Annotated in this window: 98 protein-coding genes, 1 pseudogene and 1 other annotated feature (2 of these 100 only partly in view); of the genes and pseudogenes, 17 read left to right on the top strand and 82 right to left on the bottom strand. The window is 43.3% G+C overall.

Features of this window, described 5'->3' with window-relative positions; all coding sequences use genetic code 11:
- The 21 genes from NSQ55_RS15150 to NSQ55_RS15050 form a co-directional block, all read right to left on the bottom strand.
- Positions 1–311 carry the start of a carbohydrate ABC transporter permease gene (locus NSQ55_RS15150; protein WP_051490964.1) on the bottom strand. 574 nt of this gene lie to the left of the window's left edge, so the window shows 311 of its 885 coding nt (coding positions 1–311); it begins with the start codon at positions 309–311; the stop codon falls past the left edge of the window.
- Between the two features lie 5 nt (positions 312–316).
- Positions 317–1249 (bottom strand): sugar ABC transporter permease, encoded by a 933-nt coding sequence (locus tag NSQ55_RS15145; protein ID WP_339167771.1) that lies wholly within the window; start codon positions 1247–1249, stop codon positions 317–319.
- A 210-nt stretch (positions 1250–1459) separates the two neighbouring features.
- Complete coding sequence (locus NSQ55_RS15140; RefSeq protein ID WP_339167769.1) at positions 1460–3565, bottom strand: hypothetical protein; 2106 nt, start codon at positions 3563–3565, stop codon at positions 1460–1462.
- Entirely contained in the window at positions 3558–6206 is a 2649-nt protein-coding gene (locus NSQ55_RS15135; protein ID WP_339167767.1) for a glycoside hydrolase family 2 TIM barrel-domain containing protein, read from the bottom strand. The genes NSQ55_RS15140 and NSQ55_RS15135 overlap by 8 nt, the downstream gene beginning before the upstream one ends.
- Positions 6207–7046: 840 nt before the next feature.
- Complete coding sequence (locus NSQ55_RS15130) at positions 7047–9851, bottom strand: glycoside hydrolase family 2 TIM barrel-domain containing protein (protein WP_339167765.1); 2805 nt, start codon at positions 9849–9851, stop codon at positions 7047–7049.
- Between the two features lie 10 nt (positions 9852–9861).
- On the bottom strand, positions 9862–11466 hold the full coding sequence (locus NSQ55_RS15125; RefSeq protein WP_076218968.1) for a helix-turn-helix domain-containing protein: 1605 nt from the start codon (positions 11464–11466) through the stop codon (positions 9862–9864).
- Positions 11466–13256 carry a sensor histidine kinase gene (locus tag NSQ55_RS15120; protein ID WP_339167759.1) on the bottom strand — a complete coding sequence of 597 codons (1791 nt, stop codon included), beginning with the start codon at positions 13254–13256 and terminating at the stop codon, positions 11466–11468. The genes NSQ55_RS15125 and NSQ55_RS15120 overlap by 1 nt, the downstream gene beginning before the upstream one ends.
- Before the next feature lie 102 nt (positions 13257–13358).
- Complete coding sequence (locus NSQ55_RS15115) at positions 13359–15044, bottom strand: hypothetical protein (protein ID WP_339174348.1); 1686 nt, start codon at positions 15042–15044, stop codon at positions 13359–13361.
- 30 nt (positions 15045–15074) lie between these two features.
- Positions 15075–15971 (bottom strand): carbohydrate ABC transporter permease, encoded by an 897-nt coding sequence (locus tag NSQ55_RS15110; protein WP_339174345.1) that lies wholly within the window; start codon positions 15969–15971, stop codon positions 15075–15077.
- Positions 15972–15977: 6 nt separating this feature from the next.
- Positions 15978–16871 carry an ABC transporter permease subunit gene (locus NSQ55_RS15105; protein ID WP_081383282.1) on the bottom strand — a complete coding sequence of 298 codons (894 nt, stop codon included), beginning with the start codon at positions 16869–16871 and terminating at the stop codon, positions 15978–15980.
- Positions 16872–17078: 207 nt separating this feature from the next.
- On the bottom strand, positions 17079–18425 hold the full coding sequence (locus tag NSQ55_RS15100) for an LLM class flavin-dependent oxidoreductase (protein WP_076125544.1): 1347 nt from the start codon (positions 18423–18425) through the stop codon (positions 17079–17081).
- Between the two features lie 75 nt (positions 18426–18500).
- Positions 18501–18980 carry a DinB family protein gene (locus NSQ55_RS15095; protein WP_339174342.1) on the bottom strand — a complete coding sequence of 160 codons (480 nt, stop codon included), beginning with the start codon at positions 18978–18980 and terminating at the stop codon, positions 18501–18503.
- Complete coding sequence (solA, locus tag NSQ55_RS15090) at positions 18980–20152, bottom strand: N-methyl-L-tryptophan oxidase (RefSeq protein ID WP_339174524.1); 1173 nt, start codon at positions 20150–20152, stop codon at positions 18980–18982. Before solA ends, NSQ55_RS15095 begins: the two co-directional genes overlap by 1 nt.
- Entirely contained in the window at positions 20149–21330 is a 1182-nt protein-coding gene (locus NSQ55_RS15085) for an amidohydrolase (RefSeq protein ID WP_339174340.1), read from the bottom strand. Before NSQ55_RS15085 ends, solA begins: the two co-directional genes overlap by 4 nt.
- Before the next feature lie 49 nt (positions 21331–21379).
- Positions 21380–22396 (bottom strand): LLM class flavin-dependent oxidoreductase, encoded by a 1017-nt coding sequence (locus NSQ55_RS15080; protein WP_339174338.1) that lies wholly within the window; start codon positions 22394–22396, stop codon positions 21380–21382.
- 11 nt (positions 22397–22407) lie between these two features.
- Positions 22408–23160 carry an amino acid ABC transporter ATP-binding protein gene (locus NSQ55_RS15075; RefSeq protein ID WP_076125552.1) on the bottom strand — a complete coding sequence of 251 codons (753 nt, stop codon included), beginning with the start codon at positions 23158–23160 and terminating at the stop codon, positions 22408–22410.
- On the bottom strand, positions 23157–23867 hold the full coding sequence (locus NSQ55_RS15070) for an amino acid ABC transporter permease (RefSeq protein ID WP_076125553.1): 711 nt from the start codon (positions 23865–23867) through the stop codon (positions 23157–23159). Before NSQ55_RS15070 ends, NSQ55_RS15075 begins: the two co-directional genes overlap by 4 nt.
- A complete protein-coding gene (locus NSQ55_RS15065) occupies positions 23864–24649 on the bottom strand; it encodes an amino acid ABC transporter permease (RefSeq protein WP_076125555.1) in 786 nt (261 codons plus the stop codon). Before NSQ55_RS15065 ends, NSQ55_RS15070 begins: the two co-directional genes overlap by 4 nt.
- Positions 24650–24682: 33 nt before the next feature.
- Positions 24683–25540, bottom strand: a complete 858-nt coding sequence (locus NSQ55_RS15060; RefSeq protein WP_339174335.1) for a transporter substrate-binding domain-containing protein — start codon at positions 25538–25540, stop codon at positions 24683–24685.
- Between the two features lie 13 nt (positions 25541–25553).
- Positions 25554–26060, bottom strand: a complete 507-nt coding sequence (locus tag NSQ55_RS15055) for a GNAT family N-acetyltransferase (RefSeq protein ID WP_339174332.1) — start codon at positions 26058–26060, stop codon at positions 25554–25556.
- Positions 26061–26179: 119 nt separating this feature from the next.
- A complete protein-coding gene (locus tag NSQ55_RS15050; RefSeq protein WP_076278492.1) occupies positions 26180–27073 on the bottom strand; it encodes a LysR family transcriptional regulator in 894 nt (297 codons plus the stop codon).
- 294 nt (positions 27074–27367) lie between these two features.
- Between NSQ55_RS15050 and NSQ55_RS15045 the strand changes: the two genes are divergently transcribed.
- Positions 27368–27907, top strand: a complete 540-nt coding sequence (locus NSQ55_RS15045; protein WP_076306470.1) for a GNAT family N-acetyltransferase — start codon at positions 27368–27370, stop codon at positions 27905–27907.
- A 104-nt stretch (positions 27908–28011) separates the two neighbouring features.
- Here NSQ55_RS15045 and NSQ55_RS15040 read toward each other — a convergent pair whose 3' ends face one another.
- The 8 genes from NSQ55_RS15040 to NSQ55_RS15005 form a co-directional block, all read right to left on the bottom strand.
- Entirely contained in the window at positions 28012–29949 is a 1938-nt protein-coding gene (locus NSQ55_RS15040) for a hypothetical protein (protein WP_339174327.1), read from the bottom strand.
- Positions 29950–30162: 213 nt separating this feature from the next.
- A complete protein-coding gene (locus tag NSQ55_RS15035; protein WP_076309427.1) occupies positions 30163–31179 on the bottom strand; it encodes a sugar kinase in 1017 nt (338 codons plus the stop codon).
- The gene (locus NSQ55_RS15030; protein WP_076184626.1) at positions 31172–31927 is read right to left on the bottom strand and encodes a KDGP aldolase family protein; all 756 of its coding nucleotides are present in this window, start codon (positions 31925–31927) and stop codon (positions 31172–31174) included. The genes NSQ55_RS15035 and NSQ55_RS15030 overlap by 8 nt, the downstream gene beginning before the upstream one ends.
- Positions 31920–33032 carry a DgaE family pyridoxal phosphate-dependent ammonia lyase gene (locus tag NSQ55_RS15025; protein ID WP_076125569.1) on the bottom strand — a complete coding sequence of 371 codons (1113 nt, stop codon included), beginning with the start codon at positions 33030–33032 and terminating at the stop codon, positions 31920–31922. The genes NSQ55_RS15030 and NSQ55_RS15025 overlap by 8 nt, the downstream gene beginning before the upstream one ends.
- Positions 32986–34119 carry an amidohydrolase/deacetylase family metallohydrolase gene (locus tag NSQ55_RS15020; protein ID WP_076317046.1) on the bottom strand — a complete coding sequence of 378 codons (1134 nt, stop codon included), beginning with the start codon at positions 34117–34119 and terminating at the stop codon, positions 32986–32988. The genes NSQ55_RS15025 and NSQ55_RS15020 overlap by 47 nt, the downstream gene beginning before the upstream one ends.
- Before the next feature lie 144 nt (positions 34120–34263).
- Positions 34264–35157, bottom strand: a complete 894-nt coding sequence (locus tag NSQ55_RS15015; protein ID WP_036677301.1) for a sugar phosphate isomerase/epimerase family protein — start codon at positions 35155–35157, stop codon at positions 34264–34266.
- A 24-nt stretch (positions 35158–35181) separates the two neighbouring features.
- Positions 35182–36039 (bottom strand): sugar phosphate isomerase/epimerase family protein, encoded by an 858-nt coding sequence (locus NSQ55_RS15010; protein WP_076125572.1) that lies wholly within the window; start codon positions 36037–36039, stop codon positions 35182–35184.
- Complete coding sequence (locus NSQ55_RS15005; protein WP_339174324.1) at positions 36036–37094, bottom strand: Gfo/Idh/MocA family oxidoreductase; 1059 nt, start codon at positions 37092–37094, stop codon at positions 36036–36038. Before NSQ55_RS15005 ends, NSQ55_RS15010 begins: the two co-directional genes overlap by 4 nt.
- A 123-nt stretch (positions 37095–37217) precedes the next feature.
- On the opposite strand from NSQ55_RS15005, the gene NSQ55_RS15000 reads away from it, so the two are divergent.
- Positions 37218–38087, top strand: a complete 870-nt coding sequence (locus tag NSQ55_RS15000) for an AraC family transcriptional regulator (protein WP_076125575.1) — start codon at positions 37218–37220, stop codon at positions 38085–38087.
- Positions 38088–38157: 70 nt separating this feature from the next.
- On the opposite strand, the gene NSQ55_RS14995 is transcribed toward NSQ55_RS15000, so the two are convergent.
- Positions 38158–38661 (bottom strand): DUF1572 family protein, encoded by a 504-nt coding sequence (locus NSQ55_RS14995; RefSeq protein ID WP_036677310.1) that lies wholly within the window; start codon positions 38659–38661, stop codon positions 38158–38160.
- A gap of 252 nt (positions 38662–38913) precedes the next feature.
- Between NSQ55_RS14995 and NSQ55_RS14990 the strand changes: the two genes are divergently transcribed.
- The 4 genes from NSQ55_RS14990 to NSQ55_RS14975 all read left to right on the top strand — a co-directional run bounded on the left by NSQ55_RS14990 (position 38914) and on the right by NSQ55_RS14975 (position 43812).
- Positions 38914–40998 carry a subtype B tannase gene (locus NSQ55_RS14990; protein WP_217696903.1) on the top strand — a complete coding sequence of 695 codons (2085 nt, stop codon included), beginning with the start codon at positions 38914–38916 and terminating at the stop codon, positions 40996–40998.
- 165 nt (positions 40999–41163) lie between these two features.
- A complete protein-coding gene (locus tag NSQ55_RS14985; RefSeq protein WP_076184620.1) occupies positions 41164–41856 on the top strand; it encodes a response regulator transcription factor in 693 nt (230 codons plus the stop codon).
- Positions 41853–43100, top strand: a complete 1248-nt coding sequence (locus NSQ55_RS14980) for an ATP-binding protein (RefSeq protein ID WP_339174319.1) — start codon at positions 41853–41855, stop codon at positions 43098–43100. The genes NSQ55_RS14985 and NSQ55_RS14980 overlap by 4 nt, the downstream gene beginning before the upstream one ends.
- A 142-nt stretch (positions 43101–43242) precedes the next feature.
- Positions 43243–43812, top strand: coding sequence for a hypothetical protein (locus tag NSQ55_RS14975; protein ID WP_076125581.1), 570 nt, complete (start codon positions 43243–43245; stop codon positions 43810–43812).
- 23 nt (positions 43813–43835) lie between these two features.
- Here NSQ55_RS14975 and NSQ55_RS14970 read toward each other — a convergent pair whose 3' ends face one another.
- Positions 43836–44825, bottom strand: coding sequence for a zinc-binding dehydrogenase (locus NSQ55_RS14970; protein WP_076302135.1), 990 nt, complete (start codon positions 44823–44825; stop codon positions 43836–43838).
- A gap of 131 nt (positions 44826–44956) precedes the next feature.
- On the opposite strand from NSQ55_RS14970, the gene NSQ55_RS14965 reads away from it, so the two are divergent.
- Positions 44957–45811: a LysR family transcriptional regulator gene (locus NSQ55_RS14965; protein WP_339174521.1), complete on the top strand. Its 855-nt coding sequence runs from the start codon at positions 44957–44959 to the stop codon at positions 45809–45811.
- Between the two features lie 104 nt (positions 45812–45915).
- Here the strand turns inward: NSQ55_RS14965 and NSQ55_RS14960 are convergent, their stop codons facing one another.
- The 3 genes from NSQ55_RS14960 to NSQ55_RS14950 form a co-directional block, all read right to left on the bottom strand.
- On the bottom strand, positions 45916–46743 hold the full coding sequence (locus NSQ55_RS14960) for an SUMF1/EgtB/PvdO family nonheme iron enzyme (protein ID WP_076280618.1): 828 nt from the start codon (positions 46741–46743) through the stop codon (positions 45916–45918).
- 163 nt (positions 46744–46906) lie between these two features.
- A complete protein-coding gene (locus NSQ55_RS14955) occupies positions 46907–47542 on the bottom strand; it encodes a glycoside hydrolase family 11 protein (protein WP_036677315.1) in 636 nt (211 codons plus the stop codon).
- A gap of 252 nt (positions 47543–47794) precedes the next feature.
- Entirely contained in the window at positions 47795–48676 is an 882-nt protein-coding gene (locus NSQ55_RS14950) for an alpha/beta hydrolase (protein ID WP_339174315.1), read from the bottom strand.
- A gap of 157 nt (positions 48677–48833) precedes the next feature.
- Between NSQ55_RS14950 and NSQ55_RS14945 the strand changes: the two genes are divergently transcribed.
- On the top strand, positions 48834–49547 hold the full coding sequence (locus tag NSQ55_RS14945) for a MerR family DNA-binding transcriptional regulator (RefSeq protein ID WP_076302082.1): 714 nt from the start codon (positions 48834–48836) through the stop codon (positions 49545–49547).
- A gap of 47 nt (positions 49548–49594) precedes the next feature.
- Here NSQ55_RS14945 and NSQ55_RS14940 read toward each other — a convergent pair whose 3' ends face one another.
- The 5 genes from NSQ55_RS14940 to NSQ55_RS14920 all read right to left on the bottom strand — a co-directional run bounded on the left by NSQ55_RS14940 (position 49595) and on the right by NSQ55_RS14920 (position 53734).
- Entirely contained in the window at positions 49595–50404 is an 810-nt protein-coding gene (locus NSQ55_RS14940; RefSeq protein WP_339174311.1) for a GNAT family N-acetyltransferase, read from the bottom strand.
- Between the two features lie 47 nt (positions 50405–50451).
- Positions 50452–50692 (bottom strand) — a binding site (T-box leader).
- Positions 50693–50795: 103 nt separating this feature from the next.
- Complete coding sequence (locus NSQ55_RS14935; RefSeq protein WP_076125859.1) at positions 50796–51245, bottom strand: DUF1569 domain-containing protein; 450 nt, start codon at positions 51243–51245, stop codon at positions 50796–50798.
- A 250-nt stretch (positions 51246–51495) separates the two neighbouring features.
- Positions 51496–52377: an aminoglycoside phosphotransferase family protein gene (locus NSQ55_RS14930; protein ID WP_076190355.1), complete on the bottom strand. Its 882-nt coding sequence runs from the start codon at positions 52375–52377 to the stop codon at positions 51496–51498.
- Positions 52378–52475: 98 nt separating this feature from the next.
- The gene (locus tag NSQ55_RS14925) at positions 52476–53039 is read right to left on the bottom strand and encodes a hypothetical protein (protein WP_076190356.1); all 564 of its coding nucleotides are present in this window, start codon (positions 53037–53039) and stop codon (positions 52476–52478) included.
- Between the two features lie 347 nt (positions 53040–53386).
- Positions 53387–53734: a VOC family protein gene (locus tag NSQ55_RS14920; protein ID WP_076125591.1), complete on the bottom strand. Its 348-nt coding sequence runs from the start codon at positions 53732–53734 to the stop codon at positions 53387–53389.
- Positions 53735–54514: 780 nt separating this feature from the next.
- On the opposite strand from NSQ55_RS14920, the gene NSQ55_RS14915 reads away from it, so the two are divergent.
- On the top strand, positions 54515–57577 hold the full coding sequence (locus NSQ55_RS14915; RefSeq protein ID WP_339174304.1) for an ATP-binding protein: 3063 nt from the start codon (positions 54515–54517) through the stop codon (positions 57575–57577).
- Between the two features lie 45 nt (positions 57578–57622).
- Here NSQ55_RS14915 and NSQ55_RS14910 read toward each other — a convergent pair whose 3' ends face one another.
- The 5 genes from NSQ55_RS14910 to NSQ55_RS14890 all read right to left on the bottom strand — a co-directional run bounded on the left by NSQ55_RS14910 (position 57623) and on the right by NSQ55_RS14890 (position 61405).
- Positions 57623–58417: an SDR family NAD(P)-dependent oxidoreductase gene (locus NSQ55_RS14910; RefSeq protein WP_076125594.1), complete on the bottom strand. Its 795-nt coding sequence runs from the start codon at positions 58415–58417 to the stop codon at positions 57623–57625.
- 166 nt (positions 58418–58583) lie between these two features.
- Positions 58584–59609, bottom strand: a complete 1026-nt coding sequence (locus NSQ55_RS14905) for an AraC family transcriptional regulator (protein WP_076190359.1) — start codon at positions 59607–59609, stop codon at positions 58584–58586.
- Between the two features lie 18 nt (positions 59610–59627).
- Positions 59628–60575 carry an LLM class flavin-dependent oxidoreductase gene (locus NSQ55_RS14900; protein WP_076190360.1) on the bottom strand — a complete coding sequence of 316 codons (948 nt, stop codon included), beginning with the start codon at positions 60573–60575 and terminating at the stop codon, positions 59628–59630.
- On the bottom strand, positions 60556–60918 hold the full coding sequence (locus NSQ55_RS14895; RefSeq protein ID WP_076184608.1) for a hypothetical protein: 363 nt from the start codon (positions 60916–60918) through the stop codon (positions 60556–60558). Before NSQ55_RS14895 ends, NSQ55_RS14900 begins: the two co-directional genes overlap by 20 nt.
- A 37-nt stretch (positions 60919–60955) precedes the next feature.
- Positions 60956–61405 (bottom strand): OsmC family protein, encoded by a 450-nt coding sequence (locus NSQ55_RS14890; protein ID WP_339174300.1) that lies wholly within the window; start codon positions 61403–61405, stop codon positions 60956–60958.
- A gap of 151 nt (positions 61406–61556) precedes the next feature.
- Between NSQ55_RS14890 and NSQ55_RS14885 the strand changes: the two genes are divergently transcribed.
- On the top strand, positions 61557–62042 hold the full coding sequence (locus NSQ55_RS14885) for a nucleoside deaminase (RefSeq protein ID WP_076190361.1): 486 nt from the start codon (positions 61557–61559) through the stop codon (positions 62040–62042).
- Positions 62043–62165: 123 nt separating this feature from the next.
- On the opposite strand, the gene NSQ55_RS14880 is transcribed toward NSQ55_RS14885, so the two are convergent.
- The gene (locus NSQ55_RS14880; protein ID WP_339174297.1) at positions 62166–63065 is read right to left on the bottom strand and encodes a glycerophosphodiester phosphodiesterase; all 900 of its coding nucleotides are present in this window, start codon (positions 63063–63065) and stop codon (positions 62166–62168) included.
- Between the two features lie 327 nt (positions 63066–63392).
- On the opposite strand from NSQ55_RS14880, the gene NSQ55_RS14875 reads away from it, so the two are divergent.
- Entirely contained in the window at positions 63393–64367 is a 975-nt protein-coding gene (locus NSQ55_RS14875; RefSeq protein WP_076190362.1) for a glycoside hydrolase family 43 protein, read from the top strand.
- 48 nt (positions 64368–64415) lie between these two features.
- A complete protein-coding gene (locus NSQ55_RS14870; protein ID WP_339174294.1) occupies positions 64416–65558 on the top strand; it encodes a glycosyl hydrolase family 8 in 1143 nt (380 codons plus the stop codon).
- A gap of 83 nt (positions 65559–65641) precedes the next feature.
- On the opposite strand, the gene araA is transcribed toward NSQ55_RS14870, so the two are convergent.
- From araA to NSQ55_RS14855, 3 genes are read right to left on the bottom strand one after another with little or no spacing between them, the layout of a single operon-like run.
- Entirely contained in the window at positions 65642–67066 is a 1425-nt protein-coding gene (gene araA / locus NSQ55_RS14865; protein ID WP_038571054.1) for an L-arabinose isomerase, read from the bottom strand.
- A gap of 32 nt (positions 67067–67098) precedes the next feature.
- Complete coding sequence (locus NSQ55_RS14860; protein WP_339174291.1) at positions 67099–67794, bottom strand: L-ribulose-5-phosphate 4-epimerase; 696 nt, start codon at positions 67792–67794, stop codon at positions 67099–67101.
- A 16-nt stretch (positions 67795–67810) separates the two neighbouring features.
- Entirely contained in the window at positions 67811–69418 is a 1608-nt protein-coding gene (locus tag NSQ55_RS14855) for an FGGY-family carbohydrate kinase (protein ID WP_076184603.1), read from the bottom strand.
- 307 nt (positions 69419–69725) lie between these two features.
- On the opposite strand from NSQ55_RS14855, the gene NSQ55_RS14850 reads away from it, so the two are divergent.
- On the top strand, positions 69726–70808 hold the full coding sequence (locus NSQ55_RS14850) for a GntR family transcriptional regulator (RefSeq protein ID WP_076125610.1): 1083 nt from the start codon (positions 69726–69728) through the stop codon (positions 70806–70808).
- 99 nt (positions 70809–70907) lie between these two features.
- On the opposite strand, the gene NSQ55_RS14845 is transcribed toward NSQ55_RS14850, so the two are convergent.
- From NSQ55_RS14845 to NSQ55_RS14815, 7 genes are all read right to left on the bottom strand, one after another.
- Positions 70908–71918, bottom strand: coding sequence for an AraC family transcriptional regulator (locus NSQ55_RS14845; RefSeq protein WP_339174288.1), 1011 nt, complete (start codon positions 71916–71918; stop codon positions 70908–70910).
- Positions 71919–72028: 110 nt separating this feature from the next.
- Positions 72029–72622, bottom strand: a complete 594-nt coding sequence (locus NSQ55_RS14840) for an AAA family ATPase (protein ID WP_339174286.1) — start codon at positions 72620–72622, stop codon at positions 72029–72031.
- A 68-nt stretch (positions 72623–72690) separates the two neighbouring features.
- Entirely contained in the window at positions 72691–73680 is a 990-nt protein-coding gene (locus NSQ55_RS14835) for an ABC transporter substrate-binding protein (protein WP_076307804.1), read from the bottom strand.
- A gap of 130 nt (positions 73681–73810) precedes the next feature.
- Positions 73811–74785, bottom strand: coding sequence for an AraC family transcriptional regulator (locus NSQ55_RS14830; RefSeq protein WP_076280634.1), 975 nt, complete (start codon positions 74783–74785; stop codon positions 73811–73813).
- A 176-nt stretch (positions 74786–74961) separates the two neighbouring features.
- On the bottom strand, positions 74962–75867 hold the full coding sequence (locus tag NSQ55_RS14825) for a hypothetical protein (protein WP_249267687.1): 906 nt from the start codon (positions 75865–75867) through the stop codon (positions 74962–74964).
- Positions 75864–76421: a sigma-70 family RNA polymerase sigma factor gene (locus tag NSQ55_RS14820; protein WP_076125863.1), complete on the bottom strand. Its 558-nt coding sequence runs from the start codon at positions 76419–76421 to the stop codon at positions 75864–75866. The genes NSQ55_RS14825 and NSQ55_RS14820 overlap by 4 nt, the downstream gene beginning before the upstream one ends.
- Positions 76422–76594: 173 nt before the next feature.
- The gene (locus NSQ55_RS14815) at positions 76595–77296 is read right to left on the bottom strand and encodes a hypothetical protein (protein WP_339174278.1); all 702 of its coding nucleotides are present in this window, start codon (positions 77294–77296) and stop codon (positions 76595–76597) included.
- A gap of 149 nt (positions 77297–77445) precedes the next feature.
- Here NSQ55_RS14815 and NSQ55_RS14810 point away from each other — a divergent pair, with 149 nt between their 5' ends.
- Positions 77446–78225, top strand: coding sequence for a GNAT family N-acetyltransferase (locus tag NSQ55_RS14810; RefSeq protein WP_076302133.1), 780 nt, complete (start codon positions 77446–77448; stop codon positions 78223–78225).
- Between the two features lie 70 nt (positions 78226–78295).
- Here NSQ55_RS14810 and dhaK read toward each other — a convergent pair whose 3' ends face one another.
- Together dhaK and NSQ55_RS14800 are read right to left on the bottom strand one after the other, a co-directional pair.
- Positions 78296–80056, bottom strand: coding sequence for a dihydroxyacetone kinase subunit DhaK (gene dhaK / locus NSQ55_RS14805; RefSeq protein ID WP_076217598.1), 1761 nt, complete (start codon positions 80054–80056; stop codon positions 78296–78298).
- 1 nt (position 80057) lies between these two features.
- Positions 80058–81194, bottom strand: coding sequence for a glycerol dehydrogenase (locus NSQ55_RS14800; RefSeq protein WP_076099237.1), 1137 nt, complete (start codon positions 81192–81194; stop codon positions 80058–80060).
- 203 nt (positions 81195–81397) lie between these two features.
- On the opposite strand from NSQ55_RS14800, the gene NSQ55_RS14795 reads away from it, so the two are divergent.
- Positions 81398–82456 (top strand): PocR ligand-binding domain-containing protein, encoded by a 1059-nt coding sequence (locus tag NSQ55_RS14795; RefSeq protein WP_076217596.1) that lies wholly within the window; start codon positions 81398–81400, stop codon positions 82454–82456.
- Positions 82457–82480: 24 nt separating this feature from the next.
- Here NSQ55_RS14795 and NSQ55_RS14790 read toward each other — a convergent pair whose 3' ends face one another.
- The 3 genes from NSQ55_RS14790 to NSQ55_RS14780 all read right to left on the bottom strand — a co-directional run bounded on the left by NSQ55_RS14790 (position 82481) and on the right by NSQ55_RS14780 (position 86158).
- Positions 82481–83407, bottom strand: coding sequence for a VanZ family protein (locus NSQ55_RS14790; RefSeq protein WP_339174274.1), 927 nt, complete (start codon positions 83405–83407; stop codon positions 82481–82483).
- Between the two features lie 158 nt (positions 83408–83565).
- Complete coding sequence (locus NSQ55_RS14785) at positions 83566–85524, bottom strand: RICIN domain-containing protein (RefSeq protein WP_339174271.1); 1959 nt, start codon at positions 85522–85524, stop codon at positions 83566–83568.
- A gap of 208 nt (positions 85525–85732) precedes the next feature.
- A complete protein-coding gene (locus NSQ55_RS14780; RefSeq protein ID WP_339174268.1) occupies positions 85733–86158 on the bottom strand; it encodes a MerR family transcriptional regulator in 426 nt (141 codons plus the stop codon).
- 169 nt (positions 86159–86327) lie between these two features.
- Between NSQ55_RS14780 and NSQ55_RS14775 the strand changes: the two genes are divergently transcribed.
- Together NSQ55_RS14775 and NSQ55_RS14770 are read left to right on the top strand one after the other, a co-directional pair.
- Positions 86328–86648 (top strand): carboxymuconolactone decarboxylase family protein, encoded by a 321-nt coding sequence (locus NSQ55_RS14775; RefSeq protein ID WP_076125630.1) that lies wholly within the window; start codon positions 86328–86330, stop codon positions 86646–86648.
- A gap of 20 nt (positions 86649–86668) precedes the next feature.
- Positions 86669–87064, top strand: a complete 396-nt coding sequence (locus NSQ55_RS14770) for a cupin domain-containing protein (protein ID WP_076217591.1) — start codon at positions 86669–86671, stop codon at positions 87062–87064.
- Between the two features lie 68 nt (positions 87065–87132).
- Here the strand turns inward: NSQ55_RS14770 and NSQ55_RS14765 are convergent.
- The 22 genes and pseudogenes from NSQ55_RS14765 to NSQ55_RS14660 all read right to left on the bottom strand — a co-directional run.
- Positions 87133–90296 (bottom strand): annotated as a pseudogene (locus NSQ55_RS14765) (ATP-binding cassette domain-containing protein).
- A gap of 103 nt (positions 90297–90399) precedes the next feature.
- Positions 90400–90816 (bottom strand): SRPBCC domain-containing protein, encoded by a 417-nt coding sequence (locus NSQ55_RS14760; RefSeq protein WP_076184590.1) that lies wholly within the window; start codon positions 90814–90816, stop codon positions 90400–90402.
- A 2-nt stretch (positions 90817–90818) separates the two neighbouring features.
- On the bottom strand, positions 90819–91139 hold the full coding sequence (locus NSQ55_RS14755) for a metalloregulator ArsR/SmtB family transcription factor (RefSeq protein WP_038571021.1): 321 nt from the start codon (positions 91137–91139) through the stop codon (positions 90819–90821).
- Positions 91140–91355: 216 nt separating this feature from the next.
- The gene (gene ascB, locus NSQ55_RS14750) at positions 91356–92828 is read right to left on the bottom strand and encodes a 6-phospho-beta-glucosidase (protein WP_076278465.1); all 1473 of its coding nucleotides are present in this window, start codon (positions 92826–92828) and stop codon (positions 91356–91358) included.
- Positions 92829–92870: 42 nt separating this feature from the next.
- A complete protein-coding gene (gene celB / locus NSQ55_RS14745; protein WP_038571015.1) occupies positions 92871–94169 on the bottom strand; it encodes a PTS cellobiose transporter subunit IIC in 1299 nt (432 codons plus the stop codon).
- 59 nt (positions 94170–94228) lie between these two features.
- Positions 94229–94552 carry a PTS lactose/cellobiose transporter subunit IIA gene (locus NSQ55_RS14740; RefSeq protein WP_051490993.1) on the bottom strand — a complete coding sequence of 108 codons (324 nt, stop codon included), beginning with the start codon at positions 94550–94552 and terminating at the stop codon, positions 94229–94231.
- Between the two features lie 23 nt (positions 94553–94575).
- A complete protein-coding gene (locus tag NSQ55_RS14735; RefSeq protein WP_036677859.1) occupies positions 94576–94893 on the bottom strand; it encodes a PTS sugar transporter subunit IIB in 318 nt (105 codons plus the stop codon).
- Between the two features lie 143 nt (positions 94894–95036).
- Positions 95037–96959, bottom strand: coding sequence for a BglG family transcription antiterminator (locus NSQ55_RS14730; protein WP_339174261.1), 1923 nt, complete (start codon positions 96957–96959; stop codon positions 95037–95039).
- A gap of 221 nt (positions 96960–97180) precedes the next feature.
- Complete coding sequence (locus tag NSQ55_RS14725; RefSeq protein WP_339174258.1) at positions 97181–98071, bottom strand: hypothetical protein; 891 nt, start codon at positions 98069–98071, stop codon at positions 97181–97183.
- A 213-nt stretch (positions 98072–98284) separates the two neighbouring features.
- The gene (locus NSQ55_RS14720; RefSeq protein ID WP_076099247.1) at positions 98285–99205 is read right to left on the bottom strand and encodes a metal ABC transporter substrate-binding protein; all 921 of its coding nucleotides are present in this window, start codon (positions 99203–99205) and stop codon (positions 98285–98287) included.
- Complete coding sequence (locus tag NSQ55_RS14715) at positions 99202–100044, bottom strand: metal ABC transporter permease (protein WP_036677866.1); 843 nt, start codon at positions 100042–100044, stop codon at positions 99202–99204. The genes NSQ55_RS14720 and NSQ55_RS14715 overlap by 4 nt, the downstream gene beginning before the upstream one ends.
- On the bottom strand, positions 100037–100780 hold the full coding sequence (locus tag NSQ55_RS14710) for a metal ABC transporter ATP-binding protein (protein ID WP_280753002.1): 744 nt from the start codon (positions 100778–100780) through the stop codon (positions 100037–100039). The genes NSQ55_RS14715 and NSQ55_RS14710 overlap by 8 nt, the downstream gene beginning before the upstream one ends.
- Before the next feature lie 237 nt (positions 100781–101017).
- Entirely contained in the window at positions 101018–102820 is a 1803-nt protein-coding gene (locus tag NSQ55_RS14705) for an alpha-L-fucosidase (RefSeq protein WP_339174255.1), read from the bottom strand.
- Entirely contained in the window at positions 102814–103980 is a 1167-nt protein-coding gene (locus tag NSQ55_RS14700; protein ID WP_076125641.1) for a glycoside hydrolase family 88 protein, read from the bottom strand. The genes NSQ55_RS14705 and NSQ55_RS14700 overlap by 7 nt, the downstream gene beginning before the upstream one ends.
- Positions 103981–104027: 47 nt before the next feature.
- A complete protein-coding gene (locus tag NSQ55_RS14695) occupies positions 104028–105059 on the bottom strand; it encodes a glycoside hydrolase family protein (protein ID WP_339174252.1) in 1032 nt (343 codons plus the stop codon).
- Between the two features lie 16 nt (positions 105060–105075).
- Positions 105076–106275 carry a glucuronate isomerase gene (locus NSQ55_RS14690; protein ID WP_339174249.1) on the bottom strand — a complete coding sequence of 400 codons (1200 nt, stop codon included), beginning with the start codon at positions 106273–106275 and terminating at the stop codon, positions 105076–105078.
- 59 nt (positions 106276–106334) lie between these two features.
- Positions 106335–107897 (bottom strand): extracellular solute-binding protein, encoded by a 1563-nt coding sequence (locus NSQ55_RS14685; RefSeq protein WP_339174246.1) that lies wholly within the window; start codon positions 107895–107897, stop codon positions 106335–106337.
- A gap of 210 nt (positions 107898–108107) precedes the next feature.
- Complete coding sequence (locus NSQ55_RS14680; RefSeq protein ID WP_076125645.1) at positions 108108–109934, bottom strand: sensor histidine kinase; 1827 nt, start codon at positions 109932–109934, stop codon at positions 108108–108110.
- A complete protein-coding gene (locus NSQ55_RS14675; protein WP_339174243.1) occupies positions 109934–110959 on the bottom strand; it encodes a response regulator in 1026 nt (341 codons plus the stop codon). Before NSQ55_RS14675 ends, NSQ55_RS14680 begins: the two co-directional genes overlap by 1 nt.
- Before the next feature lie 170 nt (positions 110960–111129).
- Positions 111130–111993 (bottom strand): carbohydrate ABC transporter permease, encoded by an 864-nt coding sequence (locus NSQ55_RS14670; RefSeq protein ID WP_076125649.1) that lies wholly within the window; start codon positions 111991–111993, stop codon positions 111130–111132.
- An 18-nt stretch (positions 111994–112011) separates the two neighbouring features.
- Positions 112012–112905, bottom strand: a complete 894-nt coding sequence (locus NSQ55_RS14665; protein WP_076190487.1) for an ABC transporter permease subunit — start codon at positions 112903–112905, stop codon at positions 112012–112014.
- A 179-nt stretch (positions 112906–113084) separates the two neighbouring features.
- Positions 113085–115343, bottom strand: the 3' portion of a protein-coding gene (locus NSQ55_RS14660) for a glycoside hydrolase family 95 protein (protein WP_339174241.1). The gene runs 102 nt beyond the window's last position; 2259 of the gene's 2361 nt are visible here — the last part of the coding sequence; its start codon lies beyond the right edge, outside the window — the gene reads right to left on this strand; it ends in the stop codon at positions 113085–113087.

Below are 115343 nucleotides of genomic sequence, written 5' to 3'. Positions count from 1 at the left end.
TTAAAAGTAAGGCAGAACAGTACAGAACCTGCGGCCAGATAAGCCGTATTCAGATAATAACTGAGGAAGTTAAACTCCTGCCAGGTCTCCCATAGCTTGCCAACATTGAACGAGCGGGGGATCAGGGTGGGCGGGATTGCATAAAACTCTTTGATGTCCTTCAGACTTGAGACCATAATCCAGACCGGAGGCAAAATACAGACAGCGGCCAGCACAATCATCAGAATGAACATGCACCAATACAGCAGGCGCACCCAAGGTGATCTGTATTCTATATTGCCGATAATGCCATATGCTTCTTTAGTTTTCATAGCTTCTACTCCCTGTTCAATTTCTTATCCAGCCGGAAATAAATAATGGTAAGCACCATCAGGACTAGAAAAGTAATAACCCCGAGCGCCATTGAATGGCCTGCTTCAAAACTCCGGAACGCATAATAATAGCTTTGCAGCATCAAGGTCATTGAGGCATTGTTCGGTCCACCCTCAGTCATTACTAGGGGTTCATTGAAGATCTGGAATACACCGCTGATCTGCAAAATCATCATCAGTCCGATCATGCTAGAGATTTGCGGAATGGTGATACTTTTGAATCTCCGCCATACATTCGCACCGTCAATAGAGGCTGCTTCGTACAGATCATGATTAATACTCTGTAGACTTGCCAGATAAAGCAGCACTGTTCCCCCGAAATTTCGCCAGGTAATCGTGAAGATAATCAGCATTATCGTCATTTGCGGATCCTGAAGCCATTGCTGCACCGGAAATCCCATGGCACCCAGCATAATATTCAGCACGCCACCCTTTCCGGGCTCAAACAAAAACATCCATAACATCGAAGCGGCAATGCCGGGAACCATACTCGGAAAAAAGACCGAAAAGCGAAAAAATGACTTCCCATGTCTCAATTCATTAATCACGACAGCGACAATAATGGGTACGGCAAAACCGATCAGTAGTGACCAGAACACATACACAAAAGAGTTGGTCAATGTCTGTTGAAACGTCGAGTTCTGTATAACATCCTTGTAATTCTGCAGTCCGGCGAAACTTACGGCATTATAACCCTCAGTATTGAAAAAAGAGAGCACAATGCCCTTCACGAGCGGCTGCCAGGAAAAAAAGAAAAAGGCAAACAGTGTGGGTACAATTAATATCCAGGATGACCAATCTTTGAATAAACGCCGTACAGGATAACCTTTCTTTTTCTCTGTCATTAAAGGATTTAGTTCACTGGTTTTTCCAATCATGCTCCTGTCCTTCCTTCCTCCCGGAATCAAGCTTTAATCCGGTCAGGCGTTGTATAGTTGTTATACCTAAATGATAGCGCTTCCTACTGAGCGCCGAAATCCGGTAACCCTGCGAAAGCGTTTGTAAAGCTACTTATTTGTTGGCAAAAAAAAGCAGTGCACGCACCGGAATGGCCGCACACCGCTTATGTTCATGTTATAGTGAATCGTTTAGGCCTCACTTAACCCTGCGCTGATGCAGAGGACGGCCGCTTCCGCCCGAAACGCTTCGCTCGCCGGATTGGGCTGCTCCTCCAAAATACGAAGCACCGACTGAGGCTCTACGCCGGGCTGTGGCACACGGGAGGGAGAAACTACGCTCCACTTCTGCTCACCCTTGAGCCTGTATGACAGCTCATAAAGATAAAAGCCCGCATGTTGTCCGTCAGTGAGCTGGCTTACGCCATCCTGCCACGAGCAGAGTTCAAGCGGATGCTGTTTGTTCGGCAATACACCGGACGCCAGTGTGATGCGCTCATTTCGAACTACCTGCTGCTTCTGTTCCCAAGCCTGCTGATCTAGGATTCCCAGATCCAGGCGGTATTCCATTCCCGGCTCTCCATAAAGAGTCCAAGCCACAGGGCTACCCACCGCTACGAACTTAGGTGCTTCCAGAAAAACGGGTTGATGAGTTGGGACAAAACGTTCGGTCTGCTCCCACTCTCCCGCAGCCGGACTGCGTCTGCGATAATGCACCGTGCCCGTGAATTCGAGCTCCTGTTCCTGTAGCAGAGCTATTAGACATAGAGTAGCTTGCTCGTAAAGATCCGTGCAGTTGTTATGGCCGAAGCGGTATCCGATCTCATGGCGAAGCGGTATCCCGTGACTCCGAACCAAAGCCGCGAAGGAAAAGCTGAAGCGGCTAAGGGTAAAGGCATCATGCGTGCCATGGTTAATCAGCAGCTTTGTGCCACTCGCTTTAAGACCCTCCAGAAAAAATTCGGATTCCAGTCCGGTCGTTTCCTTTAGACTTGCAGAGTCAATAGTTCCCGTCAGAGTCTGTAGCAGAGTCTCGATTCCCGTGCTGCCGTTCTGTGGATGCTGCCAATCTTTCTTCCAGATTTCCCGGTAACCGGTGTCTACTTCCGCCACATGCCAGATCAGTGGGCAAGCTCCTTCGGCAAACTCACGGGTAAGCCCGTTCAGAATCAACGGCGGTGCATAACACAGTGTGTAGCGCACCCGGTAGGGTAAGCAAAGCGGATTGCCTCCAGCCAGCAGCGCAGTTAAGCCGCCGCGCGAACCACCTACAGCCACTACCTGCTCTGCATCACCGCCATAACTTTCTTGACCTCTGGTAATTGCCGCCCCAATACCAGCATAGATGGAGCCTTGCAAGGAACGGCTGCCGATATATCCTCCTCCGTTCCACAGAATGCCGACAACGCCTTTGCCGGTGCTGGCCAGAGTCTTGCCGATGATTTCCAGAAATGAGGGACCTACCGTGCTTAAGGTATTCTCATTGGCATCATAATAACCATTGAACAACAGTGGATATCCCTTAACATTTGCCGCGCTCCAAAAGGGCGGCAGAATATAGGAAGCAAGGCTATGCTGGTCATTCTCTGTAACTAGCAGACTGCCGCTGATGAGCTGAAATACAGGCGCATTGCTTAAAAGTGCAGCATTGTCTGTGGATGCATTGCGGAAAACCACCGGAAATCCGAAGGTCTTAAGGATGCGGTCGCTCAGGGAAACTGCAACTAGATCATCTACAGCATAGAGACTGTAGCGGTCACCGATATAATGCTCGAATTGCGGAGTTTTAAGATTCTTATTCCCCTCGTTGCCTCCGAAAAGCTGATGATCTTCCGTATTGTATACATAAGGGCTATCTGGGTCGCTATTGTAGAGCCGCGCATGCTCGGAAACAACCTTTTCCCCGGCTTCGTCCATCCGCAATGTCCCTATGCCATCTGTTCCGCCATAACGGAAGCCTCCTTTTCCCTCAGCAACGCTATTATCCCAGTGAGACACTACAGGAAGCATATTGGTCAGCAAAGGACTGACTAATACAAATACACCCTCCTCTTTCTCGGAGATCTCTTCTGCTGCTTCAGCTTCAACAGTGTCTTCATGGAGGGTTGACCAATTCGCTTTCTGATAAGCTACTTCGCCGCCTCGCAAGCAAGCAAGCAGCAGTGGAGCGTTGTGCAGCCTTAAGTAATCAGCCACTGCTCTGCTAACAGGTATAGCGACAGGTGTAGATCCCTCGGCTTGAATAAACCGACTTAGCGGAACATATGCCTCCGGTACAAAACACAATGTTTTACTCACGATTTTTTTCTCCTCCAACCTGTATCATTCTGCTCTGTGCTGTTAGGAACGACATGAATCTAATTTCTGGCAAGCCATCTGTGATCCTATAATTTTCCCCAGACAGGAATCCTCCTGAGAGTTTAGGAGTGCAAGTAACCGTTACTGTTTTGGTCTCACCCGGAAAGAGGGTATGGAACTGCTCATCCGCTTCCATCCAGTAGCGGTCTCCCCTTTCCTCTGCATGTACATGCAGCAAAACTTCACTACCGGTATTTCGGACTGTAAAACGGGCCTGCTGGCTCTTCTCCTGAGCACCCGTCGGCTGCCATAAACTCTCCTGACGCACCTCAAGATTGCCTCCTATAAGTGCAAGCGCGGGAGCATATGGATGCTTTTTATTGGTAGAGAATACATATAAATTCTGCTGTGGTGCTTCATCGCCGTCCTGGTAGGACAATCTGACGAAATATAAAGCATCCTCATGCTCTGGCACGTTGAAATTCAGCACCCCAGCGCCGACAGCCTGATCTTTGTTTCCCTCTGCCTCAAATGATTGCTGATAGATGCACCGTCCGACTGCATCGAAGACTTCCGCGTCGACTTCTACCCTGTGTCCATTTCCTCCATGCACGTATACATCTCCCTGAAATCCGGTGCTTGGTGTAAGCAGTAGACTGCGGTAGTCCAGCGAAACATGTAGCGGACGGAAGGCAGATTTCACCCAATGGTAGGCCATCTTCGTTTCACCGTAATAATCGACAAGGTTAGTGCAGGACACATTCGGCCACGGCTCGTTGAATTGCCAGACAATGCTGCCGCTGTTTCGGAACTTACGGCGGCGGTTAGCCTCCAGCACGAACCGGATTCCTTCCGCCTGTATCCACTGGCTGCAGGCAGAGAACTGCTCCAAATCTGTCATGCTGCCGAACATTTCTTCTTCACGGCTCAGCGTATCCCACCACTCCCCGTGATGTCTCCATATCGCGTTGTTCTCCATAGAAACCGGTCGCCGGTTGGTCTCACTCAGAAATTTCTCCAGACTTTTGAGAGAACTCAGACCGTCCACCCCAAATTCGCTGTGCAGCAGATTATCGTTGCTGCCATATAACTCGTAGTGATAAGGATTTCCCATATACTTCCAGTAACCGTGTACATCATGCCCCTGACCTTTTGCATCCGTAATATATTCTACCGGGCCGGATGCTGAGGTCGGTAGGAAGAGTCGCTGCGGATCATACTGTTCTACCAGTTCTTTCAACATCGCCAGATTGGAATCGCTGCTGTCGGAAGGCTTATTTGTCTCACTCATTAATTCATTGCCGCCGCTCCATACCGTTAGCGATACATGATTGCGTTTGTCACAGAGCGCTGTGCAGGCAGTCTTGTGAAGCAGCTCCAGAAACTCCGGCTGCTTCGAAGGGATATTGTCAATACCTGAACTGGACTGAATGAACTCCTGCCAGACCATAATGCCGTTCACATCACATAAGTCGTAAAAAGCCTTTTTCTCAATGATTCCACCGCCCCATACCCGAACGAGATTAATATGAGCTGCTTTCATCAGACGAATCATCTTTTGATATTGTTCAACCGTTACATTCCCGTAGAGATGGTCCAGAGGGGTCATATTTACCCCTTTCATATAGATCTTGCTTCCGTTAATCACCACTGTATATGGTAGGGCGTTGTCTGGACTGTCTACATTGTGGATATAATCGAGCTTGCGAATGCCCGTTTGAAAGCTCTGGGTATCCAACTCCGTTCCAGCTTCATCCAGTAGCTTTAGTTCAAGATTGTACAGTGGCTGCTTTCCATAACCGTTTGGGTACCATAGCTCAGGTTCGGGTATTTCCAGCTCCGCGTTCAGAAGCTCTCCAGCTCGAACTAGTCGCGATTGAACCAGCAGCGGATTCCCCTCCGGATCAGCACAGGTGATGCACGCTGTCAGTGTCCCATCATCTTCAGAGCCAGCCATTCGCTTGATTCCTGCTTGAATGGTAATTCGACCAGACGAGATCTGATTTCTATCGTTCTCGCCAAACTCCGCATCTGTAGTGATCGACACATCATCCCAAGAGCACTGTTGATGTACCCTCAATACCACATCATCCCAGATTCCGACATTGACCAACCGGGTAGAGAAATCCCATTTATAATTAAAACGGCTCTTCTGCGTGAAGGTAGCCGAGGTTTTGCCGATTTGCCCCATTTCATCTGGCGCCTGCTTCAACAGCACTGAAATTTCAAGGCTTTCCCGCCCGGAGAGCAGGTCTGTAACATCAAATACAGCCGGCTCGAACATACCTTTATGTTCACCCAGCAGTAAATGATCAGCGTATACCGAGGCTTCATAGTCCAGTCCCTGAAAGACCAGTTCAACTCTGGCTGCTCTCAGCTCAGGCTGCTTCAAGGTCGTACGGTAAACCCACCAGCGGTTCTCCACCCATTCACAACTCAGGCTATTTAACTCTTGATAAGGGTTGGTAATCCAGCCCTGTCTGAAGAGATCATAGTGAACTCCACCCGGCACAGTGGCAGGCATCCAGTCCGTAACCCCCATCAATTCCTGTCCCAGCTCCATACTCGTGCCCTTTAGCGGAACCCAAGGCCAATACCCTTTGACTTCCCACTTCAAATCGTTCAATAGAATTTCATTCATGTCTTCTCCCGTTCCCCCAAACCCTGCTAAATTTGGCGCTGTTCCTGACGATGAGCGGCTCTGGCGCCATTCGTTAATGCGCTTACAACTTTAGGTGTGCAGCTTCATTACCAATGATAGCACCGGGTTAATGTTTTCAAAGGTCTCCAACCCTGTGAAATCGTTTGTAAAACTGCTCAGTTGCTGATAAACACAAACAACCCCTCTAGGCTGGAGTGAGGGTTATAAGCAATCATCTATAGAGGTGACTTTTTAAGGCTTGTTTTGTTTCGGAGCCTCTGACTCCCGTGCTTTACCAATACGTGTAATACGTCGAACGCGAAAAATGGAGTTCCCTTCAGCCGCGAAAGGCGGCTTGGTGAACTCCTTTACTTTTTGTTCGATAGAAGTTTTAAGAACTATTGCAACAATGTAGCACCACCTATCGGACATAGATGACGCTAAAAGCAGTATTATTGTACTTTTGGTGGGCTAACGGTCCCCATAGCCACTATCTGTATGAAATACAACACATATGGACCTCTTTTTAAGCAATAGCGTCACTGGAGTCCGAAATGTTGTTCAAAAGGCTGAAAATTAGCAAATAGTGTCATCTGGGTCCGAAACCCTCAGAGACTCAGATAACGATGACACAGTTGAAGCTGGCGGCTACCAATAAACTAAAAGCAGCAAAAAACTAAGAGCAGCGAATCTCTCTTTATTATGAGAAACGCTGCTCTAGAGTTTTTTACGATGAAACCTTCTGTCTTACTCAATAAAAAAGTAGTTTTTAGTATAGCGCCCTTGGACTGTTCATCCATATAAAATGCGATAAGTAGCTCAGTAATCGCCTGCCTCTGCCTATTGGATCAGCTCTAGAAGCTCCGCAACATTGGCCTTGTACTGTGGTTTGAAATCGTCTGATTTCATATAACCCGCAAGGCTGGATAAGAACTGTCTACCTTCCGGCGTATCGCTAACCTTAACAGCATCCAATGCGCATATCAGCAGGTTGCCTGCTCCTACACTGCATTCCACTAGGAAACTCAGCTTATGATTGCGTTCAAAATTATCGATAGTCTGCACAACGGGATTCCAATCGCGGTCAGCTGCATCCATGATGAGCGATTTCGAATTCTCAACAATACTCCACCAAGGATAGGTAGAATATTCCTCGCTCGGGAACTCACGAAGCACCGGGTGCTTGTTATCAATCAACAGCCCCATAGTACCAATGGGTACTGGCCGGTTCATGCTCTCTGAGATCGAGCGGAACATTGGATAACACCAGAAATCTGTGCAGTAATAACCTTCAACAGCATTTTGGAGAGATTCCGGGTTCGGCATAAGCAGCACATTCTCACCTTGCTCCAGCAATGCAAGCGCATTATCAGATAGCTTGTCGAAGACATGGACACCCTCCAGCATGTTGCCACTCTTCACTGGATAAATCCACAGGTCGTAGCTCTTACGGATATCTGTTCCCTGTATGGAGAGGGATAATACGATAGTACTCATCCGTTCAACTACAGGTAGTTTTATTGCCAGATCGCAGATATCGATATAATTCGTTCCTGCAGGTACGTCCACCTCGGTTGAACCTGAGGCGAGTATACCGTAATCCTCGGTAAGCTCCCAATGCAGTTCAAATGTACTCGGCATACCACTGCGGAAACAGCTCAGTTCGACATGGGCATCGAACGTTTCACCAGAGACATAGTTATACTTGGGAAATCTCGCCAACAGAACGGCATCATTACAAAAAGTTCTCCAGTCCTCAGCACTTATCATTCCTTTGGAATCCATAAAGGCGTCGAGGACACCCACCAGCGCCGTTCCCTGGCCACTGAAATCCTGCAAATCAAGCAGTTGGAAACCCGCAAGCCGCCGGGAGCGGAATGCCGCCTCGAGTTCCTCTTTGTAGCAAGCTACTGCCAGTTGCCCCGAGTATTCGAAATATTTGGCAGCCAAATGACCCAGCCCTTTACTTTCCAGTCGTTCACGGAAAATTATGAAATTCTCAGCTTTGAGCGGACCGTTGTATTTATCGATTTCCTCATAATTAGGATAGGTAGCATACTGTCCGATCTCATGCGAGATTACCGGAATGTGCGGTATCCATTCTGCGGAAGCGTCTCCAGCCTTCACCGTCTTGGCCTCCGTACCATACTGGATCTGGATCTCTCCGCCAGCGGCAGCTTCCATCCCCTCTCCGTTGAAGAAATCCTGAGGGACGATCTGATCGTCATAGTCTTTCATCGTGCCTGGCAGATCAATCTGGACATGACCTAATGGAGCATCACACATCGCATAGGAGCCTCTGAACAGCCGATCTCTGGAGAAGCGCACGCCGCTGAAGAAATCGTCATGTTCCAAAATTTCTGGCACCCATTGGTGGTTATTGGACCCCTGTGTATAGAGAATTCGGTTATCAAATGCTTTATAGTCCTTTAGGAAGGAATCAATCTTAGCTTTGCTGCCCCATAGCTCGTTGCCAAGCGACATCATCACGAAGGAGGGGTGATTGCCAAAAGCCTGGAGAATGGCATAGCCTTCGCTGATCAGATAGTCCTGCTCCGCCTGATTATGGCCCTCGTCGGTTTCTTCCGTGATTGTTCCCCAAAATGGAAGCTCTGGTTGCATGTAGATACCGAGCATATCCGCTGCGGTGAAAGCAGCTTCCGGCGGACAGCAGGTATGAAAGCGATAATGATTGATGCCGTAAGACTTGGAGATGCCCAGGATTCTTACCCATTCCTCGACGTCAGTCGGGGCATAACCGGTAAGCGGGAAGATTAGGCCGTCATGTTTGCCGCGGAGGAAGGTTTTTTGTCCGTTGATTGTAAACTTATCGCCCTCTGCCCGGAATTCCTTCAATCCAAAAACGAGCTCCTGTCGGTCCGTTATATATCCATCGCTGTCTTTCAAAACAAGGTTTATGTTATAAAGATTGGGAGCGCCTTCACTCCAGAGCAGCGCGTCTTGACCTAGCTCATAGTTGACGGAAAAACTACCCGGTGAGACTGGGTACTCCCGCTCGTCCACAGCATGTGTATTGTCGCTGTTGAAGCTCTGAGCAGACACTGTAAGTATAGATTCATTCCTGCTGTCCAAGGTTGCCGTGATTCGGACTGAGCGGGCTGAGAGATCCGGATCGAGCCGGATGCCGCTGAGCCGTGACTCACCATAGAACTGAAGCTCCATACGTCCGGTAATCCCGTTCCAGTTGGTTTGGGTATCCTGCGACGTTAAATGTCCACCTTTGGTTGGGTAACCAGTATTGTCCACGCGGATGGTGAGCGTATGATTCCCAGGTTGAAGCTGCGGCAACTCATATATATGTGGGGTATTTAGACTGTTACGGCTGCCTATTTCCTGATTGTCCAGCCATAGAGTCGTCAGCCTCGTGCGTTCCAAATATAGGAAGCAGACTTTGCCGGCTAGTTCTTCCGGAATGACGACCTCTTTTGAATACCAGACTTGCCCTTCAAACAAATACTCATCCGTTAATGCGCTTACTAAAACATCCTCGTTCTTCGAACCTTTGCGTGCGTAGGACGTTGTTCCCGGCAGTGTGATAACATCTGTAAAAGGCAATGCCAGTCCTTGATTTCCCTCATCCAATTGCAACTTCCATTCGCCTTCCAGGCTGATCTTTGTCTGCAAAATATCACTCCTAATAATGATAATCTCTGAACTCCTGAGGTGTAGTGCCGGTTGTTTTCTTAAAAAGGAAGGCAAAATAAGCCGCGGTTTGAAAGCCCACCTGTTCGGCAACCTCGTAGACCTTAATATTGGGGTCACGAAGCAGTTCCTTGGCTTTGTTCATACGCGCTTCCTGCACGAAGTCGGAAATCGTGCGGCCCATTTCTTTTTTGAAGAGCACACTTAAATAGCTGTGATTCAAGTGAAACTGCTCAGCAAGCTGCTTTACAGTCATGTTCTCATGCAGATGCTCCTCCAGTTGGCGGGCGACCCGCTGGATAAGGTTATGCTGCTGAGCGACCTGCTCTCTTTGATTAAGCTTAGCATATTGCGCCAAATATTCCAGTACGACCTTCCTGACTTCATCTACGCCTGTACAGTCGATCAACCGCTGCCACATGAGGATGTTCATCTCTGAATCCTTCTCATGTATACGCTTCAGTTTTCTGGCTAGTTCGCTAAGCAAACCCATTCCGAAAGCCTGCACATAGGAAAAGGATACAGGCTCTCGCGCAAGTAACACTTCGAAAGCATGATTGAAATAAGCGGAAGCTTTATCGCTCTCTCCTCTGTCCAGTAGCTTAACGATTTCCGGAATGTATTCTTCACGCAACCTGAAATCATGATATTCATTCATCAAGTTCCGGTCGAAATAAAGGATTTGTCCGTAGCCGGCCAGCCTGGCACCGGTCATCATATGCCTTACTTCCTTATACAGCAATGGTATTTCCGTCCAGAACAAACACTCTCTGCTGATTCCGACCGAGACGGAGGCTTTATACTGCTCTCTTAGGATATCTTGGATAAACGCAAGCTGCTTCTCAAGTCTTGCCCGCACCAATGGCGTTGCGTTCAGCACAATGACGGCCAGTTCATCCGCTCCTGTCTTCCCTATATAGGTACCGGAGAAACCAGATAGACCAGTCTTAACGCAGTTCAATAGCCCTTCGCTAAGCAGGATCCGATCCTTGGCATCATGCGGATTATCTAGGAACCTGCGGTCATATCCAAACAGGAATAAAGTTGCCTGCCATTCCCCATTAGGCAGATCCAGCAGGCGCCGCCAGGATTCGAGCAGCTCATCACTGTGGATCCAGCCTTCGACCATATCTTTGACGAAACGTTCCTGCAGCACCTCATAGCTCTCTGTAACTTTCTCCCTAAGTACAGTGGTTTCCTGTTCAATCTGTTTTTTCTTCTCAACTACTTCTCTGAACACAGCCAGTTTCATTTCGAGTTCTTCCGTCTTGATGGGCTTCAGAACGTAAGCTTTAGCTCCCAGATGTATAGCCTCCTGTACAAATTCAAACTCGTCATATCCACTGATCATCACAGTCTGTAAAGACTGGAGTGTCGGATAATCCGCTCTGCATCTGGCGAGCAGTTCGATCCCTGTCATACCTGGCATCGAGACGTCAGCGATCAGCACATCCACAGGAGTTTCTCCTAGAATCGTTAGTGCTTCTTCACCAGATAATGCAGTTAACGGTTCCTCATACCCCAGAGCTTTCCAGCCAATATGACGAAGAAGCCCTTGAATCTGCATAGGCTCGTCGTCGACAATTAATGCCCGCATTAAGCTCCATCCCCCTTTTTTATCTCAGGACTTTCCTTGCAAACAGGGATATCAATGGTTACACAAGTCCATTCGTCTTCTACACTTTCAATCTCAAAGCGGCCCTCTGTGCCAAAATACAATGCAAGACGTTCACGGATATTGTTCATCCCGAATCCGTTTTGCGTACCCGTGTAGCTGCCGGCACGGATCTGTTCCAGCTTCTCACTGCCAATCCCTTTTCCATTATCAAAAATCTGAAACTGCACCGTATTCTCCACTCGTTTGATCGTAATTTGTATAAAAGCATGAGTTCTAGTTGTGATGCCCCCGTGCAGATAACAGTTCTCGACCGTTGGCTGTAGGATCAGCTTAATGCTGTACAGGTCAAGAACGTCCGGCTCTACCAGCCAATCTACGGATACCTGACCGGGATAACGCAGCTGCTGAATTTCGATATACGCCTTAAGATGCTCAATTTCGTCACGGATCAGCGTCACATTAACCCGGTTATTGAGTGCCAGCCGATAGAATGTCGTCAGCGCATCTATGGTTCGGATTTGCAATTCGTCCTGCTGATCTAATGCCCGCCAACGGATCAGACTTAGCGAATTATAGATGAAATGAGGGTTAATCTGTGCCTGCAACGCCCTGAATGATTGCTCCCGCTCTTTGAGCATGGCCTCTGTATGTTCTTCGACCAGTTTTCTCAAACGGCCAGACATGGAATTGAACAATATCTCAAGCTCACCCAGCTCATCGTTGTCACGGTTTCTCACTGTAACTTCGAAATAGCCCTGTGAGATATCTGTCATCCTGGTGCCCAGCTTGCGGATCCGCCAAATCACATTTTTAAGTACAATCATGATTAGAAAGATGGACAGCAGCAGGAAAAAAGCAATACCTGCTCCGATATAGTACATAATCCGCGTAGACTGCTCCTCCAGTCGGTCAAGATGCACAAGTGCGGCAACCGTCCAGCCAGACTTAATCTCCTGAGTGATCAGCATCATCCCGCTTTTTGTCGCTGAGGTTTCCAACGAGTTGTTCCAGTACTGACCTAAGGAGGATGAGGATAACCGGCTGCCAATTTCAGAGGGCTCCGAGGATGCAATAATGCGTTCGTTGTCGTCAACGATATACAATTCTCCGGCCCCTTCAAAAGGATGTTCGAACGATTCCATGAAGACACCGTTATAGTTCAGTAACAGGTACACAATCCCGTAAACATCTCCATACGCGTTCAGAATTTTATGGGATACCACTAGCTTAGTCCTGTCGTCAGCTGCATTAGTCCATACCAGATTGTCTGTTGTGCGAAGCATTTTCGTATACCAATCCCGCTCTCGAATTCCCGAAAGGCTCCGTTCTTCCGGCTTCCACAGAAGCCCTCCATCTTGCACTAGTGTATCGTTGGTATGATAGATTCGGAAATTCTCAATCCCTGGCAAGTATTTACTGGTGAGCAGGAAGGAACGGTCCACATAATTGACCGTACCCAATTGTTCATCGATATCCGCATAGTCCCTGGCTAATCTAGAGATCAGCTCACCATCCGTAGCCGTTCGGGTAGCCAGCAGATCATAGCTTTGCTTCCTGAATTCAATACTCTGCGCACTTTGCCGAACGGCTTCCCTGATCGTAAGCATATAATTGGCCCTCACCGTATGAAGCATCATGTACCCTGCACCTGCAGCCAGCAGTACGGTGGGGAGAAATACAATTAGTCCGTAGAATAATACAATTTTACTCCTCAGGTTCATGGAACGGGTCATACGGATGATCCATTTCTCTATTTGTTGTTTAATCATAGATTCCCCCCATGAAGTGCAAAGGGAGCCCCCTCCAAGTGAGAGGTGCTCCATTAATTTTTTATCGTTTACGATCCGCGACTGAAAGAGCGGCACGGTTGTCTATTGCAAGGCTGTTACTTCCTCCTTGTACGTATCCAGCCACTCCTGCTTGACTTCACTCCAGTGCCCACGCTTCTCTAGTGCTGCTTGGAAATCGCTCCAATTCTTTTCGAATTGCCCCTCGTCTTTGGCCATTAAAAGCTTGGCTCGATATTCCTTGCGGATATTTTCGATCTCCGGTGAATATTTCTCCCATGCGCCGCCCTGTTTCATCTGGAATAGATCATAAGGCTCTGCCACGCGGATCGTTCCCATTTTGCCGATAGCTTCAGTGAACTTAATGGTCTTAGCAGCTCCGGATTTTCCTGCATCCTCTGTGTTCCACCATGGGTACCATTCATTGCTGTAAGAGGCAGTCATGTAAAGCTCAGGGGTGACTTTAGCTTTTTGTGCGGTGTCTCCGGAATTGCGGCTCGTCTTGTAGGTTTCGTCTGTGAATTTCCATTTGCCCAACGGTTGATCAATCCAATCCCAGTATAATCCCGCCGGTCCTTCATTAATGACCTGCTGCTGCTCGGGTTTTGGCTGCAAGGTATAATCGAAGAATTTCAGAATAGCTTCCAGATTTTTAGTTTTTTCACTAACATAGACATCATAGCCTGGATTCGGATTGGTAACCTGGTTAATTCCGACTTTCTCTACACCATCCACTTTAGGAAAAGGGATCGCTTCGTAAAACCACCCTGGCTCTGTTGGGCCGTCCAATGTCTCCCAGGCTGAGGCAGGAATGTTCCAGAAGCTGCCGACATTGAAGGCAATACGACCCGATTTGTTCTTTTCTGTATACTGTTCTCTTTTGCTGGTGACGACCTCTGGATCGATCAACTTCTCCTGGTACATCTTGTTCATCCATTGATAAGCTGCTTTATAATTGGGATCGTCGTAAGCGAATACAAAATCATCGCCGCGTTTGTCAACGCCATTACCTGCTGTAGTCACCCCGAATGCTGTCAAAATCGCGTTTTCATCGCTCCAGCCCAGATTATCACTAGTGTCCATCAGGAATGATAGAGGAATAAGCGATTTGCCGGAAGCATCCTTCTCTTCTGCAGCTTTCCGAAGGAAGGTCTCAACTCCTTCTAACGTTGCTAAGTCCTCTTTGGTCATACCTGTTTTCTCCAGCACATCACTTCTGACAATCCAGGCTTGAGATGCCCAGCCTGGCCACGGATCTTCCGGGTTTTGGTCAAACCAGGTAGGAATGGACCAGATATGGCCCTCATTATCCTTCATAAGTTCCAGATACTGCTTTGGAATAGACGCCAGTCCTGGATATTTGTCAGGCATGTCGAAATACTGCTCTAGCGGCATAAGCTGTTTCGACCGGTTCATCGCGCTTTTGACCGTTTCGTTTCGGCTGAAGATAGCTGCATCTTCAAAGCCGCCTGTGTTTATCTTCAAATTAAGTGCAGTCATTGCGTCGCCTTGAGTGGTTTCCAGCTTCACATTTACTCCAGGCTCCTGTTCACGCCAATATTTCTGGACCAAACTATCATTATTGATGGTTGCCGTCCATCCAAGCCAGAGATTAAAGGAAGTCGAGCCACTGGCGGGCTGGTTACTTGACGTTTCATTGTCGCTTCCAGGCTTGTTCGCAGTATTCCCACCTGATCCGGAGCATCCGGCAATAGACATCAGTAAGGTTGCTGCAGCCAAAGCGGCTAGACCCGTTTTTTTGAATATCATTGATTTTTCCCCCTGTTCTATTATTGAAAATCAACCTTTTACTGACCCTACAAGAACTCCTTTCACAAAATATTTCTGCAGGAACGGATACACGCACAGGATGGGGATTGCACTCACCATAACGACTGCCATCTTAATCGACATCAGTGTAATGTTCTGCATTTGTGAGCTTCTCGCCAAAGCCTCTTGATTGGTATTCGAGCCAAGGACAGCGGATAAATCCTGTGCAGCGAGCAATTGCTGCAGGAAGGTCTGCACCGGAATCAGGTTCTGCTTCGTGACGAAGAAAGCACCGGCGAACCAGTCATTCCAGTGTCCCACTGCGGTAAACAATCCAAGTGCGGCAAGCATAGGTTGAGAGAGTGGAATAATAATCTGAATCAGAGTACGAACAGGACCGGCTCCATCTAGTTCAGCGGATTCTACCAGAGCTTCAGGGATTCCCTGTATAAACTTCAGCATGACAAACATGTTCCAGACCGAGAACAGCCCGGGGAAAATATACACCCAGAACGTGTTGATAAGCCCGAGATTATTAAGTTGAATATAGAAAGGAACCAGTCCTCCACTGAATAACATGGTTAAAAGAACATAGCCTAGTATCGTGCTTCTTAATGGAAGACCGCGGTAGGACAAGCCAAAGGCCACCAGAAGTGTGACGATAAGTCCTGCAAATGTGCCAATGACTGTCCTAGCGATTGTAATTAGATAAGACTGGCGGATAATCTCATTTCCTAATACAATCTCATAATTAATTAATGTGAAATTCTTGGGCCATAGATACACGCCACCTTTGGCCGCACTTGCACCGTCATTCAGTGAGATAGCCAGCATGTACAGGAATGGATATAGTACAGACAAGCACAGACCGACCAGTACTATGACGATGACGTATTGAGCTATTTTTTCACCTCTGCTGAGCTTCATATACCATCACCATAATCCTTCACCATTTATTTTTCTGGATAACTGATTAGTCGAAACAACCAATATCAAACTGATCACTGAGGATAACAATCCCACTGCGGTCGCCATCCCAAAATATCCCTGCTGCAATCCGTTGCGGATGATATACGTATCCAGTACATCCGCGACCCCTTGATTAGCAGAATTCATCAGCGGATAAATCTGATCCATCCCTACTGAAATCAGGCTTGGGATACTCAGAATTAGCACAATCGATATTGTCGGTAGAATACCCGGGAAGGTGATATGCCGAATCTGGGCTAGCTTTCCTGCACCCTCTACTTTGGCGGATTCATACAATTGCGGATCAATCGTTGTGATCGCAGCCAAATAGAGAATCGTGTTCCAGCCGGTCTCTTTCCACAAGCCGCTTAATATAACCATGGGCCGGAACCACTCCGTGGAACCTAGAAAAAACACAGGATCACCGCCTGCTTTCTCGATGAACTGATTGACCAGCCCACCATCCAAAGTCAGAAAAGACTGCAGGATGTAAGCGACTACAATCCATGAGAAAAAATGTGGCAAATAGCTGACCGATTGCACGAATCGCTTAAATACAGGCCGGGTTACCTCGTTAATCACCAGTGCCAGTAGAATCGGTGCCGGGAATCCGAAGATGAACTTAAGCACAGATATATATAACGTATTTTTGACGACAGTTAAAAACTGGGGATCTTGCAGGAAAGAAAAGTTGTCTAATCCCACCCATGTGCTGTTCCAGATCGAGGTGCCAATCTGAAAGTCGCGGAAGGCGACCTGAATCCCTGCCATCGGAATATAGCTGAACAGAAATAGCAACAGCACTCCCGGAAGAATCATTAAATATTGCCATCGGTACTTGTAGAACTTAGCGTACAATTTACATCCCTCCTTGATATTTCTATCATAAGGTGCAGCGGGAACCCTGCCTATATAACAGTGATTGGTTATCTATTGCTCTGATTGGTTCTTTAAAGCGCTTACGTTGTTAGACAAGCTCCGCGCGCACGCAAATAAACGCAGCCTTAAACGGCTGCGTTACATTTTTTATGACGAAAGCTAATTATTCGATTCAAATTATTATTGTTAATGTACGGCTTTTTGCCCTACCGGTTGTGAAGCCTTGGAATAGCGGTTCTCTGGCAATGGAATACCGAGATTTCCACGCAGGGTGCTACTTTCGTATTCAGTGCGGAACAGGCCCCGCTCTTGCAGAATCGGCACTACCCGATCGACGAATTCCTCCAGTCCATTAGGAACAGCAGCTGCGATCATAAATCCGTCTGCTCCTCCACCCTCAAACCAGGTTTGAATCTGATCAGCCACTTGCTCAGGTGTGCCAATAAAGCTGCTGCGCGGGGTAGCGGATTGTAAGGCGACCTGTCTTAGTGTTAAGCCTCTCTCCTTCGCGTCCTTTTTGATTTTATCCGTGCCGCTCTGAAAACTATTGCGCCCCAACTCACCAAGCTCAGGGAACGGTTCATCCAGCGGATATTGCGAGAAATCATGATGCTCGAAGAATCTGCCCAAATAGTTCAGTGCATTCTCAATCGTCACGAGACCAGCAACCTCCTGATATTTGCGCTCTGCTTCCTCTGATGTGTCGCCAATGATTGGTGCAATACCAGGAAAGATCAGCACCTCATTCGGATCCCGGCCAAATGAAGCTACCCTTGTCTTAACGTCGCTATAGAATGCCTGGGCATCTTCTAGCGTTTCGTGGCCAGTGAAGATAGCATCCGCTTCCTTTGAGGCGTAATTTTTACCAACTTCTGAGGAACCTGCCTGAAACACTACTGGCTGCCCCTGCTTCGAACGAGCAATATTGAGCGGTCCTTTCACGGAGAAGAACTCTCCTTGATGGTCCAGGGTATGCATTTTTTGCGGATCGAAGAATACACCTGTTTCTTTGTCTCGAACAAACGCATCATCCTCCCAGGAATCCCATAATCCGCGGGTCACCTGCAAATATTCGGTAGCAATACGGTAACGCTTGCCATGGTCAGGATGCTCTGTTTTGCTATAATTCGAGGCAGAGCCTTCCAGCGGTGAAGTCACCACATTCCAGCCGGCCCGGCCACCGCTGATTACATCCAGTGAGCCGAATTGACGCGCGACGGTAAACGGTTCACTGTAGGAGGTGGACAGGGTACCAACCAGACCGATGTTGGTGCTGACGGCGGCGAGTGCGCTAAGAATGGTCAGCGGTTCAAACCGGTTAAGGAAATGCGGAATGGACTTTTCATTAATGTACAAACCGTCTGCGATGAAGATCAGATCCAGCTTGCCTTCTTCTGCCTTCTGTACCCACGCTTTGTATAATTCAAAGTTTACACTTGCATCCGGCTTAGCATCAGGATGGCGCCACATCGACGTGCTGCCTCCTACTCCATGCAGCAGTGCGCCTAGCTTCAGTTGTTTTGGTTTGGTCATGTTCATTCCTCCTAAAAGTTTTGTGAGCATACGATTCCCAGGTTTTACTTCATGCAAAACTAACTATGAAAGTATTCATTGCACGAACGATGCATTGGCTGCGCCCTGCTTGATTCGCTCAATCTGGCCAAGATGTCTCTCTACATGTGTGGTGAAGCTATGGACGATATCGGAAATTTTAACGTTTTCCCCCTTGAAGTTAACCCCGCTTTTCTCCCAATCCTCTGCGCTGAGCCGTTCAAACAATAGACTGTTATAATAAAGCAGGCTGCGGAACAACTCCAGACTATCGGAAGCACTACCACTATTGGCGTACTGGCCGCTGACCCAAGCGTCCTGATTGAAGACTGGCAGCTGCGCAGTTGTAGCAGCGAGAATATCACGTATACGGAACGAAACCACAATGCTGTGATCAGCTAGATGGGCTAAAACCTCAGTAATACTCCAACTCGTTGGTGCTGCCTTCCATTTCAGCTGTTCCTCTGATAACCCTGCGGTTGCATGCACCAGTTGGTTGTGCGTACTTAAAAAATTGCTAATTTGAACTTTGCTCATTAAATCCCCTCCAAAATAAGGCCTGCTTGCGAATGATCAGGTGTAAAACGTGATAACGCAAAAGGTTGAATGTTGTGGTTGGTAGCTCCACTTGTCGCCAAATCAGCAAGTATTTCACCTACAACACTAGAAAATTTAAAACCATGCCCTGAGAACCCTCCGGCTACCAGCACATTGGAGTGGAGCGGATGGCGGTCAATAATGAAATCTTCATCAGGCGTATGCTCATATTTGCATACAGAGCCTTTAAGTAATCGGCCAGCTGCACCCGGCATGTAAGTCTCCAGTACTCTTCGGAGGTCTTGCTCATCGCTGGCTTCACTGCCAAAGGGAGCAAGTAGTGTGCCTGGTTTCCATTCCAGCCCCGTATCGTGCCGGCCGATCTTCAGACCGGCTCCAGCAATGCTGGGAAAGCCATAATAGCCACCTTCCTCAGCTCCTAGCGTGAAGCCAGGGAAGTTACCGGCTGCAAAAGCAGGTGAGCTCTCAAACCAGCCCACAACTTTGCGGATCGCCTTGATTGGCAAATGCACAAAAGGCGCTAACGCACCAAACCAGGCTCCGGCACTAAGGATAGCTGACGCTCCGTGATAATCGCCGTTTGTTGTATGAACTGTTACACTGCTTTCGCGGGCGGTGATGTTTACTACCGAAGTGTTCGTCAACAGTTCCGCACCCTGTCCAAGGGCAAGCTGGCGGTAGGCGGAGATACAGCGCTCGCTGTACAAATACCCGGCTTCTGGTTCATACATTGCTGCGAATGTTTCCGGAATGTTCAATCCCGGCCAGCGCCGCCGGATCTCTCCGGCATCCAGATGCTGGACCTGCACCTTCCGTTTCATTGCTTCCGCGAGACGACCGCTGAAGGAATAAACTGCACTATCTGCGAGATTCAATACGCCCGAGCGGACAAGCAATTCTATTCCGCTCAACTGCTCGGCTTCTTGCCATAAATGATCTGCCCGCAGAGCCAAATCAATGTAGGCGGGATCACCACTGTAAGCATGCCGGATCAGCCGCGTTTCCCCGTGATGGCTTCCCAGTGTATGTGGAGGATCAAAGGCATCAATTAGCAGCGTCTTCACTCCGCGCCTCGCAAGATAGTAACCGGCACTCATGCCCATCGAGCCTGCGCCGACGATAATTACATCGTAACTGTTATGTTCAGCTATAATTCTGCACCTCCATCGGGACTGTACTGCACTAGGGATCGTACAGCTACATCCGCAAGGAAACGTGCTGCCACAGGGAGTGCGCGTTCATCCAGATTGAAGGCCGGATGATGCCATTCCTGGCTTCCTTCAGTACCTACAAAAACGAACAGTCCGGGTACCACGCGCTGATAGAAGGCGAAATCCTCTCCAGCCAGAGAATGCTCTGGCTGAATCGCTCGGTAGCCAAGAGCTTCGACCGATTCAACTCCAAGCGCTGCTAGGGAGGGATCGTTGATAACCGGAGGTGGCCCTTCTATCCAGCGAACGGTAGCTTCTGCTCCAAGAGCCGCTGCTACACCGACCGCCACTTCCTGAAACCGGTCCAGCACTTTGCTGCGCACCGTTTCATCAAAGGTGCGGATCGTCCCTTCAAGCACGGCTTTTTCGGGGATAATGTTCCATGAATTGCCGCTGTGAATCTGCGTCACACTAACCACCGCACTCTGCAGCGGACTGACATTGCGACTTACAATGGACTGGAATGCCGCCACAATATGCGAAGCCGCTACAATCGGGTCTATGCCAGCTTCCGGAACGGCAGCATGAGAACTACCACCCTGCACTTCAATCACAAACCCGTCAGCTGCTGCCATTAAAGGACCACCCTTAATACCGATGGTTCCGACTGGCAGGTCTGGCTTGTTATGCAGCCCGATCACTGCCCGGACGTCTTCGAGTGCCCCGCTAGCAATGATTCGTTGTGCACCCTGCGCCTTCTCCTCGGCTGGTTGGAATAACAGGCGCACCGTTCCCTGTAATTGCTGCTCTCGCTGTTTCAATTGATAGGCGGCACCAATCAAGGCAGCCGTATGGAAATCATGCCCGCAGGCATGCATTTTGCCGGGATATAATGAAGCGAAGGATACTCCGCTTTCCTCCTGGATTGGCAAGGCATCAATATCTGCGCGCAGTGCGATGACCGAACCAGGCTTTTTGCCGCCAATCTCTGCGATCACGCCGGTAGACAGACCGTATTCTACGATCCTGACTCCTGCCCGCTCCAGCAGGGAAATAATATATTCTGTTGTGCCATATTCTTCATTGGACAGTTCCGGGTGCCGGTGCAGATGACGGCGTATCCCGATTAATTCTTCTTCAAGCGCTTCCGCACTCAACTCTTTAGCTTTACTTGTCATATACAGTCACCCTCCTTTACACGATTTCCGGTGTGATACCGAGCCCGCTTTATGCCTCTGCCGCCACTTCAGCGATTGCTTCGCTCAGTAGCTCAAAGGATCGGAGCCGTTTATCAAAAGGCTGTACATTCGTCGTTATGATGAACTCCTCGACACCGGATGCCTCTGAAAGTTCCAACAACTGTTCGCGGACAGATGATTTAGTTCCTTTGGTAATCTCTGGTTCCAGCTCTTCAATCGTGTAGGCTTCATTGCTCTGGCGGGCAAATTCTTCCGCCTGTTCCAAGGTCCCTACTGTCAGCTTCTTCCCGCTCGCCAGTTGAATCCGGATCAGCTTATGCGCACCTGCCAGTTCTTTCGCTCCCTCTTCAGTCTCAGCCACCACTAACGCTAAAGCGATAATGGCTTGCGGTTGTCTGCCCTTTGAAGAAGCGAAACCGCTGCGGTAAGCACGAATGGCATCCAGCGCTACCGCCTTATCGCTGTTAATAAACAGGGAGAATACGTACGGTAACCCCAGTTCAGCGGCAATTTCCGCGCTGCTTACACTCGCGCCAAGGACATACAACTCAGGAGGAATACCAGGAAGGGGACCTGCCTTCAACCCTGCCAGCGGATGGTTTTCTTCGAGGCGGTTATGTACATACTTTTCCAGCTCGATGATTTTGTCCGTCAGGTCTGGGGTTTCAGCTTTTCCCTGCTGTAGTGCCTGTGTGCTACGTGGGAGTCCACCGGGAGCACGTCCCACACCGAGATCCACTCGTCCAGGAGCCAGTGTAGACAGCACATTGAAGTTCTCCGCTACCTTATATGGGCTGTAATGCTGGAGCATGATGCCACCGGAGCCAATGCGGATTCGCTCTGTTTTAGCCAGAAGATGTGAGATAAGTACTTCCGGGGAAGAACCGGCTACCTGCTCGGAGTCATGATGCTCCGAAACCCAGAACCGGTGGAATCCAAGCTCTTCGGACAATTGTGCCAGCTTGATCGTATGCTGGAATGCTTCCTCCGGCGTTTCTCCCGGATAGATCGGACTTTGATCAAGTACGCTGATTGTAATAACCATTGTTTTTCCTCCTATATGGAATAGTTAAATTCAGGTGTGATCCGCTTCAGGAACTGCTTCGTTCTTTCTTCGCGCGGATGGTTAAACAGTTCTGCCGGAGTCCCTTCTTCAACAATGACGCCTCCGTCCATAAAAACCACATGATTCGCCACATCGCGAGCAAAGCCCATTTCATGAGTCACCACAATCATTGTGATGCCTTCCTTGGCAATTTTACGGATGACGGCCAGCACCTCACCCACTAACTCTGGGTCCAACGCCGATGTGGGTTCGTCGAACAATATAACCTCCGGCTCGAGCGCCAAGGCACGGGCAATGCCAACCCGCTGCTGCTGGCCTCCGGACAGCTGACTTGGATAGGCGTCCAGCTTGCTGCCAAGACCAACCTTTTCAAGCAGGGCAATACTCCGATTTTTCGCTTCGTCCTTCGGAAGCTTTTTGACAATCAGCAGTCCCTCCATCACGTTCTCCAGCGCGGTTTTATGGCGGAATAAATTGTACTGCTGGAACACCATTGCCGTTTTTTGCCGGAGCAGATGAATCTCCTTTTTGCGGGGATGTTTGCAGTTCACTTTGAAATCGCCGATGGCGATCTCTCCGCTGCTTGGCTTCTCCAGATAATTCACACAGCGTAAAAGTGTCGTTTTGCCTGAGCCGCTGGGACCGAGAATGACGACAACTTCACCCTTCGTCACCGTTAAATCTATATTATTGAGCACCTGATTCCGACCAAATGACTTCGAAATTTGCGCAAGCTTGATCATGCTACTCCACCTCGATTGTACAGATTAATTCTTTTTTCAATCAGCGACGTCACGCGTTCGATTAGGAACGTAAGTCCCCAGAAAATCAGTGCTGCCGCCAGATAAGCCTCAAAAAACTTCCAGTTCGTTGAAGCTACAATTTGCGCCTTAGCATTGATATCCACCACCGAAACGGTAAAAGCAAGGGTAGATCCATGCAGCATACCAATTACCGAATTTGACAGATTAGGCAGACTCGCCGCCAGCGCCTGAGGAAAAACAATCCGCCGCAGTGCCTGGGGTGTGGTCATTCCGATAGAATGGGCCGCTTCCAGCTGACCGCGATCCACAGCAAGCAGACCGGAACGGACGACCTCGGACATATAGGCTCCCGCTGTAATCGAGAACGAAATATAGGCAAAACCGATCATCGGAATGGCTACCGACCTGAAGCTCCAGCCGAACTGCACTGCCAGACCATCGATTAACACGGGAAGCCCAAAATAGATAAGCAAAAGATGCGTCAGCATCGGTGTCCCGCGGATGAACGTAACATAACCGACAGCCAGCGGATACAGCAGCGGAATTCTGTATATCCGGATCAACGCTACAGCCACACCAATCACAAATCCAATGAGTACTGAGACAGCAGTAATAGATAAGGTCACAGGAATTGCACTTAAAATTTGCACCAGAGCAGTCCAGATAAAAGATGGGTCCAGCTTCATAATCCGCTACCTCCTTTACCCGGTCCAAGTTCAGCAATGATGCGGCGGTAGGACCAGCTTTTGTTGATTTTGAACGATTTTTTCTCCGGTGTATTCCGTTTCTCATGCCGCAGCAGCCGGCGTTCTGCTATAAGCAGCAGTTTCTCGATTGTAAAGCTGATGACCAGATAGATTAGCGCAAGCGCGATATACGTTTCAATAAAATGCTGAGTTAAGCTGCCTAGCGTCTGTGCTTTACCTGACATTTCCATCACCCCAAGAGTAAAGGCCAATGACGTATCTTTCAGTAGAGCAATCACCAGATTGGAGAATACCGGAACTGCGATTCCGAGCGCCTGCGGCAGCACGATTCGCGTAAAGGCTTGAAACCCCGTCATCCCTGTAGCATAAGCAGCCTCTACCTGCCCCTTATCCACCGCCATTACAGAAGCCCGGATCATTTCGGACATGTATGCCCCCGTATGCAGCCCGTAAGTAAGAATCACAAAAACAAGCACCGGAGTCCGGGTCATATCGACATGAACCAGCTTCATAATTTCGGGCAGACCATAATAAAACAAGAAGAGCTGGATAAGAATCGGAGTTCCCCGAAAAAAAGAAATATAGATTTCGGAGATGGTTTTTAACACAGGCACTTTATAAAGTCTTGGCAGAGCTACGAGAAAGCCGACAAGAATTCCTGTCAGTAGAGAACAGGCGACAATCAGAAGCGTGGTGCTTAAAGTCCCTAGTAACTTAGGCAAAAATGAAAATACAAAGCTGATATCAAACTGTGCGCCCATATATTCCCCCCCTTCCCGTGCTCACCGGCTCAATCATTTCACCGAATCCGCTGTAACATCCGCACCCAACCATTCCGTACTAAGCTTGCCTAGTGTGCCGTCTGTCTTCAGCTCTTTAATCGCACTGTCAATCGCATCTGACAGCTTTTGTGAATCGGCATCATCCTTACGGAAAACATAGAGAATATCCGCGGATGACAGCTCGTCGCCCGTAGCTTTTAGCTGACTCTGCGGATCAATGATCGGCAGGACAAAATCTGCAGCCAGCGTAGCGTCCACACGCCCAGTACTAATCTGTGCGACGGTATCATTCGCTGCACCATTCTGATACACGATATCAATCGCATTGTCATTCTCTTTATTGTAGTTCTCGAGTATTTGTGCTTGTGCACTCGTTGCACCTACAAGCACCTTTTTCCCTTTGAGATCATCAAGCGATTGGATTGAATTATTATCCTTTGCCACTACAATGCGGTTTCTCCAGTGGGCATAGGCTTCTTTGTTAAAAGAGTATTTCAGCTCCCGTTCCGGATTTTTCTCCATGACATGGGCGACCAAATCGATTTTTTTGGTTTCCAGGCTCAGCAGCAGATTGCTGAAATCCATGGTTTGAAATTCGAATTCATATTCTGGCAGCTGCTTATCGATTTCTTTGAGCAGTTCCACATCAAATCCGGTGAGTTTACCATTCTCATCTATGAAGCAGACTTTCGGAAAAGCAGTACCCGTGCCCACAATGATCTTAGTTACCTTTGCCGAATCCTTTGCCGGTGTCGCAGCTTCTGCTGCATTTCCATTCTGATTGCTGCTAGCGCTGTTACTGTTGTTTCCGCAGCCAGCAATCGCCAGTGTCAATACCGATGCAAATACTAGTGAAATGGACTTTTTCATTGTTTTATCCCCTTTAAATGAACTGTGGTTTGTCTGTAAGTGTTTTTTTCATCAGATACATAATGCCGTCACCGTTCTGCTGATCCAGTTCTAAAAAACGTTCGTACCCCCGGCGTTCATACATTTGAACCAACCACGGATGTTTCTTCGCCGTTGCCAGCGTGACTGCAGCCGAACCTAACTGACCAGCAATAATGTTCTCTTCCACCCAATCCAAAAGTTTTCCACCATAACCTCTGTTACTATAATCTGGATGGGCAGCAAACCATTTGATAAAAGGCAATGGGCTAATCTTCTTAATCTCTTCTTCCTTTGAAAGGGTTATGGTCGCAACTATCGTTCCGTCAACTTCAAGCACATAACACTCATTCGTAGCTATATTGTCTTCAATAAGCGCCAAGTCGGCTGTGGCCGCCGGCCAATGCAGCCCGAGTTCACGAATCAGCTGATAGGCACGATATGTAACATCTAGCAATTGCTCCGCATCCTTCAGTTCTGCCAGCCTGAATACCTCACTCATCACATGCCCTCCAGCCTTTCGAAAATTAACTTTATAATCCCTATCGAAATAGTCGTGATTATATGCAATTAACTTTATCACTGCATGTGTCCATGCGCTAATAGAGTTTTTTAATACATCTATACAATTAGTCGATCTCCCACTTTTCCAATCCCGAGTTCAAGCAGGGTTTCGATGAATTCTGCGTTCTCTCCATTTAGCGAAATCAGGCTGGTTCGCAAGGAGATACCTTCCGTCTCCGCAATATCCACCCGGATCAGTGACCCAACCGCCACTTCCTCCTGCACACTGAGGGCGGGAAGGAAACAGATGCCTGCTTTTTTCAATACCAGCTTTTTGGCTGTCTCCAGGTTATCTACCTGATATTCAATCTTCGGTGGTTGTTCCATACTCTCAAATACACGATGCAGCCGCATCCAATCCAAAGATCCGCATTCAAAAAAAACCAACGTTTCCTGGCGGATATCCTCCAGTGAAGCCCGCTGTGCTTTAGCAAAGCGGTGTCCCTCATGTACATACAGTGAGATGGGGTCCTCGCAGAAAGGAAAGGTTTGAATTGCCGGATTTACGACCTTACGAATAAAAGCCAAATCAAGCTCCTTCGATTTTAACTTTTCAGTCAATACTTCCGTAGAAGCTGTCATCAGCTTGATTGTGATATGAGGATATCTGCGCTTTAAATGAAGCATCAGATGGGGCATTAAATAATTGGAAACCGAGACCGTACTGCCGATTCTCAGTTCATTTGGAATGTGCCCCTTAGCCTGAACCTGATATTTTCCGTTCTGATAAATCTGGAGAATCTGCTGGGCATAGGGTAGAAACTGTTTACCTTTATCCGTCAGGTTAATCTGCTTCCCCAACCGATCAAACACTTTGCAATCCAGTTCCCTTTCTAGCGATTGGATCCGGGCCGTTACTGTCGGCTGTGAGATATATAGGACTTCGGCCGCTTTATTGAAGCTTCCATAATGATTGATGTAGACAAAGGCCTCAATATTTTCAATGTTCATCCCTAATCCCCCTATGCTTTTATTAATTTTACTATTCCGATGAAAAAACAATGAATTATAGTGATGCTTTCCTATAGATTTTGTTTATATCTTAGTCATCGCCCTATTTTTTGTCAACAATTAATTCCGTGTAAATCAATCGGATTTTGAATCAAACGTTATGTTTATTTCATATAGAACTTTTCTATTCCTATATCAGAATTATAAAACCCCTCTTATTCCACTGGGAATTATCATATATAATAATTTCATTCGAATGAACATTACATTTGTCTGAAAGGGGATAGCGAAAACATGTCACAAAAGATCATTATCCGTGAAGCTGAGAATAAAGATTGTAATGCTATCGCCGAAGTGCTGTTAGATGCATACCATCAATATTCGGAGATCATGCCTGAGCCGTTGTGGCTGGAGTATCGAAAATCGCTTCTTGATTCCGTTCATGGTGATACTCCGCTCGTACGGATCATCGCTGAAATCGACAAGAAAATCGTTGGTAGCGCACTCTTGTTCAGCTCCTCGGAAACGGCTTACGGGAAACCGGAGCTAGGGATTCACTCCCCTATCCTACGTCTGCTAGCCGTATCTCCATCCGCTCGTGGTCTTGGCGTTGCAACCCTTCTGATTCGCGATGCTGCACGGAGATCACTACAGTTGGGTGCCACCACCTTGAACCTGCACACCTCGGAAATGATGTCTTCAGCCATCAAACTGTACCAGCGCTTAGGCTTTAATCGTGCGTATGAGACCGATCTTATGAACGGTGACACTCTAGTACAAGGCTTCCGGCTAGACCTGCTTTCCTCCGTCCGTTCTACAGCGGGACAAATATAGAATTCGAGAATTCTTAAATATTTGTCTTTTAAATATAAAAAGAAGCCTCGGAAAGCTTACCCAATGATCTTGTGTGATCGTTACGGTGAACTCCCGAGGCTTCTTTATTTTTCTTTTTTATAAGTAATTTCTTTAAAACTCACAGTGATTTTTCCCGTATTATCGGCATCGCCCATTCGAAGATCTGTAGTAACGGTAGCACTGGAAGGGATGGACGAAAAGCTTGCCCCCTTCTGCTTCTTTTTTACATCATAGAGATAATAAGAAACATCCTTAACATTAAGCCCTACATTATCCTTGTGTATAAGTTCTACAGTATAGGATTTTATCACGGCTACATTAGCGTCCATCCACCCCACAACTTCAATAGCTGTATCTTCATGGTTGCCTTCAGTCTTAATGGAGCCGATGGAATGACCATCCTGATTATAAAAATTAATTTTTTGTGCAGCTATTTTCAGATAATCGATATCGATGTCAAGAATTCGGTTTTCGTTGATCTCTGCTGAATCCATCCAGGCAATCGTGCCCGCGGGGTTCCACTTTATTTTCTCAGAAGGTACATATTGCTCTTGTGGTAACGGAACAGTACGAAGAGAAACTCCTTTATTATCGTAAAAGGTTAATTCGCCGCTCTCATCATCATGTACAAATCTTTTAAAAGTTGGTGAGAGGAACAGGGATGGCGCCCCGGTCGTCGAATGTGGGATTACGCGATATTTCAGAAGATGGACATCGTCCTTTCCCGTTTTCAGATCAAAGATCCATACATTGCCGAGATAACTCTGCATAAACAATTTTTGCTCATCAGCTTTCCATTGAAATTTATAAATGTAATCATAATCATCAGAAAGCGGCCAGAAGTTTTCCCGAAGTCGTTCAATCTTTCCTGTAAGAACATTATATGAGGACAAATGATATTGCCCAGCTTTTTTCGTCACATCCGATTCCAGAAATAATAGATGATCCTCATCCAGCGGGATTAGCATATTATAGTTGCTCATAAAAGCATTATTCCATAGATTATTGGAATCGTTGAGCTCGTCACTCCATTTCACCTTTACCTCATCCGTAGCAGGATCATGGGCTAATAAAGCGTTGACAGCATTATGGTCGCCATAGAAAAGATGAATGGTATGATAAGAGATCCCTTGCAGTTCAACTACTGCTCCACCGTTTAACAGATAGTTATTTTCGGATAGGCCAACCGGTTTGGCCACCAGATCTCCAATAGAGTTCCGTTCTGTATTAAACTCCAAACCATTAAATTTTGCTTCCGAGAACAGAATCTTCTTTAACTCGGCAGTTGATTCCTTAGTAAGTGTGTAGCCTGTATCCGTTTTGTTCACATTCATTAACATGCCTTGCTCGCTTGTCTCGTTAATCCATAAATGAAAGGCATATTTATTATTATCTGAAATTAGAACGATATCGTAGTTAGGCGTTGCGGTATTTAAATTCCCTGGTATTTGTTCAGCAGTACGGATGGCTCGGACGAAAGTATCTATGGTTTCATGATCTGTGTATTCATCCTTTATGTTAGCATTCACTGAACCATGTGCTAGAGCGTTTGCTAATGTGATTCGCTTGATGGTCTCATCTAATTTTAGATTATCTGATTCTACTTGTTGTTCAGTTGATTGAAATAAGGTAAGCAAAGCAGCCTTATCCGTTTCAGATAACTTGTAATGCCCATTTACTCCTGATTTGGTGAAAAGACCATTATTATTGCCCATAATCCAGAATGAGAATTTTTCGTTTTCTTTACTCTTCAATTCAACAGTAACCTCATAATCAGGTGCTGCAATATCAAGCTTCGCGTTGTCATACTCAGCAGTATGTATAGCTTTATTGAAACGTTCTATTAGCTTTTGGTCCGTTATGGTTATTAATCCGCCGCTATCATTATGGATTGTAATGGAGTCCACAGAACTCAGATCGATTAGCTTTTTATTCGCTTTATCTTTACTCCCTGTATTGGCACATCCAACAAAGATTATTGAAATAACTGCTAAAAGGGCTAGTAGATTTAACTTTTTCATATAGGCTCCCCCTTCTTATTCTCTCTTCTTTGACGCCGGATAGAGGATAAAGTTGCAAAAAATGAGATTTTACACCTATTTAAAAAGATCTAATTAAGCCAAATCTAGCCTGTAACCATTGGATCTGATTCTTGGCCTGAACAAAAGTACAGTGTTTGTAGCGATAAAAAAAGCCACCGCACAGGCCTGTTCTCCTGTAAGGCAGCTTCTTCTTTATCTCATTATATCTTTTACAGCACCCGTCAGTACACCAATAACTTCTTGCTCGGAGGCCAGCGGAGAGTCTCCTTCTACTGTGTGGGCTAGCATTCCGGCCGCGGCCGCAAAGGCTACAGTATGCTGAGGATCAAAACCTTCCAGCTCACCATGAATTATACCACTGGCATAAGCATCTCCAGCCCCGACTCTATCAAGCACCGGAAAGCTTAAGGTCTCGGAATATGCGAAGCGACCGGATTTGAAGATATAACCGCGCAATGAATGGCGGTTATCATCATGGATGGACCGATGCGTTCCTGCTACCGTACTTAGACTGTAGCGTGAAGCTACTGTGGGAATCAGCTCCTGAAGTTGTTCTTCTCTTGAAGTTCCTTCGGGCTTCATACCAAGGATTAGCATTGCGTCTTTTTCATTCATCAGCACGATGTCGGCCAAATGCAGCATGTCTTCGTAATGGGAGCGCGCCAGCTCATAGCCTCTCTCCCCCCAGAGCGATGGGCGGTAATTGCAGTCAAAAACGACTAGACCACCGTGTTGCTTAACCGTTTTTGCATAAGTTTTCATCGCTTTTCGCACATCATCGTTCATTGCCAGTGTTATCCCGCAGAAATGAACAGCATCCGCGAGGTCTGCCAGCTCTGCGAATGGATAAGTACCCGGAGGAGCAGTATTGAAGCTGCTCTCCGGGCGACCGGAATAAGTCACTCGGGAGGGGCGAGCCCCGAATCCGTTTTCAAGAAAGTACATCCCTATACTTGAGCCCCCGCGTTGGATATGCTCCGGCTGGATGCCCAGTCGCCGAAGATAGGCTGTTGCTGCGTCACCAATAGGATTCGCAGGCAGTCTGGACACCAAAGTCCCCCGATGTCCGTATCGGGACAATGCGGACAGTACATTGACTCCGGTGCCGGAGAACGAATACTTCAGCAGGTTACCCTGAGATAACAGTTCAAAGCCCGGTACCTGTAGCCGCATCATTATTTCACCAAAAGCGGCGATATGTTTAGGCATATTGATCTGCCAGCTTTTTCATCGTCCGATACAGCTGTTGTATGTCCGCCACTCTCGTTCTTCCGCTCTGCGGATCGATGATCGATGTATAGACATGGGGAATCACCTGCGGCACTCCCGCTTCCAATATAATAGACAAGATCTCTTCAAAGTTGTCCAGATCGATACCGCCGGTCGGCTCCAGCGCAAAACCCTCTTCCGCACAGGCTTTGGCCACAGCGATTAGCTCCGCTTTACGGCTCAGCCCCTGCATCGGAAAATACTTTAAAGCATTTCCGCCCATATCCCGAACCAATGCAATCGCCGCATTTACGGGAATTACAGCGGGTACAGATTGTGCCGCACTGGCCGGGCCGGTGGAGATATTCACAAAACCAGGTTGTCCCGTTGGTGCGATCATGCTGTTAATCCAACTATCTTTCGCTCCAAGGTTAGCACGGGTCGCACCAACTGCTGGGAATACCTGATTAATGTGGCTGCCAGCATAGGATTTGACAATCTCTGCAACAACAGCAGCTTGCCGATTATCACCCGCACCTAGTCCTATTGATACCGCACCGTCAATTTCCCGCCCATATGCCTCCATCGCCTGCACGGCTTCTTCTACCGTTGCATAGTCTTTGGACAATACACCGACCAGTACATAACCTTCGGCAGCAGCAAACACCTCTTTGGCATTTTCTATATCCTTAGCCAATACGTTTAAGGCCACCCGACCTTTATAGAACCGCTTGTTAATTTCAGACATTGCTTGCCCCTCCTGTCAATTCCCTTATCCTCGCTGTAATCATTTCTATGTCATCACCCATTAGCGGACGCGGGTCAATATCAAAATAACCTTGCCTTACCCCATAGTCTCTAGTGTAAATAGCCACTTCACCTTGTTGAAGCTGCTGGGACAGCTCAAGTGCTGTTATTGCGCACTGATTCGGGTCCACATGGATGCGTCCACGGTAAATCGCCCGGCCTGCTTCATCCTGCACGATAGTTACCCGAATTCCGGGAAGCCCATCGAGCGGCATCAGCAATTGGAGCGTAGCTTTTTCCTTTTCGCTTGTATCCTGTTTGTGAGCATATTCATCCAACGCTTGCATCAGGCCGAAGGATGTTTCCTTACCAACCTTCATGCTGCGTCCAATGCCGTGAAGCTGCACTTTTAGCCATTCAATATAAAGACGTTTTCCCGCCACAAGTCCGGATGTTGGACCTTCTATGGCTTTGGAGCCACTATAAATGACCAGATCGGATATTTGCACGTATTTCTGCAGATCCTCTTCCGCTGCAGCATCTACAATAAGCGGGACGTTATGAGTTTGAGCCACAGCCCAAGCTTCCTCTACAGAGATCATATTCTTCTGAACGGCATGATGAGATTTGACATACAAGATAGCCGCAGTCTGATCCGAGATCGCAGCAGCCAAATGCTCCGCCCGTCCTTCATTGGCATAACCTGCTTCCACCACTTTACCGCCGCCGAGATAAACCATGGTTTCCACTGGTGCACCGTATTGTACGTTATGACCTTTTAACATCACAATTTCATTTCTAAAAATGCTATCCTGATGGAGCCGTAGACTTGTACGAATATTACCGCGGGTTACCAGCGCCGCCACGGATAAAGCAATTCCACTGGAAGCCGAGTTCACGATCACCGCTGCTTCAGAACCTGTATGACGTGCAACATAATCCCCCGCTTTATCCACCAAATCGGCGATTTCCACATAACTCTGTCCGCCTTGACGCATAGCTTCCATCACCGTATCGGTCGGTGCCGATACCCCGAGGATGCTCATCCGGCCGCTTGCATTAATAACTCTTTTCAGGCCGTATTTCGCATTCCATGTATTTGTCACCTATGATCACTCCTATTGCTTGAATGGTTTGCTGTGCTACCCGGCGTTCCCCCTCAGAATCTACCAGTTCAATCTTCTTATCCGTCACACGAAAAAGGGTCAGATTCGCCTTGTTATTGATCCGAATCTCCCCAAGTTCCGGGCGTCCCAGCCACTGGGCTGCTCTGCTTGTCACCCGTGCAATTGTATCTTCAAGGGAATATCCCAGTGCAAGGAATTTGTTCAACAGATTCGCCATGGAGTAGACGGGACCATTGATACGGTTGCCTCTGTATATGTCTGTGCTGATCGTATCCGGATCAATACCGTTTTGTTTGGCCGCCTCGGCCACAGCGAACGAGAAGCTAGCCGTACCATGTCCCACATCCAAGTGAACTCCACGCTCAATAGCATCTCTCAGCACTTGGAGCGGTCGATTCTCCTTATCGAACAAATTGTTGCTTTTACCATTTAGATAATGGGTTATCACGTCGTTGCGTTGAAGTAGCGGTAAAACCTCACGGATATCCGGCGGTGCGGAGCCTATATGTACCATCAGCGGCAGCCCGGTCTTTTCCGAAAGCTCCAGTGCATGTTGAAGCGGTTGAATGCCATTGTCACCCACTACGCTTTTGCTGATTCTGGCCTTCAAGCCTACGATAAATTCAGGATAAGCAACTACCGCCTGAAGCACCTTTTCATGATCAATCCACTCTAGTTGGGACAACTCGTCAATTCGCATCAGGCCAATCTTTGAAATGTTAAGAAAAGCAAGCAGTTGCGTTGCCGACTTTTTCCCCGCCTCTGCCAGCTCACCAATACGCTCCGCTCCGCAGCTACCTGCGTCCACGAGCGTAGTCACGCCACATTTGATTCCGATTTCATCGATCTCGTCTCCATACGGATTCAATTCTGCAAACGCATGTACATGCAAGTCGATCCAGCCGCTAGAGACATACGCCCCATTGGCTTCCACGACCTTGAAACCATGGTCTTCGGCGGTGCCTCGGGGAACAATCTGGACTACGTTGCCATCAGCTATGACAATGTCCACTTCCGCTCCATTCAGGACTTTCGCCCGGCGGAGGAGCAAACGTTCTGCTGTCATCGTCACACCTTCTTTCCAAATTCAGAACATTACCGTCCTAGGTCTTTCCCGCACAATCTATAACACAAACAGTCCCAATGGATGTAGGATCTTTTTTCACAGGGACTGTTTGGATGAACTATTTATTCTTTATCACTACCGTGTTCAGACCCGAAAACCCTTTAAAAAATTCACAGCCTGGCGGATATCTTCCTCCGGATTAGTGCCAACTTCCCGTTCTATGGTCAGGAATCCTGTATAACCGATGTCGTTCAGTGCTTGCAGATAGTTGTTCCAATCAACAGAACCCGCTCCGAGCGGAACTTCACGGAATGCCGAGCCGGTCTCGGCCATTTCAGCGATTTTCTCATGGTCTAATGCTGGTGCTTCATAACCATATTGACCGTAAACATCGCGTGGATCGATATCGGCAAGCTTGAGACCATCTTTAGCATGGGTGTGTACAATGTAGTCTTTTAGAGTATGAACACCTTGCACCGGATCATCACCAGTCACCATGACCATATTGGCCGGATCAAAATTAACGGAAACCCCTCTGGAACCCAGACCGTCGAGGAACGTCTTCAGACGTGCAGCGGGTTCTGGCCCAGTCTCAATCGCAAAATAAGAATTCATCTCATGTGCATATCTGCTAAGTTCCTCACAGGCAATGTGCATGGTTTCATAGATTTTACTGGCAGGGTTAGAAGGAACAATACCGATATGTGTAGTTACGATATCTGTACCTAGCTCCTTGGCCAGCTCCATAATGCGCTTGGACTTTTCAATTTTGGCACGGTTCTGGGCAGGGTCCTGAAAGCCATGTCCGCCTAAATCTCCAACGAGGGCAGAGATTTCTAAACCTAGCGAAGCAATGTAATCCTTCCATTCACGGCGTGCTGACTGAGAGAGAGTAGCGGGATCAAATTCGCCTTGTACCGCATAAATCTGAACTCCATCTGCCCCAGCTTCTTTTGCCTTGCGCAATCCCTCTTTCACTCCAACCTGAAAGCTGTCTACGATAACACCGATTTTATTAGTGATAATTGGTTTAACCATGGCATAATCCTCCAGTATAATGAATTAGATTTGGTTCCAAACCCGCTTGATGTATTCCAGCCCCAGTCTTGTTCCCTTACGGCACTCTTCCATTCCCTCAAATTCTACAGAGATATATCCATCGTAACCGCTTTCCTTAACGATTCGAATTACACTCGGCATATCGATGTCTCCTTGACCAACGATGGCACCTCTCAACCAGTTCCCACCGGAGGATTGGAACCAACCTTCGCCAGGCTGGCGGTCTTGCGGACGAATATAGAAATCTTTGAAATGCACCATTGAAGCAAGCTTGATGTTGTTAGGTACAGCTATTAGCGGGTTCTCATCTGCGCACAGGAAGTTCCCAATGTCGAGTGTTGTACGGAAGTTATCTCTACCCACCGCATGAACCAGCGCCTGTACACGATCGCTGTGCTGAATAAAGTATCCATGATTCTCCACACTGGTCGTAATGCCTAAACCTGCGGCATAATCAGCAATTTCTCGGCAGGCTTCAGCCAAACGTGGAAGCTCTTCCAAAAAATGCGTGATGGATAGATCGTTTGAGGAGGCTACATCATGCCGCATCCGCTGAATGCCTAATGCCGCGCACACGTCTACTTCCCGCTTTACCCGCTCGACTTCCCGCTGCATTTCCGCTGTCTCCAGCCCGGCAAAGTTCGCCCCGATAGCATAATTGGATAACTCTAGTCCACGACCCGCTGCTGTTCGTACAATCTGATCAATTAGCTCAGGATTTTCAACCAAATTGATACCCAAAGGTACAATCTCCGCATGTTCTGCGCCCAGATCGGCGATCGTCTCAATGACTCCTTCAAGCGTGAGCTCACCCGTTGAAAAAGCCGAATGCAAACTGTAAGTGCTGATTCCTAACTTCATAGTTTCACCTCTTCACCTTTGGCTGCGGATTCATAGATCGCGCCGAGTATCTTCATGATTGTAACGCCGTCTTGCACAGGACTAATTGGTGTAGAGCCGGTACTGATGTTGCTAGCAAAATGATTAATTTCATTCTGGAATGCACTGTTGAACTCAAACCCCTTATTATCGGTCTGCGGATAGGTATTGACGATCGTATCCGCCTGTTCTTTAACAATGACTATCTCAGGATCAATTTCAAAACCCCCCTTGTCACCATACAGGCGTACCGAACGCTCGTCTTCTTTGGCATGCAGTGTAAAGCTGACATCGACCATTAGCGAAGCTCCATTCTCAAAGCGAATCAGTGCATTCGCTAAATCTTCCACCGTATTGTTCGCTGCGTCGTAATCGGCGGCTTTATAGAATGAGAGATTCTTAATATTAAAACGATTGCCGAGCTTCCGGTAGGTATTAGCACTTACCGATACTGGATTCGGACGGCCCATCAAATACCAGCATAGATCAATCACATGGACACCAATATCGATCAGCGGTCCGCCGCCGGAGCGTTCAATATCACTGAACCAGCCGCCGGGATTGCCTAGTCTCCGGAACGTCGTTGCTTTTGCATAATAGATTTCGCCGAATTCTCCTTGTTCCACCAACGTCTGAAGGAGCTGGGCATTGGAGTCATAACGTCGTACAAAGCCTACTTGCAAAATCTTGCCGCTCTTTTCCACTGCTTGCTGTACCTGAAGCGCTTCTTCAACCGTACGGCAAAGCGGCTTTTCCACAAGCACATGCTTGCCTGCCTCAAGCGCCGCGATGCTGATCTCGGCATGAGAGTTGTTCCATGTGCAGATGCTGACTGCATCTATTTCGGAATTGGCCAGTAATTCACGATAATCCGTGTATACCTTCTCGACGTTATATTCTTTAGCAACTTCGCGTGCACGTTCTTCATTCAGATCACATACCGCATATATGGTTGTCTGCGGATTATTCCGATAAGCACTTAAGTGCATGCCGGAGATAGAGCCCGTACCTATTACGCCAATTTTGATCTTATCCATTAACACTCGCTCCTTTATTTTGCATAGGTTATGATTCGTATTATAATGATTTCAACCCTAAACACCATGCAGAGCCTTGCGGTTTCATTTGTACAATTGTGCTATAGGAGGTGCAGTCTATAAATGTTGGACTATGATAAACATCTACAGGAACCCATGGACATGCCGGATCCCGAGTTTCCGATTAAAGTACATACCCAGCGTTTCCACCAAGAAGGAGTTATGTTGTTCCCACATCATTGGCATGAGCATCTTGAGTTTATATTTATTGAGAGTGGTGAGGCTGTTTTTGAGTGCGGACGAACACCGATCAACGTTCGGGCTGGCGATTTAGTTGCTGTGAACAGCAACGAGCTGCATTATGGGGTAAGCGCTTCTTCTGATTTATTGTATTATGCGATTATTGCAGATACTTCTTTGCTGCATAGTGCGGTAAGCGACGCTGCCGAAACCAAGTTCATCGCCCCGATTCAGCGGAACCAGCTGCTGTTACGTAACCATATCCGGGGGGATCAGCATATTACTGACTGTGCTTTGGCGATTATTCGGGAACTGGAACGTCGCGAATTTGGTTACGAGCTGGCCGTCAAGTCCGAGCTATACCGCCTGTTAACGCTGTTGTTGCGCAGACATATCGTCACCGTACTCTCACAAGCTGAGCAAGAGAGGCGTATTCAGACCGTTGAACGCTTCGCACCTGTTTTGCGATATATCGATACCCATTACCAAGAACCGATTCAAGTTGACGAACTTGCGGCGCTAACGGGGCTAAGCCGCTTCCATTTCAGCCGTCTCTTTAAGGAACTAACTGGGCATACGATATCGGAATATGTAAATGCTGTCCGTTTAGACCGTGCAGATTATTTGCTCCGCCATACCCAGCTAACGATTTCTGAAATCGCTACCACTACTGGCTTCAGCGATATCTACTATTTCAGCCGCACCTTCAAAAAGCATAAAAAAGTAACCCCTAGCAGTGTGAGGGGATTCTAGTTAGAGTGAACAAAGGACTGCCTCTTGGCAGTCCTTTGTTAGTGTATGCAGCGTTCCTCTAGTTAAACTATTATTGCCATACAAGCTGTCCCTTTCTTATTTTTGCTGCATAGATGATTTGGCCTGTATGATAATGGACTTCTCTCACCATCGCTATCATGAGATTAAGAGCAGTGGTCTCGTTATTTACTTGGCTATATGTAAGTGGTGGCAAATTAAGAAAGGGTTGTGACATCAATAACTCCGGGTTAGATTGGAGCCGTTCAAGGTATTGGATAATAATATCAAAAGCATCCCTGGTCATGGTTATAGCTTGTTCTTTTGTCATTTCTAGACCTCTTTCAAACTCCCTCTCTCTATCTCTTGTATCAGGAATATCTAAAAGAATGGTTTCAATTCGTGAGTGTACTGCCCCGCTAATATGAGCAACTAAATTTGCAATACTGTTACTTTCCACGGTTGGGGACCATGTAATATCCTCTTGGGTACATTGCTCGATTGCTTGGAGCGTCCATTTCTTTTCCGATCTAAATTTAACCAACATACTTTCAATTAACTCAATGGCGATATCCATTGCTAACCTCCTATTGATATAACCTATGTAAATTTTACCAAACTCATCTCTACTGTCAAATGAAATCCAGTACCAATGCTATTTTTATGCCACAATGTTTTGTTACATTCTTATCCGAGCTCCTGAGTAGAGTTAATTGATAACGTTTGTTGGCCTTAAAAGAAGGAGTTGGTATATGACACTGGATCATTCAGATTAGTACAAAAGAGACTGATGAGATTATCTACTATTTTTAGAAAAAGGAGATACGAAATGAAACTTAAAAAATGGATTGCCCCTATCCTCACATGTTCTCTGATGAGCCTCTCTTTCGCTACAGGATCTGCAAGTGCAGCAACTAACAGCGAGTATAGCTTGAAATTCAATGCGACTAACTATACTACAAAGACCATAACGGTGGATGGTCAATCCGTCACTTATCGGGCATATGAGAATATCGTTTATGTAAAGAACCCTGTAGATATTAATTATGAAACTATGAACGTCTATGTCCCTGAGGAATACTTCCAGGGTAAGTCGATCGGTAGTTACACCGCCGATACCGCACCTATCTTCTTCCCAAACCAGGTTGGCGGGTATATGCCTGCTCAGCCAGGTAGTACTGAAACAGGTAAAGGAATGGGTATGGGGGCAGGTCCACAGAACGGCGCTCCGAAAACAGACAAGGAATCCGCAGCAGCCCCAGGCGCCGATACAGGAACGGAATTGAATAAACCCGCTGCGGGTAAAGACGAAAACGCAGGAACACCTTCATCTGAATCTCCCAGCGCTATCGCAGTTGCCCTGTCCAAAGGTTATGTGGTCGCATCTCCAGGCGCTCGCGGTAGAACTACAAAGGACGAAAAAGGTGTTTACACTGGTAAGGCACCCGCAGCTATCGTAGATCTGAAGGCGGCTGTCCGCTACCTTCGCTTTAACGACGACATTATGCCTGGTGACGCCGAGAAGATCATCTCTAACGGCACAAGTGCTGGCGGCGCGCTCTCCGCATTACTGGGTGCTACCGGCAACAATGCGGAATATGAGCCTTATTTGGAAGCGATCGGAGCAGCTGATGAGCGTGATGACGTTTTTGCCGTTTCGGCCTACACGCCGATTACGAATCTAGATAACGCAGATGCAGCTTATGAGTGGCAATTCAACGGAATTAACACTTATGAAAAACTTGATTTCTCCGGAAATACGGATTTTAACATGGAAAGAAAGTTGGTAGAAGGAACATTGACGGAGGATCAGATTCAGGTATCTAACGAACTGGAAGCTATGTTCCCTGAATACGTCAATAGTCTAGGACTTACGAATACTGACGGAACAGCTTTGAAGATGGATGCGGACGGCAATGGCACCTTTAAAGATTACATCAAAGCTTTTGTGATCACTTCAGCGCAAAAAGCGTTAAAATCGGGTACAGATCTGTCCGACAAAACCTGGATCACCATTGAAAATGGCACTGTTACGGATATCGACTATGATCAATATCTTGCATACTTGGGCAGAATGAAACTGCCTGGAGCCTTTGACGGTTTAGACCTGAGCAATGGTGAAAACGATCTATTCGGCACAGCGAATGTCGCTGCCCAGCATTTTACTCAGTTCGGTTTGGAGCATGATACAGCGGGGGGAACACTTGCTGACCAGAATCTAGTGAAAATGATGAATCCAATGAACTATATCAGCACTGAGGGAACAACCACTACAAATAATTGGCGGATTCGGATGGGAACCAAGGATAGTGATACTTCCCTCGCTGTTTCTACTATATTGGCAACAGAGCTTGAGAACAAAGGTTCAAACGTTGACTTTGCAATGGCTTGGGATATTCCACACAGCGGAGATTACGATCTGGATGAGCTTTTTGCTTGGGCGGACAAGGTTAGTGCTACTTCACCAAAAGCATCCGCAGCTGCCATTCCTTCCAAATCATCATTGTTGGTGAATGGTAACAAGATATCTGTTAACGCGTACAATATCGACGGCAGCAACTATTTTAAATTACGGGACATTGCTATGGTTGTAAACAACACTACACAACAGTTTGAAGTGACATCGGATGAAAATACGAATACTTTAAACATTACATCTGACAAAACGTACACTCCGACGGGCATTGAACTTTCAGCATCTGTAAATACTAGTTCAAAGACCGGTGTTATGACAGCCACTAAGATAACTTTGAACGGACAAGAGATTTCAGTAACGGGCTATAATATCGGCGGTAGTGAGTATTTTAAGCTGAGGGATATTGCAAAATCACTTGATTTTAATTTGGAATGGGATGCTGGAACGCACACCATAAGTATAGATACTTCTAACATCTATAAGGACAGTAATAAATAATAGAACAGTAACTTATTCTGGTTACAAGAGGCCGATCCTTCAATCGGTCTCTTTCCATTCCATTTAGAATGCGATTATTTCCCTCACGAACATGCAGTCTTCCTTGCTCCTTTTAGACAATTTACATACAATAAGGTCCAAGATATCGGAATAAAGGTGGTAGCTATGCAGGGTAAAGTGAACATACTAATTTGTGATGACAATATAGCTGTACATGAGAGCATATCTGCTTATTTACAGGCGGAAAATATGGAATATGAATCCGTATACAATGGTGAGGAAGTTCTTTACAAATTGGAAGATCAGCATTTTGATCTCATAATTCTAGATATTATGCTGCCTGGACTTTTTGGGACAGAGGTCTGCCGTAAGATTCGCTTGACTAGTAACGTCCCGATTATAATGCTGAGCGCAAAAGGTGAGGAAACTGACCGCATATTAGGCTTGGAAATTGGTGCAGATGACTATATTACAAAACCGTTCTCCCCCCGGGAGGTCGTCACAAGAGTAAAAACCATTTTAAAACGCACTCATTACACCTTTCCAAGTGAAGACGCCATCCTGACGCTGGGAGAAATGAAGATTGACCGAAATGCTTTTAATATCAAAATTAATGGATCACGAATGGAATTCACACCTAAAGAGATCGAATTGCTTATCTATTTTACAATTAATAAAAACAAGGTGCTTTCAAGAGAACAAATCTTAAATAAGGTCTGGGGTTATGATTATTTCGGTGATACTAGAGCCGTTGATAATCTCATAAAAAGAATGAGAAAAAAACTGCCTGAAAAGAATTTGGGATTTGAAATCAAGTCTGTTTATGGGATGGGCTACAAAATGGAGACTTCCACATGAAAAAAGTAACTTCCAACAAAAAAGTGATTTATCTGGCCATCCTCTTTTGTTTCATTTTAGGACAACTTGGAGGAACCTTGATTATTAAACAGCTTTTTTTGAATTATAAATTAAAAGATATGCTGCCTCAGGCCTCTGCTATAGCTGCTGAAATGGCACAAAATGAGATGAGCATTCGAGGTTTTAAACCGTATCTTATGAAGGTGTATGATTTAGAGGGGAATGACCTTTCACCTGGTGACGAAAATAAGCATCTTTTTTTCAATGTTACATCGGAAGAATTCAAGGATGCCCTTATAGATTATATTCCCGAAGTAATTAAGTACAATAAATTCGCTGCGATTAAAAATATTAATGGGTTTCCGAGTAAATCCATTGTCGTAGGTGCACCTATTATTCAGGATAAACAAGCGGTCGGAGTCGTCTTTTTATTAGAACCTGGTAGTGAATTTCAGGCGGTATTGAATGGCTTCTATTACGTTTTTACAGGTACCCTTCTGTTAGGCACACTAATAATCAGCTTCTTTATATCCTCCTATCTAAAGGAGATGAAGCAGCTTGAAAAGACTCGTCGGGATTATATAGCGAATATTAGCCATGAGCTGAAATCTCCCATTGCCTCTATCAGAGCTTTAACGGAGACGCTGGCAGATGGAATGATTCAAGATGAAGAAAAAACAAATAAATACTATGGAATTATTTTATCCGAATGTGCGCGCTTGCAACGATTGATTTATGATGTACTGGAATTATCAAGAATGCAAAATAAAAAAGAAACTTGGAATAAAGAAAAAATAGATACTCAGGAATTAGTCATGCTTATTGAGTCTAAATACTCTTTCTTGTCCGATGAAATGGGCATTGTATTTGAGATTACAGATAACGCCAGAAACCTTCCAGATGTTTTTTCTAATAAAGATAAAGTGTTGCAATTAGTCAATATTTTGATGGATAACGCCATGAAATACGTTCAGGAGGATGGGAAAATAACTTTTGATGCTATTGTGCATTCGAGGGTTGTAACTGTGCAGATATCAGACAATGGACCCGGCATTGCAAAAGAGCACCTCCCTTATATCTTTGAAAGATTTTACAAAAGTGAACAGTCCCATAATGAAAAAGGAAGTGGTCTTGGGCTTGCTATCGCCGAGGAAATTGTAAATGGTCTGGGAGAAAAAATATTGGTTACAAGCAAACAGGGAAAAGGAACGGCTTTTCAATTTACCATTAGACGGTTCAAATAATAACTCTCTCATTTAACACCAAGAAGGTCAGGTAAGGGTATTTCCCTCTACTGACCTTCTTATATTTTATTAATTGTGTAAAAGAAACTATCTTCCATCTTATGGGTATAATTAACATAAAGCTCTATAGGAGGGAAAATCATTGAGAAAAATAAGGAAGCTGATTCTTTTAGGATTTTGCATCATGATTTTACCGGGAACCGTAATTTATGCTGCAGCTGGCTCATCTGAAGTTTCATTATATTTGAATAATGTGCTTCAAAAACAGCCCGCAATATTGTCCGAAGGTTCGATTTCCTTGACGACTGAACAGTTGTCTAAAGATTTATTTGCACTATTCGCCTTGGATGAATCAGGTAAAACCGTTCGAATCTACAAGCCTAATATAAACATGGTTATGCTCGATAATAACGGAGAGATTTTTGGTAAAGTAAAAAGCCCGTCACGTTTTGCATTTTCGACTCTATTACAGGTGGATCATTTAAAAACAGAAATTTCAGATATTAAGGTTGTGATCACCGATCCTGCGGATAAAACAGAAACCATTGATGCTCAACAAATTAAGAACAGCGAAGAAAACTTTTGGTTCAAAACCAATGAGTATACATATTCCTTTACTACAAAGGGCACCTACACTATTCAAGTATTTTTTAAAGATGTGGCTTCGAAAAAGTGGTTTCCTGTCTCCGAAATCGATATATTTGGCATTTGAATTCCAGTTATAATGGACTCCGCTCATTCTATTCTTATCGCGATATTACCAAATTGTTCTCCCTGCTGCATTCGGTGAAATGCCTGAACTGTGTCTTGTAACGGATACACTCGATCAATGATAGGTCGAATCGAATGGTGTTCCATAAATTGAAGCATATCCGCAAACTCTTCACTACTTCCCATTGAGCTACCTATGATACTAATTTGTGGGAAAAATATGGCTCGCGTCGGGATTTCGATTCGATCTCCTGAGCTTGCACCAAACGTAACAATACGTCCATTGGGTTTAATAATATCAAAGTAATGTGGGAACGTCGCAGGCCCAATGCTGTCGAGGATGAGATGAACGGTGTCTCCTTTCATGCTTTCCTTCCAGTTGCTATGACTGTCAAACGCATGATCAGCTCCATGAGCGAGTGCAGCTTGTCTTTTCGTTTCACTGCGTGAAGTGACACTGATACGTGCACCCACCGCTGAAGCCATCATCATGGCATAAGTCGCAACCCCACCACCAATGCCAGGTATAAGAACATGTTCACCTTTCTTTAAGCGGCCTCTAGTGAATAGCGCCCGATAGGCTGTTAAGGCAGATAAGGGCAGCACGCCGGCTTCTTCCCATGACAGGTAAGCTGGCTTGCTGATGGCATTTTGCGCAGGAATGATGATTGACTCAGCGAATGTGCCTTCTGAAGGTCCCCCTACAATGGCTGGAACGTTTGGAACATTGTCGCTATATTCCCATCCGATGCACGGATTAATGATGACATCTTCACCTACATTATGATCCAGCACACCTTCACCTATTGCTTCAATTCTCCCCGCGCCATCAGAGCCGATAATCAAAGGAACATCCTGTTTTGTTCGGTCATCCATGATAAACAAGTCCCTGTGGTTCAGCCCTGCAGCCATTAACCTAACCTTCACTTCTCCAATCCCCGGTTTCTTATCCATAATCTCTTTATAGTTCAAGCCCTTCAGGCCACCTTCTCCAGCATGTACAATGGCTTTCATCATCCAAGCCCCTTCCTCAAGTTGTTATTAATGAATCTATAATAAATTTTACATAGTGGGTGTAATCCAGTAAAATGATCAAAACTGAAGGTGACTATCATAAATCATCATACCAAGAAGGTGCAAAGGAAATGGAAAGTGGAGATTTGAGAATATTTCAAGCGGTTGCTCGCGAGGGTAGCATAACGAAGGCTGCTCAAGTCTTGAATTATGTCCAGTCAAATGTGACGAACCGGATTCAGTATCTAGAAGCTCAGCTGAAAATCCCCCTATTTCGTCGATCCAATCGAGGGATGACGTTAACGCCGGCAGGTGAGAACTTACTGGTATATACAGACAAAATATTATTACTAATGGACGAGGCTGTGATAACCACACAATACTCTGAGCACCCTGCTGGTCCGCTCCGTTTAGGTTCCATCGAAACAACAGCGGCTACTCATCTGACACCTCTGCTAACCGAATATCACTTACGATATCCCGAGGTTAATCTATCGCTTATAACGGGAGAAACGCATAACCTCTTACAAAAGGTGCTTGATTACCAACTAGATGGAGCCTTTGTTTATGGACCCATTGACCAGCCTGATATAGAACATGTTGTTGCTTTCGAAGAGGAGCTGGTGCTTATCTCACAACCAGGTAAGAGCGAAATGCGCGAATTGCTTACAAAGCCAATGTTGTTTTTCGACGTCGGATGTACACATCGTGCCAAAGCTGAGAGTTTCCTAAATGAAAGCGGGATGAGCTCTTATAAGATTATGGAATACGGAACGTTAGATGTAATTCTAAGTGGGGTTTCAGCTGGACTCGGCGTGTCAATGCTGCCCCAATCTTCGATTTCCAAGGCCGAAGAGGCGGGAGTAATTACTTCCCACCGTCTGCCTGAAGGATATCGAGATTTGCAGGTATGGTTTGTGTATCGCCGGAACGCGGTTTTTTCTAGTGCGTTGTCAAAATTAATCCAAATGATCGAAGAAATATAGCAAACATACATATTGGGGATTGATTATATTCGAGCGCAAAGCTTGTTTATTAATCAAACCCTTTTCAGCTTTTTACGATTATACTTGGTATGTCTTGTTCCCATTTACTCACCACGAATCACTCGAAAACCTTGATCAGGACCCATACCATTCGCTTCGAACTTTCCCCGAAATGAAATCTCGTTGTTGCTAATGCCGCCGATCCACCCGCCACCCTTTACAACCCGAAAAGAACCGCTCTTACTATCTATATCTCCGTACCAGTTCCAACACCATTCCCTAACATTCCCTGACATATCGTAAAGACCTAGCTCATTAGGTTTTTTGCCACCAATAGATTTTGTTTTGTTATGGTTGTTTTCTATGATCGGCCAGTTCCAATCTCCTGATAAGTATTTGTCTCCAGCGTTTTGCCAATACCATGCTACTTCATCTGCTTTATTGCTTCCACTGTAGGTGTAACTTTTGCTTAACTGTCCTCCACTTGCAGCATATTCCCACTCTGCTTCAGTAGGCAATCGGTAACCATTAGCTCCTGCATTGAGCGTTACTGTCCATTTTAAATTATCATTATCACTCTTATTATTCGGATCTTTTTTATTTTTATCTATATTGTAATAGGGTTTGAACCCCTCTTTTATACTTCTTTTATTACAGTAATCTATTACGTCATACCAGTTAACCATTTCTACTGGCAAGTTGTCGCCTTTGAATGCTGAAGGGTTGCTTCCCATTATTTCAACCCACTCTTTCTGAGTAACTTCATATTGCCCGATATAAAAATTTGATATAGTTGTACTTTTGTAGTTGGAATTTGTGTTAATGAAAGCCCCGCCTTTGACTAATACATAAGTATCCTTCTGTTCAGGCTTTTCTTGCGAACAAGCGCTGATAACAACTACTATTAAAAGAGAAATTAATAGTTTTCTCATGGATATATCTCCTTTCCAACCACTGGTATGTAGTTAAGTATCATTTGTTGAATGATCTAGAATGATCTAAGGCTGCCGGCTATGGACCGACAACCTTAGCAATGACAGTGATTAATAGTTATTTTAATCATCTGGAGATGCCTGAGCTGGTCCGATGCTCAAGTTACCATACTGTTACGTTTGAGCTCCCGCTACTTTGATATCCTTCTGTCGCTAACACCTGATAAGACCAACTGCTGCCCAGATTCATTCCGTAACTTTTCCAAGCATTAACGTGGTTGGCAAAAGTGATCGCGACATTGCTTCCCGTTGCTCGCTTGGATTGTCTTACACTCCAAAACTGTGTGAAGGTTGCCGTACCATCAATAGAAGGGGCGTTCGTTCTCGTAGTCGTATATATATCATATGTGCCTCCATCACTGGTCACGGTACCTTTATAAGTTCCAGTAGGTCTATAAGTGCCCCAGCTATCAACGACGTAATATTCTATGAGGGAGTTTCTCGTCCACCCATAAAGAGTTAAATACCCATTGCCGGATGGTGCCCAGACGCCTGCATTGTAGTTTATTGTTCTAGATGGGGATCCAGTATTCCAACCTTTACCAACAACAAAGTTACCAGTATTTGACCATGTAACACTGTAATTCCCACCAGATCCATTAGTAGCATTTACTGTCCCGCCACCATCGGTCCAATTTTGCCAATAGTCTGTCGCTGCACTTGAGGTTGCTGCAAACAAGCTGAAACTCATTGAAGCTGCCATAATTACAGTCACGATTTTCTTGTTAAATTTAAACATAATCTACCTCCTGAAATTTTTTGTCACTACATACCTACATACTGCTTGTCTGTATTTCTAGTAGTCGAAGCAATTCCTTGTTGGGGCAGATTCGCAACACCACTTCCTTCCATATATATTAATGTAAGCGATTACATATGGAATTTTATCATAGATCGTTTACTATTTAATCTCTTCAAATTAAAGCTTTTACCCTAAAAAGTATTGTTCTTTTGGGATACCTTATTCACTGGATTTTTGTATCTGCCACAATTACAATCCAGTATTTTTTAGTAACACGTTCATAAACCAAGGCTTAATCAGTGGTAAGACTACTGCTGGTTGCATAGCTTTTGTATGGTCCATCTGGGCTCCCGAAAGGATTTCAACATCCCAGCCTAAATCCGCCAACTGCTCCTTATTCTTTTTTAACAACCCGACGATGTCAACGGTAACGCTCCCGAAATTTTCACCGTAAACAATCGTATCATTTCCACCTGCAAAAGCTAGTTTAGGGAGACTAAGCAAATGTTGAATACTGAGATCATCAAAGGCTGTGAGGCTCTGGTATAGAGAGACAAATTGTGCTGTAACACGGGTATCTATGGTAACCTTTATATTGTCCCAATCCATTTCGTTTGGATTCTCCGATCCTGTTGGGCTTTCTACAGATTCATTTTGGTTACTCAAAGCTTGTGTATGTGTTTTATGGGTCACAACCCTCATTTCTTGATAGGGGCCATTATAGGGTGGAAAACCTCCCATTACCAAACTCTCCAAGCGATCTGTTCTTATAGCCATTTGCAATCCAATCAACGCAAGCCAGGAATAACCGTAGTAACTAAAGCTTGTAACATTCATTTCATCCGCAATGTGGAGAAGATCCTTCACAATATGATCTGCTGTTAGATTTTCCTCTGGATATTGAAATAGATGACCTTCATAATCGAAATAAAGCACTTGAAACGTATCCGCTAATCCTTCAACAAAATGTTTACCTAATTCGGGATCTACTCCCCATAGCTTTAAGTTTTCTGCTTCCTGATTGTACACAGATTTTTTAGCGATGGGTAACATGAGGGTTGAACAATCTGGAAGTCCTGCCATACCTACTTCTATTTCTGATTGGTTTGCTAATTGTATTATCTTTTTCAATGAACTCACTCCTTTGTGTTCTATAAAAGTATCATATAACATTCATGCAATCTTTCGGTTTATCCCTCTACCTCCCTTGATATATCTACCTAAATTCGATTTAATATTGTTGTAGCACTTGAAGGTTCAACTTTAATGTTTTGGGGTGATGATGTTTATGGAAGAGATATATACACCTACACTGATAGCTAAGCAATTAAATGTGAGTACCACTACTTTAAGGAGATACGAAGATCAAGGCTTAATTCCAGATGTATCAAGGACCGCCAGCAACCGCAGATGTTACACTTCCATCCATGTGCAAGCTTTTATTACCATTCGAGCATTATTGCAGGGATATGAAATTCCGGTTGTGTACGATGTGATGAGGAAGATAAAAGGCCAGCAGATGGAGTCTGCTCTTTGGGCAATCAATCAAGAGCAACATAAGACCCAAGTGGAAAAAGAAAGGTTAGAGGAAGTCTTACGCATGTTTCGGGATGTTGATTTATCTAAATACAAAGATTTAACTGTATCAGATTCAATGACAATTGGTGAAGTTGCACAAATGGCAGGAGTTAATCCATCAGCTATTCGGCATTGGGAACAAGAAGGGCTAATCTCTTCGAATAGGAACAAAGATAATGGCTACAGAGTCTTCACTTTAACGGAATTAAGAAAAATTATTCTTATCAGCAGTTTAAGGAAAACTGTTTATTATATCGAGAATATGAAACAGCTTTTGAATGAAATAGAAACACATAACTACAAAAAAGTGGAGGTATCCTTTCAGCTTGCCTTACAAAAATTGAATTCTCAATTAATGAAGCAGTTTATCGGGATAGCTGAACTTACAAACTATGTGAAATTGTATAAAAGTAATGCCAAGTAACATAATGATCATAGAAAAAGGGCTACCTTGCGGTAGCCCTTTTGTGCCTATTTGAACTTGATGTCAACAATCTTCCCTCTTTCCACAAAACCAATATTTCGATAAACCTTATTCGAGTCAGGATTCTTTAAATCAGCATAAAGCATGGGCACTAAATCCTCCGATAAAAGAACAGAACATAACTCTGCTACTAGTGCACTTGCATAACCTTTTTTCCGGCAAGACGGAGGTGTGTATACCGCATTTAATCTGGAATATCTTGCCGACCTATGTGCAATGTACGCCATCGATACAGGTTTATCGTCTACAAACCATAAATACAAGTTCCCTGTCTCAATCATCCTCTTGGCATCTAGAATTTTAGCTTCTGGGTTCACCCAAACCCCATAAGCCCCCTCTGAGAAACCCGCCAAAAATTCTGCTACAATGGCCAGGTTTTTTCTCGTTGCTTGCTGCATTGTACCTTTTACGTTCAAAGGTTTCTTTGGATCTGTACAGAAATAAGATTCTATAGTCATCGTGGACTCATATTGAAGATGATTTGCCTGAGAATACGGCTGTGCAAAACGTTCTGTTGTTTTTGGTTCTCCAGATACTCCCGGTAATGTAGTCTCTTTAAGAAATTCTATAAGTTCTTCGTAGAGAACGGCCTTCTTATCCTCGACAATATCCTTAGAACTCCAAAGCCATGCGTTATGTCCCGTTGACTGGGCATAAATCATTGTTTCATCAGAATCTTTTAAGCAAGTAGAACTCTTCGACTCGCAAATAAGGTGAATCAGGTTGTATTGAACCTCATCAGCAATAAACATATCCTGGCTAAGTATTCGATCGGAGACATTGATTTTTTGAAACATTGTTACTCCTCCTTATTTATTTATAAGAACGCAAAAAACTCCGTCCCATTAGGGACGGAGTAGATTCCGCGTTACCACCCTGATTGGTGTATTTATGAATACACCCTCTCTGCTGCCATCGTCCAACAACGATGCTTCTTTGTAACGGCAGAATCCCGGGCCCGCCTACTATGATTTCGGGAGCCAGCTCTGAGGCGATTGTTCGATTCGGGTGTCCTCTGCCTCGCACCAACCGGCAGTTCTCTGATCGACATATCCGGATTTACTTGTCCTCTTCGTCGCATTTGATTGCAATGTAATTAGATACAATATAAAGTAATAGGGATTTTATGTCAATAAAAAATATGTAAGTTGGCGACGTTAAACAATTATTATTCACTGCGAAAAAATACTAAACACCAAATTGTCTTAAATGATGGTCTAGATGTTTATAAATCCCTTTACCCCATTGCTCCGGAGTGAATTTTCCGAAAAAAGGATGTGGATGGGATGAACAATTCTCCGGACCGTTACTTTGAAAAGTTATAATTTTTTGTTTCAGTATTTCTTTTTCTTTTCCAAAATCTCTATCATCTAAAATAAGTATGGTCGGAATTGTTGACATATTATGTGGTACTGGCTTGTCATTGTAAAAAATAGATTTCACAAACCCTCCTATTAATATTCCTAGCCAACTTCTAGGAGGAAAGGAGTTTCCATTTGCGATGTCTTGAAATGCTGAACAGTGAGCCAACATTTGAGAAACATTCATTTTTCCCCACTGTGGGTTTGAATTAGGACTTAAATTCTCGATACGGCTCAGTATTTCCGCTGTATGTAATTTGTTATATATATTTTCCATAAACACACTTCCATTACGTTTTTTGGGTTTTCGATTTTTTCATTATTAGTTCTGGTGATCCATATATCACGATAAGCTATTGTATTCATGATTGCATCATAATAATTTTACAGTATACTGCCGATCTAATATTCGCCATTTCCATTATTCTATCCTTTATTCACTATCATGTCCTTTAACGTAATAAAGCTATCCATCATGCAGGTAGCTCCTCGTCTTAAACTGTCTTTAAATATCGTTTCCCGTTAGTTCAACAATCTACGGATTTCTGCAATACAGAAATACTTTCCTTTAGGAACACCCTATTCTTTTCAATCCCTCTATTTTTACACCAGACAACAGCACCAAAAGCATCGTAAAAATCATAAAAGGGTAGTATTGTTTCCAAATCCATTAGAGGACGAATTGTTGAATATCCCTCTTTATACGAAATTCTACTTTGAGGATTCACTTCCCAAACATATCGGTTAATTTTTGTGAAATCAATTTCAGAGGATCCACTCCGTGCACTCTCAAAATCAATAATTCCAACAACCATATTATTATTTGTTAGTATATTACCTTGTCGAAAATCCATATGAACAACACATGGGCCATCAGGAGGAGGTAAAACTGAGAAAGCACCCTCAAAGTAATTAATACATTTTTCGAAAAGTCCTCTCTCAAGGACTTGCTTGCAAGGTTCTATAAATTTTTCAAAGCTATTTCTTATATAAAGTCTCCAATTGTTCTGATTAAAAAATTGAAAACCGTCTAATCCTTCCACACCATATCCCGGCATTTTAACTTCATGCAGCTTTGCGTGAAGTACCCCAATTTGAAATGCTAATTCATCGTCAATAGCACCTGTACATGGTATACCTTTAATCTCAGATAAAAGTAATGCACCAGAAATTAAGTCATCCCCACTCCAGAAGTCTAACACCTTTGGAACCGGTAATACCTCCCTCAACAGTTCAAGCATACGATATTCGCGATATACTTTATCCCTGTTATAAGGGATCTTCGCATACACCGTTTCTCCATTAGTAAGATTCAGCTTGTATACTTGTGAACTAAAGGACTCAGGAACATTATCTATACTTAATACATTAAGGTTAAATCTTTTTATGATTGTTTCTACTAAGTTCAACTCGCACCTCACATGTTATGAATGAATAGTAATTAGTTCAGCTATCTTATTCTTAATTTTATTGAACTATCCTAACCATTAGTGCAATAAAATTACACTTAGCCCTTTTTCCTTCTTGCTCTCAGGTAAATGACCGAAATCACTACTAGTCCTATTGCAATTACAATATACAAATCAATATCCTGCTCAAACATTAACCACATCTTATATTCTAGGTGTACTTGCTGTTTGGGTCGAAGTCCTTCACCGAATAGTTCTGTTGCTTGGTTAAGGTTATTCATTTCAATTGTTGAACTGCATGGACTACTGCTTGATTCGCCATCCACTTCGCTAATGTATATTAAGTATTTATTACCTTCCTTGAAATCAAAACCCCAAGTGTAGTCTGTTCTCACAATAATTTGAGAGTCAACTTCAGTTTTCCAACTTCGTTCAACATCCACTAATATATATCTGATTTTCTCTTTTGGCCCCGTAAATCCTTCTTGTTTCAAATCGACCTTTATTTGTTTTACTTCACCGTAAATAGCTCCGCCGTAGACCTCTAGGGCTTCTTGGGGACTTCCTAACTCGACACAGGATAAAGCTTTAGCATCTTGTCCATTTGCAATAAAGAATGCGAAAGTGAATAAACATATTAACGTGATTAAACGAAGTTTCAATTTACCACCTACTCTTATGATTTTATTACATAACTTCTTTATTGACATAAGTTATAGGTGAAATGTTGCACTAATTTTCCAACTCCTTCAATGAAATAGGGAGTACACCTCGACGGTATGCTCCCTATTTGGGTTGACAATAGTATTTCGCTGGCCGTGGATGAAGCGCAAGCGCCGTACCTCAGATGATAGAAGTTAAAGTTCTTCCTGGGAGCTGAAAGCTTTGAAGAAATATTCCCCACGGATTTGATTCAACTTTATTCCCTAATTCATTTACAATTAGATATTGAACTGAGCTTTTATAAAAAAACGCACCTGTTAGCTCAATAGCAATAATCTGCAACTCCTTACTTCTCCCAAAGCTCGATCAGTCGACCTTCTGGATCTTCAATCCAAATAAACTTTCCAAATTCACTAATCTCTATTTTCTTTGCAAGAGGTACACCAATCTGTTCAAAATGCTTAATCGTCTCGTTTAGATCATGCACTTGGAAATTCAACATCACTTGTTGTTCTATTGGAAAATAACTGTCATCCTCGGTAAAGAAAGAAAAAATAGTCTCATTTCCCACTTGAGGTTTTATCACAGTCCCATTCCAATTCTCAATGTCAAGCTTCAACACCTCACTGTACCATTTTTTTGTAGCTTCAAGATTCTTAGTCCTCCAGAATATTCCTCCGAAACCTTTAATCATCGTATCTACATTCCTGTCTGCATTGAATTTTCTAATAATATACCCTTTAGGATTAAGGAGAATCCACCGTTAACCTCCTTTCAATACATCGAATGGTAGTGCCAACGGGTAATCAATATCACATTCAACAATAAACGAGAAGCCAAGCATATAACAAATGGCATTAGAAGCAGGAGTGAAGTCTATCGGACCCTATAGTCGCTATTAACCATAATCCGGCTCATTTGAGAACCTATCGGACTCTATAGTCGCTATTGGCTCGAAAAGCCCTCATATCGCGCATGTTTGGAACAAATAACGCCTCTGGGGTCCGAAACACTTCTAAAAAGTCAAAATTCAGCCGAATAGCTGCATCTGAGTCCGATCGCTCATGGTGAAGAGAGCGTGTGGGAATACAATACGCACAACAAGCAGCATAGTCGCACATCCGGTATCACAGACGCCAAACCAGCAGCAAAATCGCACATCAAGTAATCCAGACGCCCAACAGCAAAGCACTAATCAAGTATTGAAGTAACCGTGTGTTCGAGTGTTCGTGTATTCGAGTACGCAAATGTTCAAGGAGTTACATCATGCTTCTTCCATGTGGAGATCATTCCTCCTAGCCCAACGCGGTGTCCGTTGCTCATTACTTCTCCTTCTTATGTAAATAATCTTCATTTTAGATTCTAGATTAGAATTATTTGCTATAATGTTCTCATGAAAAATAAAACTATTCTAAACAAATTAGCTATCATTCTACTTTTTATAAGCATTCTCTTTGGCCTACGCTGCATTTGGTTGAGTATATTTAAGGTTTCCAACACTGTACCTGTGATTAACAATGGTGTACTGGATTTACGCGGCCAGGATCTGGAGCAGGCTAACTTATTCAGGCTGGATGGTGAATGGAGCTTCTATCCTTCGCAATTCGTAACGTCCAAGGATATTTCAACTTTACCAGAACCTTCCCTCCCGCTTCAAGTTCCCGGAGACTGGAGCCACGCGATAGGAACGAATGACCCTTCTTCGTATGGTTATGGTACGTATCGTTTGCGAATTTTGATAGACCCGCTTCAGCAACCTGTCTCTTTCTGGATCAAACAAATTTATTCCGCTTCCAGTGTGGAGATTAACGGCACTCCTATTCTCAATAATGGGGTAATAGCTCTTGATGCCGATACATATGTACCCAAAACCACCTCATATACAGCAGCTTATTTTTCAAAAAACACCACAGTGATAGATGTATTTATTCACGTAGCTAACTTTGATCACCCCTATAAGGGCGGTATAAAAGGCCCTATTTTCTTTGGCTCTCAGGAACTCATTGACCGGACATACTTTTACACTGTCGGATTTCAAATGCTTACAGCAATTATCTTACTACTGCATGGGCTTTATGCCTGTATTCTGTACTTATTTAATCCTAAAGAACGTGCTTTGTTTCTTGTAGGGTTAATGACCTTATCTGTAGCTGTAATCCTTTTAGCTCGAAATGACAACTTAGTGCTTTCATTACTGCCGATTAATTATACTTGGTCCTTAAAAATCCGTTTGATCGCCTTCTTATGGCAAAACCTTTTTATTCTGCTTGTTTTCAGGAAATTCACCTCAGGTGCCAAAGTCAACAAGTGGTTACGTGCTTACACATGGTGTCTTTTCCTTTATACCTTGTTTATATTTATTGTCCCTGCTTATTTAGTCAGCACATCCATTCATTTGGGAATCATTCAAGTGTTCCAGTATATTCCCTTTATTTGGTTGCTCTATAGCTTAGGGCGCTTATTGTTCAAAAAGCAAGATGATAAAGATGTTGTTTTTCTGCTGTTATCAGGTGCGGCGATCGTTTCTAATTTGTTATGGAATTTGTGGGATAGTAACGGACACTATTCAATTGTCTATTATCCTTTGGATATTATCGCAGCCATCGTGGGCTTCTCAGCTTACTGGTTTAAAAAGTATTTTCAAAATGCTAAAGAGAACATGGAACTAAATGAGCAGCTGAAAAAAGCAGACAAACTTAAGGACCAGTTTCTCGCTAATACCTCACATGAGCTGCGTACACCGCTTCACGGAATCATGAATATCGCGCAAAATATTGTCACAAAAGAAAAGGACAGACTTTACGAAAGTAGCCGTCAAGATATGGAACTGCTGATTACAATCAGCCGCCGTATGTCTCATATGCTTGGTGATCTACTGGATGTGGTCCGTCTTCAGGAGCATCGTGTTATTTTACAACAGGAACCTATTTCGGTTCAATCGGTAGTTCCCGGTGTGATTAGTATGCTTCAATATATGATTGAAGGTAAGCCAGTACAGCTATCTATGGATATCCCGGAAGCTATGCCGCCAGTTCGTGCGGACGAGAAAAGATTGGTGCAGGTTTTATTAAATCTGGTGCACAACGCGCTCAAATACACCGAAGCAGGACTTGTAACTGTTAAGGCTGAGGAACAGGACGGACAGGTTCTTATCTATGTGACAGATACCGGAGTAGGCATGACTGAAGAGACTATGGCACGGATATTTCTACCCTATGAGCAAGGCCCTCACGGAATAAATGACGGGCGTGGAATTGGGCTGGGATTAAGCATATGCCGGCAGCTGGTAGAACTGCATGGAAGCAGCCTAAGCATTCAATCAGAGCTTGGTAAAGGTTCAACTTTTAGTTTCACACTCTCTCTTGCCGATTCTTACAGCGAACAGATAATAAAACAGACGGAACCTACAGTTTCGTATATGGCAGATGAGATTCATAGACAGATGACTGAGTGGGGAATTTCCGAACATCAGCCAAGTAATCACTCTGAAAAAATTCCGCCGCTTTTTACAGAGATTAAGGTAAATATTCTGGTGGTAGATGATGATCCTGTCAATCTGAATGTACTAAAGGGTATTCTTGAAACCGAACCTTATATCATAACTACCGTCAACTCAGCCCATGAAGCATTGGAATTGTTGGATAAAAGGAACTGGGACTTACTTATTGGCGATGTTATGATGCCACAGATGTCGGGATACGAATTAACACAGAAGGTTCGTACTCGTTACTCCTTATATGAGCTTCCGATTCTACTGCTTACTGCCCGTAGTCAGCCTGAGGATATTTATACTGGATTTCTGTCCGGTGCCAATGATTATGTCACAAAACCTGTAGATGCAGTGGAGCTTAAATACCGTATTCGGGCTTTAACTGCGATGAAGCTATCCTTCAATGAACGGGTGCGGATAGAAGCAGCCTATCTACAAGCACAGATACAACCGCATTTTTTATTCAATACGTTGAACTCTATTGCCGCACTCAGTGATTTGGATACTAAAAAAATGCAGGAGCTCATTGGCGCGTTTACTTCTTTCTTAAGAATCAGTTTTGACTTTTTAAATATCGGAGAGCTCGTGAACCTCTCCCATGAACTGGAATTGGTAGAATCTTATCTGTATATTGAACAGACTCGATTTGCAGAAAGGATATCTGTTGTCTGGAAGGTAGATCCGAATATTGACATCCTAATTCCTCCTCTATCCATCCAACCGTTGGTAGAAAATGCTGTTAAGCACGGTATACTTAAGCGCCAACAGGGTGGAACTGTTCAAATACGTATTATCCGTCTGCACAAGGCTGTAAAGATTGAAGTGGAGGATGATGGGCAAGGCATGGATTCCGGGACCCTCTCTTTACTGCTGAAGCCATTGATGGAAGGCAAAGGTGGCATCGGGCTGGCCAACACCCATAGGAGGTTAAGTCAATTATATGGTCAAGGTCTCTCGATCCAGAGTAAGCCTGGAGAAGGCACCTTGGTATCCTTTGTTGTACCAGAGGACAGTGATAACTTTTCAAGCAAAAAAGCCGCTCCATAAGGAGTGGCTTTTTTGTATCGTTATCTCTTTCCTTTTAGAGTAAGCTTAAAAAATAGTCGGCACCATTCCCCCATCCATGCGAATTGGAGAACCTTTAAATGCAGAGGCATAAGGACTGCATACAAATGCTGCTAGTCTGCCTATTTCAAAAGGTTTAATAAATCGTTGTATTTCAGATTGAGGAAGATTTGTAGTCATGAATTTTCTTTCTTTTTCTGAAAAAGTCATATCTTCATTGGAGTATATCCCATCAATAATTTGATGCACATTTTCAGAAAGTGTTGGTCCTGGCATGATTGTATTGACTGTAACTTCAGTTCCTATCGTTAACTTAGATAAGCTTTTTGACAATGATAATAACATTGATTTGGTCATTGCATATTGAGGCATTTGGCCTGAAGGCATAATGGCTTCTTCACTAGCAATAAAGAGAATGCGGCCATAATCTTTTTGTAACATTTTAGGTAAATAGAATTTTGTTAATCCATTCGCAGCAAGGACATTAGTACGGAAGTATTTTTCGAATATTTCGTCGTCAACGTCCTCATATTTCATAATTTCATAGATACCCATATTATTAACTAAAATATCTATATTAGGGTATTTTTCGAATAAGGCTTCTCTTTGTTCAATATTCACAATATCCGCTGTAGCATTTTGTGGAGAGGTAGCCGGGAAATTTGACTTTATTTCATTTACAGTTTGTTCTACCTGATCATAATTCCGTCCATTAATTAGTACATTAACTCCTTCTTTAGCAAGTTCAAAGGCGATTGCTTTGCCAATACCTTTTGTTGATCCTGTAATTAAAGCTGTTTTATTATTTAATCCCATATCCATATTACATTTCTCCTTTTATCACGGCGTGCTGAGTAGTTGTCATTTTAAGAACAGTCCTGTGTGCCGGCTAGGATTATATTATCGTACCGGGGTTGTTCAGTAACTAGCGGATTGCGCCAAAGTTCTTGTTTAACACGCCAATGATAAATCTCTGAAAATACTGTCTTTATGAAGAGGGTATCGAGTTTAAACCTAAATGTTCAGTACGCCAATTTGAAGGAGTATCACCTTCCCAAAGACGGAAGGCACGGTAGAACGAGTTCTGGTCTTCATATCCAATCAAGAAAGCCACTTCTTTAATATCAAGCGATGGATCTGCCAGATACTCTCGTGCTTGCTCATGTCTAGCTTGTGTCAGCAATTGCTTGAAGCTTGTGTTTTCTTCAGTAAGCCTGCGTTGCAACGTACGGTCACTCATACTTAATGCCTTCGCAACAGCATAAATGTCAGGGCGTCCTCCGCTGAAGCTGCGTTTCATGATCCATTTGACCCTCTCGGTTATAGAGCGAGTGCCCTTCTGTTCAGCAAGCGTCCGGTCCAAAACGGGAGTCAGAATCTCCAGCAGCTCTTCGTTGTACGAGATAAAAGGCCGATCCAAATCATTTCGACGCAACGTCAAACGATTATATTGAGCACCTATCTGAATTCGGCAGCCGAAATAAGCTTCAAGAATCTTTACATTTCCTATAGGCTGTGAAAACTCGACAAGCTGTGCTGTCAAAGGTAGACCTGTGCCTCGCCGCCCAAGCTCTAGAAGAAATGCCAAAGTGAGGCCTAGTAGCAGCGGTGGACCAAAATGCCCGGGATGCTGCCATTCCAATTCGATTGTACATAGCTCGCCTTCTTCGGTAAAACGCAAGCTTTCAGGAGGGCACATTTGTTTGTATCGTACCATTCGCTTAAGAGCATCGCGATAGTCCTTAGCATGGTATGTTGCTAAGACCGTAGGCGGATATTGTGTAGTTTCAAAGACGGTTGCAAGCTTAATGATTCCTTCGGCTGGATCCCCAATGAGATCGGAATATGCCTGCCAGACTGCGAAATATTGGGCGGTGGTGACTTCTGACTCTGTGATCTGGCTAAGTGGAAGATTTGCTTTGCTGGCTACATCTTGTGCAGTTATTCCTAATTGACTTAATCCAGCCCAAAATCCTGGTGGGATTTTAATTTGATCAGAGGTATGAGACTTCATACATATGGACCTCCTTTATTAAGAACTCCAGCACGCTTGGGCAAGCAGTTCGAACGAATGTAACCGTTTCTCATAATCTGGAATCATGGTAACGATAATGAATTCATTAACTCCATACAAAAGAGATAACCGTTCCAACTTACCTTTAACACTTTCCGGAGTACCTACCAGCAGCTTGCGTTCCAAGGGCTCCGACTTCGCTTCGGCAGAACCTTCTTGTTGGAATAATGCCGTACCAGATGAGGCCAATCGCTCTGCCTCTTCCTCAGTCTCGGCGCAAATGACGCCAACAGCAACCATGGCCTGCGGTTCAGGAGAAAGTGAAGAAGGAGTAAAGGTTTCACGGTAAGCCTGCAAAACCTCCTCCCCTGCTACATCGCTCATGAACTGGCCGAACACATAACCTGCTCCAAACTCGGCAGCATATGCCGCGCTTTTCTTGTTTGTACCCAGCAGCCATAGCTCTGGAGATACGGGAGGGACCGGACGGGCGGTTATTGAACGTCCTTCATAGGAATAGTTACCCTGCAATAATTCAGTGACGCCTTTAAGCAGTTCTGGCATTTTCCAAACATTTTCGAGAAAATTTCCACTCAGTGCTAAACTTACTTCAGCAGTACCGCCGGGAGCTCTGCCTAATCCAAGGTCGATGCGTCCCGGGTACAAACTGGCCAGCAAATGAAATGCTTCCACCACCTTTAGCGGCTTATAATGTGGCAGCAATAAAGCGCCTGAGCCAAGGCGAATGTGTGCTGTTTTCGCTCCAATATGCGATAAAAGCACCTCCGTAGAGGTACATGCTAATCCCGGCATATCATGATGTTCAGCAACCCAATAACGAGTATATCCCAGTCTTTCTGCTGTCTGAGCCAGCTTCACTGCTTGTCCCAATGCGGTACTAGCATCCACCGTATTAAAAACAGGTACAAGATCTAATACACTAAGCTTAATGGATGTTGTTGTCATGGTTAAGTCCTACTCGAGGGTTTCGGTAAAATTCGATCATATCGATAAAAATAAGCTTGTAATCAACTGCAACCGCGGCTAGATCATACATTCGGCCATGGCCGTCTTCTTTGGAGGCAAAAACAACATCGTGCCGCAGCTTATCCATAATCATTTTGCCGATGAACTGATGCTCGTATTCCGCGTACTTCTTTTTGAAAGCTTCATTAAATTCCCACAGCTCTTGGTAAGACCGCTCTAGCATTGCGTTTACCAAAGTCAGCTCATTGCCCTCTTTTTGTACAGCCACGTAATAATTTCCACGCTCATCCTTGATCAAATCCTTATATAACTCAACGTTCAAAGTTAACGTCTCCTCTCTGATTACCTAGGACTCAATTTTATAGGCTTGCAGTCAGCACCGTTGGCTCTGTCGTGATTTCTACATTTCCTGCAACGGCTCTGGAGATCATGCAGGAGCCTTCTGCTTTATGGGCAATTCGGATGGTTTTATCGATATCGTCCTGTGACGCATCTTTGGTAAGGGTGATTAGGGGTGAATGTTTGATGGCTTCATATGTAAAAATGTTATTCGTTACATCGACCGTCGCCTCTGATGCTAACGTCAGCTCTGAAGTCGTAAGCCCTGCCCGCTCCAGCATTGCTGCAAGTGTAATGAGATAACAGGTTGCTGCTGCTCCCAAAAGCATCTCATCCGGATTCGTTCCTACTCCGGGTCCTCCCATTTCCTTCGGAATGGAAATTTGAGTCTTAAGCTGTCCAGCTTCAATAGTTCCATCACTGTTACGGCCACCGTTCCATACGGCGTTCAATATAAATGGATGCTTCATTTTTATATATCCTCCCTAGCTTGATATTGCATGCTATATTTTTCATCGAATACTTTACATGCTAACATAGAAGAATGTGGTGAACAAACAGGCTCAGGCCTACTATTCATGAAACTTATCAATAAATTAAAATTCAGGAGGTTCTACCATCATGATAAACGACACGGATATCAAACATCTTAAGCGTTGTATTGAACTTGCCCAAATTGCACTCGAAGCTGGGGACGAACCCTTTGGTTCCGTCCTTGTATCAGCAAGTGGAGAAGTGCTTGCAGAAGACCGCAACCATGTAGGTAGCGGTGACCATACTCAGCATCCCGAATTCGCTTTAGCCCGCTGGGCAGCTCAGAATATGACACTGGAAGAACGTAAGCAGGCAACAGTGTATACCTCCGGAGAACATTGCCCTATGTGTGCAGCGGCACACGGTTGGGTTCATTTAGGACGAATTGTATATGCCAGTTCCTCGAAGCAATTATCGGCGTGGTTAAATGATATGGGAATTGCAGCATCACCCGTCCGTAATTTAAGTATTCAAGAGGTTATTCACGATGCGTTCGTAGATGGTCCTGTACCTGATCTTGCAGAACAAGTACGGGAGCTTCATCTACAATTTCACGAGAAAAGACTTCATTAGTATGACGAAACAAAAATAATTGATTTTTCCGTAAAAAAAGAACCTTTGGATAAAGGTTCTTAGGCTGTCGAGAAAGTCTCGACAGCTTTATTTATGCCCAGAAAAGGGTGATTTCACATCCCTTTACCTTTTATTATTCTTAATTACTTCGCTAAAGCGGTCAGGGAAATTTGTATGTACACCATCTACACCCCAAATTACGGCTTTATCCATATTCACTTGATAATTCACAGTATATGGAAACACCTTTAGCCCTGAATTTTTTGCCTGCGCGACATATGCCGCATTTATTTTTTGAAAGTTAGGACTTATGCCTACCGCATAAGTTTTTAATCTATTCACATAGGATTCTGATATTTTATAAACAGGGAAATCATACCATACAATTTGATAAAGAGGGACTGCTGGATTTATGGAATGGAATCTACGTAAACTCGCTTCACTAAATGAATGAATAGCAACATGAGCCGACAGATCATAATTTAAAATTTCTTCGTTTAACAATGCCTCGATGTTCGAATTCGACGTGGGATCTTTAATCTCAATCATATAGTCCACTTCTTTTCCGAACCTTTCAAATACCTCTTTTAGTGTCGGAATACGTAAATCTACATATTTATCTCTAGCGAACATGGGATATTGTTCATTAAACCATGAACCCGCGTCTAATTTTGAGATCTGCTCTAAAGTAAAATCCTTTACATACCCTTTAGCATTCGTGGTACGGTTTACGGTCCCATCGTGAATAACAACAGGAACATGATCTTTTGTTAACTGAATGTCTAACTCGATATAATCGGTCTTCATATCAATGGCTAGCTCGAATGCAGGTATTGTATTCTCAGGAGCATATCCTGAAGCACCACGGTGAGCGATGGTATATACTTTATCCGCAGGCATGATAATTTCCTTTACTTTAATGCGAATCCAGGGGGAATAAGCATACAAAGAGGTGAACAATAAGATTAATAAAAGCACATGTATACCTATAAAGTAGGTTCTGGAATTTTGAATTTTTTGCATTAAGCTGACCTCATCTTTTTAAAAATATAATGTAGAATACTTGGTGTCTTTCGCTCTAACATTCATTCTTGTGTAAAATTATGATTTATATTCCCTTATGTTAATCTCACCTCATCGTATTTGTAAGGTCAAAGTTTGGAGATTTCTATTGTACCAGATTATCTAGAGAAAATATTGTGAGGCAGCATAAATGGGAAAGGATCTGCAAGGTCAAGAAAGCAACATCTAAACTTTGTGGGGTATAAACTATAGTTGCTATATATACAGAGTCCTAAAGTTCTTATACCATTAACTTTGTAAGCGATTAACTTTATAGGAGGAAATGACTTGACAAAGCCAGTGCAACCCAATGAACCTCTCGTAACTCATATTTATACTGCGGACCCTTCTGCTCATGTATTTGAAGGCAAGATTTATATTTATCCCTCTCATGACCTGGATCACGATATGATCTCTAATGACAACGGTGACCAATATAATATGGAGGATTACCATGTTCTGTCTATTGATGGAGATGGCTCCCCTTGTATCGACCACGGTGAAGTGCTTCATGTGAAGGATGTCCCATGGGCTAAACAGCAAATGTGGGCTCCGGATGCAGCATACAAAAACAATACCTACTATTTGTTTTTCCCAGCCCGAGACCATGACGATATTTTCCGAATTGGGGTTGCAACCTCAGCGTCACCTTCGGGACCCTTTACACCTGAACCGAACTACATTCCTGGCAGTTATAGCATTGATCCCGCTGTTTTCGTTGATGATGATGGCAAATCATATATATACTTTGGGGGTCTTTGGGGCGGTCAACTTGAAAAATGGCAAACCGGCTCATTTGTTGCGGATGCAGAGGGACCGGCTGAAACGGCACCTGCTCTAGGACCTATCGTAGCGGAGCTGAGCGAGGACATGCTGAGCTTTGAAGGTGAGCCTAGAGAAATATCCATCGTCGATACGAACGGAAATCCGATTCTTGCTGGAGATGAAGAGAGAAGATATTTTGAAGGTCCTTGGGTTCATAAATATAACGGTTATTATTATCTTTCTTATTCCACGGGTACTACCCATAATATTGTATACGCTATCAGTAAAGATCCGCTTGGGCCTTTTGTATATCAAGGAAAAATACTTACACCCGTCCTGGGCTGGACAACACACCATTCTATTGTTCAGTTTAAAGAGAAATGGTATTTATTTTATCATGATAGTTCTTTATCTGGTGGTGCTGACAACAAGCGTTCTGTAAAATATACGGAGCTGAAATACAACGATGATGGCACCATTCAAACCATCCATCCTTAGTTTTTATTGAAATGGAGTGCATGCGTAGTGCACAGGAGGGGAAATATCATGCCAATAACACAACAAGGTGCTTTTTATACGGGGAAATATCGCAATTTATTTAAAGAGCTCGGCTTTTCTGAAGATGAAATCAACGCTAAACTCGAAGAAACTTGGAGTGATTTGTTTTACGGAGATCCGAACGTACGAATCTACTATCCGCTGGACGAGGATAAAAGCTATATTCTGGATACAGGTAATCTGGATGTTAGGTCTGAAGGAATGTCCTACGGAATGATGATGGCTGTTCAAATGAATAAAAAAGATGAGTTTGATCGTTTATGGAACTTCTCTAAGACGTTTATGCAGCACAAAGAAGGCCGTTATGCCGATTACTTTGCTTGGCACTGCAAGCCTGACGGTACAAGAATTTCTCAAGGACCCGCACCGGACGGGGAAGAGTTTTTCGCCATGGCTTTGTTTTTTGCCTCAAAACGTTGGGGGAACGGTCCGGAACCTTATAATTATTCCGAGCAGGCTCGAATAATATTGCGTGCTTGTTTACATAAAACTGAAACAGGCGCTGGTGACTCAATGTGGGACGCGGAAACGAAACTGATTAAATTCGTACCGGAATCCACCTTCAGTGATCCATCTTACCATCTCCCCCATTTCTATGATTTGTTCGCTTTGTGGGCTGATGCAGGTGACCACATGTTTTGGCGAGAAGCGGCGGAAGCCAGCCGCTCATATCTACACACTACATGTAATCCTATAACTGGTCTCGCTCCCGAATATGCCAATTTTAATGACACCCCGGCAGAACCCCAGCCTCATGGTGATTTCAGCCATTTTTTCAGTGATGCTTACCGGGTTGCGGCTAATATCGGTCTGGACTGGGCATGGTTCCAAAAGGACAGCTGGCAGGTCGATCAATGTAACCGGATTCAAGCTTTTTTTAGAAATATCGAAGTTTCCAATTACAAGCGGTATACCATTGAGGGACAGGCATTCGACGAACCGGCGCTGCATCCGGTAGGCCTTTTGGCGACTAATGCCATGGCTTCGCTTGCTTCGGATGGCCCGGAGGCAGAGCATTTTGTCCGTTTGTTTTGGGATACACCTTTGCGAACTGGACAACGTCGTTATTATGATAACTGTCTGTACTTCTTTAGTTTACTAGCCCTAAGTGGAAACTATCGCATTTATTGAAGTATATCGAACAAAACAATAGGACTCCATTCCTCGAAAAGGTCGAGGAATGGAGTCCTATTAATCGTAATAAAGCTTTGCTATTATTTAATTACTACATACTCCAAGTTCACAAGTTTTGCGTAAGCAATAATTTGGTCTGTTGTAAGAGTTAATGAAACAACGGTGTGGTGACCGCCACCATTTTCGATCCAAGCTTTAACTCCGTCTTGGAAGTTTGGTTTAACATTCCAAAGCACACGAGCTACTGGAAGGTTTGGAGCTGGAACAGTTGGTTCAAAAGCAGTCACTTCATTGATCAAAAGTTTGTAATGCGTACCGAAGTCAGCCATGGAAACCACTACACCGTCTCCTGCTTTGCCGTCAAATACTAAACGGGCTGGATCGTCTTTACCACCAATACCTAGTGGAGACACGATGATTTTTGGTTTGTTGCTTGCCAAAGTTGGATCTACTTCAAGCATATGGGATTGAAGAATAGATTCTTGTCCAACTGTCAATTCATAAGTGTAATCTTCCATAAAGCCAGTCGATTGGTTATGGCTCATCACTTTAAGCAAGCGGTCGAGAGCTGCAGTCTTCCAGTCTCCTTCTCCAGCAAAACCATATCCTTGTGCCATCAAACGTTGAACAGCAAGTCCTGGAAGTTGTTTCATTCCATGTAAATCTTCGAAGTTTGAGGTGAAGGCATTGTAGCCACCTTGATCAAGGAAACGTTTGATAGCAATTTCATAGCTTGCTTGAACTCTTACGCTAGCTTCCCAAGCTTCTTTGCTGTTAGTGCCATAGTCGAATTCATACAGCTCTGCATATTCAGCAAACAAACCATCGATTTCCTCTTCTTTAACTTCATTAATGACTTGAACCAGGTCACCAATACCAAAATAGTCAACCGTCCAGCCAAACTGAATTTGGGCTTCAACTTTATCTCCTTCAGTTACACCAACGTTACGCATGTTGTCACCAAAACGAGCAACTTTGATATTGAAGCTTTCGTTATAAGCAACGGCTACGTCCATCCATTCTGCAATTTGCTTTTGAACTTCAGGGCGTTCCCAATAGCCTACAACCACTTTGTTTTGTTTGTTCAAACGGGCGTTAATAAAACCATATTCACGGTCACCATGAGCTGCTTGGTTCAAGTTCATGAAGTCCATATCAATTGTTGCCCATGGAATACTTTCATTATATTGCGTAGCTAGATGAAGCAAAGGTTTTTGCAGCATTTTTGTTCCGCGAATCCACATTTTTGCAGGTGAGAAAGTATGCATCCAAGTGATGACACCGGCAACTTCGTCACGGTAGTTAACTTCTTTCATAATGTTGGTGATTTTATCTGCGCTGACAGCCAAATCCTGCAATACTAGTGGGTAAGGCAAAACTCCGCTTTTATTCAAAGCATCTGTCATCGTTTGTGCGTGCGCTTTAACTTCAGCCAATGCTTCTTCCCCATAAAGATGTTGTGAACCTACGACAAACCAAAATTCTTTTGCTACTGCTGTTGACATATTCATCCTCTTTTCATCATTTTGTAGTTTGATTATTTTTGACCGTAATAAGCGTCTTTCCCATGTTTGCGCAAGTAATGTTTATCTAGAATACGTTGTGGCAATTCTTCCGCAAAATGGTTCAACTCTCTAGCAAATAAATTCATTTTTGATACTTCATCCAACACTACGCTGTTCATTACAGCGGATTTTGCATTTTTCCCCCAAGTAAAGGGTCCGTGGCCTTTAAGCAAAATACCGGGAACCGCCATAATATCTATCCCGCGTTGTTCAAAGGTTTCGATGATTACATTACCTGTTTCCGCTTCGTAACCCCGATCGATTTCCTCTTGCGTCAAGAAACGCGCACAAGGAATGGAGCCATAGAATGTATCAGCGTGCGTAGTTCCCATTACAGGAACGTCAAGTCCTGCTTGTGCCCAGATAGTCGCCCAAGTGGAATGTGTATGCACGATTCCGCCAATTTCGGAGTAATGTTTATAAAGTACTGCGTGAGTAGGTGTATCGGAGGAAGGTCTCATCTCCCCTTCAACCACATTGCCATCCAGATCAACAACTACCATATCGCTGGCTTTCATTGTTTCATAATCTACACCACTAGGTTTGATTACGAATAATCCACTTTCGCGATCAATTGCACTCACATTTCCCCATGTATACTTGATTAGTCCATGTTTCGGCAATTCCAGATTGGCTTGAAAAACCTCTTCTTTAAGTTGTTCTAACATCTTGGTCCCTCCATTTTCAGACTAAATTATCAACAGCGGATTGCTCAATCGCCAGACCTTTTTTATAACGTTCGATAAAGGTTTCAAAACCTTTAATGTCGGTTGCATCGGGATGAATTTCTTCTCCCTTTACATCTTTGAACACTTTTTGATCGAGGAAGTCTTCCAAGCTTTCTTCCTGATTTTTGTTCATCATGTAGGAGGCAAGAATAGCCATTCCCCATGCGCCGCCTTCTCCAGCTGTCGACATTACGGAAACAGGAACATTCAGTGAAGCTGCCATCATTCTTTGGCCAACAACCGGAGTCTTAAATATACCGCCGTGTCCTAAAATACTATCTATGGCTACATTCTCTTCTTTCGTCAAAATGTCCATTCCAATTTTCAAAGCACCAAAGGCGCTGAACAAATGTGTACGCATAAAGTTAGCCAGATTAAATTTACTCTCAGGCGAACGTACAAATAACGGACGACCTTCTTCTAACCCCGTAATGTTCTCACCCGAGAAATAACCGTAACTGAGCAATCCACCGGCATCTGGGTCTGCTTCCAAAGCTTTATTCAGCAGTACGCTGTACAATTTGTCAGCTTCGACCTTTTGCCCCATCGCTTCATAGAATTCACGGAATAATCCGAGCCAGGCATTAAGGTCACTTGAACAGTTATTAGCATGAACCATACCTACTGGACTTCCGTCTGGCGTAGTCACCATATCGATTTCCGGATAAACCTTGGAAAGCTCTTTTTCCAATACGATCATGGCAAAAACAGAGGTTCCTACGGAGACATTCCCGGTACGTTTTCTTACACTATTGGTAGCAACCATACCGGTTCCCGCATCCCCTTCTGGAGGACTAAGCGGAATCCCAGCTTGTAATTGCAATGATGGATCCAGAATTTTGGCTCCTGCTTCGGTTAATAGACCCGCTTGCTCACCGGCAACATACACCTTAGGAAGAAGGTCGCTGGTCTTCAGCGAATAACCTTTGCCAGCAATAAGCTCATCAAACTGTTGTATCATAGATTCATTATAATTTCCTATGGATTCATCAATCGGGAACATACCTGAAGCATCTCCAACACCAAGTGCTTTGTTGCCGGTCAATAACCAATGAATGTATCCTGCTAACGTTGTAACAAACCGAATCTGCGGCACATGTTCTTCTTTGTTTAAGATCGCCTGATAAAGATGAGCAATACTCCAACGTTCAGGAATATTGAATTTAAATACATCTGTCAGTTCTTTGGCTGCCTTACCCGTTGTTGCATTACGCCAAGTCCGGAACGGAACGAGCAATTGATCCTGGTCGTCAAAAGCCATATATCCATGCATCATTGCAGAAAACCCGATTGAACCAACGGTTTGGAGGGTGATTCCGTAATTTTGTTGAACTTCTTGCTTCATCTCACGATAAGCATCTTGTAGACCTTTGATAATATCTTCTAGGCTGTACGTCCAAAAGCCGTCTTTCAACTGATTTTCCCATTCATAACTTCCAGAAGCGATCGTTTGAAAACTATGATCAATAAGTACTGCTTTAATACGCGTGGATCCAAATTCAATCCCTAGCGAAGTTTCTCCCTTATTGATTGCTTCTTCGATGCTTAATCGATTCGATATCACGTTGGTCACCTCTCTGACAGCGCTTTTTTAATATAAAAGAATTCGCTTTCTTAATTGACAGCTTTAGTATAATTTTTTGTACGTACATTTGTCAATAAAATAGTTATATATACATACAAATATGGAGAAGATAATAATTTAACTCCGGACTTAGTTTGTTTATGATGATCTAAAGGTACGAAATATTTACATTTTTCATAAAAAAAGAGCCCCTTTATATTTAATTCGTAGTCATGCTATAATTTGTACATACAACTTAACGAAATGTACGAATTATAAAGCGAACAAGTATGGAAAGAGGAATTACATGAAACCAAAGTATCAAGTGATTATAGAGGATATAAAAAGCAAGATCCTTTCAGGAGATTACAATGTAGGCGAACAAATTCCTACGGAGTCTGCCTTGCAGTCCTTGTACGAGGTTAGCAGACAGACTGTTAGAAAAGCCATTTTAGAGCTATCCAACGAAGGATTCCTCCGCAGCGAAAAAGGTTCTGGCACGTATGTCAGCAACCAATATCGCACAAAGACCGGCGGGAGTTCCCATAAGAAGACGATCGGTGTAATTACGACCTATATCTCTGACTATATCTTCCCTTCTATTATCCGGGGGATTGAAAGCCGAATGAATGAGGATAACTATTCACTACTATTGGCTAGTACCAATAACGATGTTGCGCAAGAAAAAAAAGCTCTCGAAATGATGTTGTCCTACGGCGTAGATGGTTTAATTATTGAACCTACGAAAAGTAATCTGTATAATCCCAATATTGCGTATTATCTGTCGTTTAAGGAGCAAGATATTCCACTCATTATGATTAATGCTTTTTATGAGGAAATAGAGCTCCCCTTCCTATGTCTTGACGATGTGCAGTCCAGTTATCTGGCAACAAAAGAATTGATCTCCAAAGGCCACTCTCAAATTGGACTTATCGCAAAAATGGATGATTTACAGGGCAAATATCGAATGAAGGGCTATATCAAAGCTCTCGAAGAAGCTAAATTACGGTTTTATCCAGAGCAAATATTTTCGTTCAACACCGAGACCAAACAAACCTTAGCTACGAACTTGAAGGATTTCCTAAATAAAAATAGAGATACCCTCTCTGCGATTGTCTGCTACAACGACGAGGTTGGTCTGGAAGTGGTCAATGCTTGCAGACAGCTAGACATTTCTATACCAGAGGAATTATCAATTATTGGCCAGGACAACTCCTATATTGCCCAAAATGCAAACATCAAACTGACCACTTTAACACATCCCCAAGAAACTATGGGCCGTGATGCAGCGGATTGGGTCATTAAAAAATTACAAGGAAAAAAGGATCTTCCCAACAATACTTATTATCAACCTGTGTTAATTGAAGGAGAAACAGTAGTCGAGAGATAGAATAAATTCTGAGGGATTTTGCGTTTCTCTTCATATGTAAATGTAATAACCCACCAGTCGTGACTGGTGGGTTATTTGCAACTGTTATCTCCGTATTCTTTAAAGGTTCGATTCGTGTTTTGAAGTCAACAGTACAGAAGAAGCAAACTGTTTCACAAGCTTGCCGGGATTGATCCCGTATTTCTCCCGAAACACCTCTGAGAAGTGACTTGAGTTGGAATAACCTACAGCACAGGATGTCTCATTAACGTTCAAATTACCTTGCTGCAATAGGTGTAGAGCCTTCTCCAACCTTATATCCCGCAAATAGCCAAATACAGTTGTTCCGAACATTTCTTTAAAGCCTGATTTTAATTTGTTATCATTCATTCCAATCAATCGGGAGAGCTCCAACAGGCTTGGCGGATCTATCATCCGTTGCATCATGATGTCCCGCGCTTCACTAATTTTTGTCATGTCGCTTTTCGACAGCTTTGTTGTCCCAGAAGTACCTTCTGTTAGAATCGATTGAAAGCCCAACGACAAAAGCTCTAATGTACTACATTCGATCTCCAGATTTTTGGTGCTGCGGTTTTGAAGAGCTGCCAGCATTCGCTCAAGCACGATAGCAGTAGACGGCTGCATCGTTTCCTGAAAAACACGAAAAGATGCTTGGCCAAGAATGCGGTCAAAATCAGCGGATCTCCCACCCCCGCCTTCTTCCATGAAGTGATGAAAAGTCGAAACAGGAATACCTATGCCTAACATCAGATAAGATTCATTCCCCTGAAACTCAAATTGAGAGCCAACTTCATTCATGAGTTGTAGCGTACAGCTTCCCGGAACAAACTCATACTGGACACCATCAACAGAGACTTCTCTTTTCCCTTGCAAACAATAATTAAGCTCAACCATTGCTGTTTTGGTTACGAGAGGCACGCTGTAATCCTGGCGAAAGGTAAAATCGGATACCACCACATTGATATCAAAGCGTGGGACGAATCGACGAACGAACCCTTCTCCCCTTTGCGAATGTAGTGCCATGTGCTCTGTACGATCTCTATTCTGCCGCGGCAGCTCAAGCCCATCGAAAAAAAGATTGAAATTGTGATGAAAATCTATTCCAGTCATTGCTACCGCTCTCCGATCAAGTTTTTATAATAGTGAGAACCATTCTCATCATTATAAAGGATCCTCTCTTTTTTGACCCGCTTGAATATGGTGTTATCTGAATACGCCATCTAGGAAACACTAACATTTCTTTTACTTAATTTCTTAAATACCGAGTATTCCTTATTGGACTTAATAAAACTTAATATCTTTTCGGCACATTCTATTGAATTCATCTCTTCCGTATTTACTTCGAGGTCATATTCATCAAAGCAATATACTTTGCTAAACTGTGAAGCTGCTAGTCCAATCTTTCTATCTCCTCTTGTTTGCTCTCTTCTTATGAGTTCTTCTTTCGAGCATATTACACCTATAAATAACGTAGGCTGATCGAAAAATTGATCAAGAAACACATTAAACCTCTTATCATTGTCGATTACGGTATCTACTATTACATTAAAACCCATTTCTATTAACAATTTAATTGTCGAGCGGTACACTGAGAATATGGAATCATCTAATATTTGGGAAACGACTTGATGATCTATTTCTCTTGGAGGTTCATCTGGAAATTTATTATTAATAAAATCATTGTAATTATTAAAAAAATCATCAATTGATAAATGATAAAAAGGAATCTCTTTCTGTTTTATCAGTTCAGTCGATATGGAGGTCTTTCCGGAACTTGAAGTTCCATTTAGAAAAACTAATATCCCTTGCTTCAATTTAATCTTCCCTTCAAATAATAATCATTGCAACTCAGAGAATATTCGAGAAAAGATTAAATTATCCTTTACTGTTTGATATGTTCCTTGATTTGTTCGGCTATTTGCTCCAACAATGCTTCTTTTCCTAAAGCAAAGAAAGCCTCATTATAATTTTGTCTGCTTGTCATGCGATATATATTATTCGATTTTGCAGCTTTCAGATTACTCCAGACCTTGCTTTGGTCAAGAACATTCTGGTCATTATCGGATAATAAAATGATATGGTCTGGATTAAAGGTAGACAGTGCTTCTAGACTTGTCACTTTCCCTCCCCATGGATCTGGCTCCGGTGTACCTGGCGCGAGGGGTAATCCTAGATCATTAAAAATCATATCCGCAATACCTGTGCGGGAATAGATGCGTATTTCTTTCTCTGTAGCTTCGATTACCGCAAACGTCTCTTCCTTGGTTATCTCAGTGATTTGATCATGTAGTAGTAGAGCACGTTGATCATAGACCTTCAACCACGTTTCCATTTCCGCTTTCTTATCAAGTACCTCCGCAACAAATGCAAATCGCTCTCTAAAAGCGTTAAAGCCATAAGGCACCCTCACTGTTGGAGCAATCATATTTAGTTGATCATAGATTTTTTCTTGGGTAGGTCCTGCCAGTATCAAATCAGGGCTTGCTGCAATGATCGCTTCTAAGTTGACTTCCGTCTGAAACCATCCAGCGGGAGTTACATCAGGCAGTTCTTTTTTGAGAATAGGAGTGATTTCTAATGAATTAGCCATATCCGTATTCCCAGTAATAACAGGTTTATATCCAAGCACCAGAAGTTCTTCCGTTGAGCCGGATACATCGGCAATTCTAACCGGATTCACCGGTATTACAACATCTCCTTTAGCATCCTTGAGGGTACGTGTTTCGGTCGAATTAGTAGCGACGGGTTCTGAATTTACCGCAGGTTGAGAATTTTCTACCTTAGCCTCCTGACCTGAATTCCCACACCCGTACAGCATCACCATCATGATTAAGGCGATTCCGACAAAAGAGATTCGTTTTAAACTGAACATTTTTTCCAACCCTCTCCAATCTATTGATAATCATTCTCACTTCTAGCAAGTCCGATCATACACTCTGCTAATAGGATAGAACTACCGGCAGAGGGATTGAATAACGGTTTGGCGGATATTTATTTAATTTTTATCGTTTTTTAATTACTTCTGAAGGATTAATTCCATACTGCTTCCGAAAAGCTTCGGCAAAATGACTAAAGTTGTTGTAACCTACCATCGTCGCCGTTTGGCTAACACTAATTTCCCCGGTACTTATGATTTCCCATGCTTTTTCTAAACGTTTGTTCCGTAAATATGCAAATACAGTTGTTCCGTACTCTTCCTTAAATCCAACTTTTAATTTGTATTCGTTAATGCCTGCCAGCTTGGACAATTCGATTAGCGAAGGTGGGTTTGCCATGTGGTCAAGGATGATATCCCTGGCTTTCCGAATGTTTTCTCGGTCACTACGTGATAAATGCAAACTGCGTTTAGTATGTTTCTGCTCAAAAAGAAATGCGTCAAAATATACAGATAGGAGTTCTAATGCCTTCCCCTCTACGTACAACCGGCGCATGGAGGTATGATATGGACAGTCTCTCAATTGCACCAATAATCGGGTGGTTTCTGGAAGAATAGGCATACGGAACATTCGAAAAGCACGTGAATCTAACAGCCCGGATAAGCTGCGAGCATGTGAAGAGCTTTGATCCGCCATCCATGAATCGAATAGTGTAACCGGTACACCTATGGACAATAAACGGATAGGTTCAGCACTCCGATAGTGAAATTCCGCTTGGAAATCCTGCATGAACTGCAATGAACAACTATCGGGCATTAACTCATGGCTGGTATCTGTTACATGAACTTCCCCGCTTCCCTGCAGACAAAAGCTTAACTCAATCATCGCCGCTTCGGATTGAACCCGAACTAGGCGATCATCAGCAAAACGGTAATCACTATCAACAATTTCGATCCCGGAGGGTGTGATCACTCTATCGACGTATCCTTGGGTACTGGATTGTGCAAAATGTTTCCTCTCTGTAGTGCCCCTCATAGACGGAGCCTCAAACAAAGCATCGAAATACCCGTTATAGATGTTATGAATAGATGAACTTGTCATTCTGTTATACACTCAGCAGGTAAGCTGCACTCCGTAATCCCAATATTATGTTTTATCATGAGCAGATCACCTTTTCTCTTCTATTAAATGATAACGATTATCATTTAGATCATTATATGCGAGATATTAGATAACCTGCAATGCACAGTTTTTAAGGATCTCTTATCTCCGCCTTCTCAGTAAAGCGGTAGCACTTCTTGTGTCAGCCCTGAAAAGAGGTCGCTGGTTTGATCAAAAAAGGCATCAGGCAAATAATAATAAGCATCACCCATAGACACCACCTTTAATTCGGGAATGATATACATGGCGATATAAGTCCCGTCTTTGAGGTTGAACTGTAATTGATATGATTTTCCTTGGGATTGCGCCGCTGCAAGAGCTTCATATTCCTTAATGCTTAGCTCTGTTTTTTTTGCGCTGTACAAACCTTCGATAATGGACTCAACAATAGGATGATCAGTGATAGTCTTTTGCACGTCATTCCCCACATGATTCAGAATATAGATATCTTTTGCATGCTCCTTCAGATTAGCCAGATCTAGATACTCCTTCGCGCTCATTGCAGAATCGTCTACCTTCGCCACAATTTCAGCTAGATAATAATATTGCTCATCCTTAACTGCAATACGAAAATGGGATGGGTATGTTGGGATTTCATACAGCTTTCCACCCATAGCGAACGTAGCGGCATAATCTTTTTCCGCATTCTTATCCCCGTCATTCTTTCCGGGCTCTTGGTTGAGATCAAACTCTAATGCACCAAGCGATTTGTCAGGCTCCATACCTGTGAACTTAAACTGAGCGCCATCTGCTACGAATGCATAACGGTATCCATTGTAATTCAGAATTTTGCGAACCCCTGTGGGAGACGAGACTGGTGTCTGCTGTGATATTTGTGGTGAATTAGGCAACGGAGTCTGCGGAAATTTATAAACGGCCACACCTAACACCAATGCAGCACAAGCTGCGAGTGAGCCCCACTTTACATAAGCTTTTTTATTAGTGCGTCTCGCGGAGTTGGCTTTTTCTATCAGATTTTCGTCTATGTAACCGATTGTTTTGAAGAGCTCTTTATTATTCAAAGGAAATAACCCTCTTTCTGAAGATATATTTGGAGTTTTTTGCGTGTTCTGAAAAGAATTGATTTGGTTTTACTTTCACTGATTGAGAAGCGTGCGGCAATATCGGCCAAAGAATCAGAATACCAGTAACGCCTCAAAAAAACATTCCGCTGATCTTCCTTAATGTTGTGTAGAAATTTGCTTATAGATTCGGCTATTTGTGCTTCCTCGTATTGGGTTTCAACGTTGTCTGAAGAGGATAAACAATCGTTTAATTCATTAAGAATCGTATCGAATTTTTTATTCCGTTTTTTAGCCATGTAATAATCGTATTTGTTCAAAGCAATATTTCGTGTGATTCTCCCCAGAAAAGAGGACAGCTTTGCAGGAGACTTCGGCGGTATTGCTTCCCATGCACCAAGAAAGGTATCGTTAACACATTCTTCCGAATCTTCAGCATTAGACAAAATGTTATGAGCGATCCGAGTACAATAATTTCTATATTTTTTCGATGTTTCTTCTACTGCCCTTTCATTACGTGCAAAATACAATTGTATGATTTCACTATCTTCCACTCCATCACTTCCGTTCGATTTGATTAAGCATTCACTTATAAAGTAGGAAAAGAAGTGTTTAGGTTGCATAAAAATATAATTTTCTATAAGCTTCGGCATTCAACGCTGATAATATGACATAAAAATACAAATAACCCCTCATCCTAAGGGATAAGGGGAAGTTATGATATCATCTAATTTTTAATTAATTCTACTTCCTTCATTGGAGCCTTTGTCTTACGGAGCATCATCCAGATCCCCCCCAGACAAAATAAAACACTACATCCCATGCCAAACAACGCGCTGGCGTTTAATGCCTGAGGTGAGCCTTTCATTGTAAGCACAGCCATTTGAGTGACAACAATGGAGACTAAGGCATCAGTAAAGCTAATCATTTTTAATGTTGATATAATGGGATTTTTGAGATGACGGTTAACAATATTTCCATGAATGGCAAAACCAAGTTTTGTAAAAGCGATCAGTGCTACCAGATATACAATGTAACCTTCATAAACCAAAGCGTCTCCGACTAGATAAATCCGCAGGCAGACCAACAGATATGAAACCCCTAGAAGACAAAGAAAAACACCGCCACGCTTATAAACATAAAGCTCCATGGAATACCTTTGCTGTGGTGAACTGACTTTTTTAGCTAATGTATATTTATGAAGCACCTGTCCTTTGGCTATACAAAGGATCAGATAATAAAGTGCATTTGTGATGAACCATCCGGACAATAGATATAACCCAAGAATTAACTTGCCTATACCAATAAAAGCATTGATGACTAGGGAAGCAGCGTTGAACATGGCGGTTCGATCTTGCGGATTTCCGAAGTACCGAACTAAGATTGCCTTAATATATATCATCCTTTCAAGAAAACCTTCATATCTCATTTTATGTTTCTAAGGGGACAATAGTATCATACTTGGCTCAACCCAGCAATAAAGCAAACAAAGTTCTGATTTATGATATATTAGAAAAGGTTGTGCTAATTCAGCAAGAGGAAATAGCAACAGCAATTGTTAATGGAGGCAGGTCGTATATGTATAGAAAATTAACAGCAGCAGAGTTGGATGTTATTTTAAGCTCGATTAATAAGGAACAGCATTTTTTATATTATTCATACCTTACTTTTCGCAGACAAAACACAGTGCATTACGGTCAGTATTCTGACCAGGGCGAGTTGCTTGGAGTATTAGCCTTTTTAAGTGGCCTTCCGTTTAATGCTTTTTCTGTATATCCAGTTCAGCAATCCTTTTGTCTCAGCTCAATGTTGGCGTTCATGAAAGATGAATTACATCTACATAACCATGCGGTAGGTAGCTTTATTATTAACGAACAAGAGCTGCAGGTCTTTGCTTCTCAGCTTGAGTTCTACAGCCCTCCCAAAAAATTGCTTCTTATGAAACATATTCATGAAGATGTTCTACCAACAGCGGACAAGCATGTTATGCACTTAGGACCTGCTCATTTCCAGCGAATTGAAGCAAAGATGAACGAGCTGCAAACCATGGCTTTTTCAAAAGAAGAATTACAGAATCCGTTCTATGGTGTGATGGCACAAGACGAGCTGATTGCTGTAGGAGGATACCATATATATAGTGAGGATTACGTTGAACTAGGAAATATCGGAACAGATGTAGCCTGGAGAAGAAATGGTTATGGAAAAAAAGTCTGTGCAGAGCTAACACGCCAAGGACATGCCATTTCAGCTAACGTATATTTGAATGTTTTTGAGGAGAATGTAGGAGCCATTTCTCTATATCAATCGCTGGGATATGAACTCATTTGCCAACAATACATCGTTGAATTTGTTATTTAAATTAAAAACGTACTGCAGCTAATGCAGTACGTTTTTTTTAAATTTTAGGTGATACGCCAGTTAACCTTGTTTATTTCATTGCTTTTGCCAGCTCTGTGAAAATAACCCCCAGCGCATGAGCACCCGCATCTGGATAACCGATGCTGCGTTCCCCCACTGTGCCGGCTCTTCCCATACGGGCAACGATTTCTATAGTATTTTTAGAACCTTGGACAGCTGCTTCCGCTGCTTTATTTGCCGCCACTTTGATATCGTCGCCTTGTTCTGCACTTTGGGTCCAGGCATCTGCAAACGGTACAAGCGCATCAATCAATGTCTTGTCTCCGACGACAGCCCCTCTGCCAAAAGATCTTTCACCCGTATCTTGAATCCCTTTGACAACAGCCTGCATCATATCAGCAAACTCCTGAATGGTCAGCTCTTCCTTCTGCTGAACATTTTTGCTCGCTGCGCGGAAGCCTGATCCCCAGATCGGTCCGGATGCTCCGCCGCAATATTCCATAATGACCATGGAGCAGGCGTCAAGGAACTCACCGATATTAGTGAGATGATGAGCTAAAATATCTTCCCACTCGACTTTCAGCTGTTTAAAGCCCTTAGCTACACTCATCCCGAAATCGCCGTCTCCAGCGTGGGAGTCAAGCTCACAGAACGGAACTTCATTCTCGATAATAACCTGGCTCATTTGATCGAGCAGATAGACGATATTTTGCAAAGTAAACCGATTGTTCTTAATCACCGCTGCAGCAGCATCCGTATTATTCTTAAAGGATACATTGCTGTCTGCTTTCTCTTCTTGGATTACTTCAGTATATTTCACAGGCTCAAAAGGGCCTTTAATCGACAAGGCTGGTGTATCACAAGGCGCAGATAACCATTTCTTCAGTGTCTCATCCAGCTTCATTATCGTCACCGATGCACCTGCCATGTCAATGCTGGTCATGTAGTTACCAACAAACACTTTAAACACTTGCTTATTCTTAGCGGTTAATTCGCGGATGACAGAATTGTTCAGCAAATATAACTCTTGCAGCGGGGTGCCTCCAAAACCATTAATTAATACGGCTACTTCCTCCTGCTTCTGATCATTCATTTGGAAGTTGTCTAGCAAAGAGGTAACCATTCGCTGTGCTAATTCATCTGCGGGTACAATTTTCTCCCTGCGTATTCCAGGTTCTCCATGGATGCCAACCCCGTATTCCATCTCGTTCTCTTCAATATGAAATGTCGGAGTACCTTTGGCAGGCACGGTACAAGAGGTATAGGCGAAGCCTATGCTGCGCACATGATCAATTGCATGTTGCGCCGCCTCTTTCACTTCCGCTAAGGACAATCCAGCTTCTGCTGCTGCTCCGGCTACCTTATGAACAAGCACTGTTCCGGCTACGCCTCTTCTCCCTACTGTATAAAGGCTGTCTTCAACGGCAATATCGTCGTCTACTTTGACATAATCCACTTCGATACCGTCTTCAGTTGCTAGATGGGCCGCATTTTTAAAGTTCATGATGTCACCGCTATAATTCTTGATAATAAGCAGCGAACCTTTGGTGCTGGCAGTGCGGCGAATCGCTTGATAAACCTGAATTTGGGATGGAGAAGCAAACACATCACCGCATACAGCTGCATCCAGCATCCCGGTTCCTACAAACCCGGCATGAGCCGGCTCATGCCCGCTTCCGCCACCACTGATCAGGGTAACTTTATCTTGATTGATCTCTTTCTTAGAAATCACTTTGAATTTAGGATCGAAATCCAGCTCGGGATGCGCCAAAACAAGCCCGTTACACATTTCCCTAACCAGAGTCTCCGGCTTGTTTATTATTTTTTTCATCTTAAAGCTCCTTACTTGATTTATATTGACGGCCTAATTGATCGGCTGCCATAATTGCTGATGCAACCGCATCCTCCGTAATTGGGAACGGCATCGAATGGATAGATTCCTCAGCAATGCAAGCTTTTTTAGCAACCTCAAGCAGTTCCTCATAGGTTACATGCTCAACACCAATATCCGCTAAGCATACTGGGAGGCCAATCGAAAGACAGAAGTCCAACACTTCTTTTAATTCAGTCCGGTCTGCATTTTCAAGAACCAATTGAGCAATCGTGCTGAAGGCAACCTTTTCACCATGATAATAATGATGAGTTCCTTCCAAAGCAGTTAACCCATTATGAATCGCATGAATCGCTGCCAAACCACCACTTTCAAACCCAAGACCCGATAAAAGAATATTCGTCTCAATTATATTCTCCAAAGCTGGGGTTACGATATTCAGATCGCAAGCTTGCTTCGCCTTGAATCCATTCTCAAGCAATGTCTCATAGCAGAGCTTCGCAAGTCCCAACGCTGTTACTGTTCCTTTAGCTTCACCGCAAACCCCTTCACGAACTCCGCAAGGTAAACCTGCATTCACATTGGAGTAAGAATTTGCAGTAGCTCTTGCTTCAAAATAGGTTGAAAGTGCATCTCCCATACCTGCCACAAGAAATCTTGTAGGTGCATTGGCAATAACTGTTGTATCAATCATGACTACACTCGGGCTTTGCTTGAAATAAGCATAATCATCGAATTCACCTTCCGGAGTATAGAGCACCGCTGAGTGGCTTGTCGGAGCATCAGTTGCTGCTATCGTTGGAACGATAATCAGCGCTTCTCCTTCAGCTACACATTTTGCCGTATCAATCGCCTTACCTCCACCCAAGCCAATCGTACATGCACATTGATGTTCTTTGGCTAGCGCTTGTAATCTGGCGACTTCTTGTCTTGAGCATTCCCCGTGGAAGCCGCTTTCAACAAGAGTTATATTAAATTTCTGTTTAGTTGACTCCAGTTTGTCTTTCACACGTGTTACATCATCTGGATGGGCAATTAACAAAGCAGAATCACCAAATGTTTTTACGAAGTAACCTAAGTTCAATAATTCATTCTCACCTTGTACATATTTCGTCGGACTGATAAATGCTCTTCTCATTTTTCGTTCCTCCTCAGTTGTTTATAGTTATCATTATAGATTGCTCTAATTTAAGAAACATGAAACAATAAAAGCTTATTAAAGCGTTTTCTTATCGTATTTTTTTGTCATAATCGTGAAAAATCGAACTTTCATGTCATTGTGTTGAATTATTCTGTATAATGTTCATTAAGATTCTATAACTTACATAGGAGAATTTTGTGATGTCAAAATCCCGGTTCAATCTAGAAGAAATTATTGATTTGAAGAAATGGGAAAAGCTCCAGGATTCCTTATCTCTTGTAACCAAAATGGCTATTCTTACTGTTGATTACAAGGGTGTTCCTGTGACCAAGCACAGCTATTGCCAGCCATTCTGTCAAGGTGTGCGCCAGGACTCCCATCTCTCTCAATATTGTCAAAAATGTGATGCCCGCGCTGGGATTGAAGCGGTTCGCCAGAACAAACCGTTTATTTATTTATGTCATTTCAATATTATAGATATCGCGATTCCGATCATTATAGATAATCAATATCTAGGTGCAATTATGGCCGGACAGCTCAAGCTTCGTGAACCTGACGTGCCACAACTGGAGCAAATTGTCTCTCGCCCGCCGAATGTGGAGACGAACATGAAATTTAAAGCACTCAAAGAGGATTACCAGGCACTGCCTGTTTTATCCTACGATGAAGTAACAAAGTGTGTTGAGCTGCTGCTGCAGTTAAGTACCTATATCGTGGAGGAAGCCATTCAAAAGCATACTACTGTGGATTTGTACAAAAAGGTTCTGACCACCAATATAGAAGAACCCGCTTCTGCTGAAGCAATGGACGAGTCAGACCGTACGTATCGAAAAATCCAATCCATACAGCAGGAGTTATCCGGGGCCTTGATCGAGACCAAATTAAAGAATGGTGTACAAAAGTTCGTCTCAGTAAATTCTGTGCTTCAGCCTGCTTTTAATTACATTTATGCACACAAAAATGAGAATTTCAGCCTCAAAGAGATGGCTAAGCTTTGTCATATCAGCCCCAGTTATTTCAGCCGTATTTTCACTAAAGAAACTGGAGAGAATTTCTCCATCTTCATTGCCAGACTCAAGATTGAATGGGCTAAGCAACTGCTGGAATCCACGGATTCCCCGATCAATCAAGTCAGTGATGATTTGGGCTTTTGCGACACGGGCTATTTCATTAAAACCTTCAAAAAATACGAGAACCTCACCCCGGCTGTATATCGGAATATGTATATGAGGCGATCAGCAAAAGAAACCCTCCGTTAATAAAATTAACGAAGGGTTAGTTACTCATTCCCACCAATGCTTCATTTCACTGAATCCTACATCCCATAACTTCACATTCCCTTTAAGGATAAAGGTTATTTCTTTTACGGTAACTAATGCCGTATTGTTGAGTTCAGCTTGGGAACTATATTGTTCACTGGATTGAAGGATCATGTTACCATCAGCTATAATCATTAGTTCACTGCTAGAATTTTCATTTTGCGGGAATCCAAAGCTGAAATATAACCATACCTCTTTTTTATCACCCAAAGTATAGGTGTATTTTTTAATATCTTCACCTTCACTGCTGTACAAATTCATTTTTGGTATTATATTTTTACCTGCGATAGTGAAACGGGGAAGATTATGCGTGGTAGGCATGCTTCCCGTAAGCTTTTCCAACGTTTGTAATCCCTGCACGGGTCTTTCACTTTTCTTCAGAGTTAAATCAATGATCTCAGAGATTCCCATGATTCCAACCAATAGCACAACAACAGATAATGCCGAAGTAAAAAGTGATCTCCTGGTGATTTCCGGGGAAAACCCAATCTTATATGCACAAAATCCGATCATTGCCCCTAACGTATTGGAGATGACATCGGCTACATCAAAGGAACCCAAAAAAGTTAAAGCTTGAAGACTTTCCAGCACAAAAATTGTTAAGATAAACAAACAAATAAACTTCTTAAAATGTGTACGATACAGCAAAGGAAATAATACGCCAAAAGGAATAAAAGCAGCGATGTTCCCAAAGTCATAAAACCAAGAAAAGGATAGGTCAAAGAGATCAGGAAAAAGAAGCGGAACACTTTCTGGAATCAACATAAACGTATATTCATACTGGCTTGTTGCATGCTCTACTCTATTGAAAGCAAAAAACAAAAAATATAAGATCAACAGTGTATACAAAATAGTTCCTATAATAAAAATCTTTCGTAATTTCACTCCCATAATAACTTCACAATTCCCTCCATATGTCGATGGAAATAGTATATCTCTCCAAAGTGACATTCCCGTGACACTGAAGGTGACGATTTAGTCATTCAAAGCTTATATCGACAAAAAGTCATCACCCTTAATTTAAGGTCGATGACTTTTGGTTACATAAATTATCTATTCGAGACTAGTTTCCAGTGCTGGCCAGCAGAACCTGTATTATTTGTTTGAATAATATTTGCTCCCTCTGTCGTCGAACCCTGATCTACTGCCAGAGCTTTTCCACTATTACGATTAATAATATTGTAAAAATCACCTGAGGACTCCAAAGTCCACTGCTGGTCATTCGATCCGTTATCATTCCATTGTACACTTTGAGCACCGTTAGCTAATGAACCTCCTAAAATGCCCAGGTTTTTACGACTATTAGTATTGACCAGCTTCGTATAGCCATCAGCTGTGCTGACTACAAACCAATTTTGGTCATGGGATGAAATTCCGCTGGTCCACTGAACCGCCTTCCCTCCATCCGCCATCGAACCTTGATAGATACCCAACACTTTACCACTGTTCTCATTAACTAATCGATAACTGTCCACCATAATATGTCCTTCATCTGGAACCAACTCCCACAGCTGATCAGTGCTGCCTGCATCAGTCTGCTGTATAACTTGGGTACCCTCTACAGTAGAACCCTGCGCTATACCTAACGTCTGACCACTGTTACGGTTAACAATCTTGTAGTAGTTACCAGAGGCTTGTAAAGTCCACTGCTGGTCATCGGAATGGTTTTCAGTCCATAATACGGCTTTAGCTCCTTCTGTTGTTGATCCTTCTAATATTCCGGCGACCTTTCCACTTTTTGCATTCACAATGGATTTGTAACCGTTAGGAGCATAACCACTTTCCGCTGTGGAAATGAGCCAATATTGATCCAAAGAATTAGTCCCGCTGCTCCATTGGACGAGCGGATTGCCATTCGCAGTTCCACCTTCCAATACACCTAAAGCCTTCCCACTCTTCACATTAATTAATTTGTAGTAACCTACGGACATATCACCATATTTCACCGTGTTTTTCCCACTAAAAAATCCGGCTTGAGGGATAAATAAGCGGCCATTGCTAAGCGGCAGTAGTTGGCGGTTATACCCTGCATCTACGGGCGGATTATATGGAACCCAGCTTCCGGATGCATCCACTCTAGAAGAGTTGATCAGCACTTCTTTTTTCCCTGCAACGTTTAATACGAGTCTCCCATCTCCCAAAGCAGAAATATAGGGACTTCCTCCGTACCCTACAAGAGATCCTACTTCAGTTGGATTCCAGCTCTCAGGATCTGCTGAAATTTTCAAATAATTGGGCACGCCCGGGTATCCGACCATCTCATAGGTCATTGCGTAATTACCATTGCCCAGCTTAGCGATTGTAGGCATTCCTGGACGTAATTTACTGTCTGCAAATGCCACATCAACTACCACAGGTCCCCAGTTCGTACCCTCCAACGTAGTCTGATGAACTAACTTCTGGGCATGGGCAGGATCACGTTCATCTGAATAATAAACAATGAGTTTGTTGTTGTGAACCAAAAAGAAAGGCTCCCAAATGGGATCATAACCAATATCGTTTCGTCCACCTTCAGCAATGCTGCTTACATATGTCCATGTTCTACCTAAATCATTGCTTTTATATAATTCCAACTTGGTAGCTGCTTTGTTGCTTGGCACAGAATTTCCTGCAAGAAGCATAGTACCCGCAGGCATGTTACCTATAGATTGGGGGAGTTCAAACAATTCAGGGCAATTTAACATTCCCCAACCGTTTTGAGTATCCTCCACTTCTCCAACCTGATTCCAAGTGACACCATTGTCAACGCTTTCATAAATAGGGAAAACAGGGGTGGTATTAGAGGTTTGTTCAAATGTAGCATACATTTTATTATTGTTGATGCCACTATATTTAAGCTGGATTGCCCTAGGTGACAAAGCCCCATAGGATGGTGAATCTGCTGGTGATACATATAAGACATTAGGACCGAAAGCGTTTACAATATTTCTGTCAAAGCTAATCCCTGTGCCAACCACTGTCACTAAAACCAACAAAAAAGACAAAACCTTCCTCAGTTCTCTTCTCAAAAGTAATTTCTCCTTTACTCTGGTTTTTTTAAACGAATACAGCTTTAATATAATTAATAAACGGATAAATGAGAATGTAATATCTCGACCGGATCATGCAATATAATTACACAAATAGACTCTCATCTTCGAATTCAAGTTTTGAAATTAGAAGAGGCAGATGAACAACCTTTGATAATCAAAAGTTGTTCATCTGCCTCTTAACTTATTAGGAATCTACTTTTTCTTCTTGATGTGGTATCTTTTCATTGTGATAAAGGACGAATTCGTATTTATTCCCCGTTAGTTGATCATTATAAAATACAATTTTACGGTTCAGTATATCCAAGTTTTGTTGCAATGCCTTAATTTCTTGTTCCACTTGTTGCTTACGCTGTTCAAGTAAATTTTTCCGTTCAGGAATTGTCTCGTCCCCCATAACCCGCCACTCGGTATATTGCTTCAATTCTGCCATCGTCATTCCTGAATCTTTTAAATGAAGCAAAAATTGAACCCAACCTATATCCTGATCTGTATATTCACGTAAATTATTGTCACTTCGATGTGGAGTAAGTAAGCCTTCCAATTCATAATATCTGAGCGTGCTCTTGTTAACACCGACGATTTCTGCAAATTCTCCAATGGAATAAGGCATGATCCCCACCTCCATTTCTAATTTTGTTTCTATTCAAAGGATATACTTAAATTAATAAAAAACCAAATGTCGGAGTATGAATCCATTTTTATGGCTTGCCTTAAAGTGTACTTTAAGGTCTATACTTCATTTTGAAGCAGTTAATCATCGATGAAAGGGATGTTCTTATATGGCTGAAAAACAAACAGCAGGACGAGATTTGTTAGGAGAATTCGCTCCGAAATTTGCTGAACTCAACGATGATATCTTATTCGGTGAAGTGTGGTCAAGAGAGAAAGAATTATCTGCACGTGACCGCAGCATGATTACAGTTTCAGCATTAATATCAGGAGGAAACTTTGAACAATTAACTCCACATCTGCATAAAGCAAAGGCAAACGGAGTCACAAAAGATGAAGTAGCGGAAATCATCACGCACCTTTCGTTTTATATAGGGTGGCCTAAAGCTTGGTCGGCATTTAATATTGCCAAAGAAATTTATAAAAATTAAACGAAAGAGGTTTTTTTATTATGGCTAATGAGCAACTAAGCAACAGTACTATCTTTCCACTCGGACAAAAGGTTGAAGCTAATTTTATAGGTGATGCATACTTGCAGATGATTTATACTGATGCGACACCTTTGAATGCGCCTATTGGGAACGTAACCTTTGCCCCGGGAGCTCGCAATAACTGGCACTTCCATAAAATCGGACAAGTATTATTAGTTACCGGTGGTGAGGGTTGGTATCAAGAAGAAGGCAAACCAGCTCAATTCCTCCAAAGCGGGGATGTTGTGAATATTCCAGCGAACGTAAAACATTGGCATGGTGCTACAAAAGACAGTTGGTTTGTCCACTTAGCCATTTCACCCGGAGAAACAGAATGGTTAGAACCTGTTGATGGTGAGCTTTATAATCAATTATAAAAAAACGCATCGAGTCTATAGACTCGATGCGTTTCTTTTCTATATCGTCTTTTTGAGAAAACTAAACTTTATTGCTCAAGAAATTGGTAAACTGCCATCATCTCTTGTTTATTCAACTCACGAATACGATTGAAAATTGGAATATCAGCAACAGCCTCAATATTTAAGCTTTCAGAAATAACGTCACTTACTTTACCCGTTAGCCAAGTTTGAACATCTATACCTTCTACGACTTCCTTACGCCCTTCATCATTGATTCCACTCGCATAACAACTAACACAGGGAATCGTTAATTTATATACGCCATCATGAAGTCCATCTTCCGAAATAACTTTTTTCCCTTTACAGAATGGACAGGGATGGCTTGCTTTAACCTTATTAATTAAGGTGACGATTTTTTTGTAACCAAACGCTTCATAGACATAAGTCAGCTTTTTATATTTTCCATTAGTGAAATACTTATCTATGATATTTTCTCTTGTTTCGTGTATATTGGCAAAATCACAGATCGTAATCCGGTTTTTCCTGCTGATGGATTCGATACTGCCGCTAATGCTGTCCCAGAATGGCAAGGTGTTTTGTAACACCATTTCGTATTGCGCAAAACTTCCTAACTCTAGTTCAAGCATTTTTAGAGCGACTTGTGTTTCCCTGGGTAATAGAGAGACCTCTTCTGTCAAAACCATATCGCCGCCCACGATGGCTTTCATTTTTTCTAGTACCTGTAATTCACCAACGGTGCTAATGACTTGATCAAGGGGCATCCCGATAATCTCACGAATATCAGTGTCGCCGTATTTAAGCTTTTTATGATGATTTAATACCGTTCCTTGACAAATTGGACAGGTAATCATTTTTTTGGATGCTTTAATATGCTCTTTAATAATCGATTTCGAGATAACCATATAGTTCCCGATAATGGTATTAAAGCCTTCCCAAGTTCTCGAGGCTTTAGCTGCTTTATCATAGAAGGACTTTTCCCAATACCCGTATAAAAAGGTGTGTTTTTCAGCTTCTGTCATCTCATTATAACTTTTGCTAATATCCTGTCCGAGCTCATTCTTTAACTCATCAAAGATGAATTTTATTTTTGGTAATTGATAGAATTTCAGAATCTCCATCGCATCTGGATGTAATGAGCCGTCCCAAAAGGGTACGTTCTTGTCCTGAAGTACAATATCAAAATCAAATTCTTCAATCACACGGCGGCCCTTACAGCTTGGACAATGATTGTCTGATTGATAGAAATCAAAGCTTTTTGTATCTTTATTAGTGGGAGCGCTGCCACAATATGGTTGATCAAGCCACCCATTTCATAAAGGAAAGTAAACTGACTATACAAGTGTCGTTCCAGATCAATGGCGATGACAGGCGCAATCGTATCCGATTCATATTCACCATAAATCAGGCGGGCCATGGAGGATAAGCTTTTTAAGATGCCACCTTTATAGATGTTCTCTGCATTTTTAAAATAGGGGATCTGACTTTCTTTTAAATAGTCAATTCCATTTTGTAGCTGGAGTGTTGAAGAAATGTGCGCAGGTGCCACACTATCAGCAGGATTTTGTTGACGATAATAATCATCATGACTGAGAACATCAAGATGCTCCACAGGTGCAAGCTGTCTTTTGCCAAAATCAACGATAAAATCAGAGTTCTCTAACATATAAGAATTATGTTCAATCATGATTATGGAGACAGATTCATCCTGCAGAATGTCCCTAATGCTGTCAATGAATTGATTTAAAATATTTTGTGATAAACCTTTGGAAGGCTCGTCAAAAATAAAAAGTGTATGTGGATTTCTTGAGCCCGCAAACAGCTCAGAAACTAAATGGACACATTGAAATTCACCCGTGGATAAGGACTGTGTTTTTCGCTCCAACGTCAAATAACCAAGTCCAAGCTTGATCAATAAGCTTAGTCTTTTATGAGCAATGTCCTCATTTGGCAGTTCAACAATAATATCTTCAATCGAGCGCTCAAAAATATCATCAATATCCTCACTGTACTTTGTGAGTTTCCTTTTAATATCAAGAAAAGTGGCAACGGTCGAGCGACTGGTAATCGACTGATTTCGATCTTGCCCTACGATCACCAGCTTATCTTTGGAATAACGCTTTAGAAAATCTTTGACCATACACTCATTAACCAGTGTAGATTTACCACATCCGGACTCACCTGTAAAAGTTACCAGTCTATTCTGGGGAATCTGAATCTCGGCCATTTGAATATTACGACAATAAAGATCATGAAATTGATAATATTCTGCAGGTGCTGCCTGATTTAGTTCTCTATTGATGGGCTCAGGACGTGGTGATTCCTCAACTATTTTCCCGCCGTATTTGCCACTGCCAGGTCCAAAGAACAAGTGTTTATCCGCTGTGTCCAGCACCGTGTCAGAATGGTCAATGAGCCAAATTTGATTTTTATATCCCAATTGTTTAATCTCCGCTAAAATCTTCAATAGCGTTTGGTGATCGAGACCCACGGAGATTTCATCAATGATAATCACGGTATTTTCACTTGTTGCCATGAATTCTGCCAGGTAAAGTCGTGTTAATTCTCCGCCTGATAATGTACCCATAATACGATTTAATGTTAAATAACCAATATTCATATTGATTATATTTTTCAGAATTTGTTGTTTACCTTCACTTATTTTTAGAATATCTGCCTGTGATAAAATGGTCTCTATACTTAAGTCGTTTAGATCAGAAATACTCTTTGCTTGATCCAATAATTCAATTTTATATTGTTCAGCTGCTTGATTATAGCGTTTCCCCTGACACTTTTTACACTCGACATTTTTTGTAGTTCCACGACCCTTACAATCAGGACACCAACCCAATTCATTATTAAATGAAAAAACCTCTGGAGAGAGATTATATTGTTCAGCAAGAGTGACACGGATTTCAGTAAACACACCTGTATGTGTGCCAATGGTTGACCGAGGATTTGAAGATATGGATGATCTACCAAGAAAAAGAACAAGTGGCATTGCTTCCATTTTGATCGCACTGAAATTAGTCTCCATAATATTGGGGAATAAATACTGGTATTCAGCTTTTGGCAGTAAGGAAACGAGACGTTTTTTTGATTCTTCCCCAATCGTTTGACAAAAAGTTGTTTTACCAGATCCAGACAAACCAGCAATTCCTAACGACTCATCAACTGGCAGTACCGTTTCTAATCTGTTAATATTGTTCGCAATTAATTGATTTATTTTCATAGTAAGCTCATCTCATCTCCATTCTCTTCATCTAGTATTGCCATGATTTATTCCATTAAAAAGGGCACTTTCCTTATTCCAGAAAAGCGCCCTATTCTTGAAATTACAATTCTGCTAATGCCTTTTCGAGCTGACCACCCATATTTGTCCAAGCATATTTAGCACCTTCGATAGCTCCTTGGCGGGCTTTCGTCTCCTCACTAAATCCTGATTGATCTAGATGGAGGTTAACCTTCCCCTCTGAATCTTGACTCACAGTCCAAGTAACAGTAGTACTTTCTCCCGCACTATTCCAAGTATAAGATAACGTATGCGGCTCATCCACGACGAGTACTTCGCTATCTACAATTCCATCCCACCATTCATTTGGCTCAGCACGGAATTGAAATTTATGACCAACGACGGGTTTAAAATCATTACTCCAGATCCATTTCGCAAGCGTATCCGAATCCGTTAAAGCATTCCATACCTTCTCGATCGAACTTGTAAATTGAAAATCTAATGATACATCTGGTTTCATAGTTATTCCTCCAATATAAGTTTTAATTTATCAATTCTTTGTTTCCAGAATCCTTCATAAAAAGATACCCAATCTTGAATTTCTTTCAAAGGATTGGCATTCAACCGATACCTCGTCTCTCTGCCAACCTTCCGAGCAATTACGAGACCAGCATCTTTAAGTATATTTAAATGCTTCGAAACGGCTGTACGACCCATTTCAAAATGAATCGTTATCTCATACAGAGGTAATTCATCAACATCAGCCAGAATTTGAAGAAGTTTTCGTCTTGTTGGATCCGCAACAGCGTCATAAACATCCCTCACTTGACTATTGTCGCTCACAACCACCCCCACCTTTTCCGTAATATTTCCTGTAATGTCACCTAGTATCCATCATTATTACCTAATAGGACACCATTTGGTGTCTAATTGATTATAAGACACCAAATGGTCACATGTCAACAATTCAGTAAAAAAAGCATTACCAAAAGCAAGTCCAGCTTAGGACTGCTTTTGATAATGCCTCCAGATAAATCATTTCGTTGTACGCTTTAATAATTAATCTAATTGTTCTCCATTAGTAGCGATAACATTTTTGTACCAATAAAATGATTTTTTCTTTATACGACGTTTTGTACCTCTGCCCATATCATCTTGGTCCACATAAATGTAACCATAACGTTTGGACATTTGATTTGTTCCTGCACTCACCATATCTATGCAACCCCAGCTTGTGTAGCCCATTACATCTACACCATCTGCAATGGCTTCTTTTATTTGCTTAATATGTTCTTTTAAATAATCAATTCGGTAATCATCCTCTATAACATCGCCTTCTTGTAATACGTCTAAGGCACCTAGGCCATTCTCTGCAACAAGTACCGGCTTTTGATAGAGGTCATACAATTGGTTTATTGCAGTTCGTAAACCCTTAGGATCAATCTGCCAACCCCAATCACTCGATGGTAAATAAGGATTTTTCACTCCGCCTGTAAGCAAATTCCCTTCTGCGCCTTCTATCTTTTCTGGATGTGCACTGACTGCACCAGACATATAGTAGCTAAACGATACATAATCCACTGGATAGTCTTTCATGATTTGTTCATCCTCGGGCTCTGTTTTCAGAACTATATTTTTTTCTGCAAACATTCGAGCGGTATAAGCCGGATAGTAACCTCTCGCTTGTACATCAGTAAAGAATAAAGAGGTACGTTGTTTATCAACTGTGGCTTGAACGTCGTCAGGATCACAGCTATAAGGAACAAGAAGTTGATAACTAACCATACATCCAACCATTGCTTGAGGATTACTTTCTTTACAGGCTTTGGTTGCAAGTGCACTTGCGACAAATTGATGATGCGCTCCTTGAAACATTGCTTGTTCAATATTCGGATGATTTTCTTCGATAACCCCTAGACTTACATATTGGTGGTGTACTACACAGTTAATTTCATTAAAAGTCATCCAATATTTCACTTTATGCTTGTATCTTTCAGCTACAGTGGTTGCATAGCGAACAAAGAAATCTATAACTTTCCGGTTCACCCAACCTCCATACTTAGTTGTTAGATGAAGTGGCATTTCATAATGGGATAAAGTAACAATAGGCTCAATTCCATATTTGTTCAATTCATCAAACACACGATCATAAAATGCAAGACCTTCTTCATTAGGGATTAATTCATCCCCATTTGGAAAAATACGAGTCCAAGCAATGGACATACGGAAGGCTTTAAAACCCATTTCGGCCAATAAAGCAATATCTTCTTTATAGTGGTGATAAAAATCCACCCCATGTCTTTTGGGATAATACTTTTCACTTGCGGGATCTTGTGCTTCTTCTATTTGTTTATGAGTCATGAGGTGCCACTGGTCAGACCAGTTTTTTTTAGGGGTGTTTTCGTCAAAAATATATACATCTGCTAGAGAAAGCCCTTTACCGCCAACATTACTTGCTCCTTCTAGTTGATTGGCAGCTGCTGCTCCTCCCCATAAAAAGTTTTCTGGAAATGTCGTTTTCAATTCAAACATGTGTAAACCCTCCTTGTTGTTAAATAAAACATATGCTATGGATTAAACCTGTTGGATAAGGGCATCTTGTTCTTCTTTATATTTTTGATTATCCATTATTCTAAAGAACGGATAGTAAATAATAAACGCTACTGCAAACAGTACAATTTGTAAGATCATTCCCGAGATACTACCTGTCATCAAATATCCGCCGATAATTAATGGCATTGTTCCCGGAGGCAGTACACCTATTGGCAACGCTACTAATCCAAAATCCATGGAGAGATAGGTTATCAAAACAGTAACAATCGGTGTTATAAGAAATGGGATTAACATCATTGGGTTTAATACGATAGGCATCCCAAAGATTAACGGCTCATTGATATTAAATAGTCCTGGTCCAATCGTCAATCGACCCATTTGTTTCAGCTGTTTGCTCTTCGCAAAGAATAACATAGCAATCGTTAGTCCTAGAGTTGCACCAGATCCACCGATAAAGATAAGATATCTGAATTCTGCTGTAACAATATTATGGACGGGTGAACCCGCTGCGTAGGCTGCAGCATTTTCTGAGGTCAATTGCAACCAGATAGGCAACATGACAGAACCTACAATGGTGGAACCATGTAATCCGATTGCCCATAATAAGTTGATTAACAAGAACACAACAATTGTTCCCGCTAAGCTTGTTCCAACAGTGGTTAATGGTTGTTGAAGAAGCTTGGCAACAATGGTATGCACGTTATCAAAACCAGTAAAGTTCTCAACAAGTAGGCGAACTCCCCAGACACTCACGATAACAAAGAAACCAGGAATAATCGCTGTAAAGGATTTAGCAACTGTTGGCGGCACACCATCCGGCATTTTAATAACTATATTTTTTTGTACGATTCTGCGATATATTTCTGTTGCGAAGATTGCGGTTAATAATCCTACAAATAAACCTTGACTCGAAAAATAATTCACGTTCATTGCTTTTGTGACAACATCATCTACTGTGAAAGAAGTTGATGGTGTGACTACAAAATATGAACATAATGCCACAGCCCCTGAAGAAAGCGGATCCACTTTATAGCTCTCTGCGAGTCTATATCCCACGGCAAATGTTGCAACTAATGCGACAAGGTTAAATGTACCATTGTACGGATATAGTAAAGCTGTTTTGATATTTGGATGGGCGACCAAGAAATCTAAATAGGCTGGAATTGGCAGGTTTGCTAAGATTAAAAAAATGGAACCGATAATAATAAACGGGATAGTTAAAACCATTGCATCGCGAAGCGCTTGTAAATGCCGCTGACCAGAGATTTTACCTGCAACTGGCATTACCTTATCTTCTAAAAATTTCGTTATTTTATCCATAGTTTCTTGCACGCTCCCGAAGAAGTATTTTCTTATTGCGATGCCACTTCTTTTTGATCCTATTTTGAAAGCTTATAAAGTTCAATGATTTCCGTAACAAGTAAAGAAATGGTCTCTACACTCATTAGTTGGTCTTCAGCATGCATAAGGATCAGTGAGAATTGAAGCTGTTCGCCATTTGCTTCTCTTTTGATTAATGATTTATGCATTTTATGACCTTCTCTAAAAAATTGCTTTGATTCTTCTAATTTTTCTTGTGCCTCTTTAAATTCTCCCTCTTTGGCTGCGTAAAGCGCCTCCATTACTAAGCTTTTAGCTGCGCCTACATTACTGATAATGTTAAAAGCCACAGTATAGTATTCCTCTTTCACTTCATCTACCATTTCTCTCTACTCCTCTCTTATCTCTATTTACTTTCAATTAATTGCAAGGCTTGTTCAAGTACTTTTTCACCGTTCATCATTCCGTAATTCAACATATCAATAGCTTCTATAGGAATGTTTTTATCTGCTAATCTTGTTTCTAATTGCTTTTTCATATATTTCACCTGAGGTCCTAACAATAAGACATCAACCTTTTTCTCTTGCAAAGTAATATCAATTTCAGATGCTGATTTAGCAAAAACATCGACATCCAACCCTTTTTCTTCAACAACCTTCTGCATTTTTGTTACTAAAAGGCTTGTACTCATTCCTGCTGAACACACTAACATAATTGTATTCATATTGACTTCCCCCTAAAATTATCATTTATTGAACACCTTTAGTGTAAACTTAAATCGCTTTCTTTTTAAGCTAACCTTTTTCCAAATCAACAGGAAACGGTTACATTGCAAATAGTAAGGCAGTACCTAATTTCTCACTCACTCTAGTTTAGTAATTGTATAATTTCTTCCACAGAGTCCTTAGCAAGGATCTGCACAACAATCTCTTTATCCTCTATCAATGATCCTAGCTTTTTATACATTTTATCTAGGTCGACATTGTTTCCTTCTTTAATGTTTAATAAACAAATTAATTGCACCATTTGCTTATCATTCCAACGAATAGGACGTTTTAACGTACAGATTGTCCAAAAGGTTTCCGAGGTAACAGGAAGTGAAGGATGTGGAACAGCGACAAGATTTCCAAAACTAGTGGGTGCATAGGACTCTCTTTCAACTACTAAGGATTCATAATGCTCTGGTACAAGTCCTTGTTTTGTTAGCTCATTGCTTAAAAAATGAATCACACTCTCCTTTGTGGTAAATTCTTTTTTCACGAATACTCTAGATGCGTCAAGGTAAGAATGAGTTTCTGCCACCTGTTCTGAAGACAGTAAGACGTCCTTGATTCTTTTGAGGTCTTTAGCTTCTAGAAAGGTATTTACAACATAGACGGGAATACCTATATCTTCATTGATCGGAACTGTACTGATAATAAAATCAATCGAGGAGAGGTCCGTTTCTGCTAATTTGTAAAAACTAATTGTGTCTACAATCTGCAATAGATTCTCAAATGAATTGATCAATCGGTAATAAAGTAATTTGGCACTTCCAACACCAGACGCACATACAAGAATAACTCGTTTTATTTTTTTGTTTTTATTTTTCATTCTTTCTAAAGCAACCCCAATGTGCAAAGCAATGTAAGCAACTTCATGTTCTCCAACTTCTGAATCCAAATAGTAGTTAATACATTTACTCGCAATAAGTGCTCCTTCGAATGCGGCTGGAAAACTCGTCTTAATATCATTTAACAGAGGATTTCTAAAATTCATGTTGTATCTTAATCTATTCATCGCAGGCCTAATGTGAAGGGTCAGGGCTTGAATAAATTCATGGTCATGGCCAAAATCCCAATTCAACTCAGTTTGTAAACTTTTTAAAATACAGCTGACAATGGAGTCCACTTCATCGAACTTACTGTACTCCGTTAGATTTTCTTTCGGCAGCAATTTTGTTCCAACCAAATGGATGATAATATAATTAATCTCTGAATCGGAAAAGAGCAGATCTGTGAACTCTTCTATGTCTTTAACAATTTCATGGGCAACAATTTTTTCAAAAGGATACTCTTCCATAAGATTTACCGACGGTTGTTCGATTAAAAATCCCTCTTCGATACGTTTACAAGCTATTATTAAGTGAATAGCGAGGTTTTCCAAGGAAATATCTGAAATCTCAATTTTGTATTTATTTACTTTGCCGATGATTATTTCTTTAATTTTCGTGTATACCTCTTTGTCAAACAAAGTAAAGTTATCGAAAGTTGGATCGGAGTTTTCTTCTCTTTTGTATAAAAAATTAGACAAACAAATTCGTTTCTTAAATTCATCGCCCTCTATAAACAGGCCATAATGAGGCCGATTAACTAAATTCAGGTTGTATTTTTCCAGTATCTTACGCACTTCTTTTAGATCGTTTTGGATTGTCGATTTAGATACAAACATCTCATCTTCAATAGTGGCCAACTTGATATACTTATTTTCTAATAAAAACCGACTCAACAAATAAAGAACCCTATTATCTTGTTCAGAAAAGTCTACTGTAGAAGGATTGATTTTATCATTAGTTAACTCATTTAATTTTTGGGAAAATATATCTTTATCGAAGACTCTTACAACGAAGCCCTTCCCACGAATTAACTCTATTTTTAGTCCTACTATGGCGGATATATTTTGTAACTCTTTCAAATCATTACGGATCGTTCGATCGCTAACATTCAGTTCTTTAGCAATCCATGCAGCTGTGACAGGTTGATTGGAATTAATTAAGTATAAAAGTATTTCTTTTTGCCGTTTTGAAAACAATTGTATCCCTCTTTCTTAACCAGAGTATGAATATGAGCTAATATTAACTGAAGCATACATTTACATACATTTGCTCATTTTTTTATATCGGTTACAATATCACTTCCTAAGAAAATTTGATAGTGTTCTTACAGTAACATACGAAACAGGCGTCCTCATTTAAGAAGACACCTGTTTAAATTTCAGCTTCGTTTGACGAGTCATGGCAAGAAATTTGCGGGTTAACTCAACTTCTGCTGCAGTATAATTGCTAGCTCTTCTGCTGAATCCCACACAATAGGACGAATATCCTTAAGCTGTACAAAAAGTTTATCCGCCTCAATACTGTTTACGGTCCATAATACGGGTATGTTTAAACCAAGTGCATATCCCGCTGAAAAATACACCTCTGGGGATTGCCCCGTTAAATCTGCGATAATCAGTTTGCTTTCTGCGATTTGATCCAACTCGTATTTTTCGCCGTTTTGAGTTTTCGTATGTGTTAATAAGCGCGGCAGGAAACCACACTGTTCTATTTTGGGCAATAACTTCTCCAGCCATGTTGTAGACAAATTTTCTTCATCCGACACGAGCACGAGACAAGGTTTTAGTTTTTTACCTCCAGCGCTTTCCGCAGCTTCATTCCAGCCGGTTTCAGTAAGCTTAAAGGTCATGCCTTCCCTGATCAGAAGCTGATCACTTATCAACTTGTCTATGATGTATACCAGCTCTTGCAGATTGGGAGAATACGTCAAGTTATAGCTGCTAGAGAGGGGTTGAATGACAACCGCTTCCCCCGGGCCTTCAGAATGTCTATATAAATATTGCAGTAGACGGTTTCCTTTATCTTCAATGCTCACAGGTATTTTGGGTGAATTTACAATGGACTCTAAATCATCAGCACATATAGTGATCTTTTCATCACAATCAGTCAGCTCACGTATGTAAGCAGATACTACATGAAGCATGTCGCGTTTCTTTTGATGCGGGAGCGAATTAATGGGTTCGTAGCTGTCTCTACGTAGACTATAAAACCCGCCTGGTGAACAAGAACAGCCTATATATCTATCGTTATCGCCTTCTGGTTCAATGGAAACAATCTCATCACAGAACAAACAGTGTTTCTTAATCATGACAACTCTTCACCTCTTATTAAGTGTTAGCCTCTACCTTACCAAGATTTTTTTGAAAAGTAGACAAGAAGATATTTCCTGTAGCAGGTTATCCCAAGGCGTAAACGTATTATTTCGAGGCTCGAATGTAGATTTTATTCAATAAAAAACCGACATAAGAATCAGCTAAAAAACTGAATCTTATGTCGGTTAATATAGGCTTGGAGCCGGCATTTAGGATTGTGATAAACCTTCTATAACTTTATCAATATTCCATTTGATCATCTTAATGTATGTGTCGCCCTCTTCGCCTTTCTTAGCTAAAGAATCGGTGAAAATCTTAGAGTGTATCGGTACTCCCGTTTCATTTGCGATAGTTTCCATTGTTTTTGGATTTACGCTAGTTTCCAGAAATAATGCAGGCACTTGATTTTCATCAATGATCTTAATTATGTTTTTCATTTGTTCAGGCGTTCCTTGACTATCCGTATTGATCTCCCAGATAAAAGCTGATTCAAATCCGTAAGCTTTGGAAAAATATTTGAATGCTCCTTCGCTGGTAACAAGGATACGTTTCTCTTGTGGAATTTTTTCGACTGCTTCTTTTGCATATTGATCCAATTCATTCAGTTTCTTAACATATTCCGATTGATTATTAAGATAAAATTCTTTGTTGTCGGGATCCTTTTCGATTACACGTTTTGTGATGATATCTACATATTTTATTGAATTCTGAATATCCAGCCAGGCATGAGGATCTACCTGTGTTTCTTTTCCTTTTTCTGTTAGGTACATTGGAGATACTTCATCTGAGACTGCAAAAGCAACATCCTTTTTATTAGTCACATCTAGAAGATCTTGAAACCACCCCTTACCTGTTTCTAGGTTCAAACCGTTATAAAACACTAAATCTGCGCTAGAAACCTTACTTGTATCCTTGGGTAATGGATCGTACATATGCGGATCTGTTCCGATGGGTACCATACTGTAAACTTCAGCTTTCTCCCCTACAATGTTTTCGGTCATATCAGCGATAATGGAGTATGTTGCAACAATCTGCAGCTTATCATGGTCTGCATCTCCTTCACTAACCTTTGAGCATGCGGTAAGAAGTACGATAAACATTGTCAAAGAGAGTATTTTTATGGTCTTCATCCTTGTTTCAACCCTTTCCTGAAAAAATTATTTTTGGGTGAGATTATAAATGAAATTCCGAACATGCTTACGCCGACCAGAACAATCGTGGCACTTGTAGGTAAATTGAATTTAAAGCTTACAATTACACCTATAATCCCTGATACAGCGCCAATTGTAGAAGCCAGGATAATCATGTGGAACAGCTTATTCGTCCAGAGATAGGATGTAGCAGCCGGAATAACCAGCATTGCAATCACAAGCACAATTCCTACTTGAGATAACGAAGATACGGTAACCACAGATAGGAGCATCATCAATAAATAATGATAGAACCCTGTTTTTAACCCATAGGCTTTGGAAACAACCGGATCAAACGAACTCATTAAAAGCTCTTTATACAGCAATGAAATGATGGCAATAACAACAATCATAATAATAAAGGATTGCATTAACTCCGACTGTGGGACGGCCAGAATATTACCAAACAGAATGTGAGTTAGATCAAGCCCGCTTTTGGCAAAAGTAATTAGGACGATACCTAGCGCAAAAAATGAGCTGAGAATAATGCCGATAGAGGTGTCACTTTTAATATTGCTGCGACTTGTAATAAATTGAATGAGAACCGCTGCTAATAGTCCAAATAGTGAAGCTCCAAGAAGAATGTTGATGCCTAAGATATAAGATAACGCCACCCCGGGTAACACCGCATGTGATAACGCATCTCCCATTAATGACATCTTTCTAAGTACAATAAAGCTTCCTAAAACCCCTGATACAATTCCAAGAATGATAGCAGATAATCCCGCGTTAAGTGCATATATCGGAATGTTTAATACTCCTGAGAAATAATCAATCATGATCTGTCGCCCCCATCCCTTTGATCACCAGATTACCTAAGGAGGCACCATAGGCGCTGAGGATATTCTCTGGCGTAAAGGTGTCTTTAACGTCACCAAAAGCAATTAATTTCTTATTGAGAATGATGACTTTGTCAAAATATTCTTCGACCTCATGCAAATCGTGATGAACGATGAGTATGGTTTTCCCTTCTTCGCGAAGTTGTTTTAGCAGCTTTACAATGATTTTCTCACTGACTAAATCTATGCCTACAAAAGGTTCATCTAAAAAAAATACATTTGCTTGTTGTGCAAGTGCCCTGGCGATAAAAACTCTTTGGAGTTGTCCCCCGGACAGATTGCTGATTTGTTTATTCGCAAGATCACTTATATCCACCATCGCCATACATTCCTCGACTCTTTGCCGCTCTGTTTTTCCGGGACGCTGGAAGATTCGCAAATTAGGGTAAGTTCCAGTCAGCACTGTATCCCTTACCGTGATTGGAAAAGAAAGATCAATGTCATTCTTTTGCGGCACATATGCGATCTTCCGTTTGTACTCAGAAATATCTTTTCCCTCCACCATAACTGATCCTGTTCTCTTCTTTATCACCTCTAATAATGACTTGATGAATGTAGATTTTCCCGCACCATTTGGTCCGATAATTCCGATTGTATACCCAAAGGGGATATCAATATTTACATTTTCTAGTGCAGAATTACCGAAATAATCTACGTTTAGGTTTCTGATTTCAATCATAAAAAAACTCCTTATCTCTGTTAAGTTCATATGTAGCACTGTTCTGTTCATCCTGTTAATTTATTTCCCAATAGAAACAATGATTCCAATGATCCAATTTGTTTCCCTAGGTAAACTTTTATTCTTATATACAATATATTTACCCGAGGGCAATATGTCAACAACATTCCTTAAATCAACAAAAAAAGAACCCAAGTGATTTGAGTTCTTTTGCATTATTTCAATATAAAAATCTCATAGTTGCAGTAGTTTTAAACATCTAGGCTGCATCAAATAACCTCCTGTAATATCCTCTGCCTGTAATTGAATCGTATATTCTCCTGCCGTGGGGAAATACAGCTCACCTACTTGAAAGCTTTGAAAATTACTAACCCCATCAGTAGAATGAACTTTAGCTTGTAAAATTTGATCCGCTGCCTTGATGAGGTAGACTCCGCCACCACCATTCTCTCCTTCTTCGCTGCGATATTCGATACTAACCTGAAATCTTACCGGACCTAATGTCCGGACATGCCAAATTGCGGTATCCTCTCTATCCTTCCAGTCCAACAGATTATCATGGTCTTTTTTTCCTGTATCGTAACGGAGGGTTGGACCAACGATCTCACTTTCAAATACCCCTAATTCTTGTAAGGTATCTTCTCCAAATTCCAATAATCGGATTGGATTACCTTCTACAGGTTCTGCACAGACAATTGCGATGACCAGCGGCATGTTGTTAGAATTTTCGGCAAAGTTCGGTAAGCTGGGGAGTTCGACTTCCAGATCCTGCTCAGATAGCTTTGTGAAAATCAGCTCCTCCCCTCCATCTAAAGCAAATACCTTTTGAACAGCGGTCTTCAGACCGGGGACGATTAGCTTATTTCTCTTCTTAAGATCGAAAACATGCAGATATAATGTGTTTCCTTTCAGAGTGCATCTGCCCCATGACGGTTTGGCTGTGGTCGATTCTCCAGCACCGTAAATGCTATCCCCATTGGTATTTAACCAATCTCCTACATCAAGCAAAATGGATTCGGATACCGGATCCCATTCCCCTGTTGCTGTTGGGCCGATATTGATTACCAGATTTCCATTTTTACTTACAACATCGATGATCTGGCGGATGATAGTTACAGGGGATTTCCAATGGTGATCGGATCTCTTATACCCCCATGAGTCGTTTAACGTAATAATATTCTCCCAGTACTTACCAAGGTTACGAGTCGTAAGTTGATTATCAGATGTATTTGAATAATCTCCAAGTGGTGCTTTCCATACTCTGCTATTGACCAAACATTCTGGCTGAATTGCATGAACCGCCGCCAAAAACGCTTCTCCTTGCTCACGGGTCAGTTTGCCTCCGCAATCAAACCACATTAAACCAACTTTGCCGTAGTCCGTCAGCAGCTCACGGACTTGAGGGATTGATTTGCTGTGCAAATATCGTTCAAAGCGGGTGCGTTTATCGGTATCATTTATCCACGTTTGAACGTCATCGTAAGCGCCGATATTCAGTGGATAATCCCAGGTATTCCCTTGAGAGTCTGGATCATGCCAATCCATCGCATGAGAGTAGTAAATTCCGAGTACCATTTTTTCCGCACGACATGCCTCCATTAGTTCCCGAAGGGGATCACGGCCCAATGAGGTGTGCTTGACGATCGAATATTCGGATACACTTGAGTCATACATCGCGAAGCCGTCGTGATGTTTAGCTGTAAAGATGATATATTTTAGGCCAGCACGCTTGGCAGTCCGTACCCACTTCAATGCATCAAAAGCTGATGGATTGAACGCTGCGGCCATTTCCTCATATTCAGCCACTGGGATCTTCGCGCGTAGCATAATATGCTCACTGTAAGAAGCTTGTATTTCTTTTCCCTTCCATTCACCCGCAGGCAGGGCATAAGGGCCCCAGTGAATAAACAAGCCGAGCCTGGCTTCCTTCCACCATTCCATACGCCGAGCCTGCTCGTTATCTATCGGAGTTTCGACCGACTGTATACTATACGGATCATCGAGAAGGTTTTCTGTTGTTTTTCCGTTCCTTACCATAACTGAAGAACGGCTCCGCGGAGTTTAGATACAGCCTCGACGAAGAAATAATCGCCATAGATCAGTGGCGTATCAATGTGCACACCCCCTGGAAGATTGGATGTTCCAGAAAGAATCAAGCCCTCCTCTTCCGGAATGTCCCAAGTCCCATAATTCTCATAAAGTGAGCGAACGATTTGTTCTGCGGCTCGCAGGTAAAAAGAGGCTTCCGCCTGTGGTACGATCTTTGCCAGCTCAATCAAGCCACATGCCGCACATGCACCAGCAGAGGTATCACGCGGCTTTTCGCCTGCATCAGGTGCCCTGAAATCCCAGTGAGGTACATGATCCTCCGGAAGATTAGCTAAGAAGAAGTGCGCAGCTCTTTTAGCTCCCGTTAGAAACTTATTCTCTCCGGTATAGTGAAAAGACAAAGTAAGACCGTAAATCATCCATGCGCTGCCCCGTGCCCAAGCGGATTCTTCCGCATAACCTTGGCCGGCCATAGCGCCGATTTTTTCGCCTGATTCCGGGTTGAACTCCAGAATATGATAACTTGATCCATCCGGACGTAAAAAATGCTCAACTACCGTTTCCGCATGCGCAGCGGCGATATGCCGGTAACGCGGATCCTCTGTAACTTCCGATGCCCAGTATAGTAAGGGCAGATTCATTACAGTATCAATGATGGACCAACCCGCCCGGTTTATCTTCTCCGTGTCATGCCAGGCTCTGATAAATGACCCTTTCAGGTTAAAGCGGCTGGCCAGTTGAGCAGCAGCCATCAACCCGCGCTGCTTGGAGCGTTCATTACCAGTCACTCGGTAATTGGCCAAAGCTGAGAGTGTCCATATAAAACCAGCGTCATGATGTACGGTAAGGGCATAAAGAGGTTCATCCAATTTCTCTTCAATTTGCTCGGTGATTTCTTGCAGCGCCGGATGATTACCTTCTGCGGCAATCTGCCACAAAATACCCGGCCAGAACCCTGCTGTCCACCACGATGGACGCATGTTGTCGTATACTCCGCTCACGGAAGCATGCGGAAAACTAACACCAATTCGCTTACTAGTCTTTTCCACTTTATTTACAATTTGTTGCCAAGCGCCATCCGCCCATTCCAGAGTAGACTCCGAAATTACCAGTCCGCGAGTTTGTTGAGTTGGTATTACTTCACTCATTTTAGTTCCTCCTGTAAACACTGATGATATTTATGAAATTTAATTTCTTAAAGCGTTGTCCGTAGTGGAATTACCATATTCCAAGTGTGCTTCGCATTTCGAAACCCTCCCGGTCCATCTGCTACTGCAGCGAATAAATGGGTAGGGACCCCTTCTTGAAATAATAGGAACGGACGTTCAAAGCTTCCCATCCACTGCTCTGTGCCGTCCTCCCAGAGTACCCGCCGGGAATACGATTGCGTTGAATCAGCCAGCTGCCAGTCGGTTCCATCCGTAGATGATGCAAATATCCCACCGTGCTTTTCTCCACATATCCGGCCATCCATATCCTTGGCGATCATTTGGTACCCGTCCGTGGTCCGCCAGATAAATGGATCTTCAATATGAGACCGCTCTGGTGGAAACAGCGGTGCGTTGTTAATTACTTTATATGGCCCTTCGTCCTTAGATGAACCGGCAATGCCAAGCGTCATCTGTCCATAGGAATTGCCCTCGTATTTGCGGGCTTTATATACCAATAGCAAGGAGCCATCTTCGCGGATACAAGGAGCCGGATTGGATGTGAGAAAGCTGTCGAACCTGCCCGGACGTGTAGGCAGAATAGGTGCGTCCATCCTTATCCATGGTCCGAATACACTGTCGGCTATAGCTAAGCCAACACGTTTGTTGGCACGAGCGGCAATCACCCGATAGTCGTCAAATTCCACTGTTTCATTAGGCTGCGGCTCAGCGAATGGATGAGTTGAACCCATATAATACAACAGATACTTATCACCATAACGAAGGATATGCGGATTATGGGTGCTTCGTCCGTCCCAGTATTCCGCTCCCCTTGCGGGTAGTACGGTTTCTTGGTACGTATAGGGTCCTTCCGCGTTATCGGCAGATGCGCGGACAATTTCTGAGCGAAGTAACCATCCCGGATGCATCGGCAGCCACTTCGGCCAACGGGATGCAAATAAATGAAAACGCCCATCCTCGCCATGCACAGCTGAACCGCACCACACCCACCAATCCTCCATGCGGAACCCTCCGTTCAAAGGAGCAGGCAACATTCGGTCCATCAATGAAAAAGTCATATTCTCCCTCCACGGCTTATTGCTTTACATCTGTTAGTCCATAACGTTTAGCAGCACTGCCATGTAGCCATTCCGCAGCAATATTCAGCGCCTCCTCCCGGCTGATCCAGCCTTCCGCTATTTGACTTTCCAAAAATCGCGCAAGTATTTTTTTAACGATCAGCAGCTTGCCATATGTCCATTCGATACAGCGCGCATCCGAGACAATGAGCGAACACTTGAGCGGGGCGAGTGCCTCCAACCGATACTGCATGCTCTGCAAATAGGTACTGGGTCTGAAGTTATACCACCACATCCCACCTACATGAACGTTAGGGAAATTCCATGCAGCCTGCACAATATCCAGGTTATTTAATTCTGAAGCCACCACCAGCTCAAACGGAATGGAATACCGTTCAAACAAACCATACAGTTTAACAATCCGTAGCGGATCGTTAACTGGCGCAGCCGATGTATTACACCATCTGCGTTCGACGCCGAGAAACAGCTGCAAGAACATTCCTCTTACTTGCAGTTCCGAACAGATATGATGAAGGAGCAGCATCATGATTTCATCCGGTTCAGTTACGCTGCTAAGATTGTAAACATCATGAGCATTGGCTTCAAAGGCTGGCAACGTAGTCATGATTCCCGGACAGCCCATCGTCTGATATGAGTGCAACTGCTCGCTAATAAACTTTTTCGCTTGAGTATAAGCCGCTTCCCGGCTGGGATCAGAGGCATCTGCAATATTCTTTGCCAGCTCAGGCAGCCAGGAGTCAATTCGAGGAATCAGTAGAGCATTTTCTCTCATGTGTGCAAAGTTGGCATGCTCCGGACGGTTTACAATAAACCGCTGCACATGCAGACGGTCAGCTACGTTTTGCGCCCAGTCGGGATCGTTACTTTGCTGTTTAACCGTTATATCCGCTTTGAACACCGACTCTGAATCAGTGATGGAGATACCGTACAAATCTTTCATGATTGCTGTAAAAGCACGATTCATCATCGTATTACGGGAAGCGTGGTAAGCTCTAACAAAAGAGTCAGTCCGTTTCTCTTTCGAAAGTTGGTCCGCATCCGCCGGATATCCTGCTGACTGAAGCTCTTGGTTCAACCAGAAATAATCGGCTATTTCCCAGAAGTCAGCCGCGTTTAGCTTATCGCCGACGAGATGGGTATGTGTATCGATTACAGGCAGACGCATGATTTCATCACACAAAGCAGTTTGACTCATTGTTCTCCCTCCTAACTGGCAGGAAGCCCTTCGAATGAAGAGGCTTCCTGAGAATCTATCTATTTCCGGCTTTGCTGATTAAGGATTCCCTCATTATTTTTGTAGCGTTTTGTTGCTTCTTTTAAGATTTCTTCGCCGCCCTTTTGCTTATATTCCTCGATGACTTTTGGGAAATCGCTAATCGGTTCTTTGCCATAAATCATTTTGACCATATGGTCTATGATCAGTTTTGGTGCCTGATCGGGACGTTTGGAGGCAAGATCAGGGAACTTGCTGAAAGACTCCAGATCAGGTACAAATCCGATGCCCCCTAAGCCTTCTTTACTCAGAGTTTCATCCAATGCTTTCAAAACATCTTTACCACCCGTAAGCAGCTCAGTTCGTTCGCGGTTGATTGTTCCGTCCCCTACCCAGCGCAGCTGTGTGCGGAATTTCTCTTCATCTTGGGCAGCCTTGTTCTCTGGCAGCTTATAATCAACTTTTCCGTCTTTTACCGTGTAATTCTCGCCTTCAATCCCAAAGCTATAGAAATTACTGGCTTCCGGGGTCTGCATCCATTCAAACATTTGGATAATCCGGGCAGCCTTTTCTTTACTGACTTTATTGTTGATATACAGTGAGGTATTGACCGAACTATACAAACCGTATCCTTTTTGTCCATTGTCACCGGTTGGCGACGAGATAATATCCACTTTCGCTTCCGGATTGGACGCGGCGATCTGGGTCCGGAAATCCAGGAGATTCTGCGCATTAGCTGTCCAGATCCCTGCATTGCCTGCAGCAATATTTTCACCATACTGTGCCGTTTGAATTGTCGCAAAATCCTTCTGAATGAGGCCTTCGTCATACATCGTCTTGTATACGTTCAGTGCTTTTTCCATATTCTCGGAATTATAAAATTTGGGTACGATCTCTCCATTATCCTCTGTAAACTGATAGCCAAGCGCGTCATATGCACCAAATGCGATATCTGCATACTTGAAGTTCTCACGCATCTGATAAGGAGCGCTCACACCGAGTTTCTTAAAAGCGCGCAGCACATTCAAGAAATCCTCAATCGTTACTGGTACCGGAAGGCCTGTTTTCTCCAATAAATCAGTTCGGATAAAAGTGGCACGTCGAGACGGATTGCTGAGCCAAGTCGGAATGCCATATATTTTTCCATCGTAGCTGACTTCATCCCATGCTTCCTGCGGGACAACCTTCATCAGGTTGGGCGCATTCTCCTTCAGCAGATCATCCAGCGGCATAAAAACACCAGCCTGAACCGACCCAGCCATCGATTTATCCGTAGCCCCTCCGACATTTTGTACGACATCCGGAATATCACCGCCAGCGAACATAACAGCCATTTTGGAATCAAAGTCCTTCAAAGGAATTAACTTAATGTCTAAATCGACATTCGCCCGTTTCTCCAACTCCTTGACCCACTTATCAGTATTAATGTCTTTAGAACTTTCCGTGTAAGCGTTTCCGCTTGTGTTTAACGAAATACTAAATTTAAGCGGTTTTGATTCGCCTGCTGCATCGACGTTACCGTCCGATGTTTCATTGCTTCCGCATCCTGCGACGAGACTTGAGACAAGCGCCGTGGATAGGATCAGACTAACCCATTTTTTCATCTGGATAATCCCCCTTATTAGTATAAAAAGGTTTTTGGTTTACCTGTACCCATCATAAAGCTGTATCAACAGCACTCCCATGGGGTGGATTATTGTGGGATGTGTTTTTTTGTGATCGGTTATCGTTTTAAAAAAAAGGCCATCCCCAAAAGTCCGCGGCTCGGACCTCAGGACAGCCTTTTGATCCTCGTTCTCTTCGGCGAGTAACGCCTATGCGTTAAGCACTTGATGTTCCTTCCTTCCGGAAATCGGCATTCTCATGATCATGCGTGTTCCGCATTCTGGACTGCTTTCTACGTCAACGCCGAATTCTTCTCCGAAGACAAGCTGAATCCGGCGATGAACATTTTGCACACCGATGCCGCCTGGGCTTCCTTTCCCTTCCTCCACATCGGCGAGTCGATTTTCGCTCAGTTTGAGGCGAAGTTCTTCAAGCCGCTCCGGGGTCATCCCGCTGCCATTATCCGTAATGCTGACCCAGAAGATATCGCCATCCTCTCCAGCATCAATCGTAATTGTGTGATAATCTTCAACACCATAACGAAAGGCGTGCTGGAACACATTTTCCACAAGTGGCTGTAAGGTCAAGCGAACCATTTTGCGCAGAAGCATTTCAGGCTTTATCCGCACATCGATTTCAAACGGCCTTCCGATCCGGTGATTGATAATGACCATATAATGGATGACATGCTTCAGCTCATTTGCTACGGTTATCTCTTCAAGATTGGTGCGCACCGAATAATGCAGCATGTAGGACAGGGCTCCGACGATTTCTGATATTTCATCTGAATCCTGAATTACTGCATAGCAGACCACCGTTTCGAGCGTATTGTATAAAAAATGAGGGTTGATCTGCAGCTGTAAGGATTGGAATTCGGCCTTCTGCCGCTCAGCTTCCATTTCCTTGTTCTTCAGTTCTGACTGATACACGGTGTCCACAAGCTCTGACAGGCGGGTTACCATCAGATTGTAACGAACGATAAGCCCAGTGACCTCATCCTGGCTTTTCGGAAGGGAGATTAATTCCCAATTCCCTTTTTCGGTCTGGCTCATTCCTTTCATCAGTATACGGATGGGTGTAGTAACGGACTTACCAAATCGGCTTGCCAGAAACAGCGCTATCATAAATGTCAAAATCGCGACAACAATAATATAATTCCGGATGGTAATTAGCGGCTTTTGCAGCTGAGTGTCTGGGATGGATACAACCAGATGCCAACCGGAATATTCCGCATTACGGCTGATATAAGATTTTTCCACGCCCTCTGCCGAACTGCGGAACATCGCCTCTCCTGCTTGCTCAATTTGCTTGCCAAGACTATCGGGAATCAACGTCCCTACTTTGTTTTGATCGTTATGATATTGAATCCTGCCTTCGCCATCTACAATAAAAAAATAGCTTTCGGGACCAAGATCGATTCCTTTCCATAACGTAGAGAGCTCCTCCGCTTTGACTTCGATGCCTACGAATCCTTTCATCTCTGGTGACTGAAGACCGCGAATGCTGCGGATTAAGGTCAACATCGGCGTTTGATCCCCACGGATACTGTAATTGATTACATTCAACTGTCCACTGACATCTGTATGTTCTTTGAAATACCGGATCTGTCTAGCGGTGTCTTCCTGTGTAAAAGATGGCGCTGAACCGCCATTATAATAATAAAGCGCATTCCCGGAATACCCGATAATATATAGGGCTTCAATCTCGGGATTGCGAATCCATACAGGTTCAACAATAGCATCGCGAATATCGGTCGTGTAGCGGTAATTTTCATATTCCTCACGATCTGCTGATAGATCAATATATCTTTTAACTCTCAAATCCGTTAGTAGCGCCACGGTCGACCGTTGATAGGATGAAATATAGAGATTGGTATGATGAACTGCATTATTTACGATCTGAATCATTTGGTTTTCAGTGCTTGACTGCAATTGCTTGGCAGAAATGCTGTAAAAGGAAATCCCCAGCGCTGACAGGGAAAGTAAGATGACAATGGTAAAATAAAATAGCAGCTTCCGGCTGAGGGTTGCTCTCATTATTCAATGCCAAACGAAGCACGGTATTCCGAAGGTGACACACCCACGAGATTTTTAAATGTCTTCGTAAAATGAGGATAATCCTCGTAACCTACATGAATCGAGATGTCACTGATTGTCATGGTGGGTACGGCAAGAAGTCTGCGCGCTTCCTCCATTCGTCTCCGGATCCGATAGTGTACGAAGGTTTCCCCCGTCATTTTTTTGAATAATGCGCTGAAGTAGGTGCGGGCAAGTCCCACCCGTTTGGCTACTTCTTCTAACGACACATCCTCAGCCAGATGTTTATCAATGAAAGCTTTTGCTTCTTCAACCGGGTCCTTATAGTTGCCTTTGCGAGTAAGCTGCAGCTCCGCAAGTATACCGTTTATTATCGCGACAAATGCTAACATCGTTTCTTTTTTCGTATTGGGGGCTTTTACCCCTCCACAGCACCAGGACGGAGGCTTCCAGCCTCGGCGTTCCAAGCGATCTACGATCATTTGCAGACAATCATTCAGCACTGCATCCATGCTAAAGACGTTCAATCCTTCAAATAAACCCGATGTTTCTCTTTCATCAAGCAGACGGTTTGTCTCATCACGTTGCAGCAGCCAGATGTGTTGTTCCAGCTGTTCGGCCCAATCCACGTATTTATGAACAGGAATAATGCTGCCTGTCATGCCGGATATCAGTTCTCTCAGCATATCATGCACATCCTGCTGGAGAACCGGCTTCAGTAAATACCGTTTAACGCCATAGGCCATTGCTCGTTGTGCATATTGAAAGTCATTGTACCCGGAAATGACTGCCACCTGGACATGACTGTAATCACGGTGAATTCGTTCACATAAATCAAGGCCATCCATCCGCTTCATGCGCAAATCTGTCAGCACTAAATGCGGTTCTAGCTTTTGGATAGTTTCTAAGGCTGCTTCGCCGTCGTCGGCTGTATAAATCGCGGTGAATGAGACCGGATAACGCTGGACCATCTTCACCAATCCTTTTTGAATGACAGGCTCATCTTCTACAATCAATACTCGCACTTGTATCAAATCCCTTCCGGAATGGAATCAGAATCAGTTGTCTTGTGGTATGAAATTGATTTGAAGTTGCGATATTTGGCAACGCTTCCATTTTGAGTTTGGATTATATCTTACCATATTTTGATAAGCAGATGGCTGTTTCTTTTAAAGGATGATGCAAGCTGATTGATTTAAGACTTAATAGATCCGATTAACATCCCTTTGATAAAATACTTTTGCAGAAACGGATACACGATAATAATCGGTATGACGGAGACGACAATAACTGCCATTTGCACACCTGCCGGAGATACTTCATTTACGTTTTCTAATAAGCTGCCCGCTTGCCCAAGGTCGTTACTCAGTACGATTTCCCGAAGCCGCAGCTGAAGTGGATAAAGCGCTCGTGTATTGATAAAATACAACGCCGATGAATAAGAATTCCAATGGGATACCGCGTAGAACAAGCCCATAGTTGCCATAACAGGTTTGGACAAAGGAAGGATGACGCTCCACATCGTGCGCAGCTCTCCCGCTCCATCCATTCGCGCGCTGTCTATCAGCTCAGTAGGCAGGGCTGAGAAAAAAGAACGCATGATGAACAGGTTATATGCACTGATGGCCGATGGGATGATTAATACCCATAAAGAGTCGATCAAGTGCAAGTTTTTGATGACCATATAGTTCGGTATGAGCGGAGCGTGAAATATCATCGTAATTAGGATTAAAATCAGAACTCCCTTGCGCATCGAATATTCGGATCTGGATAAAGGATAGGCCAGTGATGCAGTTAAAATCAGATTAATAAGCGTTCCGACAACGGTAATGAATATACTTACCATAAAAGCTCTCCAGATGGAGGTATCCCCAAGAATAACTTGATAATTCATAAGCGTCCAATCTACAGGGAATAGCTTAACCTCGCCTGCATTTATGGCATGAGTGCTGCTAAATGATTTGGCGAGCACATGCAGCAGAGGGAAGACCATCAAGCACCCGACCAGCATCAGAAATATATAGTTAAAAACGTCAAACAGGCGACCTTTATTTTTCATTTACTCTTCGACTCCTTTCTAGTAAAGTCCATCCCCTGATGCTTTTTTACTAAGCGTATTCCCGATCATGACTAGCAACAGTCCGACGACCGATTTAAAGAGGCCTATAGCTGTTGTATAGCTGTATTGCTGATCAATAAGACCCACTCGGTATATATAAGTATCGAGAATATCTCCATTGGTCTCATTAAGCGAATTGATAAATACAAACACTCGCTCAAAGCCAAAATCAAGGAAGTTACCGATATGAAGCAGGAACATAATCATGATAGTAGGCAAGATCGTCGGGATCGTTATAGATAAGGTTTGTTTCCAACGATTTGCTCCGTCAATCCGAGCCGCTTCGTACAGCTCAGGATTCACAGCAGCGAGTGCGGCTAAATAAACAATAGTTCCCCATCCACTGTCTTTCCATATGCCTGTTCCAACCAGGATGGTACGAATATACGAGTCCTCGCCCAGAAAATAAACGGAGTCGAGCCCAAAAGTATTTAAGATCTGGTTCACGATACCTGTCGTTGGGGACAAAATGCCAATCATAATCCCCCCAATAATGACCCATGAGAGAAAATGGGGCAAATAAACGACGGTCTGCAAAATCCGTTTATAGAAAGCTTTTCTCACTTCATTAAGAAGGAGGGCGAATATTATGGGAACCGGAAACGCAAAGACCATATCATATAGGCCGATCAGGATAGTATTTTCAAGAATTCTCAAAAACTCTGGATAGGTGAACATCCGCCGGAACTGATCAAGGCCAACCCACGGACTGCCTGTAAAACCTTTGAATATGTTGTAGTTTTGAAAGGCCATGATGGAACCCGCCAAGGGTAAGTATTTAAATACGATAAAAAAAATAATGCCTGGAAGTGAAATGAGATATAGCGCCTTATATTTGCGCAAATTGGTCATTCGTCTTTGGAATGGGGAAAGATCTGGCCTGCTCGCTGGCAATGCGGCTGGCACTTGTTGTGGCATAAATATCGCTCCTTTGGTTGCAGTTTGGATTTTGTTGTATGGCTAATGTTAATCCAATATCCAGGTCTTCAAAATGGAGATTTTTCGGCTTGCCTGTGTTTTATTACGATTGACTATTGTGCACGAATCTTGCGGGACTTCCCTGCAACTGAAGAAAAAGTATATTCAAATCCCTGACCATCGCTAATAAGAGATTGTTCTGGCAGATCGAGCGGAACGGCAGACCAAATTCGATATTCAGCGGTAACCGTAGAGTGAATCGTCGCTTCATCCAGCTTTCCTTGGCTCCAAAAAAGATCAACGGTAAATCCACCTCTTGCTCTCATCCCCCTTATGCTGCCTGAAGACCACTCCTTAGGAAGGGCAGGTAATAGTCGAAGTTCTCCTCGGTGGGATTGCAGCAGCATTTCTGCTACCCCTGCTGCTCCACCAAAATTGCCGTCTATTTGAAAGGGTGGATGGCAGTCTAAAAGATTCGAATACGTGGAGGAGGCTAACAGTTTAATTAAATGCTCATAGGCTTCCGCACCCATACCGAGACGGGCATAAAAGTTGACGATCCATGCCCTGCTCCAGCCGGTATGACCTCCACCTCCGTCAAGGCGGCGTTCAAGCGTTCGCCGGGCTGCTGCGGCAAGCTCAGGGGTGTGCCTCATGTCAATCTGTTCCCCCGGATGTAATGCGAACAACTGAGAAATATGCCGGTGACCTGCGTCTTGCTCTTCGTAGTCAAACAGCCATTCCTTAATCTGTCCATGACTGCCCACACTCGGCTGTGGAATGTGTTCAAGCGTCTCATGTAGTTCAGAGAGAAATATTGTATCTTCTTCTCCAATAATTAATGCCGCTTCCGAACAGGCGGATAGCAATGTATATGCGATTTGCAAATCCATGGATGGTCCCATACAGAGGCTGCCGCTGCTTCCGTCCGAAAGAAGGAAGCGGTTTTCCGGCGAGACTGAAGGCCCAGTAATTCGTAAGCCACCTACCTCTACCATGTAATCAAGCAGAAAAATCGCTGCTTCCTTCATCACTGGATAGGCCCTTTCCTTGAGAAAAGAAAGGTTCAGTCCAAACCGGTAGTGTTCCCACAAATGAAGGCATAACCAAGCAGCACCCATTGGCCAGACCGTGCAGGTAATTAGGATGCCTTCTGGTCGGGTTTCCGCCCATAAGTTAGTGTTATGATGAGCAACAAAACCGCGACAGCCATACATTTCTTTTGCCGTTTCTTGACCGTTCAACTGCATCCGTTCGATCAGATCAAACAGCGGTTCATGGCATTCAGCCATATTTAGGACTTCGGCAGGCCAGTAATTCATCTGGAGGTTAATATTAATTGTATATTTCGATTCCCATGGCGGGGTAAAGCTATCATTCCATATGCCTTGCAGATTAGCAGGCAACGTACCTGGTCGAGAACTGGAAAGCAGTAAGTAGCGCCCATACTGTACATATAGTGCAACTAGTCCTGGATCACCAGACTCATTGGGATTGCTTCTTTCATCTTTTGCTTGCTGTAACCGCTGTAATCGCTTATCGGTAGGAAGCTCAGCGTACAGGTCTCCACCCCTAGTTAAATCGATTGAAAATCGAGCAAACCGGGACTTGTATTCCTCCTTATGCTGCTTTATTAGAGTTGCAAAAGACTGAGCCGTAGCTTGATCCAATTGCTCTAGACAGGCTTTTTCAGGTTGATCTACACGGAAGGTACTCTGCGCTGCCAGCATAAGGGTGACGGAGTCTGCCCCCTCAATAGAGATGAAATCCCCGATGAGCCTCTGGCGGCCCCCTTGTTGAACTGCCCTTAGTGCTGTGCAAAAGCGAACGCCATCCGCTCCGCATTCCCCATTCATTAAAACTGTGTTGGCAGGACCAGTGCTACAGCCGGTATCGAACGGACGACGCATAAGATTCGCAGCCAACGTGATCTTGCCAAGTCTGTCAGCTGTCAATCGGACTACCAATACACCGTCCGGTTCACTTATAAAATATTGCCTGTAATAGTGAACCCCGCCACAACGGTACGATACCGTAACGACTGCTTGCTCTAAGTCGAGCTCCCGCTCGTATTCTTCAATAACCTCACTAGAATCCAGAAACTTTAAAATCAAATCTCCAAGTGGCTGGTACGGCTGCTCATATTTTGGTGAAGCAGTCATAGCCATTCTTGCCAAATGTTCTGCCTCCGCCTGCCTGCCGTCTTTCAGCATTTGCCGAATCTCTGTTAAATATGGCTGAGCTGCAGGATTAGCTGCACGTCCAGGGCCGCCGTACCAAATTGAATCTTCGTTAAGCTGGATTTTATCTTGGCCGATCATACCGGACACCATTGCCCCGAGGCGCCCATTTCCTATGGGAAGAGCCTCATT

Origin of the sequence: Paenibacillus sp. FSL H7-0943 (assembly GCF_037963265.1) — a bacterium.
GTDB classification, from domain to species: domain Bacteria; phylum Bacillota; class Bacilli; order Paenibacillales; family Paenibacillaceae; genus Paenibacillus_AQ; species Paenibacillus_AQ odorifer.
The sequence above is the reverse complement of the archived record's forward strand: the minus strand, read 5'-3'. Positions and strand labels throughout refer to the sequence as shown.

Bases quoted from the DNA above. Each gene is read 5' to 3' on its own strand.
- NSQ55_RS15145 (WP_339167771.1), bottom strand. From the start codon at position 1,249: ATGATTGGAAAAACCAGTGAACTAAATCCTTTAATGACAGAGAAAAAG.
- NSQ55_RS15135 (WP_339167767.1), bottom strand. From the start codon at position 6,206: ATGAATGAAATTCTATTGAACGATTTGAAGTGGGAAGTCAAAGGGTAT.
- NSQ55_RS15125 (WP_076218968.1), bottom strand. From the start codon at position 11,466: ATGCGGGCATTAATTGTCGACGACGAGCCTATGCAGATTCAAGGGCTT.
- NSQ55_RS15120 (WP_339167759.1), bottom strand. From the start codon at position 13,256: ATGATTAAACAACAAATAGAGAAATGGATCATCCGTATGACCCGTTCC.
- NSQ55_RS15115 (WP_339174348.1), bottom strand. From the start codon at position 15,044: ATGATATTCAAAAAAACGGGTCTAGCCGCTTTGGCTGCAGCAACCTTA.
- NSQ55_RS15110 (WP_339174345.1), bottom strand. From the start codon at position 15,971: ATGAAGCTCAGCAGAGGTGAAAAAATAGCTCAATACGTCATCGTCATA.
- NSQ55_RS15100 (WP_076125544.1), bottom strand. From the start codon at position 18,425: ATGACCAAACCAAAACAACTGAAGCTAGGCGCACTGCTGCATGGAGTA.
- NSQ55_RS15095 (WP_339174342.1), bottom strand. From the start codon at position 18,980: ATGAGCAAAGTTCAAATTAGCAATTTTTTAAGTACGCACAACCAACTG.
- NSQ55_RS15085 (WP_339174340.1), bottom strand. From the start codon at position 21,330: ATGACAAGTAAAGCTAAAGAGTTGAGTGCGGAAGCGCTTGAAGAAGAA.
- NSQ55_RS15080 (WP_339174338.1), bottom strand. From the start codon at position 22,396: ATGGTTATTACAATCAGCGTACTTGATCAAAGTCCGATCTATCCGGGA.
- NSQ55_RS15075 (WP_076125552.1), bottom strand. From the start codon at position 23,160: ATGATCAAGCTTGCGCAAATTTCGAAGTCATTTGGTCGGAATCAGGTG.
- NSQ55_RS15070 (WP_076125553.1), bottom strand. From the start codon at position 23,867: ATGAAGCTGGACCCATCTTTTATCTGGACTGCTCTGGTGCAAATTTTA.
- NSQ55_RS15065 (WP_076125555.1), bottom strand. From the start codon at position 24,649: ATGGGCGCACAGTTTGATATCAGCTTTGTATTTTCATTTTTGCCTAAG.
- NSQ55_RS15060 (WP_339174335.1), bottom strand. From the start codon at position 25,540: ATGAAAAAGTCCATTTCACTAGTATTTGCATCGGTATTGACACTGGCG.
- NSQ55_RS15055 (WP_339174332.1), bottom strand. From the start codon at position 26,060: ATGAGTGAGGTATTCAGGCTGGCAGAACTGAAGGATGCGGAGCAATTG.
- NSQ55_RS15050 (WP_076278492.1), bottom strand. From the start codon at position 27,073: ATGAACATTGAAAATATTGAGGCCTTTGTCTACATCAATCATTATGGA.
- NSQ55_RS15045 (WP_076306470.1), top strand. From the start codon at position 27,368: ATGTCACAAAAGATCATTATCCGTGAAGCTGAGAATAAAGATTGTAAT.
- NSQ55_RS15040 (WP_339174327.1), bottom strand. From the start codon at position 29,949: ATGAAAAAGTTAAATCTACTAGCCCTTTTAGCAGTTATTTCAATAATC.
- NSQ55_RS15035 (WP_076309427.1), bottom strand. From the start codon at position 31,179: ATGCCTAAACATATCGCCGCTTTTGGTGAAATAATGATGCGGCTACAG.
- NSQ55_RS15030 (WP_076184626.1), bottom strand. From the start codon at position 31,927: ATGTCTGAAATTAACAAGCGGTTCTATAAAGGTCGGGTGGCCTTAAAC.
- NSQ55_RS15020 (WP_076317046.1), bottom strand. From the start codon at position 34,119: ATGACAGCAGAACGTTTGCTCCTCCGCCGGGCGAAAGTCCTGAATGGA.
- NSQ55_RS15015 (WP_036677301.1), bottom strand. From the start codon at position 35,157: ATGGTTAAACCAATTATCACTAATAAAATCGGTGTTATCGTAGACAGC.
- NSQ55_RS15010 (WP_076125572.1), bottom strand. From the start codon at position 36,039: ATGAAGTTAGGAATCAGCACTTACAGTTTGCATTCGGCTTTTTCAACG.
- NSQ55_RS15005 (WP_339174324.1), bottom strand. From the start codon at position 37,094: ATGGATAAGATCAAAATTGGCGTAATAGGTACGGGCTCTATCTCCGGC.
- NSQ55_RS15000 (WP_076125575.1), top strand. From the start codon at position 37,218: ATGTTGGACTATGATAAACATCTACAGGAACCCATGGACATGCCGGAT.
- NSQ55_RS14995 (WP_036677310.1), bottom strand. From the start codon at position 38,661: ATGGATATCGCCATTGAGTTAATTGAAAGTATGTTGGTTAAATTTAGA.
- NSQ55_RS14990 (WP_217696903.1), top strand. From the start codon at position 38,914: ATGAAACTTAAAAAATGGATTGCCCCTATCCTCACATGTTCTCTGATG.
- NSQ55_RS14985 (WP_076184620.1), top strand. From the start codon at position 41,164: ATGCAGGGTAAAGTGAACATACTAATTTGTGATGACAATATAGCTGTA.
- NSQ55_RS14980 (WP_339174319.1), top strand. From the start codon at position 41,853: ATGAAAAAAGTAACTTCCAACAAAAAAGTGATTTATCTGGCCATCCTC.
- NSQ55_RS14970 (WP_076302135.1), bottom strand. From the start codon at position 44,825: ATGAAAGCCATTGTACATGCTGGAGAAGGTGGCCTGAAGGGCTTGAAC.
- NSQ55_RS14965 (WP_339174521.1), top strand. From the start codon at position 44,957: ATGGAAAGTGGAGATTTGAGAATATTTCAAGCGGTTGCTCGCGAGGGT.
- NSQ55_RS14960 (WP_076280618.1), bottom strand. From the start codon at position 46,743: ATGAGAAAACTATTAATTTCTCTTTTAATAGTAGTTGTTATCAGCGCT.
- NSQ55_RS14955 (WP_036677315.1), bottom strand. From the start codon at position 47,542: ATGTTTAAATTTAACAAGAAAATCGTGACTGTAATTATGGCAGCTTCA.
- NSQ55_RS14945 (WP_076302082.1), top strand. From the start codon at position 48,834: ATGGAAGAGATATATACACCTACACTGATAGCTAAGCAATTAAATGTG.
- NSQ55_RS14940 (WP_339174311.1), bottom strand. From the start codon at position 50,404: ATGTTTCAAAAAATCAATGTCTCCGATCGAATACTTAGCCAGGATATG.
- NSQ55_RS14935 (WP_076125859.1), bottom strand. From the start codon at position 51,245: ATGGAAAATATATATAACAAATTACATACAGCGGAAATACTGAGCCGT.
- NSQ55_RS14920 (WP_076125591.1), bottom strand. From the start codon at position 53,734: ATGATTAAAGGTTTCGGAGGAATATTCTGGAGGACTAAGAATCTTGAA.
- NSQ55_RS14910 (WP_076125594.1), bottom strand. From the start codon at position 58,417: ATGGATATGGGATTAAATAATAAAACAGCTTTAATTACAGGATCAACA.
- NSQ55_RS14905 (WP_076190359.1), bottom strand. From the start codon at position 59,609: ATGAAGTCTCATACCTCTGATCAAATTAAAATCCCACCAGGATTTTGG.
- NSQ55_RS14900 (WP_076190360.1), bottom strand. From the start codon at position 60,575: ATGACAACAACATCCATTAAGCTTAGTGTATTAGATCTTGTACCTGTT.
- NSQ55_RS14890 (WP_339174300.1), bottom strand. From the start codon at position 61,405: ATGAAGCATCCATTTATATTGAACGCCGTATGGAACGGTGGCCGTAAC.
- NSQ55_RS14885 (WP_076190361.1), top strand. From the start codon at position 61,557: ATGATAAACGACACGGATATCAAACATCTTAAGCGTTGTATTGAACTT.
- NSQ55_RS14880 (WP_339174297.1), bottom strand. From the start codon at position 63,065: ATGCAAAAAATTCAAAATTCCAGAACCTACTTTATAGGTATACATGTG.
- NSQ55_RS14870 (WP_339174294.1), top strand. From the start codon at position 64,416: ATGCCAATAACACAACAAGGTGCTTTTTATACGGGGAAATATCGCAAT.
- araA (WP_038571054.1), bottom strand. From the start codon at position 67,066: ATGTCAACAGCAGTAGCAAAAGAATTTTGGTTTGTCGTAGGTTCACAA.
- NSQ55_RS14860 (WP_339174291.1), bottom strand. From the start codon at position 67,794: ATGTTAGAACAACTTAAAGAAGAGGTTTTTCAAGCCAATCTGGAATTG.
- NSQ55_RS14850 (WP_076125610.1), top strand. From the start codon at position 69,726: ATGAAACCAAAGTATCAAGTGATTATAGAGGATATAAAAAGCAAGATC.
- NSQ55_RS14845 (WP_339174288.1), bottom strand. From the start codon at position 71,918: ATGACTGGAATAGATTTTCATCACAATTTCAATCTTTTTTTCGATGGG.
- NSQ55_RS14835 (WP_076307804.1), bottom strand. From the start codon at position 73,680: ATGTTCAGTTTAAAACGAATCTCTTTTGTCGGAATCGCCTTAATCATG.
- NSQ55_RS14830 (WP_076280634.1), bottom strand. From the start codon at position 74,785: ATGACAAGTTCATCTATTCATAACATCTATAACGGGTATTTCGATGCT.
- NSQ55_RS14815 (WP_339174278.1), bottom strand. From the start codon at position 77,296: ATGAGATATGAAGGTTTTCTTGAAAGGATGATATATATTAAGGCAATC.
- NSQ55_RS14810 (WP_076302133.1), top strand. From the start codon at position 77,446: ATGTATAGAAAATTAACAGCAGCAGAGTTGGATGTTATTTTAAGCTCG.
- dhaK (WP_076217598.1), bottom strand. From the start codon at position 80,056: ATGAAAAAAATAATAAACAAGCCGGAGACTCTGGTTAGGGAAATGTGT.
- NSQ55_RS14800 (WP_076099237.1), bottom strand. From the start codon at position 81,194: ATGAGAAGAGCATTTATCAGTCCGACGAAATATGTACAAGGTGAGAAT.
- NSQ55_RS14795 (WP_076217596.1), top strand. From the start codon at position 81,398: ATGTCAAAATCCCGGTTCAATCTAGAAGAAATTATTGATTTGAAGAAA.
- NSQ55_RS14790 (WP_339174274.1), bottom strand. From the start codon at position 83,407: ATGGGAGTGAAATTACGAAAGATTTTTATTATAGGAACTATTTTGTAT.
- NSQ55_RS14780 (WP_339174268.1), bottom strand. From the start codon at position 86,158: ATGCCTTATTCCATTGGAGAATTTGCAGAAATCGTCGGTGTTAACAAG.
- NSQ55_RS14775 (WP_076125630.1), top strand. From the start codon at position 86,328: ATGGCTGAAAAACAAACAGCAGGACGAGATTTGTTAGGAGAATTCGCT.
- NSQ55_RS14770 (WP_076217591.1), top strand. From the start codon at position 86,669: ATGGCTAATGAGCAACTAAGCAACAGTACTATCTTTCCACTCGGACAA.
- NSQ55_RS14760 (WP_076184590.1), bottom strand. From the start codon at position 90,816: ATGAAACCAGATGTATCATTAGATTTTCAATTTACAAGTTCGATCGAG.
- ascB (WP_076278465.1), bottom strand. From the start codon at position 92,828: ATGTTTGAATTGAAAACGACATTTCCAGAAAACTTTTTATGGGGAGGA.
- celB (WP_038571015.1), bottom strand. From the start codon at position 94,169: ATGGATAAAATAACGAAATTTTTAGAAGATAAGGTAATGCCAGTTGCA.
- NSQ55_RS14740 (WP_051490993.1), bottom strand. From the start codon at position 94,552: ATGGTAGATGAAGTGAAAGAGGAATACTATACTGTGGCTTTTAACATT.
- NSQ55_RS14735 (WP_036677859.1), bottom strand. From the start codon at position 94,893: ATGAATACAATTATGTTAGTGTGTTCAGCAGGAATGAGTACAAGCCTT.
- NSQ55_RS14725 (WP_339174258.1), bottom strand. From the start codon at position 98,071: ATGATTAAGAAACACTGTTTGTTCTGTGATGAGATTGTTTCCATTGAA.
- NSQ55_RS14720 (WP_076099247.1), bottom strand. From the start codon at position 99,205: ATGAAGACCATAAAAATACTCTCTTTGACAATGTTTATCGTACTTCTT.
- NSQ55_RS14715 (WP_036677866.1), bottom strand. From the start codon at position 100,044: ATGATTGATTATTTCTCAGGAGTATTAAACATTCCGATATATGCACTT.
- NSQ55_RS14705 (WP_339174255.1), bottom strand. From the start codon at position 102,820: ATGGTAAGGAACGGAAAAACAACAGAAAACCTTCTCGATGATCCGTAT.
- NSQ55_RS14700 (WP_076125641.1), bottom strand. From the start codon at position 103,980: ATGAGTGAAGTAATACCAACTCAACAAACTCGCGGACTGGTAATTTCG.
- NSQ55_RS14695 (WP_339174252.1), bottom strand. From the start codon at position 105,059: ATGACTTTTTCATTGATGGACCGAATGTTGCCTGCTCCTTTGAACGGA.
- NSQ55_RS14690 (WP_339174249.1), bottom strand. From the start codon at position 106,275: ATGAGTCAAACTGCTTTGTGTGATGAAATCATGCGTCTGCCTGTAATC.
- NSQ55_RS14685 (WP_339174246.1), bottom strand. From the start codon at position 107,897: ATGAAAAAATGGGTTAGTCTGATCCTATCCACGGCGCTTGTCTCAAGT.
- NSQ55_RS14680 (WP_076125645.1), bottom strand. From the start codon at position 109,934: ATGAGAGCAACCCTCAGCCGGAAGCTGCTATTTTATTTTACCATTGTC.
- NSQ55_RS14670 (WP_076125649.1), bottom strand. From the start codon at position 111,993: ATGAAAAATAAAGGTCGCCTGTTTGACGTTTTTAACTATATATTTCTG.
- NSQ55_RS14665 (WP_076190487.1), bottom strand. From the start codon at position 112,905: ATGACCAATTTGCGCAAATATAAGGCGCTATATCTCATTTCACTTCCA.